Origin of the sequence: Brumimicrobium sp. (genome assembly GCF_048268645.1) — a bacterium.
Lineage (GTDB): Bacteria > Bacteroidota > Bacteroidia > Flavobacteriales_D > Crocinitomicaceae > Brumimicrobium > Brumimicrobium ulvae.
Genome location: NZ_JBLWVE010000001.1, coordinates 173,015 through 288,357 on the forward strand (window position 1 = coordinate 173,015; position 115,343 = coordinate 288,357).

Annotated in this window: 95 protein-coding genes, 1 tRNA gene and 2 pseudogenes (2 of these 98 running past the window's edge); 42 read left to right on the forward strand and 56 right to left on the reverse strand. The window is 36.4% G+C overall.

Annotation, left to right across the window (positions count from 1 at the left end):
• On the forward strand, positions 1-276 hold the 3' portion of the coding sequence (locus ACN0U3_RS00755; protein ID WP_299203003.1) for a nucleoside deaminase. 165 nt of this gene lie to the left of the window's left edge; the window shows 276 of its 441 coding nt (coding positions 166-441); the start codon falls outside the window, past its left edge; it ends in the stop codon at positions 274-276.
• A 95-nt stretch (positions 277-371) separates the two neighbouring features.
• Here the strand turns inward: ACN0U3_RS00755 and ACN0U3_RS00760 are convergent, their stop codons facing one another.
• The 3 genes from ACN0U3_RS00760 to ACN0U3_RS00770 are packed head-to-tail and all read right to left on the reverse strand — an operon-like array spanning position 372 to position 2,880.
• Positions 372-1,277 carry a hypothetical protein gene (locus tag ACN0U3_RS00760; protein ID WP_417264766.1) on the reverse strand — a complete coding sequence of 302 codons (906 nt, stop codon included), beginning with the start codon at positions 1,275-1,277 and terminating at the stop codon, positions 372-374.
• Positions 1,274-2,617 carry an FAD-dependent oxidoreductase gene (locus tag ACN0U3_RS00765; RefSeq protein ID WP_417264767.1) on the reverse strand — a complete coding sequence of 448 codons (1,344 nt, stop codon included), beginning with the start codon at positions 2,615-2,617 and terminating at the stop codon, positions 1,274-1,276. Before ACN0U3_RS00765 ends, ACN0U3_RS00760 begins: the two co-directional genes overlap by 4 nt.
• Positions 2,618-2,670: 53 nt before the next feature.
• On the reverse strand, positions 2,671-2,880 hold the full coding sequence (locus tag ACN0U3_RS00770) for a hypothetical protein (RefSeq protein ID WP_299202994.1): 210 nt from the start codon (positions 2,878-2,880) through the stop codon (positions 2,671-2,673).
• Positions 2,881-3,006: 126 nt separating this feature from the next.
• Between ACN0U3_RS00770 and ACN0U3_RS00775 the strand changes: the two genes are divergently transcribed.
• Entirely contained in the window at positions 3,007-3,864 is an 858-nt protein-coding gene (locus ACN0U3_RS00775) for an ion transporter (RefSeq protein WP_417264768.1), read from the forward strand.
• 20 nt (positions 3,865-3,884) lie between these two features.
• Here the strand turns inward: ACN0U3_RS00775 and ACN0U3_RS00780 are convergent, their stop codons facing one another.
• Positions 3,885-4,838, reverse strand: coding sequence for a hypothetical protein (locus ACN0U3_RS00780; RefSeq protein WP_417264769.1), 954 nt, complete (start codon positions 4,836-4,838; stop codon positions 3,885-3,887).
• A 113-nt stretch (positions 4,839-4,951) separates the two neighbouring features.
• Here ACN0U3_RS00780 and ACN0U3_RS00785 point away from each other — a divergent pair, with 113 nt between their 5' ends.
• Positions 4,952-5,143, forward strand: coding sequence for a hypothetical protein (locus tag ACN0U3_RS00785; protein ID WP_299202986.1), 192 nt, complete (start codon positions 4,952-4,954; stop codon positions 5,141-5,143).
• Positions 5,144-5,197: 54 nt separating this feature from the next.
• Here ACN0U3_RS00785 and ACN0U3_RS00790 read toward each other — a convergent pair whose 3' ends face one another.
• From ACN0U3_RS00790 to trpS, 4 genes are all read right to left on the reverse strand, one after another.
• Complete coding sequence (locus ACN0U3_RS00790) at positions 5,198-6,196, reverse strand: glycosyltransferase family 9 protein (RefSeq protein WP_417264770.1); 999 nt, start codon at positions 6,194-6,196, stop codon at positions 5,198-5,200.
• Entirely contained in the window at positions 6,183-6,944 is a 762-nt protein-coding gene (locus ACN0U3_RS00795; RefSeq protein WP_417264771.1) for a glycosyltransferase family 2 protein, read from the reverse strand. Before ACN0U3_RS00795 ends, ACN0U3_RS00790 begins: the two co-directional genes overlap by 14 nt.
• Before the next feature lie 131 nt (positions 6,945-7,075).
• Positions 7,076-8,779 carry an ABC transporter substrate-binding protein gene (locus ACN0U3_RS00800; protein WP_299202976.1) on the reverse strand — a complete coding sequence of 568 codons (1,704 nt, stop codon included), beginning with the start codon at positions 8,777-8,779 and terminating at the stop codon, positions 7,076-7,078.
• 356 nt (positions 8,780-9,135) lie between these two features.
• Complete coding sequence (trpS, locus tag ACN0U3_RS00805; protein ID WP_417264772.1) at positions 9,136-10,107, reverse strand: tryptophan--tRNA ligase; 972 nt, start codon at positions 10,105-10,107, stop codon at positions 9,136-9,138.
• Positions 10,108-10,209: 102 nt separating this feature from the next.
• Between trpS and ACN0U3_RS00810 the strand changes: the two genes are divergently transcribed.
• Genes ACN0U3_RS00810 through ACN0U3_RS00825 form a run of 4 tightly spaced genes read left to right on the forward strand, consistent with a single transcriptional unit; the run spans position 10,210 to position 13,464 of the window.
• Positions 10,210-10,956, forward strand: a complete 747-nt coding sequence (locus ACN0U3_RS00810) for a lysophospholipid acyltransferase family protein (protein ID WP_417264773.1) — start codon at positions 10,210-10,212, stop codon at positions 10,954-10,956.
• A 26-nt stretch (positions 10,957-10,982) separates the two neighbouring features.
• Positions 10,983-11,282 (forward strand): Asp-tRNA(Asn)/Glu-tRNA(Gln) amidotransferase subunit GatC, encoded by a 300-nt coding sequence (gene gatC / locus ACN0U3_RS00815; RefSeq protein ID WP_417264774.1) that lies wholly within the window; start codon positions 10,983-10,985, stop codon positions 11,280-11,282.
• Positions 11,282-11,554, forward strand: a complete 273-nt coding sequence (locus ACN0U3_RS00820; protein ID WP_299202965.1) for a hypothetical protein — start codon at positions 11,282-11,284, stop codon at positions 11,552-11,554. Before gatC ends, ACN0U3_RS00820 begins: the two co-directional genes overlap by 1 nt.
• 29 nt (positions 11,555-11,583) lie before the next feature.
• Positions 11,584-13,464, forward strand: coding sequence for an LTA synthase family protein (locus tag ACN0U3_RS00825; RefSeq protein WP_299202961.1), 1,881 nt, complete (start codon positions 11,584-11,586; stop codon positions 13,462-13,464).
• A gap of 25 nt (positions 13,465-13,489) precedes the next feature.
• On the opposite strand, the gene ACN0U3_RS00830 is transcribed toward ACN0U3_RS00825, so the two are convergent.
• From ACN0U3_RS00830 to atpB, 7 genes are all read right to left on the reverse strand, one after another.
• Positions 13,490-15,217: a SulP family inorganic anion transporter gene (locus tag ACN0U3_RS00830; RefSeq protein WP_299202958.1), complete on the reverse strand. Its 1,728-nt coding sequence runs from the start codon at positions 15,215-15,217 to the stop codon at positions 13,490-13,492.
• 225 nt (positions 15,218-15,442) lie between these two features.
• Positions 15,443-16,318, reverse strand: coding sequence for an ATP synthase F1 subunit gamma (gene atpG / locus ACN0U3_RS00835; protein ID WP_299202955.1), 876 nt, complete (start codon positions 16,316-16,318; stop codon positions 15,443-15,445).
• Between the two features lie 34 nt (positions 16,319-16,352).
• The gene (gene atpA / locus ACN0U3_RS00840) at positions 16,353-17,927 is read right to left on the reverse strand and encodes a F0F1 ATP synthase subunit alpha (protein WP_417264775.1); all 1,575 of its coding nucleotides are present in this window, start codon (positions 17,925-17,927) and stop codon (positions 16,353-16,355) included.
• A 35-nt stretch (positions 17,928-17,962) separates the two neighbouring features.
• Positions 17,963-18,496, reverse strand: coding sequence for an ATP synthase F1 subunit delta (gene atpH / locus ACN0U3_RS00845; protein WP_299202949.1), 534 nt, complete (start codon positions 18,494-18,496; stop codon positions 17,963-17,965).
• Positions 18,497-18,502: 6 nt separating this feature from the next.
• Positions 18,503-18,997, reverse strand: coding sequence for a F0F1 ATP synthase subunit B (locus ACN0U3_RS00850; protein ID WP_299202946.1), 495 nt, complete (start codon positions 18,995-18,997; stop codon positions 18,503-18,505).
• A gap of 83 nt (positions 18,998-19,080) precedes the next feature.
• Positions 19,081-19,284 carry an ATP synthase F0 subunit C gene (gene atpE / locus ACN0U3_RS00855; RefSeq protein ID WP_299202943.1) on the reverse strand — a complete coding sequence of 68 codons (204 nt, stop codon included), beginning with the start codon at positions 19,282-19,284 and terminating at the stop codon, positions 19,081-19,083.
• A 32-nt stretch (positions 19,285-19,316) separates the two neighbouring features.
• Entirely contained in the window at positions 19,317-20,426 is a 1,110-nt protein-coding gene (atpB, locus tag ACN0U3_RS00860) for a F0F1 ATP synthase subunit A (protein WP_299202940.1), read from the reverse strand.
• 575 nt (positions 20,427-21,001) lie between these two features.
• Here atpB and aspS point away from each other — a divergent pair.
• Complete coding sequence (gene aspS / locus ACN0U3_RS00865) at positions 21,002-22,756, forward strand: aspartate--tRNA ligase (protein WP_299202937.1); 1,755 nt, start codon at positions 21,002-21,004, stop codon at positions 22,754-22,756.
• Positions 22,757-22,826: 70 nt separating this feature from the next.
• On the opposite strand, the gene ACN0U3_RS00870 is transcribed toward aspS, so the two are convergent.
• Positions 22,827-23,480: a carbonic anhydrase family protein gene (locus tag ACN0U3_RS00870; RefSeq protein ID WP_417264776.1), complete on the reverse strand. Its 654-nt coding sequence runs from the start codon at positions 23,478-23,480 to the stop codon at positions 22,827-22,829.
• A gap of 233 nt (positions 23,481-23,713) precedes the next feature.
• Between ACN0U3_RS00870 and ACN0U3_RS00875 the strand changes: the two genes are divergently transcribed.
• On the forward strand, positions 23,714-24,271 hold the full coding sequence (locus ACN0U3_RS00875; RefSeq protein ID WP_299202931.1) for an SPOR domain-containing protein: 558 nt from the start codon (positions 23,714-23,716) through the stop codon (positions 24,269-24,271).
• A 39-nt stretch (positions 24,272-24,310) separates the two neighbouring features.
• Positions 24,311-24,535 (forward strand): annotated as a pseudogene (locus tag ACN0U3_RS00880) (VF530 family DNA-binding protein); the annotation flags it as partial.
• A gap of 110 nt (positions 24,536-24,645) precedes the next feature.
• On the opposite strand, the gene ACN0U3_RS00885 reads toward ACN0U3_RS00880, so the two are convergent.
• From ACN0U3_RS00885 to ACN0U3_RS00895, 3 genes are read right to left on the reverse strand one after another with little or no spacing between them, the layout of a single operon-like run.
• The gene (locus ACN0U3_RS00885) at positions 24,646-25,674 is read right to left on the reverse strand and encodes a hypothetical protein (RefSeq protein WP_299202929.1); all 1,029 of its coding nucleotides are present in this window, start codon (positions 25,672-25,674) and stop codon (positions 24,646-24,648) included.
• An 11-nt stretch (positions 25,675-25,685) separates the two neighbouring features.
• On the reverse strand, positions 25,686-26,846 hold the full coding sequence (locus tag ACN0U3_RS00890) for an iron-containing alcohol dehydrogenase (RefSeq protein ID WP_299202927.1): 1,161 nt from the start codon (positions 26,844-26,846) through the stop codon (positions 25,686-25,688).
• A 10-nt stretch (positions 26,847-26,856) separates the two neighbouring features.
• A complete protein-coding gene (locus ACN0U3_RS00895; RefSeq protein ID WP_417264777.1) occupies positions 26,857-27,489 on the reverse strand; it encodes a nitroreductase family protein in 633 nt (210 codons plus the stop codon).
• A gap of 122 nt (positions 27,490-27,611) precedes the next feature.
• On the opposite strand from ACN0U3_RS00895, the gene ACN0U3_RS00900 reads away from it, so the two are divergent.
• The 3 genes from ACN0U3_RS00900 (at position 27,612) to ACN0U3_RS00910 (ending at position 30,114) form a co-directional block, all read left to right on the forward strand.
• A complete protein-coding gene (locus ACN0U3_RS00900; protein WP_299202922.1) occupies positions 27,612-27,995 on the forward strand; it encodes a TraR/DksA family transcriptional regulator in 384 nt (127 codons plus the stop codon).
• A 12-nt stretch (positions 27,996-28,007) separates the two neighbouring features.
• The gene (locus ACN0U3_RS00905; protein WP_417264778.1) at positions 28,008-28,664 is read left to right on the forward strand and encodes a signal peptidase II; all 657 of its coding nucleotides are present in this window, start codon (positions 28,008-28,010) and stop codon (positions 28,662-28,664) included.
• 157 nt (positions 28,665-28,821) lie between these two features.
• Positions 28,822-30,114: a M43 family zinc metalloprotease gene (locus tag ACN0U3_RS00910; RefSeq protein WP_417264779.1), complete on the forward strand. Its 1,293-nt coding sequence runs from the start codon at positions 28,822-28,824 to the stop codon at positions 30,112-30,114.
• Positions 30,115-30,216: 102 nt separating this feature from the next.
• Here the strand turns inward: ACN0U3_RS00910 and ACN0U3_RS00915 are convergent, their stop codons facing one another.
• Together ACN0U3_RS00915 and ACN0U3_RS00920 are read right to left on the reverse strand one after the other, a co-directional pair.
• Positions 30,217-30,825, reverse strand: coding sequence for a hypothetical protein (locus tag ACN0U3_RS00915; protein WP_299202913.1), 609 nt, complete (start codon positions 30,823-30,825; stop codon positions 30,217-30,219).
• 38 nt (positions 30,826-30,863) lie between these two features.
• Complete coding sequence (locus ACN0U3_RS00920) at positions 30,864-31,901, reverse strand: AI-2E family transporter (RefSeq protein ID WP_299202910.1); 1,038 nt, start codon at positions 31,899-31,901, stop codon at positions 30,864-30,866.
• A gap of 149 nt (positions 31,902-32,050) precedes the next feature.
• On the opposite strand from ACN0U3_RS00920, the gene ACN0U3_RS00925 reads away from it, so the two are divergent.
• Positions 32,051-33,304, forward strand: a complete 1,254-nt coding sequence (locus ACN0U3_RS00925; protein WP_417264780.1) for a glycosyltransferase — start codon at positions 32,051-32,053, stop codon at positions 33,302-33,304.
• Between the two features lie 236 nt (positions 33,305-33,540).
• Here ACN0U3_RS00925 and polA read toward each other — a convergent pair whose 3' ends face one another.
• Positions 33,541-36,348, reverse strand: coding sequence for a DNA polymerase I (gene polA, locus ACN0U3_RS00930; RefSeq protein ID WP_417264781.1), 2,808 nt, complete (start codon positions 36,346-36,348; stop codon positions 33,541-33,543).
• Positions 36,349-36,713: 365 nt separating this feature from the next.
• Here polA and ACN0U3_RS00935 point away from each other — a divergent pair, with 365 nt between their 5' ends.
• From ACN0U3_RS00935 to ACN0U3_RS00945, 3 genes are all read left to right on the forward strand, one after another.
• On the forward strand, positions 36,714-37,994 hold the full coding sequence (locus ACN0U3_RS00935) for a hypothetical protein (protein WP_417264782.1): 1,281 nt from the start codon (positions 36,714-36,716) through the stop codon (positions 37,992-37,994).
• A 302-nt stretch (positions 37,995-38,296) separates the two neighbouring features.
• Entirely contained in the window at positions 38,297-40,204 is a 1,908-nt protein-coding gene (gene ftsH, locus ACN0U3_RS00940; RefSeq protein WP_417264783.1) for an ATP-dependent zinc metalloprotease FtsH, read from the forward strand.
• 340 nt (positions 40,205-40,544) lie between these two features.
• Positions 40,545-40,694, forward strand: a complete 150-nt coding sequence (locus tag ACN0U3_RS00945; protein WP_417265101.1) for a four helix bundle protein — start codon at positions 40,545-40,547, stop codon at positions 40,692-40,694.
• Positions 40,695-40,893: 199 nt separating this feature from the next.
• Here the strand turns inward: ACN0U3_RS00945 and ACN0U3_RS00950 are convergent, their stop codons facing one another.
• Entirely contained in the window at positions 40,894-41,961 is a 1,068-nt protein-coding gene (locus ACN0U3_RS00950) for a saccharopine dehydrogenase family protein (protein WP_417264784.1), read from the reverse strand.
• Between the two features lie 343 nt (positions 41,962-42,304).
• Positions 42,305-43,582, reverse strand: a complete 1,278-nt coding sequence (gene kynU / locus ACN0U3_RS00955; RefSeq protein ID WP_417264785.1) for a kynureninase — start codon at positions 43,580-43,582, stop codon at positions 42,305-42,307.
• Between the two features lie 288 nt (positions 43,583-43,870).
• On the opposite strand from kynU, the gene hemL reads away from it, so the two are divergent.
• Positions 43,871-45,160, forward strand: a complete 1,290-nt coding sequence (gene hemL / locus ACN0U3_RS00960; protein WP_299202893.1) for a glutamate-1-semialdehyde 2,1-aminomutase — start codon at positions 43,871-43,873, stop codon at positions 45,158-45,160.
• Positions 45,161-45,285: 125 nt separating this feature from the next.
• Here the strand turns inward: hemL and hxpB are convergent, their stop codons facing one another.
• Positions 45,286-45,948, reverse strand: coding sequence for a hexitol phosphatase HxpB (hxpB, locus tag ACN0U3_RS00965; protein WP_417264786.1), 663 nt, complete (start codon positions 45,946-45,948; stop codon positions 45,286-45,288).
• Entirely contained in the window at positions 45,945-46,775 is an 831-nt protein-coding gene (locus ACN0U3_RS00970) for a hypothetical protein (protein ID WP_417264787.1), read from the reverse strand. Before ACN0U3_RS00970 ends, hxpB begins: the two co-directional genes overlap by 4 nt.
• Positions 46,776-46,909: 134 nt before the next feature.
• Here ACN0U3_RS00970 and ACN0U3_RS00975 point away from each other — a divergent pair, with 134 nt between their 5' ends.
• Positions 46,910-48,157, forward strand: coding sequence for an LETM1-related biofilm-associated protein (locus tag ACN0U3_RS00975; RefSeq protein WP_417264788.1), 1,248 nt, complete (start codon positions 46,910-46,912; stop codon positions 48,155-48,157).
• 1 nt (position 48,158) lies between these two features.
• On the opposite strand, the gene ACN0U3_RS00980 is transcribed toward ACN0U3_RS00975, so the two are convergent.
• Positions 48,159-48,755, reverse strand: a complete 597-nt coding sequence (locus ACN0U3_RS00980; RefSeq protein WP_299202883.1) for a hypothetical protein — start codon at positions 48,753-48,755, stop codon at positions 48,159-48,161.
• Between the two features lie 312 nt (positions 48,756-49,067).
• Here ACN0U3_RS00980 and ACN0U3_RS00985 point away from each other — a divergent pair, with 312 nt between their 5' ends.
• The 3 genes from ACN0U3_RS00985 (at position 49,068) to ACN0U3_RS00995 (ending at position 53,700) form a co-directional block, all read left to right on the forward strand.
• Complete coding sequence (locus ACN0U3_RS00985) at positions 49,068-50,243, forward strand: metallophosphoesterase (protein ID WP_417264789.1); 1,176 nt, start codon at positions 49,068-49,070, stop codon at positions 50,241-50,243.
• A 151-nt stretch (positions 50,244-50,394) separates the two neighbouring features.
• A complete protein-coding gene (gene pta / locus ACN0U3_RS00990) occupies positions 50,395-52,503 on the forward strand; it encodes a phosphate acetyltransferase (RefSeq protein ID WP_417264790.1) in 2,109 nt (702 codons plus the stop codon).
• Positions 52,504-52,512: 9 nt separating this feature from the next.
• A complete protein-coding gene (locus ACN0U3_RS00995; protein ID WP_417264791.1) occupies positions 52,513-53,700 on the forward strand; it encodes an acetate/propionate family kinase in 1,188 nt (395 codons plus the stop codon).
• A gap of 238 nt (positions 53,701-53,938) precedes the next feature.
• Here the strand turns inward: ACN0U3_RS00995 and ACN0U3_RS01000 are convergent.
• From ACN0U3_RS01000 to ACN0U3_RS01015, 4 genes are all read right to left on the reverse strand, one after another.
• Positions 53,939-54,011 (reverse strand) — tRNA-Met (locus ACN0U3_RS01000).
• Between the two features lie 179 nt (positions 54,012-54,190).
• On the reverse strand, positions 54,191-55,669 hold the full coding sequence (gene cysS / locus ACN0U3_RS01005) for a cysteine--tRNA ligase (protein WP_417264792.1): 1,479 nt from the start codon (positions 55,667-55,669) through the stop codon (positions 54,191-54,193).
• A gap of 100 nt (positions 55,670-55,769) precedes the next feature.
• Positions 55,770-56,648, reverse strand: coding sequence for a toxin-antitoxin system YwqK family antitoxin (locus ACN0U3_RS01010; protein ID WP_299202822.1), 879 nt, complete (start codon positions 56,646-56,648; stop codon positions 55,770-55,772).
• A 131-nt stretch (positions 56,649-56,779) separates the two neighbouring features.
• The gene (locus tag ACN0U3_RS01015) at positions 56,780-57,736 is read right to left on the reverse strand and encodes an NAD-dependent epimerase/dehydratase family protein (RefSeq protein ID WP_299202819.1); all 957 of its coding nucleotides are present in this window, start codon (positions 57,734-57,736) and stop codon (positions 56,780-56,782) included.
• Positions 57,737-58,023: 287 nt separating this feature from the next.
• Here ACN0U3_RS01015 and ACN0U3_RS01020 point away from each other — a divergent pair, with 287 nt between their 5' ends.
• The 4 genes from ACN0U3_RS01020 (at position 58,024) to ACN0U3_RS01035 (ending at position 62,566) form a co-directional block, all read left to right on the forward strand.
• Positions 58,024-59,184, forward strand: a complete 1,161-nt coding sequence (locus tag ACN0U3_RS01020; protein WP_417264793.1) for a homogentisate 1,2-dioxygenase — start codon at positions 58,024-58,026, stop codon at positions 59,182-59,184.
• A 30-nt stretch (positions 59,185-59,214) separates the two neighbouring features.
• A complete protein-coding gene (gene hppD, locus ACN0U3_RS01025; protein ID WP_417264794.1) occupies positions 59,215-60,375 on the forward strand; it encodes a 4-hydroxyphenylpyruvate dioxygenase in 1,161 nt (386 codons plus the stop codon).
• A gap of 111 nt (positions 60,376-60,486) precedes the next feature.
• Positions 60,487-61,302 (forward strand): hypothetical protein, encoded by an 816-nt coding sequence (locus ACN0U3_RS01030; RefSeq protein WP_417264795.1) that lies wholly within the window; start codon positions 60,487-60,489, stop codon positions 61,300-61,302.
• Positions 61,292-62,566: a M28 family metallopeptidase gene (locus ACN0U3_RS01035; RefSeq protein WP_417264796.1), complete on the forward strand. Its 1,275-nt coding sequence runs from the start codon at positions 61,292-61,294 to the stop codon at positions 62,564-62,566. Before ACN0U3_RS01030 ends, ACN0U3_RS01035 begins: the two co-directional genes overlap by 11 nt.
• A gap of 189 nt (positions 62,567-62,755) precedes the next feature.
• Here ACN0U3_RS01035 and ACN0U3_RS01040 read toward each other — a convergent pair whose 3' ends face one another.
• Positions 62,756-65,047, reverse strand: a complete 2,292-nt coding sequence (locus ACN0U3_RS01040; RefSeq protein ID WP_417264797.1) for a helix-turn-helix domain-containing protein — start codon at positions 65,045-65,047, stop codon at positions 62,756-62,758.
• 351 nt (positions 65,048-65,398) lie between these two features.
• On the opposite strand from ACN0U3_RS01040, the gene ACN0U3_RS01045 reads away from it, so the two are divergent.
• Together ACN0U3_RS01045 and paaZ are read left to right on the forward strand one after the other, a co-directional pair.
• Entirely contained in the window at positions 65,399-66,391 is a 993-nt protein-coding gene (locus ACN0U3_RS01045) for a glycosyltransferase family 9 protein (RefSeq protein ID WP_417264798.1), read from the forward strand.
• 222 nt (positions 66,392-66,613) lie between these two features.
• On the forward strand, positions 66,614-68,686 hold the full coding sequence (gene paaZ, locus ACN0U3_RS01050) for a phenylacetic acid degradation bifunctional protein PaaZ (RefSeq protein ID WP_417264799.1): 2,073 nt from the start codon (positions 66,614-66,616) through the stop codon (positions 68,684-68,686).
• Between the two features lie 514 nt (positions 68,687-69,200).
• Here paaZ and ACN0U3_RS01055 read toward each other — a convergent pair.
• Positions 69,201-69,599: a GxxExxY protein gene (locus ACN0U3_RS01055; protein WP_417264800.1), complete on the reverse strand. Its 399-nt coding sequence runs from the start codon at positions 69,597-69,599 to the stop codon at positions 69,201-69,203.
• A 789-nt stretch (positions 69,600-70,388) separates the two neighbouring features.
• Here ACN0U3_RS01055 and ACN0U3_RS01060 point away from each other — a divergent pair.
• Positions 70,389-71,336 (forward strand): NAD-dependent epimerase/dehydratase family protein, encoded by a 948-nt coding sequence (locus tag ACN0U3_RS01060; RefSeq protein ID WP_417264801.1) that lies wholly within the window; start codon positions 70,389-70,391, stop codon positions 71,334-71,336.
• A 211-nt stretch (positions 71,337-71,547) separates the two neighbouring features.
• Here the strand turns inward: ACN0U3_RS01060 and ACN0U3_RS01065 are convergent, their stop codons facing one another.
• The 10 genes from ACN0U3_RS01065 to ACN0U3_RS01110 form a co-directional block, all read right to left on the reverse strand.
• A complete protein-coding gene (locus ACN0U3_RS01065) occupies positions 71,548-72,381 on the reverse strand; it encodes an ABC transporter permease (RefSeq protein WP_417264802.1) in 834 nt (277 codons plus the stop codon).
• 365 nt (positions 72,382-72,746) lie between these two features.
• Positions 72,747-74,072, reverse strand: coding sequence for a glycosyltransferase (locus ACN0U3_RS01070; protein ID WP_417264803.1), 1,326 nt, complete (start codon positions 74,070-74,072; stop codon positions 72,747-72,749).
• A 2-nt stretch (positions 74,073-74,074) separates the two neighbouring features.
• The gene (locus tag ACN0U3_RS01075; RefSeq protein WP_417264804.1) at positions 74,075-74,950 is read right to left on the reverse strand and encodes a glycosyltransferase family 2 protein; all 876 of its coding nucleotides are present in this window, start codon (positions 74,948-74,950) and stop codon (positions 74,075-74,077) included.
• Complete coding sequence (locus ACN0U3_RS01080) at positions 74,950-75,687, reverse strand: hypothetical protein (protein WP_417264805.1); 738 nt, start codon at positions 75,685-75,687, stop codon at positions 74,950-74,952. Before ACN0U3_RS01080 ends, ACN0U3_RS01075 begins: the two co-directional genes overlap by 1 nt.
• A 7-nt stretch (positions 75,688-75,694) precedes the next feature.
• Positions 75,695-76,636 (reverse strand): glycosyltransferase family 2 protein, encoded by a 942-nt coding sequence (locus ACN0U3_RS01085; RefSeq protein ID WP_417264806.1) that lies wholly within the window; start codon positions 76,634-76,636, stop codon positions 75,695-75,697.
• Positions 76,629-77,114, reverse strand: a complete 486-nt coding sequence (locus ACN0U3_RS01090; protein WP_417264807.1) for a hypothetical protein — start codon at positions 77,112-77,114, stop codon at positions 76,629-76,631. Before ACN0U3_RS01090 ends, ACN0U3_RS01085 begins: the two co-directional genes overlap by 8 nt.
• Before the next feature lie 160 nt (positions 77,115-77,274).
• Positions 77,275-78,420 carry a glycosyltransferase family 4 protein gene (locus ACN0U3_RS01095; protein ID WP_417264808.1) on the reverse strand — a complete coding sequence of 382 codons (1,146 nt, stop codon included), beginning with the start codon at positions 78,418-78,420 and terminating at the stop codon, positions 77,275-77,277.
• Positions 78,421-78,437: 17 nt separating this feature from the next.
• Entirely contained in the window at positions 78,438-79,229 is a 792-nt protein-coding gene (locus ACN0U3_RS01100) for an FkbM family methyltransferase (protein ID WP_417264809.1), read from the reverse strand.
• Positions 79,226-80,407 carry a polysaccharide ABC transporter ATP-binding protein gene (locus ACN0U3_RS01105; RefSeq protein ID WP_417264810.1) on the reverse strand — a complete coding sequence of 394 codons (1,182 nt, stop codon included), beginning with the start codon at positions 80,405-80,407 and terminating at the stop codon, positions 79,226-79,228. Before ACN0U3_RS01105 ends, ACN0U3_RS01100 begins: the two co-directional genes overlap by 4 nt.
• 114 nt (positions 80,408-80,521) lie before the next feature.
• On the reverse strand, positions 80,522-81,346 hold the full coding sequence (locus ACN0U3_RS01110; protein ID WP_417264811.1) for a hypothetical protein: 825 nt from the start codon (positions 81,344-81,346) through the stop codon (positions 80,522-80,524).
• Positions 81,347-81,505: 159 nt separating this feature from the next.
• Here ACN0U3_RS01110 and ACN0U3_RS01115 point away from each other — a divergent pair, with 159 nt between their 5' ends.
• Positions 81,506-84,982, forward strand: coding sequence for a PKD domain-containing protein (locus ACN0U3_RS01115; protein WP_417264812.1), 3,477 nt, complete (start codon positions 81,506-81,508; stop codon positions 84,980-84,982).
• Between the two features lie 554 nt (positions 84,983-85,536).
• Here the strand turns inward: ACN0U3_RS01115 and ACN0U3_RS01120 are convergent.
• The 3 genes from ACN0U3_RS01120 to ACN0U3_RS01130 all read right to left on the reverse strand — a co-directional run bounded on the left by ACN0U3_RS01120 (position 85,537) and on the right by ACN0U3_RS01130 (position 88,077).
• Positions 85,537-85,908 carry an endonuclease domain-containing protein gene (locus tag ACN0U3_RS01120; protein WP_417264813.1) on the reverse strand — a complete coding sequence of 124 codons (372 nt, stop codon included), beginning with the start codon at positions 85,906-85,908 and terminating at the stop codon, positions 85,537-85,539.
• Between the two features lie 370 nt (positions 85,909-86,278).
• Positions 86,279-87,274 carry a lipoate--protein ligase gene (locus tag ACN0U3_RS01125; RefSeq protein WP_417264814.1) on the reverse strand — a complete coding sequence of 332 codons (996 nt, stop codon included), beginning with the start codon at positions 87,272-87,274 and terminating at the stop codon, positions 86,279-86,281.
• A gap of 338 nt (positions 87,275-87,612) precedes the next feature.
• Positions 87,613-88,077: a peroxiredoxin gene (locus ACN0U3_RS01130; protein ID WP_299202758.1), complete on the reverse strand. Its 465-nt coding sequence runs from the start codon at positions 88,075-88,077 to the stop codon at positions 87,613-87,615.
• A gap of 315 nt (positions 88,078-88,392) precedes the next feature.
• Between ACN0U3_RS01130 and ACN0U3_RS01135 the strand changes: the two are divergent.
• A pseudogene (locus ACN0U3_RS01135) lies at positions 88,393-88,815 on the forward strand (transposase); the annotation flags it as partial.
• Here the strand turns inward: ACN0U3_RS01135 and ACN0U3_RS01140 are convergent.
• Both ACN0U3_RS01140 and ACN0U3_RS01145 read right to left on the reverse strand, forming a co-directional pair.
• Positions 88,701-89,957 carry a DEAD/DEAH box helicase gene (locus ACN0U3_RS01140; protein WP_417264815.1) on the reverse strand — a complete coding sequence of 419 codons (1,257 nt, stop codon included), beginning with the start codon at positions 89,955-89,957 and terminating at the stop codon, positions 88,701-88,703. The pseudogene ACN0U3_RS01135 and the gene ACN0U3_RS01140 sit on opposite strands and share 115 nt — an antisense overlap.
• Before the next feature lie 106 nt (positions 89,958-90,063).
• Positions 90,064-90,699: a carboxymuconolactone decarboxylase family protein gene (locus ACN0U3_RS01145; RefSeq protein WP_417264816.1), complete on the reverse strand. Its 636-nt coding sequence runs from the start codon at positions 90,697-90,699 to the stop codon at positions 90,064-90,066.
• A 202-nt stretch (positions 90,700-90,901) separates the two neighbouring features.
• On the opposite strand from ACN0U3_RS01145, the gene ACN0U3_RS01150 reads away from it, so the two are divergent.
• The 6 genes from ACN0U3_RS01150 to ACN0U3_RS01175 all read left to right on the forward strand — a co-directional run bounded on the left by ACN0U3_RS01150 (position 90,902) and on the right by ACN0U3_RS01175 (position 95,489).
• On the forward strand, positions 90,902-91,756 hold the full coding sequence (locus ACN0U3_RS01150) for a MerR family transcriptional regulator (RefSeq protein WP_417264817.1): 855 nt from the start codon (positions 90,902-90,904) through the stop codon (positions 91,754-91,756).
• 198 nt (positions 91,757-91,954) lie between these two features.
• Positions 91,955-92,467, forward strand: a complete 513-nt coding sequence (locus ACN0U3_RS01155) for an RNA polymerase sigma factor (RefSeq protein ID WP_417264818.1) — start codon at positions 91,955-91,957, stop codon at positions 92,465-92,467.
• Positions 92,468-92,558: 91 nt separating this feature from the next.
• Positions 92,559-93,083, forward strand: a complete 525-nt coding sequence (gene idi / locus ACN0U3_RS01160; RefSeq protein WP_417264819.1) for an isopentenyl-diphosphate Delta-isomerase — start codon at positions 92,559-92,561, stop codon at positions 93,081-93,083.
• A 2-nt stretch (positions 93,084-93,085) separates the two neighbouring features.
• Entirely contained in the window at positions 93,086-93,490 is a 405-nt protein-coding gene (locus tag ACN0U3_RS01165) for a 6-pyruvoyl trahydropterin synthase family protein (RefSeq protein ID WP_417264820.1), read from the forward strand.
• A 56-nt stretch (positions 93,491-93,546) separates the two neighbouring features.
• Positions 93,547-94,185, forward strand: a complete 639-nt coding sequence (locus ACN0U3_RS01170) for a flavin reductase family protein (RefSeq protein WP_417264821.1) — start codon at positions 93,547-93,549, stop codon at positions 94,183-94,185.
• A gap of 14 nt (positions 94,186-94,199) precedes the next feature.
• On the forward strand, positions 94,200-95,489 hold the full coding sequence (locus ACN0U3_RS01175) for a cryptochrome/photolyase family protein (RefSeq protein WP_417264822.1): 1,290 nt from the start codon (positions 94,200-94,202) through the stop codon (positions 95,487-95,489).
• A 12-nt stretch (positions 95,490-95,501) separates the two neighbouring features.
• On the opposite strand, the gene cls is transcribed toward ACN0U3_RS01175, so the two are convergent.
• Positions 95,502-96,959, reverse strand: a complete 1,458-nt coding sequence (gene cls, locus ACN0U3_RS01180) for a cardiolipin synthase (protein ID WP_417264823.1) — start codon at positions 96,957-96,959, stop codon at positions 95,502-95,504.
• 198 nt (positions 96,960-97,157) lie between these two features.
• Here cls and ACN0U3_RS01185 point away from each other — a divergent pair, with 198 nt between their 5' ends.
• The 5 genes from ACN0U3_RS01185 (at position 97,158) to ACN0U3_RS01205 (ending at position 102,023) form a co-directional block, all read left to right on the forward strand.
• Positions 97,158-97,940 carry a DUF3108 domain-containing protein gene (locus ACN0U3_RS01185; protein ID WP_299202729.1) on the forward strand — a complete coding sequence of 261 codons (783 nt, stop codon included), beginning with the start codon at positions 97,158-97,160 and terminating at the stop codon, positions 97,938-97,940.
• A gap of 109 nt (positions 97,941-98,049) precedes the next feature.
• Positions 98,050-98,361, forward strand: a complete 312-nt coding sequence (locus ACN0U3_RS01190; RefSeq protein ID WP_299202726.1) for a DUF4286 family protein — start codon at positions 98,050-98,052, stop codon at positions 98,359-98,361.
• Positions 98,362-99,153 carry a 16S rRNA (adenine(1518)-N(6)/adenine(1519)-N(6))-dimethyltransferase RsmA gene (gene rsmA, locus ACN0U3_RS01195; RefSeq protein ID WP_299202723.1) on the forward strand — a complete coding sequence of 264 codons (792 nt, stop codon included), beginning with the start codon at positions 98,362-98,364 and terminating at the stop codon, positions 99,151-99,153.
• A 453-nt stretch (positions 99,154-99,606) separates the two neighbouring features.
• Positions 99,607-100,953 carry a magnesium transporter gene (mgtE, locus tag ACN0U3_RS01200; RefSeq protein ID WP_417264824.1) on the forward strand — a complete coding sequence of 449 codons (1,347 nt, stop codon included), beginning with the start codon at positions 99,607-99,609 and terminating at the stop codon, positions 100,951-100,953.
• 53 nt (positions 100,954-101,006) lie between these two features.
• Positions 101,007-102,023 (forward strand): hypothetical protein, encoded by a 1,017-nt coding sequence (locus tag ACN0U3_RS01205; RefSeq protein WP_417264825.1) that lies wholly within the window; start codon positions 101,007-101,009, stop codon positions 102,021-102,023.
• Positions 102,024-102,085: 62 nt separating this feature from the next.
• Here ACN0U3_RS01205 and ACN0U3_RS01210 read toward each other — a convergent pair whose 3' ends face one another.
• From ACN0U3_RS01210 to ACN0U3_RS01240, 7 genes are all read right to left on the reverse strand, one after another.
• Positions 102,086-103,804 carry a toxin-antitoxin system YwqK family antitoxin gene (locus tag ACN0U3_RS01210; protein ID WP_417264826.1) on the reverse strand — a complete coding sequence of 573 codons (1,719 nt, stop codon included), beginning with the start codon at positions 103,802-103,804 and terminating at the stop codon, positions 102,086-102,088.
• Positions 103,805-103,856: 52 nt separating this feature from the next.
• The gene (locus ACN0U3_RS01215) at positions 103,857-104,507 is read right to left on the reverse strand and encodes a LysE family translocator (RefSeq protein WP_417264827.1); all 651 of its coding nucleotides are present in this window, start codon (positions 104,505-104,507) and stop codon (positions 103,857-103,859) included.
• Positions 104,508-104,529: 22 nt separating this feature from the next.
• Complete coding sequence (lepA, locus tag ACN0U3_RS01220; protein ID WP_299202709.1) at positions 104,530-106,326, reverse strand: translation elongation factor 4; 1,797 nt, start codon at positions 106,324-106,326, stop codon at positions 104,530-104,532.
• A 341-nt stretch (positions 106,327-106,667) separates the two neighbouring features.
• Complete coding sequence (locus ACN0U3_RS01225; protein ID WP_299202706.1) at positions 106,668-107,120, reverse strand: GNAT family N-acetyltransferase; 453 nt, start codon at positions 107,118-107,120, stop codon at positions 106,668-106,670.
• 10 nt (positions 107,121-107,130) lie between these two features.
• Positions 107,131-114,609 (reverse strand): cell surface protein SprA, encoded by a 7,479-nt coding sequence (gene sprA / locus ACN0U3_RS01230; protein ID WP_417264828.1) that lies wholly within the window; start codon positions 114,607-114,609, stop codon positions 107,131-107,133.
• A gap of 15 nt (positions 114,610-114,624) precedes the next feature.
• Positions 114,625-115,200 carry a Holliday junction branch migration protein RuvA gene (gene ruvA, locus ACN0U3_RS01235; protein WP_299202701.1) on the reverse strand — a complete coding sequence of 192 codons (576 nt, stop codon included), beginning with the start codon at positions 115,198-115,200 and terminating at the stop codon, positions 114,625-114,627.
• 2 nt (positions 115,201-115,202) lie between these two features.
• A protein-coding gene (locus tag ACN0U3_RS01240) for an NADP-dependent malic enzyme (RefSeq protein ID WP_417264829.1) crosses the window boundary here: on the reverse strand, positions 115,203-115,343 show its 3' portion. 2,127 nt of this gene lie beyond the right edge of the window; 141 of the gene's 2,268 nt are visible here — the last part of the coding sequence; its start codon lies off the right edge, out of view; it ends in the stop codon at positions 115,203-115,205.

Sequence of the window (115,343 nt, forward strand, 5' to 3'; positions counted from 1 at the left end):
CATGCAGAAATGCAAAGCATAACAGCTGCTGCAGAAAATCTAGGAGGAAAATATTTAAAGAAATGTACCCTTTATGTAACAATGGAACCTTGTGTAATGTGTGCAGGTGCACTCAATTGGTCACAAATCAGCAAGGTAGTATTTGGAGCCAAGGATGAAAGAAGAGGTGCTTTGCGCTATGAAGGCGTTTTTCATCCTACCACTGAAGTTGTAGGGGGAATTTTAGCTGAGGAATGTGGGGCATTGGTGAAGGATTTTTTTAAGAGTAAACGGTAGTTTTTTCATCGTGTGAAAAATAATAAAAACTGATTTACCAACCCATTTCAATTAAAAACCAAGATTATAATTAAAACAATGAATAGGGCAGTATTCTACCTATTATTATACTCCCTCGCTCTTTCTCTATCTTTTTCGTTTGTCTCTACAGGTGGACAACGATTCGGGTCTTTTTTGAATAACCAAACAAATTTCAGTCTTAACATTACAGGATAATATTGGCTTGAAAACCAGTGAATAGCTGGAGTACCACCATTCCACTCATAAATTCCTAGTACAGGAAGTTCTACACTGGGTACAAAGAAAAACCCTTTATCGGTTTTTGGTTTAATTCCTAATCCTAGTGAATAATGAAGCTGTCCCATTATATCGCCTTGAAACTTTTGTTCTACTGGAGGGTGAAAACCATCATGGACCATGTTTCCGGGCATTATTGCGTAATCTAAATTTAATCCTAAGCCATTGTCTAAAAACAAGTGTGGATTGATTTGAAAAACGTTGTGTGCACTGAACCTTCCATAAAGATAACCATTATAGAATTTCCCTTCGCTTGTATAAGAACCTATCAAAGTATCTCGACTGTCATATACTCCAGATTCAAAGATTTCTCTACCACCGAACAACTTAAATCCTACTCCCCAGTCGTAATAATGAACTAGTTTTCGGGGTTTTTTCGTAATATGGACCATTCCAATTTCTCCGAAAATTCCTATTCTACCTTTAGCTTCTCGTGAATAACGAATAAGTGTATCGGCAAAAGGATTCGAAGAACCAATTCTGTGTTGCTGTTCTTCAGGACCTATTTTCGTAAAAGTATAGGTTGGGCCAAAAGACAATTGAATACCGTGCCTAAGGTAATCACCTGTAACCCAGCGATAGATAGGCTTGTGCAATCTTTGATTTCCATAAAATTGTTTTTTCTTCTTCTTTGGACTGTATTGTCCATACACAGAAGTTGTAATTAAAACAGTAAAAAGAAGAAGTAATTTTAAGGCTTTCATGCTAACAAAGTTAATATTTTATCAATCACTTTAGGGTCGTCCCAGTTTTGGTGAATCTGCTCCATTTTCATCACCTCATCCATAATCTTTCGTTGTTTATTCCCAGCCGCCAAAGCTTCAGAATAAGGAATATGGCTGAAGGTAACTTGTGAGTATAACGGCATCCACTTATTTGGGTACATATCGCTAAACTTTCGCTCAATTTTCTTTCTTAGAAGGAAATCTTCATCTCCTGCTAAATCACGCATTTCAATATAATTATACAAAGCTAAATCTGCAATTGCATTTCCATCATCAACACGTTTTTCACTAAATAAATCAAACAGTGATCCGTCTTCCAAATTATATTTATCTAAGAGGTCAAAGAAAATTGTACAGTCTTCCATCCCTGCGTTCAATCCTTGTCCGTAAAAAGGAACAACAGCATGAGAAGCATCTCCAAGCAATAATACTTTATTGTCAAAGTTCCATGGATTACAACGGATGGTCACCAATGTAGAGGTTGGATTTTCAAAAAAGTCTTTTGTCAATGTAGGCATATTGGCCAGGGCATCCGGGAATGTCTTTTCAAAAAATGCAACGACCTTTTCTTCAGTATCCAAACTTTCGAAAGAAGTTTCTCCTTTCATTGGGAAGAAAAGTGTTACCGTAAAGCTACCGTCTAAATTCGGCAAAGCAATCAACATAAATTCGCCACGTGGCCATATATGTAAACAGTTTTTATCAAAACAATGTGTTCCATCCGGATTGGCAGGAAAGCTTAACTCTTTGTATCCATGCGGTAGGTATTCTTGTGCATAATTAAACAAAGGTGTTTTTTGTAATGCACCACGTACCGCAGAGAATGCTCCGTCTGTTCCAAAAATGTGATCGTAAGTATATTTTTCTAACTTTCCAGTTGTAGTATCTGTAAAATGGATTTCGTTATTGGTCAAATCAACATCTTCACAAGCGTGGTTGAATCGGTAATGAATATTTTCATAATCATCTGCTAAATTCATGAGCTTTTGATTGAGTTGTCCACGAGAAACGGAATAGATGGCCTCATCCTCTTTCCCATAAGGTTGGTAAGTTAAGTTGCCCTCAACATCGTGCATTTTTCGTCCATACATAGGAATAGCAATAGCTTTGATTTCATCAGCAAAACCCGCCAATTCCAATGCTTTGAATCCGCGATTTGAAAGCGCTAAATTAATGGAACGTCCGCCAATTGCTTTTGCCTTTCTAAGGTCTGGTCGACGTTCAAAAACATCAACATTCACCCCTTTTTTTGCCAGTAAAACAGCCAGTAAACTTCCTACTAAACCTGCTCCAACAACTGCTACTTTTTTTTCTTCCATCTTATCGTGTCTAACAATTTAACCCTAACTAAATGCCTAAACCCTTTGGGTTGCTATTTCTTCCAGTTTCTAGAGAATGTATTTTCAAAATAAGTACTTGGTTTTCGTTTAGCCTTTTTCTTTTTGTGAAAAACAACCATCATTCTCCACAACACCAAACCAAGAATCAAAACAGCAAACACCTGAACAATGAGTTCCATATATTCGGCTTCATTATTGAGTTGACCTGAAAACCTACGCTGTATAAAATCTTGAACATTCATCCTTCAAAAATACAAATTATTGAAGAATTTTTGATGTTTTATCCAATTGCTTGAATTTGATTTGTTAATTTCCATTAATGAGTATCACTTAAAAAACTGTACTTTTATATTTTCAGTGAAGAAACTATGAAGAAACGCATCGATAAATCGTTGGCCTTTAGAGAAAAGGAATTTAAATTAAGGCCTTGGCAACTGAAAGTTCAGGAGATAATTTATGGTACCTACACCAAAGCGGGTAAAAGGTTTGACATTTTACTCTTAATCCTCATTCTCCTATCCATTGTTGTAGTAATGTTGGAAAGTGTTTCATACTTAAACCTTAAGTACCGACTTACTTTTATCGGAATTGAATGGGTTATTACTGTACTTTTTACCATAGAATATATCCTGCGTATCATCAGTCTCAGGAAACCCCTCTCTTATGTTTTCTCATTTATGGGAATTGTGGATTTGTTGTCAATCCTACCCTCTTATTTGAGTTTGCTTGTCGACGGAACCGAATCATTAATGCTTTTACGTTCCATCCGATTCCTCAGAATATTTAGGATTTTAAGATTAAGTCGCTACATGTTAGGAGCAGACATTTTAGGCGACGCACTTAAGAACAGTCGTCATAAGATCATTGTTTTTTTAATCTCCATGTTGACAATAGTGATTATTCTAGGAGGAATGATGTATGTAATTGAACCTGCAGAAGCTGGATTTACTAGTATCCCGAGAAGTGTGTATTGGGCCATTATTACCATCACTACAGTTGGATATGGTGACATAACCCCAGTTACGCCACTTGGACAAGCATTAGCCTCATTCATCATGCTTTTTGGTTATGCAATTATTGCAGTTCCTACAGGAATAGTTTCTTCGGAGTTTACTGCTCTTCGATATGAAGGAATAAAATCTTTCGAATGTGATAACTGTGGTGCTACCGACCATGAAAAGTCTTCCAATTTCTGTAAAAACTGTGGCTACGAATTTAAGGATTAAGTAAAATTCGCTAACTCCACTTAATAAAAGAACTTAACAATATTCAAGAGGATTAAAGCGTAAAATAATGAGTAGGGCAACCATTTATGCTTTACATTCAGATAAGCATAAGGCAATATGAATGGAAGTATCGCAGCACCAATTGTAAAATAAAAGTAGGACTTCGTAAAAATCAGAATCAAGATACTGAGACTCGCCGAAAACACCAATGCAAATAGGGTCACTGAAATTATTCTTTTATAACGGATTGAACTCTTTAGTCGCCGTTCCAAAATCTTTTTATTGGCCAATAATGCCAAGATGATAATTACTATATGCGGAATGACAATAAATAAGCCTCCAAACCTTGAGAAATTCAAAGTTGAATCAAAAAGGAAGAAATGATAATAGAATTCCTGATCCACTAAAAACACCCATAAAAAAGGAAAAGCCAGGGCGACCAAAGGGAGGAGGTACTCTCTAAAAACAAAAGGCCGCATAATAAATACACCTAGCCAAATTAGCAATATAAATGTGACATAAATAGGCAAAAACGTTGCTGCTGCTCCTAAAAATAACCCGCTTAAAAAAGTATTGTTTCTCGCGTCATCATTTTGACGGATACTGAGGAGTTGATAAAAAGACAGAATAAAAAAGAAGTGTGCTATAAGGTCTTCTCCAAAACGCAAGCTGATAGGGAACAGAAACACCATCAATACGTACATAATGCTAGGCAGATATACAAATCGATCATAGAATTCAAGTGTATTGAACACAAAGTTCAGCAAAATTGCATTCACACAAATAAAAACGAAAGCCAATGACTTCGAAAGAAAGGGGTTAATTTGTTTAAAATCTAAATTCCACAAGTTTTCTTGTCCAACCGCCAACATGTTAAATTCAGGAAAGTAAAAGTCCATCAGCATATGCAACAACACAAACACGGGTATGAGCACAAGTATAATAGACTGATTATTGGCGAAGTACTTAATCATGCATGAAAATGATTTTATTTGTTTTACAAATGTAGGATTTCAATGAGATAAATATAGAGTTTTTAGCTATTCAATTGGAAAAATATTATATTTGTGCACTAATAATTATTGTTATGACTTATACAGAATTAGTTGAAGCGACAGGTGATGGTCTATTATGGACTACAGAAATATTGTTTGAAAACGTTGGAAATATTTTCAACTACGCAGTTATCGTTCTAGGATTCGTAGGATTATTTATTTGGATGCGTTTACAAGCAAAATACAATCAAGAAGCAGCTAACGATCCGAACCAGATCAAGTAATAAAAGCTTTTTTTATATTCTTATTTATCACCCTTCTTTCATTAGAGGGGTTTTCTATTTTATCCACTTTATCACCTCATCAACAGTAATGTTGTAAATATCTTCGAGTTGAGGATTTACCGTATTGTTCATTGTTAAAGCACGACTATTCTCTCCTAAAGGAGCCCATCTTCCTGGATGCATTGGTCGTAAATCTGTATATAAACCAATCGCTTTTATACCTAAAACTGCTGCAATATGTAAAGGTCCTGTACTGCATGCTACTAAAGCATCACATTTAGAAATAAAAGTAATGAGTTCCCCCAAACTGCTTTTACCAGAAATATCGATAATGTTTGAATCTGATGGGAGCGCACCTCGAAACTGTTGTCCTTCTTTTTCTGTACCTGAAAAATACACTGTATAATCCATTTTTACCAAAAGATTCGCTAATTCAACATAGTTTTCTAAAGGCCATTCTACAGCAGAACCTTGAGATTTTGTATGCAATATCACTTTCTTTCGTTTGCTGCTTAAAACATCCTTTAAGTAAGGACTCAGTTCAGACTGCGGTTGAAAACCTTTCAGTAAAGCAATCAAATCCTTCAATTCAGGTAAGGTTTTAAGATTGAAGCTTCTCAACAATTCAAAATTTAACTGTGCCTCATGCAAATCAGATTTCTTGCGTGTAAAGTTTGGCCGAATATTACAGGTGAGTAAATGAAATAAACGATGTGATGTTCCAACACGGAAAGGAATCTTAGCTGCTTTGGCCAATTTTGCTAAATGTTTATTCGGAAAAACATGAATGAATGCAAATACCTGTAACTTTTCGAGTAATGATTTCTGTTCTTCAAAACTATGGTCTTTCCAAGTATCGATGCATACAACTTCATCAATAAAAGGATAGCAACGTAAAATTTCAAGAGTGTAAGATTGACTAAAAAATACGATACGAACAGCAGGAAACTCTTTTTTCAACCATGCACACATGGGCAAGGTTAAGATCACATCGCCAATACTGTCTGTTCTGCTAATTACAACAGTCTTATTCGACAAATCAATTGTTTTCATTCTGCAGTCTAATTAATTCTTTGTACTTATAAATATTGGAAAGTGCTGATATCCTCGCGATATGGAATCCTGCTGAACCATCTAGAAAGCCTGCTTTGATCAAATACATGGCAACAAATCTACCCAAAGCACTAATGTATGGCTTTAAAGGACCTACTCTTTTACCCTTTTTATACATTTTTACAGCAGTAAGTTCAGAATACTTATCTGCACGTGCTCTATGTTCTTTTTGTGAATAGTAGGAATAATGCAAAAGGTGTCCTTTCAATTGTTTGGGCGTCGGGTTGTTCTTAATGACCAACTCTTCGTGTACATATTCACCTTCCCAAAGGCTCTCTGATTTTGGAAAAATACGTGTTTTAACATCTGGATACCAGCCTGAGTGTTTGATCCATTTCCCGCAATAATTGGTCAACCTATTTACTGCGTACACTCCTTTAAAGCCTACTTGTTTTTGAAGCATGATTTCCTTTTGTAAAACTGCATCAGGAGCTTCATCTGCATCTACCGAGAAAATATACTCATGCGTTGCGAGTTGATTCAAGTAGTTTTTTGCATTGGAATAGCCTTTCCACTCCCTCTGTTCTATCCGAACTCCTTTGGCTTTACAAATTTCAACTGTTTTATCTGTTGAGAATGAATCCAGAACGATGATTTCATCAGATATCGGCAACAATGCATCTATACAACGCGCTATATTTCGCTCCTCATTGTAAGTAATAATTGTTGATGTTAAGGGATGCTTCATTTGTATTATTATAGCTTCAAAGATAATACTATTGAATAGATATTCGCCTGATAAAAAGAAAAGCCGCACCTTTAAAGATGCGGCTTAAATTTTTTCTCAAATTGCAAGCTGAGAGGTTTGTTTATTGGTTATTAATTAATTTCTTTTATAAATATACGAGAAAAATCTAATTGTTCAACCTCATTGGTCACAAATTTTCTCACTTTCAGGTTGACCATTGTCACAAAGTCATCTGTAACCAACGGCATAACCGCTGCATCATTTATGATTATCTGATCACATTGAGCAAATAAATCCATTCGTTTTTCATCATCTGTTTCCGCCAAAGCTTTTTCAAACATGGCATCAAACTCTGGATTTTTATATTTGAATGGGTTAATTGTTGAACTATTTTCCCCAATGTTTCCACTGTAAAATAGGTTTAAGAAGTTTTCTGGATCTGGGTAATCTGCAACCCAACCTGCACGCCAGAAAATAGCAGTACCGTCTAGTATTAATTTTTCTCTATCCTCATAAGTAACCAATTCAATTTTAACATTTACTCCAAGATTTTCTTTAAGTGAACTTGCAACCGCTTTGGCTAATTTGTGTCCACCAGACTCTTCTAGAGCATTCACATATAAACTTAAAGTTGGAAAGCCTTTTCCATTTGGGTAACCTGCTGAAGCCATTAGTGCTTGCGCTTTTTCAACATCATAAGTATGACCCTTAACGTCTAACGATGGGTACCCTTTCATGCGTGGCACAAAACCATTGGTTGCTGGCCAACCTTCACCTTCTAACCAATTATCAATAATTGATTTACGATCAACAGCCATATTAAAAGCTTGACGGACTTCCTTCTTAGAAAACTCTTCACTTCCATGAGCAAAACCATAATAAGTAATACTCATGCTGGATTTAGAATCCACAATATGCTTAACGTTTTCACCAGCTTGAGCTTCGTGAAGTGTTCCTAATACATTCTCCACTTCCTCAACAGGAATATCCAATACTAAATCGATTTTTTCAGCTCTAAAGGACAACAACTCATCTGCTTTGTCCTTGCTGTAGGTCATTATCACTTTATCAAGGAAAGGCAATGGGTTTCCAAAGTCATCTTTGTCCCAGAAAGTGTTATTTCTTTTCAATACAATTTTTTCTTCTTCGAAAGCCTCTAATACAAAAGCTCCTGTTCCTACTGGATGAGTCCTTATGTCTTTACCGTATTTTTCAAAAGCCTCTTTTGGAAAAACACTAAGTCCAACATGGGTCAAGACTTTCTTAAATCCTGAGAATGGCGATTTTAATTCAATCTCTAAAGTATGTTCATCTACAACCCTAATTCCTTCTACATGGTCAACCTCACCTTTGTAGTAAAGGTCTGCACCTTTTACTTTGTCTTTCAATAAATAAGAGATTTGATTTAACTCATGACTAGAACAAGCAAATTCTAATACATATTTAAAATCTAAGGCCGTTACTTTCCTTCCCTTTCCATCCTCAAAACACGCATCATCCTGAAAGTAAACATCATCTCTTAACTTAAAAGTAAAAAGAGTTGAATTTTCATTCACTTTGGTTTCTGTGGCAATTGATGGAACCAAGTCTGTGCTTCCCGGATCAATTTTCAATAAACCTTGAAAGATTTGGGAAACCACTCGATTGGAGTAGATATCATTTACTTCTAAAGGGAAGAGACTTTTTACTTTTTCACTTGACATAAAGCGAAATTCTCCTCCATATCTCACCCCTCCTTTGGCGCTAATTACGCCCTCAGCATCGGTTGCCGGATTGGTTTCACAGCTAAATAAAAACGGGATTAGTAGTAGGAGTATGATGAATTTATTAAACATTGTGTTTCGTTTTTAAAGTAATAGTTGCCCAAATATAAAAAATAAGGTAGACAATCACTTTGAAATTGAATAATATTTTAGTCACAAATTGACTTTATATATATGCGGTCGAAAAACATTATAGAGTCCATGAATAACGATTCGTAACGAATCCGTTTTGGTTTCAACTAAAACTTGGCCTTACCTCGGGTGCTAGATTGCTCATACCGAAGGAATAGGCAGAAAGCCTTAACAATGAAAAATCATTTTCTTGCTTGTGCTTATAAAAAATTCAAGCTCAAAATACACTAGGAACTGAAATCAATTCCTTCGCAATTCTGAGCTTGACTCATTTAAACATTTCTTTGGAGATTTGATTAATAACCCAACTCCCTCCTCACACGATACAATGTTTTGTGTGCAATTTTTCTCGCTTTTTCAGCCCCTTCACTAAGAATTGTGTCTATCTCATCTTTATTGTTGATGAAGTAATTGAATTTTTCACGTTCTGTTTTGAACTTCTCTAGGATTAATTCATATAATGCTTGTTTGGCGTGACCATACCCAAAGTTTCCAGCGCGGTATTTTTCTGCCAACGCTTGAATTTCAGCATCTGTCCCTAATAACTTATACAATGTGAAGACATTACACGTTTCAGGATCTTTTGGGTCTTCCATTGGCGTGCTGTCTGTCTCGATTTTCATCACTTGTTTTCTTAATGCCTTATCCGAGAGAAAAATATTGATATAGTTATTTCTAGACTTACTCATTTTCCCTCCATCAGTTCCAGGAATAAGGGTGGTATCTTCCTGAATTATAGCTTCAGGAATGACCAACAACTCTTTACCCGTACTGGTATTGAGTTTTTGTGCAACATCACGAGTCATCTCGATATGTTGTAACTGATCCTTTCCTACAGGAACTTCATTCGCATCATACAATAAAATATCTGCAGCCATCAACATTGGGTAATTGAACAAACCCGCATTGATATCACTTGTTCTTCCTGCTTTATCTTTAAAAGAATGGGCAAGCGTTAATCTTTGATATTGAAAATGACACATCAAATACCAAGCTAGTTCTGTTGTTTCAGGAACATCACTTTGACGATAAAACACAGTTTTAGAAGGGTCTAATCCAAACGCCAGCCATGCAGCAGCAACACCATAAGTATTGTTACTTAAAGTCTCACCATCTTTAATTGAAGTGAGTGAATGCAAATCTGCAATGAAAAGAAAAGATTCATTTTCTCCATTGTTGGCCATGTTTATTGCTGGGATAATTGCACCCAACAAGTTTCCTAAATGTGGCACTCCTGTACTTTGTACTCCTGTTAAAACACGTGTCATAATTTAACTGTTCCTTAATTGATTGTAAATATTTCTTTACAAAAATAAACTTTTGTTGAAGAACAAAGCAAAATATCTATATTTGGTAGCACAATAAAAAAAATGAAGTACATTTTAGGATCATTATTTTATTTATGGAAGCTATATATAGGATTAGCCTTTGCTATTACTTTACTTATATTCTATCCTGTTCTTTTGTTTTTCATTTACAACGAATCGCTAAAACCCCATACTTTTAAAGTCAATATTTTATGGTCGAGGTGCATGCGTATTCTCTGTTTTTATGCGGTCGAAAAAAGTGGAGAAGAAAGCATTGCTGAAGGACCTTTTGTGCTGGTTGCCAACCACTCTTCTTATTTAGACATCTTTTTACTCTACAGTATTTTGCCCCACCATAAGTTTTTATTTATGGGGAAAAGTGAAATTTTAAAATATCCTTTGGTCAAGACCTTTTTTAAAAAGCTCAATATTCCAGTTGATCGGTCCAGTTCTATTAAATCTGCAAAAGCCTTTATTCAAGCAAGAAAAGAAATCCAAAAAGATTGGAGTATTGTTATTTTTCCAGAAGGTGGAATTCCTGATAGTGCCCCTGAATTAGCTCCTTTTAAAAATGGAGCTTTCCAATTGGCAAAATCAGCTAAATGCCCCATTCTACCGATTACATTTATCAATAATTATTACTTATTTTCTGATCCCGATTTATTCTTTAACCCTGCTATGCCAGGCCTTGTCAAAGTTCATGTTCATCCAATAATAAAGCAAGAAGAGGTGATGAGTAATGACATTGAAGAGACGAAAGAAAAAACTTATCAGCTCATTGGTTCTTATTTACCGCAAAAGAATCACTAAATTTGCTGCAACAACGTTGAATAGCTATGGAAATAAAAGATGAATTAATAGACCACATTGCACATTTGGCAAGGCTTTCCTTTGAAGGAAATGAAAAACGTGCAATAAAAAAGGACCTCAATAACATTACCGACTTCATGGATAAACTCAACGAAGTTAACACCGATGATGTTGAACCTCTAGTCTTTATGTCTGATGAAATAAATGTACTTAGAGAAGATGTTCCAGAACAAACGATATCACATGAGGAAGCGCTTAGAAATGCTCCGAAAAAAGATTCTGACTATTTCAGAATTCCAAAGGTGTTAGATAAAACCATCGACTAATGAAAATATTAAGCTTTATTTTAATTGCAGGAATATTAGTTGCTTGTAACAATAACAATCAACTGTGCGATTGTGTAGAAGCAGGTCAAGAAGTCAACCGTATTTCAGCTTCTTTTTTTGATCGTCCAGCTACGCAAGAAGGCAAAGACAGTTTAGACTTGGCGACACAAAAAAGAGATGAAATTTGCGCACCTTTTCAGAACATGATGCCTGGCGAACTTCATGAAAAAGCCGCAGAATGTGAAGCCCTGAAATTCTCTGCTGAAGATTAAACCATTCGCTTTCCAACATACTTTTAATTATGAGTGTTTTAAGAAAATCTGGACTTGCTTTTGTCCTATTGCTATTGTTTTGGATACTTGTTTTTGATTTTCAAAGGATTTTGTTTTCCATTCATAATTTAGAAAAGATAAGCGAACACTCCTTTTGGGAATGGATTCAGGTGTTTTTTCATTCCATTAGACTCGATTTAGCTACAGGAAGCATTTTAAGCGTAATTCCTATTTTATTTCTTACCTCCTTTATGGTTCTAAAAAAACGCTTTTTATTTGTCCTGTTTAAAGTCATTTTACTCATAGAAGTCTTATTGGTTTCTATGATTCATGCAGGGGAAATAAACGCCTACGGAGAATGGAATCATAAATTAACTTCACGTGTTTTTATGCATTTAAGTAATCCCGATGAAGTGTTTAGAACGGCCGATCACAGCATGACTTTTTGGTTTATCTTTTACCTCATTCTTGAAGTCACTTTCGGTTGGAAGATTTCTAGGTGGTTGTTTAAAAAAGAAAGGTTTAAAGCAAATGAAGAAAAACTTGCCTGGAGGTTCGCTGTATTCATGCCTATTCTTCCATTGATGTTAGGGGTTTATTTTGTTTTTGCCCGTGGTGGATTTCAGCAAATTCCAATCAACATTGATGCGGCCTATTTTTCCAAAAACTATGTCATCAACGATGTATCCGTCAACTCACCTTACTTTTTTGGTAAGAGCTTCCTCTTATTCAACCGGTCAAATATAGGAGATTACCTGTCTAATTATGAGGAGAAAGAACTCTACTCAACACTCGATGATTTTTTTAATTACGAAAAAGAACACGACAATTATATTCTAGAAAACACTTCTCCCAACTTGGTTTTTGTTATTTTGGAAAGTTGGACATCAACCGTGAGTAGTCGATTGTCTGGACAACCTGGGGCAACACCAGAATTTGATGCATTGACAGAAGAAGGCGTTTTATTTACCAATTTATATGCTACAGGAAGTACCTCAGAAATAGGTAATGCGAGTATCTTTTCTGGATATCCAGCTTTACCCGAGATTTCTATTTCAATGCAGCCCTTTAAACACAGAAAGTTAAAATCTTTAAATCAAAGTTTAGCTCCAAGAGGCTACACCGCTGGATATTTGTTTAGTGGTGACCTCAAGTATGGAAACATCAACAGTTACTTTAATGACCACGGGTTTGAGCGTATTCAAGATGAATCTGATTTCCCTGCGGGACTTGGGCGCGGTAAATTGAACTATTATGACGAGGACTTATACAGCATGTTCTTGGATAAAATCAACCAACAGGATGAACCTTTTATAGAATGTGCCTTTACTGGAAGTACACATTCACCCTATGATTATCCAGGACATAACAAACCAAAATGGACAGGTGCTGAAAAGAATTTTATGAATTCCGTCATTTATGCTGACCAGTGTTTAAGTGACTTCATCGATTCTGCAAAGCAACAACCTTGGTATGAGAACACTTTGTTTGTAATTGTGGCCGATCATGGTCATGCTTCTCCTTATGTTACTGACCCAAGTGATGCCGAACTTTACCGTATTCCTTTGTTACTTTATGGGCCAGCTTTAAAAGATTCGGCTAGAGGAATGGTCATAGATAAAGTGGGTTCACAAGCCGACATCGCTCAAACCTTATTGAAACAAATGCATGTAGATACCCAAGATGATTATCCTTGGAGTAAAGACTTACTCAGTCCACACGTACCTGAGTTTGCCTTGCTAGCAACAACGCGTGGATTTGGCTGGGTTACCCCCCAAGGTAAGTTTACATTTCATTTAGATTACCAAAGGTACATCGTAAACTCTTTCGAGGAAGAAGCATTGATCAGAGAGCGCAAGAGATGTGATGCCTTTATGCAATTGTTATACGAACATTATGAGGACCTCTAGATAAAAAACAATGTTTGTCAACTCCTTAGAGTAACTTATGTTTCTTCGGGTTGGTTTGAAAGAGCACATCGGTATCCACCAATCGGTCTTCACCTTTAAAGGATTTAATTGCATCTAAATCGGTAGGGAAAAAATTGTCTTTCCCAATCTCTTCAAACATATTTGTCTTTTCGAACTTGTCTCGCACTGGGCCTTTCAAACATGAAATAGCAAAGCGAATATTTCTACGTTTATACTCATCTGACAATTCGCTTAAGGTATCAATTGCTGTAGTGTCAATAGAATCAATAGCACTGGCATCAATAACAACAAACCTCAATCCTTTTTTATGTTGTTCGTAACTTCTCAAACGTTTCAAAAAATGTGGAACGTTGGCAAAAGTTAAAGGTGCATCAAAGCGATATATGAGTATATCATCGGCAATTTCAACATTATTGTGTCGGTCTGCGCTTCTAAAGGTATCTAAAGTTCCTTGAACCAATCCTATTTCAACAGCATGTGGATAAGAAATAGCATACACTAAAGCCATGATAGACAGGATTACACCGGTAATAATTCCTTCTTGTACACCGACCAAAAAAGTAACTAAACCAGTTACTGCAAACATTAAAAAGTCACGTTTATCAATAGACCATAACCTTTTAAGATACTTGAAATCCATAAGGCCTATAATTGCTACAATGATTATGGCAGCTAAGGCAGCTTTAGGAAGATAATAAAAGTAAGGGGTTAAAAACAACAAAGTCAACACAACTAAAGTGATCGTAAAAACAGTAGACACATTTGTTTTTGTACCCGATTCTTTGTTGACAGCAGATCTAGAAAAGCTAGACGAAGTTGGATAAGCATGAAAGAAGGCCCCTATAAATTTGGATGCTCCAAGTGCGATTAGTTCTTGATTAGGTTTTAAAGAACCTGCGTCTTCTTTGTCTTCAAGGGAGACACCAATTGCATAGACTTCAACAAAACTTATAAAGGCAATGGTGATACTCACGGGTAAGAGTGTTTTAACCAATTCCCAATCCAAATAAGGGACAAAAAAGGAAGGTAGTCCTTCGGGAATTACACCTAAAATCGCAACCTCTTTTTGCTCCATCCCAAATAAATAAACAACTCCAAGGGTCACAAACATTACGATCAACTGATTTGGAATTCTTTTGCTGAACCGTTTCATATAGAATAGATAAGCAATGGAAAACAAGGAGAATAAAAGGGTATATATGTTGAGTGTTGAAATGTTATTCCCTAATTCCAACAAGGTATTGAAAGATCCATTGGCCTCAAGCTGAATACCTGTTGCACTTTTCACTTGACTTAGGAAGATGGTTAAAGCGGCACCAAATATAAACCCTTTCAGTACAGGTTTAGAAATAAAGTTGACAATCTTTCCAAGTTGAAACACACCCATCAGGACTTGTATAAGTCCAGACAGAATGGAGATTACGAATACGGCGTTTAAAAACTCAGCTTCTTCAGTAATTCCAGCATGCGTTAAACCTGTAATTACCAGAAGTGAGGTTAGTGCTGCTGGTCCAATTGCAGCATATTTTGATGTTCCTAGCAGCATATACACCAACAAGGGTACAATTGAAGCATACAATCCATATACGGGTGGAATATCGGCAATATATGCGTAGGCCATACCTTGTGGTATCAACATTACACCTACGGTAAATCCCCCTACCAAATCTTGAGTAAAGATTTTTCTATTGTAATTCCTTAGTTGATGAATAAAGGGGAGTCTAAATTGCATAAATCGTTTCGATTTTTAATATAAAGATAATAATTTGCGAAGATACAAAGTATTCTAAAAAACAGAAGTAATAAAAGTTACACTAAGGAGCTACAAAGTTGAACAAAGAGACAACAATATTTCAGTCACAAAAAAGAGGCTTCTCTACTGAAAAGCCTCTTTTTTAAATTCTATTTAATTCAATTACAAAATGTGCGATTGAAATACCTTTATTATGAAATTAGATTATGCATTTAAAGCTTCTGCACCTCCAACGATTTCAAGAATTTCGTTTGTAATAGCTGCCTGACGTGCTTTATTGTATGCTAAGGTAAGTTCACGTTGTAATTCAGAAGCATTATCAGTTGCCTTATGCATTGCTGTCATACGTGCTCCATGCTCAGAAGCATTAGAATCCAGTACAGCTTTAAACAATTGTAACTTTAGAGATTTTGGAATGATTTCACTAATGATTTCTTCTTTAGAAGGTTCAAAAATGTAATCACCTATTTCACTTTCATCTTCTGAAACTGTAGGAACAATAGGTAATAATTGTTGTTCACGAACAATTTGGACAGCAGCATTTTTGAATTCATTGTAAACCACAACCACTTTGTCGTATTTCCCTTCAATAAAGCTGTCCATTGCGTATTGTGCATATTCTGCTGTGTGCTCGAAAGTCAAGTCATCAAAAAGCGATGTCGCTTCACCTAAGTGTTCTGGACGATTAACCAATCCTCCATTCTTAAATGCATCATTTACCTTCTTACCGATGGTCAACAATTCAACTTTTTTACCTTTCAAATCATTAGCCAAAAGCTCGTTAATTTTCTTTGTAATGTTATTGTTGAATCCACCACACAATCCCCTATTTGATGACACCCCAATAATCAATACACTTTCAACCTCACGTTGTTCTGCGTATCTATTTTCAGAAAGATCAAGCGTAGCACTTACATTCCCAAGGATTTCTTGGATTTTGTTAGCGTAAGGGCGCAATTGTGTAATTGCATCCAAAGCCCTCTTCAATTTTGCAGCAGAAACCAATTTCATGGCTTGTGTAATCTGCATCGTTGATGAGATAGAAGTAATACGGTTTTTAATTTCCTTTAAGTTCGCCATACCCTACAATTCAATTCACTTTCAAAAAGAAAGATTAATATTTAGAAGCAATTTCTTTTGCTACTTTAGTCAATGTATCAGTAATCTCTTCAGTTAATTTACCTGCTTTTAGATCGTTCATTAAATCTTTGTGCTTAGCATCAAGGAAGTCTAAGAACTCGATTTCAAACGCTTTTACTTTTTCTACAGGTACGTTTTGGATTAACCCTTTCGTTCCAACAAAGATGATTGCTACTTGTCTTTCAACAGTAAACGGATCTCCTTCATTTTGTTTCAAGATTTCAACGTTACGTATACCTTTATCTAAAACACTTTTTGTTGCTGCATCAAGATCAGAACCAAATTTAGCAAACGCCTCAAGTTCTCTATACTGTGCTTGGTCTAATTTTAATGTCCCAGAAACTTTTTTCATTGATTTAATCTGAGCAGAACCTCCAACACGTGATACAGAAATACCTACGTTAATTGCCGGACGAATTCCTGCGTTAAATAAATCTGATTCTAAGAAAATCTGTCCATCTGTAATCGAAATTACGTTTGTTGGAATATATGCAGAAACGTCACCAGCTTGGGTTTCAATAATAGGTAGTGCTGTTAAAGAACCTCCACCTTTTACTTTTCCTTTCAATGATTCTGGTAAATCATTCATTTGAGAAGCAATACTATCATCATTAATGACTTTAGCAGCACGTTCTAATAATCTTGAGTGAAGATAGAAAACATCACCAGGATACGCCTCACGTCCTGGAGGACGACGTAACAACAATGAAACCTCACGATAAGCAACTGCTTGTTTTGATAAGTCATCAAATACAATTAAACCTGGACGTCCAGTATCACGGAAGTACTCCCCAATAGCTGCACCTGTCATTGGCGCGAAATACTGCATTGGAGCAGGGTCAGATGCATTCGAAGCAACAACGGTTGTATAAGCCATTGCTCCTGCTTCTTCTAATTTCTTAACAATTCCAGCTACCGTTGATCCTTTTTGACCTACAGCTACATATATACAATATACAGGATTTCCTGCATCGTAAAATTCTTTTTGGTTGATGATAGCATCAATAGCCACAGTTGTTTTACCTGTTTGACGGTCACCAATAATCAACTCACGTTGTCCACGACCAATTGGAATCATAGAGTCAATAGACTTAATTCCAGTTTGCATTGGCTCGGTTACAGGCTCACGGTAAATTACACCCGGTGCTTTACGTTCAATTGGCATTTCGAACAATTCACCTTCAATTTTCCCTTTACCATCAATTGGCTCTCCTAATGTGTTAACAACACGTCCAACGATACCTTCACCCACATTAATAGAAGCAATTCTTCCTAAACGTTTTACAGTATCTCCTTCTTTTACTGCTGTAGACTTACCTAAAAGTACAGCACCTACGTTGTCTTCCTCTAAGTTAAGCGCAATTCCTTGAAGTCCTCCGTCGAACTCAATAAGTTCACCGTATTGTACGCCACCTAGTCCGTAAATACGTGCAATACCATCTCCTACTGTAAGAACGGTACCTACTTCTTGAAGTTCTGCTTCCGATTTAAATCCTGAAAGCTCTTCTCTTAAAATTGCAGAAACTTCTGCTGGTTTTATATTTGCCATTTTTTCAAACTTTATATTAACGACGGGCGTTAAAATTATCGTATTAAACGTTGTTTCATTTCATTTAGTTGGTGAGCGATACTTGCATCGATACGTGTATCTCCCATCCTTACTACGAAACCACCAATTAGTGCTTCGTCAACCTTTTCTGTTAATTGAATAGAGCCTTTAATGCCTTGATTCAATTTCTCAAGAATTGTAGTTTTTACACCTTCATCTAATTTCGTAGCTGAAGTTAAAGTCATCGGTACAATTCCGCGAACAGTATTCAATTTAGTAATGAATTCCTCTGCAATAACAGGAAGAATCATTTCTCTTTTGTTTTTTGTCAATAAATGAATGAACTTTTTAGTAACATCCTGAAAGTCACCAAACAGTTTTCCAAATATATCGTTTTTTTTATCCGATTTAATTAGAGGACTATTTAAAAACACATGGAAGTCCTTATTCTCGTTTGTCGTTGCTAATAACTGCTCCATGTCGTTTAAGACTGCGTCAGTTACTTTCAACTCATCCGACAATTCAATAAGAGATTGCGCATAACGTCCTGCTACTTTAAGTCCTGCCATTATTCCTTAATTTAAATTGATGTCTTTTGCGAAGCTTTCTGCCAATTGCTTTTGCTTCTCGTCAGTAGATAACTCTTGACGTAGAATTTTTTCAGCAATTTCTAGAGCAACGCCTGCAACTTCATTTTTCAATTGGGCTACTGCTGCATTTTTCTCTGCTTCGATTGCAACACGTGCGTTCTCAACAATTTTATCTGCCTCAACAACTGCTTTAGATTTAGCTGAATCAATCATTCTATCGCTAGTCAATTTTGCTTCCTTGATCATTTCATCACGTTCAACACGTGCTTCTTTTAACAAGTTTGCATTTTGAGTTTGCAGTTTCTCCATTTCTGCTTTGGTCTTTTTCGCCATGTCCAAAGCATCCTGAATATTTTCCTCACGCTTATTTACGGCTGCCATGATAGGCTTCCAAATAAACTTGGTTAAAATGAACATGAGGATGATGAAGGTCAAACCTGTCCAAAATATCAACCCTAAATCTGGTGTAATTAAATCCATTTTTTAATCTTTTTCTCTTGTGATAATCTTTTTAAAAATCTCCGCACAACCAACCGTTGCACGGAGACTTAACTTGTTTTTTACTATCCTTGAAGCAAAGCGACAACAATACCAAACAAAGCAGCACCCTCAATAAGTGCAGCTGAGATGATCATTCCCGTTTGAATCTTAGAAGCAGCTTCCGGTTGGCGAGCCATTGCGTCCATTGCTGAACCTCCGATTTTACCAATTCCTAACGCAGCACCTAGTACAGCGATTCCAGCTCCTATAGCAGCTAATCCAGTCATAACTATTTGTTTTTATAAAGATTACTAATTAATTAATGCTCTTCTGCAACTGCTCCTCCGATGAAAAGCGCAGATAACATTGTAAAAATGAAGGCTTGTAAAAAAGCGACTAACAATTTCAACACCAAAATAAACAATGACATTGGTATTGATAGTCCACTCCACGCCGCACTTCCGAACGTAAAGATAATTCCTGTTAATGATAATATAATAATGTGCCCTGCTGTGATGTTCGCAAACAAACGAATCATTAAGGCAAATGGTTTAGTAAAAATCCCGATAACTTCTACTGGAATCATAATCGGCAACAACCAAAACGGAACGCCTGGCGTTGCAAAAATATGTCTCCAATAGTGTTTGTTCCCTGAAAATACAGTCACCAGCATCGTTAGCACTGCCAAAGTCAATGTAAAACTAATGTCTCCTGTTAAGTTAGAACCTCCTGGAAAAACAGGAACCAAACCTAACATATTGTTGATCCATATAAAAAAGAAGGCCGTCAATAAGTAAGGCATAAACTTTCTATACTTTGCCTCTCCGATATTTTCTTTAGCGATATCATCACGCACAAAAAGAACGATAGGCTCAATAAATCTAGCCAATCCTCGTGGCGGGTGTAGTCCATCACTCTTATATGTTCTTACAGCTGCTTTTAATAAAAGAAACAATAAAAGCCCTGAGAAAAACAATGTAAACACGTGCTTTGTAATAGAGAAATCATAAGGTTTTGGATTAATCACATGTCCCTCAGCGTCGAAATCTAACCGACCTTGCTCATTTAACTTATAAATGTTTTCGTGGAAAATACCGTAACCCAACTCTTCGTTTGCAAAGTAGTAATCCTCACCTCCATCTGGGGTTGTGATTTCAACAGGATCATTTTCGTGATATAGTCTTTTTGAAGAAAAAACCTTTACACCGTTATCAATTAAGATAACTGGTAAGTTTATGGAAACATGTTGTTTTTCACCATTCGCATCAGGGTAAGAAAGAATGTGCCACTCGTGCGCATCTTTAATGTGATGCATAATCATTCCTTTTACGTCTACAGGCTCCCCTTCTTGAGATGAACCAGAGAAAACTGGTGCTGATAGCAAGATTGCTACCATCCAAACTAATGCTTTAAGCGTCGTATTCAACATTGTTATCACTTTAAAAATGAATCGTTCTGTTCAAATTTGGGTGCAAAGGTATATATTCTTTTCCAAAGGTCAATGAAATTTATTTGGTTTTGGTTATTTTTTCGACAAACACCTGTGTTTACTGGCTATACAGGCAGAGATGGGAAATCGATATTGTTAATAACCTGTTGAGAACCTTCTTTACTTCGCCATTTAAAGCAGGGCAAAAATCAATAATTCAATTCATAACTATTTAATACATTCCGTAGAGGCATAGAAATAATCTCCTCAATACATTTCAAAGAAAAACTGAACCACCATTGACTAAAAGCACCACAGGTTCACATGAGAATAAAATTCTATGGCCATTTTAAGAGTAGACCATTAGGTGTTAGCCATTAGACTTTTTGTCTAACACCTAATATCCGATAAGATTTTTAGAAGCTAAAGCGAGAGGCACTAATCCCGAGGCCTATCAGGAGCATAGTTTTAACTCAAACTAGGACCAATAAAACCTATTGAATCTTTAAGTTCTTTCCGAAGGAGGCCTTAATGTTCAATCTTCTTCCTATTTTTGCGCTTATAAATTTAATATTATGTATAGAACGCACACCTGTGGCGAGTTACGCCTGTCAAATGTTGGAAATGAAGTAAGCCTTAGTGGTTGGGTACAACGTACACGTGAAATGGGGGGAATGACCTTTGTTGATCTTCGCGATCGTTATGGAATTACACAATTGGCTTTTAGTACACATGATAATGATGAATTGAACCAAAAAGCACGAAAATTAGGACGTGAATTTGTGGTTCAAGTTAAAGGTGAAGTAATTGAGCGTTCTAGTAAAAATAAAAACATTCCAACTGGAGAAGTAGAAATTAAAGTAACTGAACTGAATATTCTAAATGCAGCAAAAACGCCTCCTTTTACTATTGAAGATGAAACGGATGGTGGTGATGAGCAGCGAATGAAATACCGTTATTTGGATATCCGCAGAAATACAATTCTCGACAAGTTACGCTTGCGAAACAAAGTGGCATTGGAAACAAGAAAATTCTTAGACTCTGTAGATTTTATGGATATTGAAACTCCATATTTAATTAAATCGACACCAGAAGGAGCCAGAGACTTTGTTGTTCCTAGTAGAATGAACCAAGGCGAATTCTATGCCTTGCCACAGTCTCCCCAAACGTTCAAGCAATTATTAATGGTGTCTGGAATTGATAGGTATTACCAAATTGTGCGTTGTTTTAGAGATGAAGATTTACGTGCTGATCGTCAGCCTGAGTTTACTCAAATTGACTGTGAAATGTCTTTTGTTGAACAAGAAGATATCTTAAACACTTTTGAAGGATTGGTAAAACACTTATTCAAAACATGTAGAGGTGTTGAATTTACAGAAGATTTTCCACGTATGACTTATGCTGAAGCAATGGAGCGTTATGGTTCCGACAAACCAGATATTCGTTTTGGAATGGAATTTAAAGACATGAATTCTGTTGCCCAAAATAAAGGGTTTAAAATTTTTGATGATGCGGAATTAGTTTTAGGGATTGTTGCACAAGAATGTGCAGTTTATACACGTAAACAATTGGATGCCTTAACTAAATGGGTGCAGCGTCCACAAGTAGGCGCAAAAGGATTAGTGTATTGTAAATATAACAATGACGGGACTTTCAAAAGTTCTGTAGACAAATTTTATAGTCAAGAAGATCTGCAAGCATGGGCAGATTTAACAGGTGCTAAACCTGGAGATTTGATGCTCGTTTTAAGCGGTGAAACTAATGCTACACGTAGTCAAATGAATGACTTGCGTTTACACATGGGAGATGAATTAGGGTTAAGAAATCCAAATGAATTTAAACCTTTATGGGTGATTGACTTCCCCCTATTGGAATGGGATGAAGATTCAAACCGTTACCATGCAATGCACCACCCTTTTACTTCTCCTAAAACAGAAGATATTGCTCTATTAGCAACTGATCCTGGAAAGGTTCGTGCCAATGCATATGATTTAGCAATGAATGGTGTTGAACTAGGTGGAGGCTCTATTCGTATCCATGACAAAACACTTCAAGCAAAAATGTTTGAACACCTTGGATTTACAGATGAAGAAGCAAAAAAACAATTTGGTTTCTTAATGGATGCATTTGAATTTGGTGCACCTCCACATGGTGGAATTGCCTTTGGATTAGATCGTTTGGTGGCAACGATGGGTGGTTCTGACTCTATTCGTGATTATATTGCATTCCCTAAAAACAATGCTGGACGTGATGTTATGATTGATGCGCCAGCAACTATTGATGATGCACAATTAGAAGAATTGGCTTTAAAGGTTGAAATTAAAGACTAGTTGAATAATGATTAATGTAAAATGATAGATGTGAACAACACATCCCTATCATTTTACATTTTTCAATCAATTAAGCTCCAATATAGAACTCCACCAAACCAGTTTGAACATCATACATCCCCCCGATAATTTTTATTTTCCCCTTACGCTCTAGCGCATACAAAATAGGGCTTCTTTCACGAATTTCTTTCATTGAATTTAAAACATTTTCCTTTCCAACTTCATTTACGGCTTCGGGGGTTGTAATATCTTTAAAATTCAACTTTGCTTTTTCTATTGCTGGATTAATTTTAGCCAGCAAGTTTGAAATATGGCCAAGCTTTACACCATGACAAGCAGAAGTTACTGCACCACATTTCGTATGACCTAGTACCATAACAAGTTTAGACCCTGCAACTTTACAAGCATATTCTAAAGAACCCAAAACATCTTCATTAACTATGTTTCCAGCAACTCGTGCATTAAAAACATCTCCAATTCCTTGATCAAAAATTTGCTCTGTAGTTGCTCTTGAATCAATGCACCCCAATACAATAGTATGAGGATATTGCCCTACAGAGGTGACCTTTACTTGCTCTAATAAGTCACGCTCCATCATTTTTCCACTAGCAAACCTTTGGTTACCTTCAATAAGGAGTTGTTTGATTTCTTGCGGCGTTAACTTACTCTGATTTTCTTTTGTTTGCGTTTCCATCTTTTCATCTCTAAATTTTATCCAAATCAAAATTAAATCTTTAGCAATTAAGATAGTGTCACAAAAGGTACACGACTTTACTCGACTTTTTATAAAAGCCAATTCATTCAACCCGTTTTTTTAATTAGATGGAGGATTTTTGGAAATTTTCACAAACTGTGGCATTCCAATTGCTTAACTTGCGACAAATTCTTTGTTCTATAGTAGCTTGAAAAACTTACCTTATGAAGAATATTATTTACTTTTGTATAAAATTTTAAACAATGAAATTAATTATTGTATTCTTTTTAATGGTTATTACACCAGTTGCTTTTTCGCAAAATGAATGGTGGAAAAGTGGGTCTGACAAGAAAAAAGAACAAAACAAAAAAGAAGACACACAGGAGAGCAAAGATGTTCAACCAATAATGAAGGACAGTGTATTTTACCACTCAGAAAAACCAAAAGTCATTGAACCTGGGAAAATTCAGGTAGTGAAAAGTACTTCTGTGGATAAAATCATCAAATTTAAATCTGCAACCATTCCACCAAACATGGGTCCGATAATGAACGGATATCGCATTCAATTGTTTTTTGACCAATCAAGAAGTCAAGTCGACAATGCACGTTCTACCGCACTGCAAATGGACAGCGAAACATCTACATATATTGAATACAAAGCTCCAAACTACCTCCTGTTATTAGGCGATTTTAGAACGCAATTAGAAGCAGAAAAAATGCGTGCTAAATTAACTTCAGAGTTTCCAGAAGCAATTGTTGTTGAGGATAAAATCAATTTACCCAAGATTAAAGAGATTGAAAAGAATGAGGAGACTGATTAGCAGTTTGATTTTTCTATTCATACGATAATGTTTATAAACATGGAGAAAGGAAAACCTCAAGAACAGCCCAACAATCCTTTGCATGGTGTTAAGCTAGCAACCATATTAGATGTACTGACGACTGAATACAGCTGGGAAGAGTTGTATGAAATGGTAAACATCAATTGCTTTAAAAGTAACCCTTCGATTAAATCCAGCTTGAAGTTTTTAAGAAGAACCCCATGGGCAAGAGAAAGGGTTGAAGGAATTTACCTTAAATCTTTAAGAATTAAAAAGAAAGGTCCTTTACAAAAGAAAAAGCCTTTAAATTCTGAAAAGAAGCCACCTTTACAAAGCTATGGTTCTAAACCTTCTTATTTAGATTAACTTACCTCTTAGATAAAATCAAAGCCTGTTACGTATGTAGGCTGATTAAATTCAATTTTGGGTTGATTTTCTTGTGTTCTAATGACTAAATCCACTTCGTGAACACCATTGACTTTGTTTAAAAGTCCCCAGTTTATTTTGTTCTTTACATCAATATACAAAGGTTCTTTCTGATCCACCCACCAAATCATTGTGTTCTTCTTTTCATGGAATAGAATTCCTTCAAACAACTGCTCTAACCATTCGTGGTTATGGTCTTTACACCAAATCGAATCCACAACACTAAACACATGCGAATTAGGTCGAATAACCTTACGTAAACCAGGCACATAAGGAATGATGTTTTTTAGCAAAACTCCATTTTTACCCGGCAACCGAGATATTTTCCATTCCGCACTATGTGTTTTGGCCAAAGCAACTATCTCTCCTCCTACTTTCAGTGTATAAAATGGATCTTCATTAAAGGTGTGGTGTGTAAAGTAGAAAGGCGCTTTTCCATAAGTTTCTTTCACCTTCTCGCGAATAAAATCATTCACTTTTACTGCAGAGACTCCCTCTTGCTTTTTAGGTTTAACCCTACTGAATGTTTGTGTAGCAATTTTGGCTGCCGTATAGAAGTCAAAGTTTTGACTCATCCATAATGACCTTTCATTTCTTGGGTCGATATAAGCATAAAACGTAGAAGGTCGATCTTGTTCCAATTCAAAAGCGTGATCAAAGAACTCACCTATTCTTTTTTTCAATCCTGAATTTGAAGCTTTCGAACGAGGTTGCTGACTATTTGCTTGCATCCCTATATCAAACGCGAAATATCTTACATACCAATTGATAGGTCTTCGGCAGAAGGTAATATTTCCAAGAACTTTCTCATTTCTTTCCAAATTCAGAAACAAAGGTTTATAAACTTGCTGAATGCGTTGCTCAAGTCGTTGATGTTGATAACGGGCTCCATTTGAGCCTAAAGTAACAGACTTCAATAGATTTAAAACTTCGTCATTATAACTCTCTCGCAATACAAATGGCGCCCTTACCTTCATTTTATTTAAAATTAAAAACTCATTTCAACAATCTGCTCTGCTTCAGCTGGAGTAAGGTCTTTACGTTCTCCTAATCCTTCCCATCCACGCTCCTCAAAACGTTTTCTAATCGTTTGCGGAGTCGACTGATAATCGTCTGAATAGTCTGATAACTTGGTTTTTACTCCTAATGATTCGAAGAATATTTTGGTGCGGTTGATGGCCTCTTCACCACAAGATCCTTCTAGACCAAAAATACGCTGACCGTATTGAATGAGCTTTTCCTTTTTATTATCAAATTTAACCTTGTACAAGTTTGGAGCGATAATCGCCAATGTTCTGGCATGATCAATTCCGTGTAGGGCGGTCAGTTCGTGACCAATCATGTGTGTTGCCCAATCATAAGCTACACCAGCACGTAAAGTTCCATTTAAGGCCATCGTTGCACACCACATTAAGTTACTTGCGGCTTGATAATCAGATGCGTCTTCCAAAACTTTAGGGCCGATTTCAATTAAAGTTGCAAGAATCCCTTCTGCAATTCTTTCTTGCAGCAAGTTACCCGAAGGATAAGTCATGTATTGCTCTAAGGTATGCATATAAGCATCCACGATTCCGTTAGCAATTTGTTTTTTCGGCAGTGTTTTAACAACAGTTGGGTCTAAAAAGGAGAATTTCGGAAATCCTTGTGGTCCACCCATTGTTCTTTTTTCTTTTAGCCTACTGTTTGAAATCACCGCACCTGAGTTCATTTCTGAACCAGTCGCAGGCAAAGTCAACACCGTACCAAAAGGCAAAGCATCGGTAAATTTACATCCTTTTTTCTGGGATAAAACATCCCAAGGATCACCATCATATTTTGCAGCTGAAACAATAAATTTGGTTCCGTCAATCACTGAACCTCCTCCGATGGCCAAAACGAAGTCAACCGGATTTTCTTTGATTTGTTCAACGGCTTTCATTAAAGTATCATACTCTGGATTGGCTTCAATCCCTGAAAACTCAATCACATCGTAATCATTAAGTGCTGACATTACGGCATCATAAACTCCGTTTTTCTTAATGCTCCCTCCACCATAAGTAATCATTACTCTGTTACCAGATGTTGCATCTTTTATCCTTGCTGGAATTTGATCGTACGTATCTTTTCCAAAGATGACTTTTGTTGGATTATAGTATTCGAAATTATTCATGTTTAATATTTTAAATTGTTTGAAATAAATCTTCTAATGGTCGGCGTACTTTTTTAAATTTTAATCTGTAATCTTCCGCTGAGCGATGGCCAAGAGCAAACATAACCACTGCATCTAAATGTTGTTCATTAAACCCTAATTCTTCATTGAGTCGTTTACGGTCAAAGCCTTCCATCGGACAAGCATCAATGCCTTCCACGGCGCACACGGTCATTAAGTTACCCAAAGCAATATACACCTGATTGTCCATCCATATTTTTTGTTGTTCTTCAGGTATTGCAAGACTAACACGTAAGGATTTGTCATAATCTTGCATTGACTTATGTGAAACTTCGAGCTCATTTACTGCAGCTGCTTCTTCTATAAAGGAGTCGATATCTTCAGGTTTAACATCCGTTTTTCTGCACATAATTAACAAATGAGAAGCTTCTTCAATTTGCGGTTGATGGTAGGCAATGGGAGTAATTTTCTTTTTAATTTCTTTAGATTCTACCATCACAAACTTCATTAATTGTAACCCCATAGAAGTTGGCGTTAATTGCAAAGCTTTTTTTATTCTATCAATTTGTTCAACTGATAGTTTTTTTGTCGGGTCGAATTTTTTTACCGCATACCGCCAATTTAAGGCTTCTAATACATCCATTTCATTAAAATTAGTCAATTAATTACAAAAATACTTTTTCACAATCGATAAAAGCACTTGATTCAAAACGAAATTCGGTTATATTTGTTCATTATCATTTTAAAATCAAACTTATTCATAAAATGGCAAAAGAAAAAACAAGGTTCTCAGATGAAGAACTACAAGAATTCAAAGAAATAATTGAGAGCAAATTGGTTGAAGCTGATGAGGATTTACAAATCCTAAAAGACTCTCTTTCATATAAAGATGATCATGGTACCGACGATACAGGACGTTCTTTCAATATGATGGAAGACGGATCGGATACTTTATCTCGTGAAGAAATGGCACAATTGGCTTTGCGTCAAGAAAAATTCATTCAAGCATTGAAAAACGCTTTGATCAGAATTGAAAATAAAACTTACGGTGTTTGTCGTGTAACGGGTAAATTAATTCAAAAAGAAAGGTTAAAACTTGTTCCTCATGCTACACTAAGCATTGAAGCCAAAAATCAGCAAGACTCGTAAACAAATTAAGGTTTGAGAAAACGTTATTTAATTACATTCAGTGTAGTTCTTTTGATTTTAATTTTAGACCAAGTGGTCAAAATTTGGGTCAAAACAAACTTCACCCATGACGACCCTAGCGTTCCCTTAATCGGGGAATGGTTTCGTTTAAATTATGTCGAAAATCAAGGAATGGCTTTCGGGACACAACTTGGCGGAGGAATGTGGGGTAAATTGTTACTCTCCCTGTTTAGGGTTGGGGCAATAATTGCTATTGTAATTTATATACTCAAACAAATAAAACTCAAAGAAGTTAAATTAGAGTTTCTAATTGTTGCAGGACTAGTACTTGCTGGTGCTGCTGGAAACCTTTTTGACTCCATGTTTTACGACTTTATGTTTAAGGACTATTTTGACCCTTGTCTTTCATACAATCAGGTCGAGGGATCGGGTATTTGGGCAGAATGCTCTTACTATGGTTACACTGAAAATGTAGAAGTTCGTCATCGTGGATTTCTATTTGGAAACGTAGTTGATATGTTTCAATTCTATGCCGTTTGGCCTTCATGGGTTCCTTGGCTAGGAGGATCTCAAGTCTTTCCTGCGATATGGAACATTGCTGATGCCGCTATCTCTGTTGGAGTAATCATGGTGCTCTTCCGTCAAAAGGTATACTTCCCTAAAAAGTAAACCTAATCATCATCATTCTCTTGAATTTCTCATTGCAGAAAAGTCCAACCGCTCACCCACAATTATTACTGCTGGTCAAATATTGAATTATAATGTAGCTTTATTCTCTATTTTCACTTTCGTTATCGGAAATAATTGATCTTTTAAAGTATACATTATGAAAAAAGCACTATTCGTTGGCTTATTGCTTTCTACAGGAATAAGTTTCGCTCAAGAAGCTCCAACATTTCAACGTTGTTTCTCTCCTGAATATATAGATTATCAAGAAGGGAAAACACCAGGTTTTAAAGCCCATGTAGATGAACAGTTTACAATTGCAAAAAGTGGTGTTGTGTCAAAAACGAATGAAACTTATACCATTCCAGTTGTAGTACATATTGTGCACAAGACTCCAGAACAGAATATTCATGATAGTGTTGTCTACAATCAAATCATGACATTAAACGAAGACTTTCAGCGCAAGAATGCCGACACGGTCAACTTAAGAAGTGATTTTGACTTTGTTGTTGGTGGCTCAAATATAGAATTTAGACTCGCAACAATTGACCCTGATGGAAATCCAACAACGGGAATCACCAGAACATCAACCACAACAGAGTCATTCATGGATCTGATGGGTTTTTTTCAAGGTGACATGAGTGCAATGGAGGCTGTGAAAAGCAATAACGAAGGAGGTATTGATCCATGGGATCAATCCCGCTACCTTAACATTTGGGTTTGTAATATGGCCGTTAACGGTTCTCCAGCGATATTAGGATATGCAACCCCACCTACAGGAATGTCAAACTGGCCTCCTGGCTCTACAGCCGGAATGAGTGACGGAGTTGTAGTCCAATATCAAGCATTTGGCTCAAATAATCCCAATGACCTTGGTTTTGGCTTTGAAGTATTGGGAAGAACAACAACCCATGAAGTTGGACACTACCTTGGATTACGTCACATTTGGGCTGATGGAGACTGTACGAAGGAGGATGGTATTGATGATACGCCAAATGCAACGGATAAATCAACAGGTTGTCCAACAACTGCTAACACATGTGTCGACAATATTGGTGGAATAGATTTACCAGACATGGCAGAAAACTACATGGATTATTCAGATGAATCATGTCAAAACTCATTTACCAAAGGGCAAGTTGCTTTAATGCATGGTGTTTTAGAAAATCAACGTTACGATTTGGTATACAACAACCCAGCATCTGTCAATGAAGAGCGTTTTACTGCTGCTCTATACCCTAACCCAACTGATCATTTATTGAATATTGAAATCAATAATGGTCAAGTTGAAAACGTAGTCATCTTTAACTCATTTGGACAAGAAATTCAGTCTGTAAAGTATTCTAAATCTTCTTTACAGTTAGATGTAAGTCACCTAGAAAAAGGCGTTTACTTAATGAAAATCACTGATCATTCAGGAGCAAATGTCGTAAAGCGTTTTGTAAAACAGTAACATAATAACCCCCTCATAAAATGGAAAAGTCATCACAAGGTGACTTTTCTTTTTTGGGATTAATTTGAAGAAATATAGCAATTGCTTTTAGCTTGAGAGTTTCTATTCATCTTTTTTGAGCTTTAAAAAGTGAATCACCAAACCCAATTCAAAAAACAATCCGCTATTCATATTGCGATTGACTTTTGACCAACCAGCATTCATACCAGCAACATGATTTATAGCGTATTTACCTACATTGTGACAATAGCCTATGCCTAACTGAATGGCTTCAACTCTTTTTTTATTCAAATAAAATCTTTGGTGAAAAGAATAAGTCAATCGATGGACTTCACTTGCCATATAGTATTCAGTAAAGCCTTCATGCTTATACCTAAGTTCTCCCTTAAAATTAAAACTATAGTTAAAAGAAAGCATTGATTCCATCAATCCAGATTCGCTTCTCAACAATCTGAATTTCAAACCACTTCCTATTATATAAGAATGATTTATTCCTGCGCCAATATTCAATTCGATGTTGTTCTGTAATACACTTGGTTGATAAGAGAAGAAAACGCCCCACAAGCCATAAGGAGCGCGATAGCCTATTGCAGTTCCAACATTCATCCTTTCATCAGACTTGTTTTCTTGAGCAATTGCAGGGCGTGATAGAAAATAAAATATAAAAATAACGCTGAGTGTTGTTTTTATATACACAATTGTTTTCCTCAAGGATTTGTCTCTCATTGAAAGGCTGAGGGCAGGTTTCATCAAGACATTATCCTAGCATAAACAGCAGTTCCAGGGAATTTTTCCATTATTTTCTTGATCAATGCAGTAATTGGAATAGACAAAATCAATCCTGGAATACCCCAAATAAAGCCCCAAAGCGTTAACATCACCAATACTGTGACGGTATTAATGGAGAAAGATTTCCCCATAAGAATAGGCTCCAAAATTCCCCCAAACAAGACTTGCACACCAGAGATTACGATAACAAAGAAAGCCATTGAACCACTAACGTTTAGTTCCACAAGTGCAAAGGCAGAAAGCACCACTACAGAAATCACAGACCCGATCATTTGAATAAAGTTAATCAGGAAGGCAAATACCCCCCAGAAGATAGGGAAACTAACATCAAAGGCATAACATGCCAGGCTGAATCCTAATCCTGTAAAGAAGCTCAGCAAAAACTTCACAATCATAAACTTGAAAATATCCTTCTCTATTTGTCTAAAAGTTTTTACAGAAGCGTATTTCTGCTTAAAAATAAGCAATTCCATCACCTTTTGGATATTCATTGAACCAGCCAGTAAAAGCACCATGAAGAAGAGCGTCATCAATGCCATGCTTACAAATTTTCGGGCAAAATTCAGTCCGCTTCCAACATTTCCAAACAAGTTTGCGCTCACTTTTTCGTCATTCATCAATGCTTGAAATTTCGTCTCTCCTTCAGCAGGTTCAATCCCCATCATATCAACGATTGGTGAAACTACATCGTTCATTCGATCATTGAATTTTTCGGTAAAATTATCATCGGCATTAGACAGTTCTTGACCGGTGAGTTGTACCATCTCAAAAGCACCTATAAAACCAAGGGTAACTATAATTAAAGCAACAATTACTCCGAAAATATTAGGGATTTTTTTTCTTCTAAACCAGCGCATAAGAGGTGAAAATACAAGGGCGGCAAATAGTCCAAAAACTAATGGAATAAAAATAATCGATAACACACTTAACAGATACATTATCAAGGGCACTACTATGATAAGTAGCAACTTACGGATGGCTAATAGTTCGCTTCGCATTTGTGTTGTTTATAAAGTCCAATATTAACAAATAAAAACAAAACATTCCTTATTAAGGAAGATTCAAATTCATAAAAGTTGATAAAAGCGTCATTCAAAAAGAAAAATTCAAAATTATAGGTCAAAAAAATTATCTTTAGCTGAATCGTATGAAAACAATCAAAAAAAAAGTATTATATCTCTCCTATGATGGGATGACTGATGCACTTGGTCAATCTCAGGTTTTACCCTATCTATTTGGTTTGGCCAAAAAAGACATCTGTATACATTTGGTGAGTTTTGAGAAAAAGAACTATACGGATGATCTACCGAGAATTAAGGCTTTGTTTGAAGAAAACGACATCATTTGGCATCCTCAATTTTATACTAAAACCCCACCTTTAATATCTACTCTCAAAGATATTCTAAAAATGAAAAAAGTGGCCTTGAAACTACATGAGACCATTCATTTTGATATTGTTCATTGCCGCAGTTATATTCCTGCAATTATCGGTAGGTACTTTCAGCGGGAAAAAGGATTGAAATTTGTTTTTGATATGCGTGGGTTTTGGGCAGACGAACGTGTTGAAGGGGGAATTTGGAACCTTAAAAATCCTGTTTTCAAAAAGGCTTATCGCTATTTTAAGGGCAAAGAAATTGATTTTTTTAGCAATGCTGACGTCATTATTTCACTCACCCATAATGGCAAAGAAGAAATTGAGTCATGGAACAACCTACCTCATCCGTTAACAATAGAAGTTATTCCTTGTTGTGTTGACCTTGTTCATTTTGATCCTTCAAAAATTGAAACTGCTCAAACAAATGCGGTTAAACAAAAGCTAGAAATTCAAGAAAATGATTTTGTTCTGGGTTATGTTGGGTCTATCGGAACTTGGTATATGTTAGATGAAATGCTCGATTTCTATTCACATCTTCGCAAGCACAAAAAGGACTCTAAATTTTTATTTTTATCAAGAGAACCTAAAGAAAATATCGTTTCCATTGCTAGAGAAAAAGACATTCCTGAGGATGAAGTCATTGTTGTTGGCACAAAACATAATGAAGTACCGTTGTATGTTTCTGTTTTTGATTATTCCATCTTTTTTATTCGTCCAACTTTTTCTAAAAAGGCCTCCTCTCCTACTAAACAAGGTGAATTAATGGCTATGGGAGTTCCCATTATTTGTAATGCAGGAGTGGGCGACACCGATAAAATCATCATGGATTCTAGCGCAGGAAAAGTGCTTCATCAACTGAATGAGGAGTCTTATGCGCAATGTCATTTACATCCTGAAAAATACAACAAACAGAAAATCAGAGCTGGAGCAGAAAAATGGTATAGTTTAGAAAATGGAGTGGAGAAATACTATGAAATATACCTGAGTTTATTGGGTTTGGAAAATGCAGATAAAAATTTAGGATAACTTCGGCTAAACATATTTCAACAAAACTCAAAACACCACAAATATCACATGGTAAGAATTCGTGCGGAACGGAATTTTGATTTAATTTGTTCTAATTCTAATCTCCACCATGAATTTGGATATTGAAAAGTTACTGATTTAGTTCGAAGTCTTTCTAAGAGAAGAAAAACCAATTCATCAAAAACATAATCTATTTTGATCTCGCCTGTATGCTCTTGCTCAAAACTCTTGCTGTTCTAATGTGCATCTAACCAGTTTTCAGCAAATTCCATTTCAACATCCAATGGGACAACGAGTTCTACAGCACCTTCCATTTCTTCTTTTACAATTTTGGAAATGATGTCTTTTTCTGATTTTAGTACATCAAAAACCAATTCATCATGTACTTGGAGCAACATTCTAGAACTGAGTTTTTGCGCTTTCATTTTTCTATAAATATTGATCATTGCCACTTTGATAATATCAGCAGCACTACCTTGAATTGGTGCATTTATAGCATTTCGTTCTGCAAATCCACGAACAATAGCATTCGAAGAATGAATGTCTGGTAAATAACGACGACGTTTCATAATGGTTTCCACATAACCCTTCTCTTTGGCTTCTTCCTTCGCTTTTTCCATGTAGGTTTTAATCGTGGGGTATTGTTCAAAGTAACTGTCGATAATCGACTTTGCTTCTCTACGAGAAATACCAAGGTTTTGTGCTAAACCGAATGCAGATTGACCGTAAATAATTCCAAAGTTAACCGCTTTGGCGTTACTTCTTTGTTCTCTGGTCACTTCTTCCAACTCTACACCATATACTTTGGCAGCAGTTGCAGCGTGGATGTCGAGTTTATTTTGGAATGCCTCAATCATTGTTTTATCTCCACTTAAAGCAGCGATAATACGCAATTCAATTTGAGAATAATCGGCAGCCATTAAATAGTAATCATCATTTTTTGCCACAAATGCTTTACGAATTTCCCTTCCTTTCGGTGTACGAATTGGAATGTTTTGAAGGTTGGGATTGGTTGAACTTAATCTTCCTGTTGCCGCTACCGTTTGCATATAATGCGTGTGCAATCTACCATCGTTTTCGTCTACCAATGTTGGCAGTGGATCCACATAAGTGCTCTTCAATTTTCTTAAGGAGCGATAATCTAAAATCAAAGGAATAATTTCGTGATCATTGATGTGTTTTTGCAAGGTATCCTCTGAAGTTGAATACTGACCTGTTTTGGTCTTCTTTGGCTTCTTCGCAATCTCTAGCGTTTCGAATAAAACTTCCCCTAATTGTTTTGGTGAATCCAAATTAAATTCAACCCCAGCCAATGCCAGAACCTTCTCCTCGATTTCTTTTAAAGTGACCTCTAATTCGTTTGAAAACGCTTTTAAACGCTCAATATCGAGTTGAATACCTTCTTGTTCCATCGCTTTTAGGACTTCAGAGAGTGGCATTTCAATTTCATAAAACAAATCTTTCAGATGATCCTTTTGAATTTCTGGTTCAAAAAGCTCTTTTAGTTGCCAAGTAATGTCGGCATCTTCACAAGCGTAATCCACAATTTCCTTTTGTGGAATATCACGCATTGTTTTTTGATTTTTTCCTTTCTTTCCAATCAAATCTTCAATTGGAAAAGTGGTGTATTTTAAATAATATTCGGCAAGTGCATCCATATTGTGTCTGCCATCAGGTGAAAGCAAATAATGAGCAATCATCGTGTCAAAACGTGGCCCGCGCAACTTTATTCCATAACGGTTAATGACCTGCTCATCGTACTTTATATTATGAGCAACTTTTTCCACCTTTTCAGATTCAAAATAAGGAGCAAATAGTTGAACGAGTGCTTTTGCTTCATCAAAGTCTTCTGGAAAAGGAACGTAAAAAGCTTCTTTGGCTTTAAAGGAGAATGCTATTCCTACCAAATCGGCATTTCTTGCTTCAAGGCTATTCGTTTCGGTGTCAAAACACACCGATTTTTGCTTGAGCAATAGTTCAACTAATTCTTGTTGTTCTTTCTCTGTTTCTACAAAATGATAATTCGCTTTTTCAGTGGCTAAACTTTTTAATTCACTAGTTTCTACTGTTTCCTGTTGTTCGGGAGTCTGAGTTGCCCCAAATAAATCCAATTGTCCGTCCGTAGAGGGCACACTTGAATTCGTAATTACTATTTCTTCTCCCAGTACGCGCTTAGCAATATTCCTAAATTCTAATTCTGTAAATATTTCACGGATTTTCTCTTCGTCTGGAGGACAAATTTTCAAATCTTCAGCATCAAAAAGAACATCTACATCGGTAATAATTGTCGCTAACTTTTTAGACATTAACCCTTGCTCCATGAAGTTAATTACGTTTTCTTTTTGCTTTCCTTTGAGTTCATCAACGTGTTCAAAAAGTCCCTCCATCGAACCATATTTCTTCACCAATTTTTTAGCTGTTTTTTCACCAATTCCAGGAATTCCAGGAATATTATCTGAAGCGTCACCCCATAATCCTAAAATATCAATTACTTGCGAAGGATGTTCAACTTCAAATTGGGCTTGAATTTCTGGCACTCCTAGAACTTCAGCAGGTTTTTTACCCCGTCCGGGTTTATACATGAAAGACTTTTCAGTAACCAACTGACCAAAATCTTTATCAGGAGTCATCATGTAAGTTGTAAACCCTTCTTTTTCTGCCATTCTAGCCAAGGTCCCAATAACATCATCTGCTTCGTATCCTTCCTTCATCAAAATCGGAATTTTAAAGGCTTCGATAATGCGTTTGATGGGTTCAATCATATTGCGAATATCTTCTGGCATTTCTTCACGTTGCGCCTTGTATTCAGAAAACTCCTCAATGCGATTTGTTGCTCCACCCGGAGGGTCAAAAACGACTGCAATATGTGTTGGCTCCTCCTTTTTTATTACATCCAGCAATGCATTAGTAAAGCCAAATGCTGCTGAAGTATTCTCACCTTTTGAATTCATCCTTGGATTCTTGAAAAAAGCAAAGTAAGATCTATAGATCAATGCAAATGCATCAAGAAGGAATAGTTTTTTATCAGTTTTTGGAGTCAACATAATGTGAAAATTTGAATTGAAATCAAAGATAGCTTTTTAAATGGAAAATTTTTTAATTACGAATGTAAGAATTGATGATTAAAACAGAGTGGGTAGTTTGTGGAATTGAACGCGGTTTTAAATAACTCGTAAGTAGGGTGTCTTTGCCCACAGATTAAGCACATTAAATCAATTAAAAAGTAGTATTCACCTAGATTTTCTGAAAATCTAACCCTGTACTAATGTACAAGACAATTGTATTAATAGTCAAAATAGTATCATTTATCGATAAATAACCCGTCTTTAACTTGGTGAACTCTATTAAGTTTGTTATTATTGTCATTGATTGAATAACTATAGTTTTATAGTATTTAAACACAGAAAGCATGAAAAACCTACTTTTACTAGTATTCCTTTTAGGAGTACAAATCAGCACGTTTTCACAAAACGAATATCTATTAAAACTTCATTCCTTTAACGGTGAGTCTCCGAAAACTGCCTTTAGCGAAATAACAAGGGAGCTAGAAGTATCTCATCGGTATATCAATGATAGTATCCTGACTTTTCAGTCACCTTTGTTGATTACAATAAATGAAATGGCTCAATTTGTTGAATTGCATGGATACGAAATTGAAGATTTTCAAATCCTTACAGACAATACAGACAATACAGACAATACAGACAAACCAATAAATAATTCTGGAAACGTCCTAAAAAATGGTAATCAGGATTGTGAAAACGCAACAATGGTTTGTGATGCAGCAAGTTTTAGTGGAAACGCCAGTGGAAGCGGTAGTAATCAAGAGTTAAACGGTAGTAACAGCGGGTGCTTATCTTGGGAACATCAATCTTCTTGGTATTATATAAATGTCGGAAGTTCCGGAACTTTAGAGATGACAATTTCACCAACTGCCTCAGATGATTATGACTGGGCAATCTGGGGGCCATTTACAGAAGCGACAGCGAATGCCAATTGCCCGCCCACTTCTGGGCCTGTTCGGTGTTCATGGGCTGAAGGATATGGTGATACTGGAATGAGGAGTGGTACAACTAACCCTTGTAGCTGGAAATGGGGGTGCTTCTGTTTTGCTGATTGTGACCCAAACTCCGAAAATGCATATGGTAACGGCTGGGTTGCACCATTAAACGTCCAAGAAGATGAGGTTTACATTCTGCTGATAGATAACTACTCAACATCTAACAATCCATTCGACCTGACTTGGGGAGGTACAGCAGGTTTAGAATGTACTGAAGTTCCTTTGCCTGTCGAACTCACAGCATTCAATGGACAAAACAAACAAGGTATGAACTTACTGACTTGGGAAACTGCCACAGAAACCAATAATGATTATTTTTCCATTGCGCATTCTTCAGACGGATTCTCATGGCAAGAAATTGACAAAGTATCAGGGGCAGGGAATTCAACAGAGGTGAAGAACTATAGTTTAGAGCACCGAAACTTTCCAAGTGCCATTAACTACTATCGATTAACCCAAGTGGATTTTGATGGAAAAAGAGAGGTTTTTCCTATCATTTCTATCGATAACCTTAAAAACAGAAAGCTAATCAAAAGAGTAAACACCTTAGGTCAAGAAGTCGATCAAAATTTCAAAGGTATTGTAATTGAATATTACGATGATCATACTGTAGAAAAAAGAGTGTACTGATGGTTGTCTAAACTGATTATTCAGAAAATATAAAACACCCGCGTCACTGTTTTAGTAGGCCTATCGAAAAATGCGTTTTAACACAGTGCAACCATTCGCAACTAAACCAATCTACAAAAACTTTATGATATTCATCATGTTCTTCAATCACTCGAAGCAAACCCTTGTTTTTCCTTACTTTAAATTGGTATCTTGTAAGCCTATGCGTTATCACATTAAAAACTTCAAACCTTTTTGAAATGAAGATGTTTTAATTGAAGATTAAGTTTATTTGTAGTTGATTATTGTAAAAAATAGAACAAGTGGGAGACAAGAAAAGTAACAATCAAAACAAGTTGCCAAAAAGAGGTAATCTATATTGGATTTATGGAATAGCATTGCTTTTAATCTTTACCGTTTTTTTTAATCCGTTTAGCGAAAACACTAAAATTAGCTGGTTGGAATTTGAGCAAGAAATGCTTAGTCAGGTTGAGGTAGAAAAAATTGTGGTAATCAACAAACAGACCGCAGAAGTTTACATCAAGAAAGAACTCCTTTCAGAAGAAAAGCATGGACACATAAGAAACAAAGTTGGACCTCATTATTTCATTGAAATAGGTTCTGTAGAAAGTTTCGAGACCAAGTTAAGCGCAGCACAAGAAGATTTCCCTCCAAATGAAAAAGTTGAAGTTTTATATCAAGATCGATTTGAAATAAGCAGTATATTGGGTTGGATTCTCCCTTTTGTACTTATTCTCCTTTTTTGGTTATTCATTATGCGAAGAATGAGAACTGCCGGTGGAGGAATGGGAAGTTCGATGATGAATTTCGGGAAATCAACTGCAAAACCAGCAAATGTGGACAGTAAAAGCAAAGTAACTTTTGAAGATGTTGCAGGACTGAAAGAGGCAAAGATTGAAATTATGGAATTGGTAGATTTCCTGAAAAACCCTGAAGATTACACCAAACTAGGAGCTAAAATTCCTAAAGGGGTTTTACTTACAGGACCTCCAGGAACTGGAAAAACCTTATTGGCAAAAGCAGTTGCTGGTGAAGCACAAGTTCCGTTCTTTTCAATGTCAGGTTCCGAATTTGTTGAAATGTTTGTGGGAGTTGGAGCCTCTCGCGTAAGAGACTTGTTCAAACAAGCTAAAGAGAAAGCACCCAGCATTATCTTTATTGATGAAATAGATGCTGTAGGACGGAGTCGTGACAAAGCCAAATCGATGCAGTCCAATGATGAAAGAGAAAACACATTGAACCAATTGCTTTCTGAATTAGATGGATTCGATGCAAATAGCGGAGTTATTGTTCTTGCTGCAACAAACAGGGTTGATATTCTTGATAAAGCATTATTGCGTGCAGGTCGATTCGATCGTCATATTTATATGGAACTCCCCACCAAAATGGAACGAGAGGAAATCTTTAATGTTCACCTAAAGCGCATTAAAAAGGACGATACAATTGACGTTGAGTTATTGGCTTCTTTAACTCCTGGATTTTCAGGAGCAGACATTGCAAATATTTGTAATGAAGCAGCTTTATTAGCCGCACGAAAGAAAAAGGACATTGTGAGTCAGGTAGACTTTACCGAAGCGCGCGACCGTGTAATCGGTGGTTTGGAAAGGAGCAGTAAAGTTATTTCACCAGATGAAAAAATGATTGTTTCACATCATGAAGCGGGTCACGCCGTTACGAGTTGGTATTTAGAGAATATGGACTCCTTGGTAAAGGTTTCCATTATTCCACGAGGACAATCGTTAGGAGCAGCATGGTATTTGCCCGAAGAGCGAAACATTGTTACCAAATCACAATTTAAAGATCAGATGTGTTCAATGTTGGGTGGTCGTGCAGCAGAAGAAATTATGTTTGGAGAAATCTCTTCAGGAGCGCTAGACGATCTCGAAAAAGTAACCAAACAAGCGTATAATATGGTTGCTTTTTATGGTTTAGACAAGAATCTGGGACCGATCAGCTATTACGATTCATCAGGACAATATCAAGGTATGATGGGAAAACCTTATAGCGAAGAAATGGGAAAACTTATCGATAAGGAAGTCCATGATTTAATTATCAGACAATACAATAGGGCTAAAGATATTTTGGTAGAACATAAAGACGAGTTGAAAAAATTAGCAGAACTCTTAATGGATAAAGAAGTGGCAGATATCAAAGATTTAGAAGGAATTTTGGGGGTTAGAAAAGCGAGAAGGTTATTGGAAACGGTTTAAATAATTACGAATGGAAACATTTACGAATTACGAATTACGAATGGGGGAATTAGGAATTGTGGAATTATGAATGAGGTAATTATGAATGGGAGAATTATGAATTGTGGAATTACGAACGGCTTTAGTTATCAGCGCAGCTAATTGACAATAAGAGGATTAAAGGTTGGGAGTGTGGTGTTTTCTATTTTTTTAAAAATCCGAATTCTTTTTTCGTTAGAGTTTTCTTTATCGCATCTTTTAAAGTAACATAATAAAACAAACACGAAAAGCGGCTATAGCCAATTCGTAATTAAAAATTTCGTATTTTTTTAAAAACCTAAATCACATGTAGGAAAACGTAATTCAAGTAAAGAGTTATGCTTTTTCATTAAAAATCATTGAAGCTTACAAATATTTTCAATACGACAAAAAAGAGTATGTCTTAAGCCTACAAATTTTACGCTCCAGAACATCGATAGGAGCAAATATAGAAGAAGCTATAGGTGGATAATCTAGAAAGGACTTTTTCACTAAATTGACTATTTTTGCCGTAATTACTTTGACCCTTTCTTATTGTTCTTATTCGAAACTTCAAAAAGAGCTTGCCCTTGTTTAATCAGAGATAGTTAAATTAATTTCGAATGGAAACAATTACGAATTTGGAGGACGCCCAACAATTCGTAATTCGTAATTAAAAAATCCGTAATTATCTAGTCTTTATACTTTTCGTACATCGAACCATAATGCGATTCTAAAAATAATTCAAGTGGAATTTCTTCTTGCTTGATAAAACCTTTATTCTGCAGCTTACCTTCTGAAACCAGATCAACAACGGCTGAAATACTGCACGCGGTGGTCCAGCTTATGGCGCGCCAATCCTTTCCGTCTAAAACAATATTTCGATAGGATTCACTGAACTCTTTTCTTCTTAACTGCCCATCAATTTTACCTTCAACAGCAGCATAAACAAGAATTATATCATCATCTACTAAAGGCAAGGCATTGGTTAATATTTCTTTGGCAAGGTCTCGGTTGTTTTTCAATTGTAGATCATAAAGCAATAGCTTCATTCCATCGCGGTGCCCAGGATAACGCATCGTTTTATAATTCAAAGTGTCAACTTTTCCATCTAATGTTTCACACATGGTACCCAATCCACCAGAGGTAGAAAAAGCTTCATATTGGCGTCCGTTAATATTGATTGACTCTACATCATCAAGAGAACTAACCATTTTGCGTTCTCCGTTGTGAATCACTTCAGCATCATTTAAGTATTCGTTGATTACACCATCAGCACTCCATGTAAAACTGTATCCTAATTGTCCCATCGGATGAAGAGGTAAAGCTCCAACACGTAGTTTTACAGATCGAATTTCAGAAAATTGATTGTACAATCCAGCTCCTAGAATACCTATAAATCCAGGTGCTAGTCCGCATTGTGGCGCCATAACAGAAGAGCTTGTTTTGGCCATTTCACGAATCGCGTTAAGGGTCGGTACATCTTCCGTTAAGTCGAAATAGTGCACACCCATTTCAGCAGCAGTTTGAGCTATTTTAATATTGAGAAAATACGGTAAACAAGAAACAATTGTTTCCTTATTTTTCAAAAATTCACGTATGGTCTCGTCTTTTGAAACATCGCCTATCTTCACTTCAAAAGAAAATTTTTCATCAGGTTTTGTCTGGTCCATTCCTACAACTTCATACTTTGAGCTCAATAAAGTAGCGACTAAACTACCTACTTTACCCAAACCTAAAACTCCTATACTTTTTATCATAGTCTTTCTAATGATTAATTAGTCCTTGCAAGAAACATCTAATACTGCGTTATGCTCGCTTTTAATTTTAGTTATCCCGACGTTTACAGTCTGGACACCTAGCAATTAAAGACTTCACAAGCCTTATCTTTAACGATCTCTTATCAAAGAGTGTAAAGACGGAGAGTTCTCTTTTAGACACAAATTATAAATTACTATGAAATTTAAGAGTAAAAAACGAGAATTCGTAATTTTCTAGTTCGTAATTGCTTTCCCTTTCCTAACTAAAAATTCAAATAAATCCAAAACGTTGGCTATCCGATAATTCGTAATTGAACCATTCGTAATTGAAAAAATTCAATTCCTAACGAATTGAATTTTTCAAGATCTCCCCAAATCGATACACATCTTCATAAGAATTATACAATGGCACTGGAGCAATACGAATCACATTCGGTTCACGCCAATCGGCAACAACACCCTCCTTGGTCATCGCATCAAACAAGTCTCGTCCCTGACCGTGTGCTAAAATACTCAGTTGAGATCCTCTTTCTTTTGGATGACTTGGTGTTATAATTTCGAAGTTTGCATTTTCTGATTCTTTTGATACTTCATGAATTATAAATTCTAAGTACGCTGTTAAGTCCTCACGTTTTTTGCTAATTGCAGCCATTCCTACCTCATCAAAAATATCTAATGATGCCATGTGTGCAGCCATTCCTAAAACAGGAGCATTACTTAACTGCCAAGATTCTGCACTTTGAATCGGTTGAAATTCGGGTTGCATTTTAAAACGTGTTGCTTTATCGTGTCCCCACCAACCTGCAAAACGTGGCAAATCATTGTTGGTAACGTGATTTTCATGAACAAATAGTCCTGCAACACCACCTGGACTAGAGTTGAGGTATTTATACGAACACCATGCTGCGAAATCTACATTCCAGTCGTGTAAAGAGAGTTCAACGTTTCCAGCAGCATGAGCCAAATCAAATCCAACTTTAGCACCCACTTTGTGTCCTGCTTCGGTAATTGATTTCATGTCAAAAAGCTGACCCGTATAATAATTCATTCCACCAATCATGACCATTGCGAGTTCACCCCCTAACTCCTCAATTTTTGCGATTATATCTTCATGGCGTAACAAATGCTCTCCTTCTCTTGGAAAGATTTCAACGATAGCTTCGTCGATAGAATAACCATGGAATTTAACCTGAGATTGCAAAGCATATTGGTCTGATGGAAAAGCTTTTCCTTCGCATAAAATTTTGAAGCGCTTTCCTGCTGGTTGGTAAAAGGAAACCATCAATAAATGCAAATTGGTTGTTAAAGAATGTGTTATGACAACCTCTTTACTTGTTGCACCCACAATCTTTGCTGCTTTTTCTGTCAATAATTCATGGTAAGAAAACCACGGGTTTTTGGCGTCAAAATGACCTTCAACACCCCATTTTGCCCAATCATTTAATTCTTGTTGAATGTATTCTTGTGTTCGCTTAGGTTGCAAACCCAAAGAGTTTCCTGTAAAGTATACCACAGGCTTCTCATGGAAATTTGGAATAAAAAATTCATCACGCCATTTTTTCAATGGATCGTTTAGGTCTTTATCTTGAGCAAATGCGAGGGAGTTTTGATATTTTGACATTATTGAAGTGTTTTTATTCTAGATTCCGAAAATATAAAATTAAACAGTAGTCTTCTATAAAAAATGAAGAAAATGTAGATCGATTGGGGTGCTATTAAAAGTAAAATAGATAAAAACCTATAGCTGTATTTAGCCGTTTTTTTTGGGATATAAATACAAATATCGAATCCCATGTGTGTACTTTGTCTTAATCCTAAGCAGATGTATACCATCCAACATTATTCACGAGGAAAACTCAGGAATCTGCCAATGATTCATTAAGTTTGCAATAAATCAAAATTGTTCTGAATGAAACGTTCAAATTCTGAAAAGTTATACGAAAAAGCACTAAATTACTTCCCTGGTGGAGTAAATTCTCCAGTGCGTGCTTTTAAGGCGGTAGAGGGTGCGCCTTTATTTATAAAAAAAGGAAAGGGTCCCTACATTTGGGATGAGGATGAAAATCAATTCATCGACTTCTGTTGTAGTTTTGGTCCGCATATTTTAGGACATAACTATCCAGATGTTCACCAAAACATTGTAGACAACCTAGAAAACGGAACCAGTTTTGGAGCGCCAACGAAATTAGAAAGCGATTTAGCAGAAATCATCATTTCTCGTAATCCATATATTGATAAAATACGATTTGTAAGTTCAGGTACAGAAGCGGTTATGTCAGGAATTCGTTTGGCACGTGGATATACAGGAAAAAACAAAATCATTAAGTTCGAAGGATGTTACCACGGACATGCAGATTCACTTTTAGTAAATGCAGGATCGGGATTAGCAACATTCGGTGAAAGTTCAAGCGCAGGTGTTCCAGAAAGTGTTGTAAAAGACACTATTGTTATTCCACTGAATGATGTTCATGCTTTAGAAACAGCATTTGAAAAGTATAAAGATGAAATCGCTTGTGTAATTATTGAACCCATTCCTGCAAACAACGGACTTTTGTTACAAGAAAAGTCTTTCTTGCTAAAACTGCGTGAAATCTGTACTGCGAACAATGTATTGTTGTTCTTTGATGAAGTAATTTCTGGATTCCGTGTTGCATTCTCAGGTGCTGCAGAATATTATGACATTGCTCCAGACATCGTTTCTTACGGTAAAATTATCGGAGGTGGATTACCTGTTGGAGCATACGGAGCAAAAAAACACATTATGCAAAGTGTTTCGCCTGATGGGCCAGTATACCAAGCGGGAACATTGAGTGGTAACCCAGTTGCAATGGCTGCAGGAATCGCACAATTGACTGTGTGTAGTCAACCTGGTTTTTACGAAGACCAAGAAGAAAGAACACAAACTTTTGTAAATAGTGTAAACGCACATGCCAAAGAAAAAGGATATGATTTTTCTTTAGTGACCATAGGATCAATTTTTTGGATTGCATTTTCTGATAAAACAACAATTAGAAGTGCCTCCCAAATTGATGCAGATATGACACCGTTTAAAAAACTACATAAAGCTTTATTAGAACGCAATGTATATGTTGGACCTAGCGGTTATGAAGTTGGTTTTGTATCTTATGTTCATACAAAAGAAGTCTTAGAAAATGCAGCTCAGCAATTTAAAAATGCCTTGGATGAGGTATTTGGGTAGTTTTTCTCGATTCATCGAGAAAAACAGGGAGAGGTTTCGGTGCGAGGGAGAGGTGGAATACTTTGCCCTCGCACTCTTTATACTCTAAACTTCACTCTCCTTACCGATTTATCGGAACCCTCTCGTTAATTTAAAAGAACTTTTACAAGTTCTTTTAAATTATCTACTCTTAAATCAGCTACTTTCAATTGTTCTGTAACTGTATGTGTTCCATCTGGAACAGCTACAACATTCATTTTAGCGGCTTTTCCTGCGATCACTCCATTTAAAGAATCTTCAATTACCAAGCAGTTTTGTGGTTCGCTTTTCAATAATTTGGCAGTTTCGATGTACACTTCAGGATGAGGTTTCCCATAAGTACAATTTTGGGCAGAAAGCGTGACATCGAAATAATGTGCAATCCCAAGTTTTTCTAAACTGGTATCAATTAAAACTTGATATGAAGAACTTGCTAGGCCGATTTTCATTCCTTTAGATTTAAAAAATTCTAGGATTTCAATAACGCCTTTCATTGGCTCACCATTGGCTTGAATTCCATTGATCATTTCAAGCATGATTTCATCAACGACTTGTGCTTTCGTTTTCTTCTCCCATGGATATTTTTCATACCAATAGTCAATCACTTCATCAATTCTTAATCCTACCGTTTTTTCACCTCCTACTTTAATGAAGTCGATTCCAATGGTTTCAAAAACTTTAATTTCAGCCGCTTTCCATAAGGGTTCAGAATCAATTAAAACGCCGTCCATATCAAAGATAACCGTGTCTATATTCTTAAAATCTATCATTTTCTCAATTTATAAAGGTAGTTGTTGGAGAATATTTGTGTTGCATTTTCATCAGTAATATAAATGTGGCGACGATCAACCGCAATACCTTCTTTTTGGGTCCATGAATCATGTAAATATTCTTTTTGTTGTATCCATTTTTCGCCATCCCAAGAGTACATGTAGACCTTTGCGTAAGTCAATAGATACAATTCATCTTTGTACAGGACAGCGTCGGTAATGCACTCCTCTCTCCAAGTCGTGGGCAATAAGTTTAAATCGTAAAGTAATTCTGCTTGATATTCTCCAGGCACAGTGGGCAAAGCATAAACCTTTGAAATACCATCAAAAGGAACGGTTCTATTTTTAGTAAAAATCAATAATTGACCTTCTTTCACGATCAATGCCTCGGCATCATAATATAACTCTGATTGATAAGGAGGAAAAAGGTATTGCTCTGGATAACTAAACAAAATGGTTTCCACGTTTACGGTATCTTTGACTAAAACATCTTCCAACTTAACTTTATGAATGGCCAAGTCTTGTCTTTTGTTTTCATTATTTCCAATATCACCGATATAAAGATATTCTTGGCCATCATAAGCCAAGGCTTCCCAATCAATGTTCTTTACGTTTTTGATAAAGCAGATATGAGTAATTTCTCCTTTTTTATTGAACACATAAAGTTCTGGTTCATTCCCTGAATCATTTAAGGTAATAAAGTTACATTTGTATTTCACCAAAGCTGAACTTTCGAGTAACTCTTTGGGCAGAGGAGCAACTCTTTTTTGAGTCAATCCAAGAATTGGGAATAAAATAACGAAAAGTATTATCCAGCGTTGTTTCATGGCGTATTAATCAAGGTCTATAACAAAGCTATTCAAAATATAGAACAAGAGTTGTACAAGACTTTTTATTTCATAAATATCGTAAATAAAGTAGAGTTTATTTATCTTTAAATTTAATTCAGCGTAAAATAATTATGATACAACCGGGTTCAAAAAATTGGATAGACAAATACTTTTCTTTGGTAGATGAAGGAATAATTGATTTAGAGTCCCTGAATCAACCGCATTACTTGTCTCAATCTTCTTTTTTACACAATGTTTTCTTTAATTCAGGGATTGTATTTGGATTCCCTAGTGAATTCTTGTTTTTCAAAGATGAAAGCATTTTGGCCAAGTGGACTACAGATGAAAAAACTTCCTTCTTGCTGTTTGAATGCTTGTTGTTGATGTACAAATCTGAGAAAAAAGAATTTGTCAAAGCCGAATTCATCTCTTCTTTACTCAGTTTTTACGAGCAATACAAAGATGGTCACTCCATCAATGTATTTAAAATGTTATTCAAAGAAAGTGATCAAGTAAAGGTAGAAAGTATTTTAAAAAGACGTGTTCACATCAAAAGAACCTTAAGTAATCAATTGTGGGTGAGTTACCTAAACAATAGTTTAGTTTACTTGGATGTATTGGCCTTCCATTCCTTTCTGATCAACGAAAAACACCTAAAAGAAAGTTATAACACATTCGTTTTAGGAGCATTGAATACCGTTGGAGCAATGTCTTTGGTTGACCATGTTATTGAAGATTCAGAAGAGCAAATTCTTTCTATTTACTTGGCCTCTTCCAACATGGATGATCATTCCAAGAAGGAGTTCAAGCAGAAACTAGCAGACGATAACATCAGCATTGATGATATCACATTGCCTACGGACGCTGATGAACTCTACAAGTTTTATCTTATCGACATGGCCGTCTTAACTGTTCATTCTGACCTTTCAGCAATGAACGACGAAATCACTACACTGTATAAGCTGTGTAAACATTTGGGCGTAAGTCATGAGCAACTAAAACGTTCCATAATTCTCATCGAACGCTTTGTAATGGAGAACAACCATAAGATTACTTTTCTTCAGGAAAGATCATCTTATGAGCAACTATATGGGAACTTTTCAAAGCGATGGATCAAAATTCTTGGTCGAAACAAAGATAAATTCGTTGAAGAATTAAGAGAAAGCAAAGAGTTAATTAGCCTGGTGAATAAATCTTTACAGCAAGAGTTGACTCAAGAAGAAAAGGAGAAGGTCAAATCTCAATTTAAGGACTTGGCCAAAAGCCTTCCAGCATTAGCCATTTTTATGTTACCAGGAGGAATGATTCTATTGCCTTTGATTTTAAAAATCGTACCAGATTTAATTCCGTCGGCGTTCAAAAACAACGAAACCAACTAGTTTAAGAAGCTTCAGTAATTGGTTTTACGCTTTTCACAGATTTCGCCATGTAGTCTGTAATTGGTTTTGGGTGTCCATCTTTGTTTGTTTTAAACAAATAATTCACTCCTTCAATAGTGTGTTGTGCAACGACATGATAGGTAGTATGCTCTACTCCAACATTTTCGTTATCTCCTTTACCTTTTACATTTAATTTTGCTTTATAGTAAGCAAAGTTATCTTCTTTCTCTAGAAATTCTATCGTATATACTTTTTGATCTTCAAGCTGCATTAAATAGTCCTTGAATGCATCATCGGTACCCCAATCTTCAATAGTGAGATGAAAGTTTTGACCAACACGCAAGTCCCATTGATAACCATTTAATTCGTGAATCATTTCAGGAGCGGTAGAAGCTCCAATGTTGGCAGTAGCATCTGGAATATAAATTAAAGCTTCAATATTATAAGGCTTTAAACTAAACGCTTCGAACTCATCGAGATCATCCAACTCTTCTGGATACTCCACTCTAATACCGTTTACTTCTTCAACCTCCTCTTCACACGATGAAAACATCATTCCTAAAGAAAGTAATCCAAACGTTAAGTATATTTTTTTCATTTCTGAATCTTTTAAGTATAGTGCAGGCTCGAAAATAGTAAAATATAATTAATTATGCGCCTAAATTAAAAAGTTTATTGTTGTCTCTATTGGCTTTTAAAGACTTGATTTCTCAAATTTTTGACTTAACTTAAGGAGCTAAAAAAAGCCATTAAAAACCAAATTTCTTGTTGATTTAAGCTGTCAACAATAAGGTTAGGAAAGTCTTTTTAATAGCTTTGGATAACTTCTCATTTTTTATTCAAAATATGTTTATATTGTAGAATAAAGTCCATGAAATCTGTTTCTCTCTTTAAAATAATTTTATTGTGTGTGGCGATATTATTGATTGATGCATTCACCTTTTACTGGTTGCAATCCATCACTCAGTTATTGGATTTTGAGATTTTAAAAACAATCATTTTTATTCTTTTTTGGTTGTTTACCATTGGTTTAGTGACCTCTATTTTAGTTTTGAAGCTCACTTTAGATAAGATTAACCCCATAAGAAAACAGGTTTTGATTTCAAGATTCTACGGACTAGGAATCTTATCATTTGCCCCAAAGTTGATTTTCGTAATTGTATTTTCGGTTCTGTATTTCACTCATTTCCTATTCTCTGAAAATCAATCTTTATTGGTCATTTCAATTGCTGGGTTGTTGTCTGGTTTACTTCCTTTTATGGTTATCTTGTATGGAATTTTTAAAGCCGTTTATAAATTCAAAGTTTATAGTACCACCATTCAACATCCTTTACTTCCCTCTTCATTTAATGGGTTAAGAATAGTTCAAATCTCAGATCTACACCTTGGTAGTTTCAATTACGCTTACCATAAACTAAATCCTGCAATTCAAATTATTAATGATTTGAAGCCCGATTATATTTTCATCACAGGAGATTTAGTCAATAATTATGCTGTAGAATTACGTGGATGGGATAAGGTTTTCAAACCCTTGAAGGCAAAAAGAGGAAAGTTCGCCATTCTGGGGAATCATGATTACGGTGATTATAGCAAATGGAAGAGTCCTAAAGCGAAAAAACAAAACCATGATTTGATTCAGCACTTTTACAAAACGATTGGATTTAAACTTTTGTTGAATGAGGCGTACATTGATACAATAGAGAAGCAAAATATTGCAATTCTAGGGGTTGAGAATTGGGGGAAGCCTCCTTTTAAACAATATGGAAATTTAATTAAAACCCTTGAAAAAGCCAAAACTGTTCCGTTTAAGATCCTTCTTTCTCACGACCCAACACATTGGACAGAAGAGGTGCTTCATAAAACTGATATTGCCTTAACTTTATCTGGTCACACCCATGGAATGCAAGCAGGTTTTCAATATAAAAACCTAAAGTGGAGTCCCATTAAATATAAGTTCAAACATTGGGCAGGTTTATATGAAGAAAATGGACAATACTTGTACGTCAATAGGGGATTGGGATGGTTAGGACTTCCTGCAAGAATAGGCATGCGACCTGAGCTTACCTTAATTGAATTAAAAAATTAAAAAAGTTCAAAACTTTTTGGATTAACCCTTGCTTTTCTCCCTTAATTTTAGGCCGCTTTTAATGTGTTTTTGCCTTTGCTTTATAGGGTCAAATTGTTAGCTTTGTTAGCTGTAACAGGTTGAGTATAAAAAACCAGAAGGTAAGCTAAAGATGAAGAGAGCAACCAATAAAGCAGTATATATTGCAACTACCGAACCCAATAGTGGTAAATCGATAATTTCATTAGGATTAATGCAATTATTGCTAGGGAAAGTATCAAAAGTAGGCTATTTCAGGCCTATTATAGACGATTTTGAAGAAGGAGGAGTCGACAACCACATCAACACAGTACTCAATTACTTTAATTTAGACTTAAAGTTTGAAGATGCTTATGCTTTTACAAGAAGTGAGGTCATTCAAAAAAAACATGACAATAAAGACGATGAAATAATCAGTAAGATCATTGAAAAATTCAAAGCAGTTGAGGATCGTTTTGACTTTGTTTTGGTTGAAGGGACAAGTTTTTCAGGCAAAGGGTCTATCGGTGAATTTGACATCAACGTTTTAATTGCTAAAAACCTTGGAGTTCCAGCCATTATTCTTGAAAGTGGCATAGGAAAAACTTTGAATGAGCTTGTTGACAGTCTACATTTGGCTTATGACTCTTTTGAAGATAAAGGAGTTCAAGTTTTGTCGGTTATTGGAAACAAGGTAGAACAGCAAAATATTCAACTGGTCGTTTCTGAATTAGAAAAATACTTTCCTTCAGAAGTCATTGTAAATGCCATCCCGTTGAATCCCATCTTAGCGAATCCATCCATAAAAGAAATTGTAGAAGTGCTCAATGCAAAAATTCTTTTTGGTGAAGCTTATATCAATAATCAAGCAGGATACTTTAGCGTAGGAGCAATGCAATTACCCAATTATTTGAATCATTTATTAAAAGAAGACAGTTTGGTGATCACACCGGGAGACAGAGCTGACTTGATTTTGGGAGCTTTACAGGCCAATGTTTCCGAAAACTATCCTTCGATTTCAGGTATTGTTTTGACAGGTGGATTAATTCCCGAGGAGTCGATCAATAAATTAATAGAAGGACTTTCAGATGTTGTACCTATTATTGCTGTTGATGGCGGAACATTTGCAGTGGTTAATGCAATTGGAGCAATTAAATCGCAAATTTATGCAGAGAATAAACAGAAGATTTCTACCTCTATCAAAGACTTTGAAAAGTATGTAAAAGTTGATGACTTGATCGAACGCTTAATTACTTTTGAAACGGAAGGAATTACACCGCGTATGTTTCAATACAACTTATTGAAAAAAGCAAAATCAGAACGTAAGCACATTGTTTTGCCTGAAGGTTTAGACGAGCGTATTTTAAGGGCAACAAAGCAATTAATCGATGTTGATGCAGCAGAAATAACTTTGTTGGGTGAGAGAAAAGAAATTGAAGAAAAGATAATGGCCTTAGACCTGGCTTTAGACTTGGACAAAATCAATATCATAAACCCAGTAGAATCAATTCACTTTGATGATTATGCAGAAACGCTTTTCGAACTTAGAAAGCATAAAAATGTAAATCTAGTAATGGCCAAAGACCTCATGGAAGATGTTTCCTATTATGGAACAATGATGGTATATAAAGGTCATGCCGACGGAATGGTTTCGGGAGCTATTCACACCACACAACACACCATTTTACCAGCCCTTCAGTTTATTAAAACAAAGCCTGAAGCATCTATCGTATCATCTGTGTTTTTCATGTGTTTAGAAGATCGGGTTTCAGTATATGGAGACTGTGCCATTAACCCTAATCCAACGGCAGAACAATTAGCAGAAATAGCTATTTCTTCTGCTGCGACTAGTGTTGCTTTTGACATTGATCCAAAAATTGCAATGCTTTCTTATTCATCCGGCACATCAGGAGTTGGAGAAGACGTGGTGAGGGTCCGAGAAGCTACAGAAATCATCAAAAGAAAAAGACCAGATTTGAAAGTAGAAGGCCCCATTCAATATGATGCAGCTGTAGACATTAAGGTAGGTAAACTAAAACTCCCCGATTCTGAAGTAGCTGGACAAGCCAATGTGTTTATTTTTCCAGATTTGAATACAGGAAACAATACTTACAAAGCAGTTCAAAGAGAAACTAAGGCCTTGGCTATTGGACCAATAATTCAAGGGTTAAATAAACCAGTGAACGATTTAAGCAGAGGTTGTACAATTGATGATATTTTTAATACCGTTGTTGTAACAGCAATTCAAGCACAAGAAAGTTAATCAACAATAATGAATATTTTAATACTTAATTCAGGAAGCTCTTCAATAAAATTTCAATTGATAGAAATGCCTTCTGAAAAACTGGTTTGTAGTGGTTTACTCGAACGAATAGGCCATCAAGATGCCGTAATTAACTATAAAACAGAAAAGGTTAACCTAAAAAAAGTACAGCCTATTGAATCGTTCAAACTAGGACTTCAAAAAATGGTCGACCTTTTATTGGATCCTGAACAAGGAGTGATTAAAAACACCGCTGAAATCGAAGTTATTGGACATCGTGTGGTGCATGGTGGAAATTCATTTTCAAATACTATTTTAATTACTTCAAAAGTGAAAGCAGAAATTAAGAAAAGCTTTCCACTGGCGCCTCTGCACAACCCCGCCAATTTGGAAGGGATTATTGTTGCAGAAAAACTCTTCCCTTCGGCAAAACAAGTTGCAGTTTTCGACACTGCATTTCATCAAACAATTCCTGATAAAGCAAAAAGATACGCTATATCAAACACTTTTTTCGAAGCAGGCATACAAGTGTATGGATTTCATGGGATAAGTCATAAGTATGTTTCTCAAAAAGCGATTGAATATTTGGACCTGAAAAAATCAAAAATCATTACCGTTCATTTAGGAAATGGTTGTAGCATGACAGCGGTAAAAGATGGACAAAGCATTGATCACAGCCTCGGATTTACACCTTCAAACGGTTTAATTATGGGTACACGAAGTGGAGACATAGATCATGGTGCTGTTTTCTATATGGTGAATACCCTAGGCTACACGGTTGAAGAAGTGAACAATCTACTCACGAAAAAAAGCGGCATGTTAGGCTTAACTGGTTACAGTGATTTGAGAGATATTATTGCTGAAGCAGAAAATGGGAATAAGGATTGTCAACTTGCCTTGGCCATGAACACCTACCGCATCAAGAAATACATTGGTTCTTACACAGCCGCAATGAATGGCCTTGATGCTATAATTTTTACAGCAGGAATTGGTGAAAATGCAAACTTGATTCGAAAGATGGTGTGTGAGGATATGGAATATCTAGGAGTTGGGTTTGACGAAGTTAAGAACAAGGTGAAATCAAATGAATTGCGAGAAATCAGCACAGATGATTCGAAAGTGAAAGTGTTGGTCATTCCTACAAATGAAGAGATTGAAATTGCAAAGCAATCCTATAATTTATTGGTTAAGGCCTAGCAAGTAGTGGTTTTAACCACTTTTATGCTTAAAACTTTAATGAAACATCTTTTTTAAATCAATGCAAAAGCCGTTGAAACGGCTAGTGGTTTAGAGGCTTAAATCATTGAATGCGGGATGAATCCCGCATCAATAGATTTTGATCCAATAGCATAGAGTGAAAAATAGAGAAGAGTGCAGAAGAAAAAAACCAGAGGATAATGTTTGCTTTCGCTCTCATTTTCACTCTGGTTTTTAGTAGCGGGGACAGGACTCGAACCTATGACCTTCGGGTTATGAGCCCGACGAGCTACCAACTGCTCCACCCCGCAATATATCTTTATGTAATTTTATCTAATTTTGGCGCTATTGCGTTGCGCTTTCCGTATCCAAACGGGTTGCAAATATACGGACTATTTATCGAATTCAAAACTTTTAAAAAGATTAATTTGCAAATAATCCTTAAAAATCAACAGTTCAAAGGTTTAACTCTAGGTAAATCTTTATGATTCTATTGGATCTTCCATGTTGCACCATCTTTTTCGTCTTTTACAACAATATTGGCCTCATTTAATTTATCACGAATCGCATCGGCTGTTGTCCAATCTTTATTTTCTCTGGCTTGTTGACGCATTTGAAGTACCAACTCCATGACTGTATCTAAACTACCATTGTCTGAATTGTCTTCTGAAATCTCGGTTAATCCAAGTATATCAAATACAAAAGCATTTAATGCCTCCGAAAGTTTTTCTCGGTCTGCTGCTGAAATCGTTTCTTTACCTGATTGTACAGCTTGAATAAATTTTGCGGCATCAAATAAATGAGCAACTAAAATTGGTGTGTTAAAGTCATCATTCATTGCATCGTAAAACTTCTGAATCAATCCGTCTACATCAAAAGATGTTGATTCGTTGGTTTTTACTTCTTTGATCATTTTTACCGCTTCCATTAAACGGGTAAATCCTTTTTCAGATGCGTTCAGTGCTTCTGCGCTAAAGTCTAATACACTTGCATAGTGTGCTTGCATCATAAAGAACCTTACAACGATGGGATGGTAGGCACGACCCAACACTTCGTTTTCTCCAGAAAACAACTCTTCTGGTAACAAGGTGTTTCCTGTCGATTTACTCATTTTCTTCCCGTTCAAGGTCAGCATGTTGGCGTGCATCCAATAATTCACCGGTTTTTGCCCGTTGGCTGCAGTACCTTGTGCGATCTCACATTCGTGGTGAGGAAACTTTAGATCCATTCCCCCACCATGTATATCAAATTGTTCTCCCAAGTATTTTGTACTCATGGCAGAACACTCCAAGTGCCATCCTGGGAAACCAAGCCCCCAAGGAGAAGGCCATTTCATAATATGTTCAGGTTTTGCATCTTTCCACAAAGCAAAATCAAGAGGAGATTTTTTTTCTTCCTGCCCTTCTAAAGAACGTGTTCCAGAAACAAGATCTTCAATTTTTCGTTTCGAAAGTTCCCCATAGTTATTGCTTTCGTTGTATTTCTCAACATCAAAATAGACAGAGCCATTAGATTCATATGCAAATCCATTATCTATAATCTCTAAAATCATTTCAATCTGCTCAATGATGTGTCCTGTTGCAGTAGGTTCAATATTTGGTGGAAGATTATTAAATTGATTCAAAACTTTATGAAAATCTAAAGTGTAACGCTGAACAATTTCCATAGGTTCAAGCTGTGCTAATCTTGCTTTTTTTGCAATTTTATCTTCACCTTCTTCTGCATCATTTTCGAGGTGACCAGCATCGGTGATATTTCTCACATACCTCACTTTATATCCTAAATGTAATAAATAGCGATAAATCACATCAAAAGAAATAAAAGTACGGCAGTTTCCTAAGTGCACATGACTATATACAGTCGGTCCACAAACATAAAGACCAACAAATCCATCTAAGATGGATTCAAACACTTCTTTTTCGCCTGTTAGGCTGTTGCTTATTTTAAGTTTGTTCTCTTTATATTTCATGGATATTTGGTTTGAAAAATACACTTGCGAAATTACAAAAATTAATGCAAAAAAAAGGGAACCCGTAGATTCCCTTAAATAATATCTTTTCTATTGCTTTTTATAGTTGTCCGTCAGAGTGGTACTTTCCGTCTTTGTATACTTCGACTTTGAATAACAAACCGTCTTCGTCATATACATACAAGCGTCCATCTTTCAATAGTCCGTCGTGGAACTCTCCTTCCATCCACAATTCTTTGTCGTCGTTATAGACTTTATTGTAACCGTTTGGTTTGAACTTTCTATCTGTTTTTGGTTTGGGTGGAAGTTTTACGTTTTCGCTTCCTGGTTTTTTTACAGTTACCTCTGCGTTTACACGTGCGATTTCTCCAGTGGTTTCCTCGACCATTCCGTTTGCTCCATAAATGATTTCCTCCTTGATGTCACCATTCGGCCAATATCTTGTTGCTTTTCCAGTTGGAACACCATTCACGGCTTCATAAACAAATTCGGGGTTACCATTGTCATGGAAATGTTTTACTGTTCCAGACTCTTTTCCTGTCTCATCATGATTACTTACATAAATTAAAACACCTTCTTCATTATATCTTTTTAAGGAATCAGCATAAACGCGTTTATTAAAAGTTCCTTCTTCTTTGATTTTTCCGTTAGGATGATATTTAATAAAGGCGCCATTGGGTCTATTGTTAACGTATTCTCCTTCTGTCTTCGGCGTTTCTCCATCGTTGTAGTACATGATCCAACGACCATGTTTACGATCATTTTCAAATGGACCTTCAGCAATTTTTCCTTCCATTGGATATCCTTTTTCTGGTTGATCTTTACCTAAAAATATCCAAAGTCCTTGCTTTCTTCCTTGCTCGTCTTTCTGATTGATTTTTGGTTCTTCTTGCTCTGCATCAAGCTTAACATCTGGCGTTGAACTAGCATAGCTATTCAAAGCGCAAAAGCAAAATAGTGTCCAAAATAAAGTCTTCATGTTTATCGCAAATTAGTTTTTATAAGTATAGCGCAGTAGCAATGTAAGTAAAGTTTTCAAAAAACGAAAAAATTGAAACAACTTTTTAGACCAAGACACTATTTTTTTAGACGAATAGGATGTTTGTACTGCTAACCTTTAAAATACGCTTTTGGGTCTACCTTGTCTAACATTAAAGCCACCATCTTCTTCAAGTCATACTCTTGTTTCCATCCCCAGTCTTTAACCGCATTATCGTCGTTTATTGACTGCGGCCAAGAGCTTGCAATTTCTTGTCTAAAGTCAGGTGCATAATTGATTTCAAAACTCGGTAAATGTTTCCTAATTTCGTTGGACAATTCTTCGGGGGTAAAGCTAATCCCTCCTAAATTATAAGAATTTCTCACTTTAATCTTTTCTGCGGGCGCTTCCATTAATTCGACAGTTGCTCTTACCGCATCATCCATATACATCATAGGAAGTGCGGTGTCTGCATTTAAAAATGAAGTGTACTCTCCATTTTGCTTTGCATGATAAAAAATATCTACTGCGTAATCTGTTGTTCCACCTCCAGGCAAACTGGTGTATGAAATTAATCCTGGGTAGCGTATACTGCGAACATCAACTCCATATTTTTCATGGTAGTAGGCACACCACTGTTCACCTGCTTGTTTAGAAATTCCATAAACAGTGCTGGGCTCCATTATCGTATGTTGTGGTGTGTTTATTTTTGGAGTTGTCGGTCCAAAAACAGCAATAGAACTAGGCCAAAATATTTTCTTTAAATGTCCATCTTTGGCTAAGTCTAAAACATTAAAAAGTCCTTCCATGTTCAATTCCCAAGCAAACTTAGGGTTCTTTTCTGCTGTTGCGGAAAGTAAAGCAGCCAAAAGGTATACATCAGTAATCCCTTCTTCTTTTACAATAGCGCTTAATTTCTCTTTGTCTAAAACGTTTAAAGAAATATAATTAGAATGGGCTAGTGCTTGAGGACACTCCTCTTTGATGTCAGAGGCCAAAACAGCTTCTTTACCAAATTTGTCTTCCAATAAAAGAACAAGCTCTGTCCCTATTTGTCCACCGGCACCAATTACTAAAACTTTTTTCATTACACTACATTATTTGATGTTGCGAATATAAGGACTTGAGAGGATTTATAAATTATAATAGAGGAAATTTGTTGATGAAAAAAATTGTTTTACTTCTCTGTTGACATTAATTTTTTTAGCCATTTGATTTTTATATATTTGTGGGAACTAAGCATTTTTTTATGAATGAATTTGGATCTATAAATTTCAAAAAGAAATCGTTACTTAAGCGCGATCCTGAATGATTTTACGCTTGTTTTTTCAACTTCCTACTTTCTAATTAACTATTTACTTTAAAATTCGATTTTATGCCGTTTTATACAAAACTTGGTAAAATTCCTCATAAAAGACATACCACATTTAAAAAAGAAGAAGGTGGTTACTATTATGAACAACTTTTCGGAACTGAAGGTTTCAGTGGCACTGCCTCTTTAATTTATCATGTTCATCGCCCAACAATGGTTAAAGATTTTGGGAAGACTATCGATTTAACACCCGTTGCAGCGCTTGATAAAAGTGTTCGTGCTCAAATGTTAAATGGATTTCAAGTTAAACCTGAAGAAGATTTTCTTGCCAGTAGAAAAATTGTGATGTTTAACAATGATTTAAACATTGCGCTTGCTTCACCCCAAAATTCAATGACAGATTACTTCTACAAAAACGCAGATTCAGATGAAATGCTTTTTGTTCATGAAGGCACAGGAACGCTTAAAACCATGCTTGGAAATATTCCATTTGGTCCTGGCGATTACCTTATTGTTCCTAGGGGGATTATTTATCAAATTCATTTTGATGGTCCTGACAATAGATTGTTTATTGTTGAATCATTTTCGCCTATATACACTCCGAAAAGATATAGAAATGGCTTTGGACAGCTAATGGAACATTCTCCTTTTTGTGAGCGTGACTTCCGTGCTCCGAGTGAACTAGAAACACATGATGAAAAAGGAGATTTCCTAATTAAAATTAAAAAGGAAAACGCACTGCATCATTTAACGTATGCTTCGCATCCTTTTGATGTGATTGGTTGGGATGGATACAACTTCCCTTATGCTTTTAACATTAAGGATTTTGAACCAATCACTGGTCGTGTACATTTACCTCCTCCAATTCACCAAAATTTCGAAGCGCATAACTTTGTGATTTGTTCTTTCGTACCTCGACTCTATGACTATCATCCGGAAGCAGTTCCTGCTCCATACAACCATAGTAACATTGACTCTGATGAGTTATTATACTATGTAGACGGAGATTTTATGTCGAGAAACCATGTGGAAAAAGGTTTTATTTCCTTACACCCAATGGGCGTTCCTCATGGACCACACCCAGGGGCTATGGAAAGGAGTATCGGAAAGAAAGAAACAGGTGAAACGGCAGTAATGGTGGATACCTTTAAACCGCTTAAACTAACTCAAACAGCTTTAGACATTAGTGACAAAGACTATGCTTATAGCTGGCTAGAAGATTAAAAAAGATTTATAATTATAAACAATAGTGCAATGGCAAAAGAGATTAAAAATGTAGAATACGGATTAGAGAAAATATTTGAAGGAGCGCAAGACTTTCTTCCTTTATTAGGAACTGATTACGTTGAATTTTATGTAGGTAACGCAAAACAAGCAGCTCACTTTTACAAAACTGCTTTCGGTTTTCAATCTCACGCATATGCGGGATTAGAAACTGGAGTTAAGGACAGGGCTTCTTATGTTTTAAAACAAGATAAAATACGTATTGTATTAACCACAGCTTTAAAAAGTGACTCACCCATTGGAGAGCATGTAAAAAAACATGGTGATGGGGTGAAAATCGTTGCTTTATGGGTTGATGACGCACGTAAATCTTATGAAGAAACCATCAAAAGAGGTGCAAAATCGTACATGGAACCTACAGTTGAAAAAGATGAGCACGGTGAAGTTGTTCGTGCAGGAATCTATACTTACGGTGAAACTGTTCATATGTTTGTTGAACGTAAAAACTATAAAGGAGAGTTCCTACCGGGTTATGTTAAATGGGAGTCTGATTATAACCCTGAGCCAGTAGGATTGAAATTCATTGACCACATGGTAGGGAACGTTGGTTGGAACGAAATGAACACATGGGTGAAGTGGTACGAAGATGTAATGGGCTTTGTGAACTTCCTTTCATTCGATGACAAACAAATTACCACGGAATATTCTGCTTTGATGTCTAAAGTAATGTCTAACGGAAATGGACGTATTAAATTCCCGATTAACGAGCCTGCAGAAGGAAAGAAAAAATCACAAATTGAAGAATACCTTGATTTTTACGAAGGGCCTGGAGTTCAACACATCGCTGTAGCAACAGATGATATTCTAAAAACAGTAGCTGAAATGCGCTCACGTGGAGTTGAATTCTTAAGTACACCTCCTAAAACTTATTATGAAGATGTACCTGTTCGTTTAGACAAGCACAATCATAAACTACAAGAAGACATCAATAAATTGATGGAATTAGGAATTATGATTGACGCTGATGAAGAAGGATATTTATTGCAAATATTTACCAAACCAGTAGAAGACCGTCCAACTTTATTCTTCGAAGTAATTCAAAGAATGGGTGCTAAAGGATTTGGTGCTGGAAACTTTAAAGCCTTATTCGAATCTATCGAACGTGAGCAAGAATTAAGAGGTACTTTATAATCCTTATTGCTTTTTAAGTTTGTTAACACCTTCTTCCGTATTTTGGAGGAAGGTGTTATCATTTCTGATTCATTTTGACTAATTTTGATACTCTAAATATTTTTTGATTTTATGACTTCATTTGACACACTTCAGTCCATTAGCTCTCGTTTAAAGGAATTGAGCAATCAACTTTCAACTTCTAAGTTATCGAAAGATGAATTGGAAGAGTTTGAAACACTTTCAAGAAAACTGTATGAAAGAGCGATTATATTAAACTACAAAGCTAAAGAAGCCCGTGTTTATGGTGAGGGAAATCAGAAAGACCCACATTCTTCAGCATCTGTTCCAACACCCACTCCCGATGTTAAACCAGAAGTTGTTGAAGATGCTAAATCGCAAGTGGAACAACCCACATCAACTACAAACAAAGAGGCTTCTCCTGGGGAAATTCAATTTGATTTCTCTGGAGAATTTGATGATTCAAAAGTAAGCCCTCTTGCTGATGCGAAAGAGGAACAAAAGCCTCTGGTTGAAGAAAAACCCGCGCCTGTGGATAAGGAAGAAACAGTGGTTGAAAAACACGAAGATGATACGCCACCAATTCCACCTGAAACAAGTTCAAACAGCAATGGTCAGCAATCAACTATTTTTTATGAACGATTCTCGAAAGCATACAAGCAAGCGGCTGGAGATAAACTAGGAACTTCAAAAATTGATTCACTTAAAGGTGCAATTGGCTTAAATGACCGCTTATTGTTCATAGGTGAACTTTTCGGTGGAGATTCTAATGTATACAACGCAGTCCTTGATGAATTGGACCAATTCGATAATAATGAAGTTGCGCTAAAAAAATTAAGTGAAATTGCAGCACAAGAAAACTGGGACAAAGACCAACCGGCAGTGGATGAATTTGCCCATCTAATTATTAGACGATATGTTCATTAAATCAACCTTAACTTTCCTCATGCTACTTCTTTCTTTTCTGTCTTTTGGGCAGGTAGAGAAAGCACGACGTGTTACTGAAGTTTTATGCAGTGACTCACTTTATGGTCGTGGTTATGTTAACAATGGCGTCAATAAAGCTGCTGATTTCCTTAGAGATGAATTTGAGAAAGCAGGACTAAAACCATATTTCGGAGATAGTTCTTATTTTCAACCTTTTTCATTTAATGTTAATACATTCCCAGGAATTATTGAAGTCAATATTGATGGGAAACCCCTTGTTCCTGGAGTAGACTTTTTGGTGGGTGAATCTTCAGGTTCCTTTAATGGTGAATTAAACTTAATTGAAGTGGATACGAGTGTTTTATCCAATCATCGTTTGCTGGATCCTATGGTGGAAAAAGTACGCGTTGGAGAATACAACGGTTTTTACATTAACCTTTCTGACATGAGTGTCCAAGAGGCTTATAGTGCTGTTTACCAATTCAATGCCCTGGCAATAATCGGTGCTGTGGTCTATGAAACAGACCAAAAATTTACATGGTCGGTGGGTAGAAAGCAGTTGCAATTTCCGATTTTACATATCAAAGAAGGGAAGATTAACCCAAAATCAAAGATTAAGGTTGAAATTGAAGCAGAATTTATTAAAAACTTCGAAAGCAAAAATGTTGTAGGTGTTATTCCTGCGAAAAAGAAAAAAGCAAAAACAATTGTGTTTACAGCTCATTATGATCATTTGGGTGGAATGGGAACCTCTCCACAAACTTATTTTCCAGGAGCAAATGATAATGCAAGTGGAACAGCAATGTTGATATCGATGGCTGATCATTTTATCAACAATCCAAGTGAATATAATATGGTGTTCATCGCTTTTGCAGGAGAAGAAGCTGGTCTTCTTGGCTCAGAGTATTTTGTAAAAAGTAAATCTTTAGATTTCTCAAAGATCAAGTTCCTGCTCAATTTAGACATTATGGGAAGCGGTGAAGAAGGAATCACTGCTGTGAATGGCCGTCTTTTAGAAAAAGAATTCGAACTCTTGAAGTGCATCAATGATAAACAAGAGTATTTAAGCACTGTGAAGTCAAGGGGGGAAACAGCCAACAGCGACCATTACCATTTTCATGTCAAAGGGGTTCCTTCATTTTTTATCTATACGATGGGCCCAAACAAAAACTATCATGATGTTCATGATACCTACGAAGAACTATCCTTTGCTGCATACGACAACATTGTTAAGTTGCTTGTTGAGTTTATTGAAAAGCTATAAATTCTCTATTTTCAAATTGGGTTGCTACAATGAACCGCTTACAGTTTGAAAATAAGTTCCATTCCCTAAGGGATTAAAAAACTCATCAAATCAGGCTTCTACAGATAGGTTAGCACCACAGCATTTGAAACAATTGATGGCGTGGAACCAAAAACGACCTCGTTCATCATTATTCCTACAAACCCTCGTTTATCTCAGGCAGCTTGCATGGTAAATTCTTAGCTCATCCCATGTGATGCTATCTCCTACACGTTCTTTTGCTTCTGTTAAAGTTCCTTCGACTTCTTTACCCAGTTTATCGCGTAAAATTTCAATTTTCTCTTGATCCAAAACCTCCTCAATCTCTAGCTTCTCATCCTTAACTAATCGGCCTAGGTGATTATAGACCGTACGCTCCGTCAACACCCTTTCGTCGGCAATCTCTTTCACTGTTCTGCCTTTTTCGAAGAGGGCTAAAGTTTTATCAAAAGTAGATGTTTTCGGTTTTTTATCCTTGTCTTTCTTCTCTGATCTCGTTTTAATAATGGTCATTTCATCGAGTCCTTCCAAGGTTGGATTTTCGCGACGGATCTCTTCTTTTACAACTTGAATTTTCGCAATCTTGAAGTTCCTGATTTGATCATCCCAAATATTTTCTTTCGATAATTCTTTTCCGTTGTAAAGGTTTTGAACCAGTTTTCTAGATTTTTTTAAATCTATTATAACTTCAGTCAGCAATTCATCTAGTTCTGCTAAATCTTCAGAATATTGCTTAACACTTGTCTTTTTCCCTAGCAAAAGAAGCTTTTTAATGGTGCCTCGAAAGACAGGCTCAAGTGTTTTCATGAAGTAATTATAAGCCGCTTCATATCGTTCGTAGAGCACATCGATATCCATTTGATCGGGTTGACATATTCTAATCAGCTGTGATCTGAATTTTCGCGAAGGCTCTAAGGTGCTCATCAAAGCATTCACTTGTTCTTCAAACCAAGGTTTGTTTTTGGCCATTTCACTTCTTGGTCCAGCTGTTTTATGTGCTGCTTCTAGCGACAACCAACGACTCACCATGGCGTCCCAATTAAAGGTTTTCTGCAAACGCTTTTGCAAATAAACAACCGTCCCAATTTCTAAACTGCGTTTCAACAACTTTTCATCAGCTTTGTTTTTCGCATAATTGACCACATGTTGATCATTTCTTAATCCATTCAAACGAATTGGACTGGTCAACACCAAGCCTTTCAAAGAAACCAAACGCGACAAACCAACATAAGCTTGTCCTGGAGCAAAAACATTTGATAAATCCAACACCGCCTTTTCAAAAGTCAAACCCTGACTCTTATGGACTGTAATGGCCCAAGCAAGTTTTAAAGGGAAATGAACAAAGGTTCCAATGACTTCTTCTTTAATCTCACCTGATTGTTCATCTAAGCTGAATTTCACATTTTCCCATTCATAAGGTTCTACAGAAATGGTGAGCTTTTCTTCCGGAAAAGTTACTCGTATTTCATCAGAAGACAGTTCTGTTACACGCCCAATTTTTCCATTGTAATAGCGTTTTTCATGTGCTAAATCATTCTTTATAAACATGACCTGAGCACCTACTTTTAATTCCATAGTTTTAGGAATTGGGAACATGTGCTCAGGAAACTTTTTGGTGATTTGGGCATCATAATTTCGTGATCTTCCGCTCAAAGCTGCTAAAGCTTTATCATTGATTTCATCTGCTTTTGCATTGTGTGTGGTTAAAGTAATAAAACCTTCGTGCTCGGTGGCATCAAAATTTGGCTTCACATAGTTGTTCAATAATTCAACATTCTCATCTGAGATGTGATTATTTCTCAAATTATTCAACAATTCGATGAATTCCGGGTCGTTTTGGCGATAAATCTTCTCTAATTCGATATACAAAGGCGGTTGCTCTTGAATCACTTTTGCGTGGAAAAAGAAACTCCCCCCATAATATTGATCCAATACACCTTTCTCCTCTCTCTTTACAATTGGTGGAAGCTGCATTAAATCACCGATAAACAAAACCTGTACACCACCAAAAGGAGTGTCGTTCCTACGCACTTTTCGCAACATGAAATCCATGGCGTCTAACAAATCCGAACGAAGCATACTTACTTCATCCACAATAAGTAATTCCAACTTCAAGAAAATCGTTTTTCTTTTTTTATTGAGGTTAAAATGCTGTTGTAAGGTGTTTTTTGTATTGAACTGTGTACGCTGACCCACGAAAGGAGGTTGTCCAAAATCAGGAATAAACGAGGCAAAAGGCAATTGAAAAAAAGAATGAATGGTTACACCTCCAGCATTTAAGGCTGCAATTCCTGTAGGTGCAACAACTACCGTGTTCTTGTGTGTAGAATCAATGATTTTTTTGAGTAAGGTCGTTTTCCCTGTCCCAGCTTTTCCGGTAAGAAAAACGGAATGATTCGTCTGATTGATGAACTTCTCTGTGAAATCTGCTGGCGATTGAATGTCGGCTGTAATCTGCTTCATTATCGTTTGTTTTATCCAAAATTTGGTGGTTGCTAAAGTAATGCTTGGAAGGAGATACAGCAAGATTAAACCTGCCTATTTCCATCCATCGCTAAATTAAGATAGTGAAAAAGTTAATTAGAAAGCAAATGTTTTTTAAAATAAAAGACTTCTTGGGGCGAGTAGGGGAATTAAGTTTCGCAAAGAAAAAAGGGATTTGTAGGGGCGGTTTACAAACTTTCCTAATCCATACATTTTGTTTGATAAATTCGTTTTGATTGAATAGAATGTTCATTCCTTCCTTATAAAACGAGGTCAAACAATTCGTAATTAAACAATATGTAATTAGTAATTGATTATTACATTTGTCCCATGACCAAAATTCTTGTCATACGGTTCAGTTCTATAGGAGACATTGTACTTACAAGTCCTGTTCTGCGTTGTATCAAAGAGCAATTGCCCAACGTGGAACTTCATGTTTTGACAAAAATTCAATATTCAGATTTGTATTCAACCAATCCGCATGTCGATTTTGTACATGAATGGGGCGAGGAAAACCATTTGGTGTTGGCTGACTTAAAAACAGCTGATTTTGATTTTGTCATTGATTTACACAAGAATTTAAGGACTTCAAAAATAAAAAGTCATCTCCGTAAAGACAGTTTTTCATTCCCGAAATTGAATGTACAAAAATGGCTTTATGTTAATTTCAAATGGAATTTAATGCCAGACATTCATATTGTAGACCGGTATTTTGAAGCAGTAAAACCTTTGGGAGTAAAAAACGATCACAAAGGAATAGATTTTCGAATTAAAATTGATTTTATATCGTTTTCTAAACGTTTTCCAACTACAGATAAATATCTTGCAGTGGCCATAGGCGCTCAGTTTGCAACCAAAAGAATGCCTGCCGAACAAATGAGTGAAATACTCAAAGGTCTTCCGTATCCAATTGTTATTGTTGGTGGACCAGGTGACCGAGAAGAAGGGGAAAAACTAAGGCAATTATTGCCCGGTCAAAACATTAACAATACTTGCGGTGGACTCACTATTCACGAATCAGCTCAAGTGGTAAAAGACGCGCAATTATTAATCACCAATGACACCGGAATGATGCACATCGCCGCAGCATTCGAATTGCCTATTGTAAGTATATGGGGAAACACAGTGCCTGAATTGGGTATGTATCCTTACCGACCTCAAGCTCCTCAGTCCTACTCTATTCATCAAGTAGACGGGTTGTCGTGCCGACCTTGTTCAAAAATCGGTTTTGCTCAATGTCCGAAAAAGCATTTTAAGTGTATGGTCGATCAAAACATCCTTGGAATTAGAAAGCAGATTGATGCATTTTTAGTCAAAAAATAATTCTATTTCGGCTATTCCTTTTGAGTTTTTGAAAAACACTATGGTTAAAGTTACCCTTACAGACAACCAATTTTAAAACGCGCCACACAAAAGCCATTGCCATCATATTTTTCTGACGTAATAAACGAACACTTCTTTCTCAAGGCTTAAAAAATCACCCGATTCTCCTTCAAAATCACCAAAAGAAACTTATATTTAGTGCTCAAAAGAAGAAATAGAATTATGCAAAAAATAAAAAGCTATATCTGTGGTGAGTGGAAGAATGGTGAAGGAGTAGAAACCGAAGTATTCAATGCCATTACAGGAGAACAAATTGGAGGAGTATCGAGTAAAGGATTTGATTTTGCTGAAATATTAAATTACGGACGCACAGTAGGTGGTAAGAAATTGAGAAAAATGACCTTCCATGAACGCGGAAATATGCTCAAAGCATTAGCACTTTATCTTTTACAAAACAAAAAAAGATATTACGAAGTAAGTGCCTGGACAGGTGCAACAAAAGGCGATTCGTGGGTAGATATTGAAGGAGGAATTGGTAACTTATTTGCTAACGCTTCTTTAAGAAGACAATTTCCAAATCTTCCTTACTACATCGATGGTGAACCAGCAATGTTGTCTAAAAACGGAACTTTTATTGGTCACCACATCATGGTGCCTAAAGAAGGGGTCGCTGTACACATCAATGCTTTTAACTTCCCTGTTTGGGGAATGTTGGAAAAGATTGCAGTTAACCTAATGGCTGGTGTCCCTGCAGTAGTAAAACCATCTAGTGTAACCAGTTACTTGACACAAGTTGTTGTAGAAGATATTATTGCCTCGAAACTTTTACCTGAAGGTGCGTTACAACTGGTTTTGGGATCGGCAAGAGATTTAATTAATCATGTAACTCCTTCTGATGTTGTTTCATTCACAGGAAGTGCTAGCACAGGATTGAAACTTAAATCTAACCCTGTTATTACCAACAACAATGTTCCTTTTAACCTTGAAGCAGATTCGTTAAATGCAATCATTCTAGGAAAAAAAGCAACGCCAGACACACCGGAATTTGCAATTTTCGTAAAAGAAGTTGTTCGTGAAATGACCACCAAGGCAGGTCAGAAATGTACGGCTATTCGTCGTATTTTCGTTCCTCAAGAATTGATGGATGACGCCCAGAAAGCAATATCTGCTCGTTTGTCAAAAACAGTGATTGGAGACCCTTCTGTTGAAGGCGTTCGCATGGGTTCTTTAGCTTCATTAGACCAACAGAAAGAAGTCCGTGAAAAAGTTGAATTGCTTTCGAAATCACAAAACATTGTGTTTGGTGACATGGAGAATTTCGAAGTACTGGGTGCCGACAAAGAAAAAGGTGCTTTCTTCCCGCCGATTCTATTTAGAAATGACAAACCATTTGATAACGTTGATGTTCACTCCGTGGAAGCGTTTGGTCCTGTTTCAACACTGATGCCTTACAACAGCATTGATGAAGCAATTGAATTGGCCAAAATGGGGAAAGGTTCATTGGTTTCGACCATTGTTACACCAGACAACAAAGAAGCAAGAGAATACGTGATTGGTGCAGCTAGTATGCACGGACGTATCCTAGTATTGAACGAAGAATGTGCTAAAGAAAGTACAGGACATGGTTCACCATTGCCGTTGTTAACTCATGGTGGTCCAGGTCGTGCTGGAGGTGGTGAAGAAATGGGTGGAATGCGTGGAGTATTACATTACTTACAACGTACCGCCATCCAAGGTCACCCTTCTGCAATAACTGAAATTACGCAAGTTTACCAACAAGGAGCAAAAGGAAATATTATTGAAGAACATCCTTTTACAAAGTATTTTGAAGAATTGAATGTGGGTGATCAACTCATTACAGAAAGTCGTGAAATCACTGCAGATGACATTGATCAATTTGCAGCACTTTCTGGAGATAATTTCTATGCTCACAAAAGAGAAACTGACTTTAACGGAACAATGTTCGACGAACAAGTAGCTCACGGATATTTCCTTATGAGTGCAGCTGCAGGTTTATTCGTACACAACTATGAAATGAACCCTGTTTTGTTGAACTATGGAATTGATAATATGCGTTTTACGAAGCCTGTATATGCTGGTTCGAAAATGCACATCCGATTTACATGTAAAGAGTTAGTTCCAACTGATGTTACGCCAAAAGAGGATGATCCAAAAACAAAAATCAAACGTGGTATCGTAAAATGGTTAGTTGAAATGCTGGACCAAGATACCGAAGAACCATTGGTAGGTTTCGCAACGATTTTGACCATGGTGAAATTGAAAGATCAGAGTTAAAAGCTTTAGGCGGTAGGCTTTTAGCTATAAGCATCAGCTCCGCCAATTAAGCTTTCATTTACGTCTATAAGTATTCATTTGATAAGCGACTTTCGAAAGAGGGTCGCTTTTTTTGTTGGGTTGTATTAGACAAGGTTAAGTTAAACTACTGCATAAACCCGACACGTGTAATTGGCACGCCGATAACGCTGATTTCCAAACGCTGATTAAAGCTGATTCTTTAATCCGTACAAATCCGCTACCCTTCCAACCACCCAAAAAATCCGCCACCATCCGCGCTACCTTGGTATCTGCGTCATCTGCGTGCCATTCTGAACAACACCAAAAAAATAACTCTATAAATCTCTATTGGTGTAATTAGCACGCCGATAACGCCGATTTTCAAACGCTGATTAAAGCTGATTCTTTAATCCGTACAAATCCGCTACTCTTCCAGCAACACCAAAAAAATCCGCTAGAATCCGCGCTACCTTGGTATCTGCGTCATCTGCGTGCCATTCTGAACAACACTACCCTAACCCCTTGGCAAGCTACTCTTCTTATCATTTGAAAAAACCCTTCTTTTAAACTCAGGCTTTGATCCAAAATTCAGCAAAAAACCGACTTCAATATCAGTTGCTTTAAGATAATTAATCAACTGAAATTCAAACTCCTTTACAATTACTTCAGTAGCTTTTAATTCTAATATTACAGCCTCATTAACTATCAAATCGGCATAGTACTCCCCAACCTGGGTCTCTTTATAATATACTTTAATTTGCTTCTGTGCTTCCACAAAGAAGCCTCGATTCTTTAATTCAAGAAATAGTGCGTTTTGATATACTTTTTCAAGAAAACCAAAGCCTAATTCATTATAAACATCAAAATAAGTCTTTAATATTTGATCGGTTAGATCCTTGTGTAACAATTCCATAATTACGTTTTTGATTTAGGTGAACTATTCTAAGATACAAAAAATAATTGTTATTGGTATCTAGAAAATGAGCACGCCGATAACGTTGATTAAAACTGATTTTTTAATCTCTAAACGATATGAATAACTTCATAACTCTCCATTGGTGTAATTAGCACGCCGATAACGCTGATTTCCAAACGCTGATTAAAGCTGATTCTTTAATCCGTACAAATCCCCTACTCTTCCAACCACCCAAAAAATCCGCTACCATCCGCGCTACCTTGGTATCAGTGTCATCTGCGTGCCATACTGAACAACACCAATAACCAAACACACAAAAAATAGCACGCCGATAACGCCGATTTTCAAACGCTGATTAAAGCTGATTCTTTAATCCGTACAAATCCGCTACTCTTCCAACCACCCAAAAAATCCGCCACCATCCGCGCTACCTTGGTATCTGTGTCATCTGCGTGCCATTCTGAACAACACCAATAACCAAACACACAAAAAATAGCACGCCGATAACGCCGACTTTCAAACGCTGATTAAAGCTGATTCTTTAATCCGTACAAATCCGCTACTCTTCCAGCAACACCAAAAAAATCCGCTACCATCCGCGCTACCTTGGTATCTGCGTCATCTGCGTGCCATTCTGAACAACACCAAAAAAAAAACCGCCACCATCCACGTGCAATCTTCTAATCCACCCTCCAACAATTTTTCTTCAAAAATCAAAATTACCACATCAAATTACTTATTTTAGCACTTACCATACGATTAATATAGAGCTAAAACTTACCATAAATGATAAACATACTAGTAACAGGAGGGGCAGGATTTATTCCCAGCTGTTTGACAGATGAATTAATTAAGCACCCTGAATATAATATCGTAGCAGTAGACAACTTTCTAACTGGAAACAAACAAAAGATTTCAAAAAGCGAATTCAACAACTTTAAATTCATTGAAGCCGATTGTAACAACTTCGACCAAATGAAATCCCTTTTTGATGCCCACCAATTCGATTATGTTTTTCATTATGCTGCCGTAGTCGGTGTGAAAAGAACAACTGCGAATCCCTTGATGGTACTAGAAGACATCGAAGGATTAAAAAACATTTTTAAACTCAGTGCTGAGGCCAAAGTAAAACGCATCTTTTTCTCTTCCTCATCTGAAGTTTATGGAGAACCTGTTGAATTACCACAAAACGAAAAAACAACGCCATTAAATTCAAAATTACCCTATGCAATTGTGAAAAATATGGGAGAAGCATTCTGCCGTTCTTATTCACAAACTTATGATTTAGACTATACGATTTTCAGATTTTTCAACACCTTCGGACCTAAACAAAGTCCAGATTTTGTGATGAGCAAGTTCATCAAACAAGCACTCAACAACGAAGATATTACCATTTATGGAGATGGTTCTCAAACCAGAACTTTCTGTTATGTTGACGACAATATCGCGGCTACCGTAAAAGCATTCAAAGAAGACCGCTTCATCAACGACGTCATCAATATTGGAAACGATAAAGAAACCAGTATCCTCGATTTGGCCAAAACCATCATTGACATCACCGGTTCTCAATCAAAAATCGCATTCCTACCACCACTCAAAGAAGGAGACATGACAAGAAGACAACCCAACGCAGAAAATATGCGTGGACTTTTAGGACGAGAGTTTCTACCCTTGAAAGATGGAATTGAGAAAGTGATTGATTCGAATATTTATAAAGAGTTGAATGGATTATAGTTGGTGTTACTGGTGTGATTTCGTGATTTTAGCACGCCGATAACGCCGATTTCCAAACGCTGATTAAAACAGATTTTTTAAATCCGCACCCATCTTTAAAAACACCATTTACCCAACAAAAAAATCCGCCACCATCCGCGTTACCTTAGTATCCGCGTCATCCGCTTGCCAACACACCACCACACAACATACCATCCTACATACGAACCAACTAAACATAATCCGCCATGTCTCCTTCAACTTTACGGAAATAGAAGAGACCAGAAATGAAAATCAGCAAGATCATAGCAATAGAAACAAACATCAACGGTCCTGGAGCTTCTCCGCCAAACATCGACCAACGAAATCCTTGCACGACTCCCGCCATCGGATTTAAATAGTACAAAGTACTGGCCCATTCAGGCAATTGCTTCACTGCAAACTCTGCAGGATAAGCCACAGGAGTAATGTACAAACCAATCTGCACCATAAAAGGAACAACGTGTTGAAAATCTCGGTAACGCACCGTTAAAGCACTCAACCAAATTCCGACTGCCAACGCTGCTATAACACCAATTAAAATAAAAACAGGCGCCAACCAAACATTTGCCGATGGAGGAACCTGAAAATAAATCATCAATACCATCATGATCAACAAAGCCACACCGAAATCAATAAATCCAACAACTGCCTTTGATAAAGGAATGATTAACCGTGGAAAATAGATTTTCTTCACCATGTTCTGACTCGCAATAATGGAACTCCCAGAGTTGGTCATCACATAAGAAAAATAACTCCACACACTCATCCCAGCAACGGTAAATAAAATATGCGGCACTTCAGTTTCCACACCCACAAAGCGTCCAAAAACCAATGAAAGTATAAGCAATGTCACGACAGGTTGCAAAATCGCCCACAGCAATCCAATGGTGGTTTGCGCATAACGCACCCGAAAATCTCTCCAAGCCAAGGTGAGAAACAAATCCTTGTATTGATAAAGCTCCCTGAAATCTGGAATAATCGATTTCTTGTTGGCGTCTATTATGGTTTTGTGTGTTTTGCTCATTGTAAATGCTTGTGGAGGTAAAAGTAAGGAATTTTGGGGTTATTGGCACGCTGATAACGCTGATTAAAACAGATTTTCAAATCCGCTACCATCCTAACCTACCAACAAAAGGATCCGTACCCATCCGCGATGTTATTATGGAGACTGAGCAAAGCTGAAGTCCCGTTTTATCGTTCTCTCGTCAGTTCGAGTGAATTACGGAACGAAGTGGAAAAATTTGTAACGAGTACAGACGGAAATCACAAAATATAAACTGTTTCAAACACCGCACGTTCTCGATACACCTCCGCTGACTTCGATTCCCTGTCCTAAGTTAGCTATCGTTCACTAATGGCCCTCCGAAGGAGGAGACGAAAAACATTATCTTAAATTGACTTAATTATCTCAGCCAATTTTTCAACTTGAATTTTTCTAGAATAATTCTCCGACCCAACAGAGTTACAATCTATTCTACCTTTCTCTTTAAATTCTGCAACTAATTCCTTGAACACCTCTTGTAAATGCGATTCATCTTCAACAATTACCCCAGCATTGGTTTTTTGAAGTAAGTCTGCTTGAAGCTGTTGGCTGACACCTTCCATTTCTTCTATGGAATAGTATTTATCTTTTAGCGCAAAAGCTTTTGGGTCGTTGGCGTAACACAAGATGATTTTACGCTTTAAACCTATGTAATCATAGATTTTGGTGCCAACTATCGAATAATCATTGAATAACAACATAGTATTATAATTAGACAATTTTTTAATTAATTCTTGATTCTGTGTTTTCGGAAAAATCTTTATAGATTTTTGTGTCAATTTTGATAAGGTTTCGACTTTCTTTTTTACCTCATTTGGAATATTAGTTCCATGGAAGTTAAGTTGCATTTTTACACCTGGATTACTCTGCAAAAACAAATTGAATTGTTCCAAAAAGCTTTTCCAAGGATGCCATTGATAAATAGTTCCGATAAAAGAAATGGTGAGTTCTGTAGCTTTTTGGGGTAAATCAGCAACTTTTTCAATTACTTCTGGATCATAACCATTCGGCAGAACATAAATAGTTTTATTGTTGATTAGTTTTTCTATTTGTTGCTTGAAAAAACCAGAAGCAGTCGTTATGCAAATAGCTTTTTTTACAACTTTTTGTTCCAAATACCTATTCCAAAGGGTATATAACTTATTCCTTTGTCTCCCTTTATTTTGACTCCAAGGGTCTCGATAGTCTGCAATCCAAGGAATTGAAAACTCTTGACTTAAACGTTGGGCAAAAGAAAAAAGTACAAAGGGCTCTCCAGTGGCAATAATTGCATCAACTTTATTTTCTTTCAGGTATTTTCGTGCAGCTATATAAAGTTGCTTTTTAGGTCCTGAAATCCATAAAAACTGTCTTATTTCATCAAATGCGGTTAAGGATTTTCTAAAAAAACGATGTCTATTTTCACCGTGTTCAAGTAATAAGCGATTACTCTTAGAGGGGAAGTAAGGCGCGCGTATCACTGTCCCATATTCCTCTTCTCCGATTAGGGATTCTTTACTGACACTCGGTGCAACATAATCCAATTCATTACCATACGCATTACTCCACTGACGAGTGATGACTATTGGCTCAACCCCAAACTCTTTTAGGAATTTAAACCAATTGTACGGCCTCAAACCACCTACTGAAACATAGGGTGGAAAATCATAAGCTAGAATGAGGACTTTTTTCATGTTTATTTTCTTTTAAACTTACTTACCAAACTGTTCAAAGTCATTTTAACACTTGAATAAACAAACCACTTCCCGAAAAGAAACGGATAGGCAAGGAAGGCGTTGTACCATGAATTAGATTTTAATAATTGAATAAATCCAAAGTTAATTAAATAGAATCTCCTTAAATAATAAGATAAAAGCTCTTTTATTCCATTTCCTTGCCCCCCTATCACATGATTAATTTTATTGCCTTGCTTTACTCTTTTAGAAAAAAGTAGTTTATCATGGTGAAGGTATAAACCACGATTCAGATAATACAATAAGCTGGGAAATATATTGTTATAAGGAGTTTTTTTGTTTGGCCACCACCAAACTGGAAACTGTACAGTACGTATTCTCTCAGTTTTAAAAACACCATATCCAAAACCGTCATTCTCTTTAGAAATCAATTTTAAAAGTTGAAACAACCTAATTTTACTTGAATAATTAACATCAACTTCTTCATAGCTGAAGCTATTCTCATCAATAAGTTCATATTTGTTGAATGATACGATGGCCTTGTCACAGGACTCTAATGCAGTAATATGGGTTTGAACAAACTCCTTATGGTATAAATCATCATCGCCAGCCCACATGAAAAAAGGTGTGTCTGCTTGTGCCAATAAAAACTCCATATTTTTTGAAATTCCTAAGTTTTTTACTTGGCGAATATAGGTGATGCGCTTGTCTTGTTCGGCATATTTCTTACAAATTTCCGCTGACCCATCACTTGACCCATCATCAGAAATAATTAGTTTAAAATCTTTGAACGTTTGATTTAATATAGATAATAAAGATGCTTCGATAAAGTCAACATCGTTAAAAACAGGCATTCCTATGGTGAGAGAAGCTTGCATTATAAATTTAGTTTTCTTTTAACTCTATTCATAAAATATCTTTTAACGAACTTATAGGTATGGTTTTTACTGTGTTGATATCCGACAGGCTGACCTTCTCCATAATAAACTGTAGCAGACTTATTCAAAGCCTCTGCTAAGGTGGCAGTGCCTGAAGTTAGACAATGAAGCTCTTTACAAGAAAATATTAAGTCACAAAAGTCCTCCAAAGTAGGAGTTTCTATAAACTGTTCGCTCCCAGTGGGTATATAAAAGTGTTTTCCACCTCTTAACTTCATAATTGCATCAAAATTAACATTGTTCTTTTTAAAAAATGTCATTGCATCTTCTTTGGTGCACAAACCTATCCAAGATAAAAAATTTGGATCATAAACTACTTTGTTGTATTCCTGAACATACTTTGGCTTATAATAGACTTCTGGTTTATTCCATCGCTTGTTGTTGTCTAATCCAAATGCCAACATTACCTCATCTAATAGATTAGTTTTTGAATTCTTGTGAATCTTTACAACCAATTCGCCAATGTCAACTTTTGTCCCTGGTTTATCTACAAACCCATCAACATAGGGGTTACACTCCCAAACAAGATTTCTATAATCTGGATGAACCACCGGCGAAAATTTAGATATATAAACTTTTTCATAACCACTTTCTTTCGCTATCTTAGGAAGGTGACTGTGAAAAAGATGATCTCCTAAACCTGTGTGAATTATTTCTATGATTAGTGATTTTCCCATAATACTTTTAACGATAAAGCCTTAACAATCTATTTCCGCTACCAATCTTCCTATTATAAAGTAGTGGTATTTTTAAATACATCCAAGCTCCATAAAAGTAATTTTTCTGGTATTTGAAATAATCCGATCTATAATTTGAATCAAGTCTCCACATCAAGATAAAATTGGTGATTGTATTAAACAATATAAGGAAATGGTAAAATAAGTATCCAAAATTACCCTTTACTTTATAAAAGAGAAGGGCTGAGGAAAGAAAACTCTGTTTAGCTGCCCAATCTCTATCCGATGAACTCCCGCCATTTAAATGATACACTTGCACTGAATCCAATATAGTTATTCCGTAATTATTTAATTTAAATCTATGGCATAATTCAATTTCTTCAGAGTACATAAAAAAATCAGGATCAAAACCACCTATTTCATTAAAAACCTCTTTTTTAAACATCATAAAAGACCCCATAACAGCTTCTTCCTTATACTTAAAACCGTCTTTATTCAAAAAGTCTACAAATAAATTTCTCGATAGAATTTTCTTATAACTTGCAATGGTTGAAGTGAAGTTTTGTTTTTCTCCATTGGGATATAATATTTCACAACTTACAATTCCAGTTTCGACACTAGAAACAATATAATTGTAGCAAGTTGAAATAGAGTTCTTTTCTACAGTTAAATCGGAGTTTAGAAGTAAAATATACGACCCATTTGACTTTTCTACGCCTAAGTTGTTTGCTCGACCAAAACCAGCGTTGTATGAATTTGAGATAAAATTAACGTCAGGATGGGTGTTTAAAATGAGCTCTTTTGAATTATCATTTGAATGATTATCGATAACTATTACTTCATATTTAAAAGTGATTTCGGATGACTTTATACTTGAAATACAATCATTTGTAAGTAAAGGCGTCTTAAAATTGACAATAATAATTGAAAGATCTATAAAACTATTCATTATACTTAGATTTATTAAAACTTTGCTCCAATCCCATTTCCCTAATGTTGTCTAACCATCTATATATCATTGACGGTTTATATTTAGCTTGTCCATTTTCATCTTTCATTTGTTCTAATGCTGATGCAATTAAAGCATAATCATTTTCTAAAGAAGTTGAAAACACTCCTTGATCATCTGTGTTGATGGAAACAAATAACTGAGGACATTCTTTTATTTTCTCCGTATCCGTTTCGAGATCTAAGTTGTAGAAATTAACTAATGGATGTTTACTATAGTCTTTAAAAGTACCTATTAAATAATTGGAAGACGGGTTTGTTTCAATAGCGATATTTTTTTCTCTCATTACATGTTGCATTCCTTTTTGAACAGCTTTTACTAATTTGATGTATTCTTTGGTGATTGGGAATTGGGTTATTTTCCCCCCATATCTTTTTACTTGTGGATTGAAATGATACTGTTGGTAAAGAAAACGCACAAATTTATCCTTGCGAATATTACTGTTTTTTTATTAAAGAAGATTAATGGTGCTAAGATATAATTTAAAGTCGTTTTTCTGAAAGAAAGTAGAGGAGTAAGTACTTTTAAAAAATCTACATCGTTGTAAACCGGCATTCCTATGATAAGTTGGGGGGACTTCATAGATCTTCTGAAACTTCTTTTATTGCACTCCAAATTTTTTTACTTTGATTATCTACAGTAAACATAGAGAACCGTTCCTTTAAAATCTTTACCGTTTTAAGATAAAGTTCTTGATTATTTATTAATTCATTAGTTTTATGAGCTAAATCTTTTGGATTTAAGTCTGAAGCTATTAAATAATCTAAATCATTAATAATTTCTTGTGTCCCTGTGGTTTTATTAAACATTAAAATAGGAACTCCGTTGTTAGCTGCCTCAATACAAACTAAAGGAAAAGGGTCTTCTCTCGATGTCATCCAAAAAACATCAAGATTTTTCAAGAACTCATTCGGATTATTTAATTGTCCAAGAAATTCAAATTCTTTAGCAATACCCAATTCTTCAATCAATTTATTATATCTTTTTTTATTCTCTTCTGAAATACTTCCTAACCATTGAAAACTAAAATGTATTGAAGGATTAATTTCTTTAATTGCAGAACAAGCTTTAATAAACAAATCAACTCCTTTTCTTTTTTGGACCAAGCCAATTCCTCCTATAGTAATTTTACGTAAATCCAGCTTTAACCGGGTATCAATATTTGTATGAAATTTTGAAAATTCATGTATCGTTATTGTTTTATCTAAATCAAATTGATAATAATCAATTAAATCCTTTTTAACAGTCTCAGATGCAGCAATTGTTAAATCAACTTTTTGTTTTAGATTACTAATTTGAGGCACATAGCTTTGTATTGTTTCTCTTAATTCATGAACGTGTAGAATCAATTTTGAATTTTGAGAAAACTTTTTAATTAGTGTAGCAATCTCAATAAATACTACTGTGTTATTATAAATTATATCATAATCTTCTTTTGCAACATTTTTAATTTCGTAATCATAAATGACTGAATTAAAAAGCCTTATCAGCTTTAGCTTTCTAAGAATAAATCGACCAATTCTGCTTAATAATTTCTTTTTCTTATATATTTTGAAGTGATTTGTACATAATGAGTCAATTTCACTAGATAGTTGTCCGCCTCCCATGCTCAACACATCGAAATTAACTTCTGGATGATTTTTTTTTAACCACTCCATAAAATAGAGTAGAATTAAAGGTGCTCCTGTTCTGGAGGATGAGTGGTTAATAAATAGTATCTTCATATTCTGTTGACTAAATTTTAAGCTAGACTTTTATTTATTGCTAATGTAGTTTCATTATCTTCAAGTAATACAAAATTATTTTTTATTAATAATTCATAAATCTTCTCACGACATTCATACTCGTCATGAATTTCAATTGCAATACATTTGGTTATGCTCAAAAAGGAGACGTTTGAATCATTTTTAATTAGAAATACTTCAGCTCCTTCTATATCAATTTTTAATAAATCTATACTTTGTAGGTTATGTTCTTTAATCAGGTCTATTATAGTGATACTTTTGAGTCTATTTTCTTTTTGTTCTACAACAACTTGTCTTGCACAACTACTTTTATCTCTAAAATTTGTATTAATTGATAAATTTAAACCACTTTTCCCCATAAGACCAGCTTGATAGAGCTTAACACTTCCATTATTCACATATTTCGAAAGATTGTTCTTAAGCAAATCAAAATTTTCTTCATCAGGTTCAATACAAAATATTTGTGTTTCAGGAAAAAGGTGTTTTAAATAAATAGCTGTAGAACCTATATTACTTCCAGCATCAATTAAAACTTTAGGCTCAAAACTTTGTGCTTTAAAATAGCTAACAGCGAGAGCGTATTCACCCTTCACAATCACCTGGTTAACCATATCATAATCAGATGAGTTTTTTAAACGTGCATGAAAAATATGCCCATAATAATTAAAGGTAGTTATTTCTTTTGTGCTATCAACAACCGTCATGTAGTATGTCTCAATGCTTTCTCTTTTAGCGAGAAAGTAATGCCATCTCTTTTTAATCTTTAATTTAAATTCTTTCCAAGTCATTTCCATTCGTATTTTCCAAACGTAGCACCGTAATCGTATGATTTATAAACAGTTAGTTCTGACGAATCATCTACAACACTAAACATCCCTACATCGAAATAACTTACTAATGTGTATTGATAAGGTATTTGTATGGCTAGATGAAATGTATAGGAACCTCTTGTTAAACAGTTTTTATCAATAATAAATGTGTGTGTATTTTTATTTATTTTCTTATTAATTGAAAAAACTCTTAAACCGTCTTGTCTTTTTACACATAGATAAAAATCATACAACTTAGGGTTTTTATTAATATGAAAATTAATTTCAACATAAATTTTATCTGATATGTCAAAATTATGGTTTGCTTTACCAAACTCGTTCTTTATTAGAATTGATTTAATATCATAATCAATATCTTTATTCCAATTTGGATTTATAAAATCTTTATTCTCAGCCTTTTTTTCATTATACTTCTTTATCGCTTCATCAATTATTCCATTAAAAGTAATTTCTCCTTCTTGTAAAACTATTCCTCTTGTACATAATTTCTTTACTGCAACTAAATCATGACTCACAAAAATCACTGTTCTACCTTCCCCCGCTACATCTTCCATCTTTCCTAAACATTTCTTTTGAAACTCAGCATCTCCAACTGCCAACACCTCATCGATGATTAGGATCTCAGGTTCCAAATGTGCTGCTACAGAAAACGCCAATCGCACATACATACCAGAAGAATAGTGCTTTACAGGTGTGTCAATAAATTTTCGGACTCCAGAAAACTCAACGATTTCTTCTAGTTTTTCTGCGACCTCTTTCCGAGTCATGCCCAGTAAGGTACCATTCAAGTAAATGTTTTCTCGCCCAGTCAATTCTGGGTGGAACCCTGTTCCTACTTCCAACAAAGAAGCAACACGTCCATTGATTTCAATGCGCCCTTCTGTAGGTTGAGTAATTTTAGACAGCACTTTTAACAAGGTAGATTTTCCTGCGCCGTTTCTCCCAATAACTCCAATAATTTCTCCTTTATCCACATGAAATGATACGTTTTTTAGTGCCCAAAAAGATTCTTGTTTACCTTTATTACTTTTAAAAAGACCTGTGAGAGCATGTCTTAAGGATGAATCTTTCTGCTTCCCGATTGTGTACTCTTTAGAAACACCTTCTATTATTATTGATCTTTGTTTGAGTGTCAAAATACTATTTATAATTATTAATAAGTCAAGGATGATTCAAAGATAAAAAATTCAATCAACAATTATCTTTACGGTAAAACACATAGCTATTAATTGATTAAAGTCATCTTGTTTTTAATCAAAAAATGGTTGCCAAACAGTTCCGTGTTTTGGTGCACTTAATTTTGATATGGGCGCTTCATATTTTTCAATTACTGTAACATAAGGATAGTAACATATCGACTTAATGCTTGATTGAAAATTAGTCACTCCAGATGTTAGATTGTTTTTATTAGAATTTACCTTTATTTTATTCAATTCATCAACAAAACTCTTAGTGTATTCTGCAAACCTATTGTTTTCTCTGTGCACATCTTCACATAAGTAAATCCCTCCTGGGTTTATTTCACTTAATGTTTCTTCTAAAGTAATACGTTGCTGTTCTGTAGTATGTCCTCCGTCATCAATTATAATATCTATAGGTCCAATTTCTTTAAATAAATTTTTCCAAAAATTTCTATCCTCTTGGTCACCAATAAGAACCTTTGTTTGGTCATTCTCATAGATTTTGCAAGCCTCTTTAATGTCAACACCATATATTTTACATTTGTCTCCAAAATATGACTTCCACATTCCTAAGCTTCCACCGCTATAAATACCGATTTCTAATACCTTAACTTCTTTATTAATAAACTTGTTGAAGTGTTTATGATAAATGTCAAAATAATGTTCCCATTTCCATATACCGTTTCCTTCTTTATTATTTTGAAAATAATCCCATAGTGGGTTTTTTACATCTCTATTATCCTGTTCGGTTTTAATTTTTTCAAGGTTATATCTTTCTAAGTATTCGCTTGCTTTTGTTCTTTCAGAGGATAATTCTAAATAAAGCCTAAGCTCCTTACGTTTGAAAATTATTTGTTTTATGAGGGAAGCTAAATTTCTTATTTTTCTATACATTATTACACTTTTAAGTAGTTAGCTATCTTATTTGATTGAAGTAATCAACTGTTTATAATTCTAATAAAGCAATTAAGTAGTCAACAAAGATGATAAAATTAATGCTTATCATTAAGTTTACTTTTTAAAAAAACAGATATTTTTATTAAATTGTAGTCTATGAGAAAATATATCTCACTTTTTATTCTTTGTTTCATTATAGCTGTACCAACTTTTGGGCAAACTAATTTAGTTTATCCTGATAATAATTTTGTTTTTGAGGTTAACTCTGTTGATTTTGAATGGGATGAGTATTCAAACGCTGTAAACTATACAATTCAAGTGGCAACAGATATTGGATTCACCATATTGCTAACTAATACTTCTACTGTAGCAACAAGCCATGAGGTTTTAAATTTACCTGTAAATCAAGAGTTTTTTTGGAGGATTAAAGCTAATAACAGTACCTGGTCAGAAACTAGAACTTTTAGAATTGTAGATTTTAAAAGTTGGCCAGAACTAGAGATGTGGCTTAATGCGGATAGTATCACTCCAGTTTCAGGAGACAAAATTAACGAGTGGATTGATTTATCAAGTAACTATAATCATTTCTCTCAACTAAACAGTTTAAATCAACCTAGCTTATTGTATTCCAATGATGAGATAAACAATCATAACAAGGTAGAGTTTAAAGCATCCCAAAATAATTTTTTAGATGGTGTTGATTTAAGTCACCTAAATAATGGTGAAGTGTTTTCACTTCTGAACATTACATCGACTAGTGGAGCTTCAAATGAAAGAGGGATTTGGAGTTTTGGAACCGCATCTGCTGCTAACGTTTATCCTTGGACTGATAACTCTATTTATATGGGTTTTGGTAGAAACATAAGGTTCAATATTGGAGATATTATAGGTATGCCTACCTTAACTAAACCTCATATTTTAAATATTAGTTCTGGACCTTCATTTGTCTTTAAAATTAACAACACCCTGATATTTAACTCCACATCTGGAACTCCTTCTTTTAGGAATAATGTTCTTCTTGGTCATTCTGGTGGATCTTATTACCTAGATGGCTCTATAAGTGAAATCATACTTTTTAACTCCGTTCTTCCTGATTCTTTAAGAGACCTAACGCATGCTTACCTCCGCCACAAATACGCCCCACCTGTCAACCTCGGCCCTAACATCACCCAATACGGCTTTTGCGACACTACCCTTTACGCAGGAAAACGCTTCGATTCTTACCTTTGGTCTGATGGCTCAACAGCTGATAGCTTGATTGTTTCGGAACCTGGGACCTATTGGGTTGAAACAGTAGATATTTTCGGTTTTACTTCTTCAGATACAATAGAAGTTATTTTTCCAGAATTCCAACACCCCACCTCCCAACTCTACTGCCCTAGCGAATTCATCGATTGGCAAACAGGGCTTGGGGAGCACTACAATTACCTATGGTCGGATGGTTCGACTGCAGATAGTTTAGTCATCAATTCTCCAGGGAGTTACCATGTTACGGTGACGGATACCAACGGTTGTGTTTTTCAATCGGATACCTTGGTTTTTGATGAAGATCCATTTACTGCAACGGCAAGTTTGGGACCTGATGTTAATTTGTGTACTGGAAACAACCTCGGATTGAGTGTTGGCGCAAATGAAGCGGTGAGTTATTTGTGGAATACCGGAGCAACAACACCAGAGATTGGCATTTCAAGTTCGGGGACCTACAATGTTCAAGTGCAAAATGCGAATGGATGTGTTGCTATGGATACCATTGATGTGACGATTATTGGTGATGCACCGAATATTGCGTTTGATGTTCCTGCACAATCTTGTGTTGCTGCCTCCTTCGATTTTGAAGACCTTTCCACTACAACCGATGGATCGAGTATTATTGCTTGGGATTGGAACTTTGGAGAAGGGTCGACAGAAAATGTTGAACAAGGAAATTTCGCTTATTCTGCAGATGGAAATTACGACATTACCTTGACCATAGAAACTTCTTCCGGATGTTTTAATACGCTAAGCGCTCCGATTGAAATCAAAACCAACCCGATTTTGACTTTCTCAACGAATTATATTTGTCAAAACCAAAGCATTGAATTTAACGGAGGTCAATTGAGTCCGCAAACCATCACCGATTGGAATTGGAATTTTAATGATCCTGCAAGTGGAACAAACAATGTCGCTACAGGACAAAATACCCAACATGTTTTTGCATCACCGGGAGATTATGACGTAATGCTCATCGGAACTGATATTTTTGGTTGTATCGACACATTGGTGCAAACCAAAACCATCGCGCCAACTCCAACAGCGGATTTTAATTTTAATGAGGTGTGTGAAGGAAGTGTGGTGAATTACCAAAACGCTTCAACAGTAGCTAGTCCAGCGACCATCACAAGCTACCAATGGACTTTTGGAGACGGCACCAATTCCGGTCAAACAAATCCGCAAAAGCCTTATGCTTCGCAAGGTGTTTATACCGTAGGATTAACAGCAACAGCGAATAACGGTTGTAGTGATGACACAACACAAACGATAAAAATTCACGCCATTCCACAAGTGAATTATACTTTAGAACAAGCATGTGCTGGAATTGATGCGCAATTCATTGACAATTCTTTTATTCCCAATGGCAGCGTTGCTCAAGTAGATTGGTCTATTGACGGTCAAACGTCAATCACTGGATTTACAGTAGGTCACCAGTTTCCAAATGCAGGAACGTATTCATTAGAACAAACCGTAAGGTCTGCCTTTGGATGTGAAAATTCAGCTGTTTCAAGCGTGACCATTAAAGACTATATCGATGCAGACTTTGACTTCTCTCCGAATGCTTTTGTAAGCGATTACCCTATTGTTTTCCAAAGCACAAGTACTGGTGCAAGTCAATACGAATGGACTTTTGGGGATTTTGCAAATGCCCAGCAAGCAGACACGAGCATTACTTTTGATGAATCGCAAATTGGGAATACCTACACGGTTGAACTTTTAGTGCGCAACATTCATGGATGTTCAGACAGTATGACTATCCAAGGAACAGTGTTGGAACGTCAGACAGATTTATTGATTTCGCAATTGTTTAGTCAAGAAGAGAACGGTTACCTCACCATAGGTGTTCAGTTGAAAAACATTGGAACAACGCCCATCAATAGGGTAGATTTGTACCTACGTAAACCCTCATTAAGCGGAGGAATTAAAGAAACATGGTCTGGAAACTTACAAGCTGGACAGTCAGAAATTTATGTTTTTTCTGCCGCACCCAGCGCAACGGTAATGGACAAAGATGCCGACCAAAACTATCTGTGTATAGAAGGTCGAATCGTATCTCCAGCACAATTTACCGAGCTTGATTTAGAAAACAATGAGGTTTGTCGTGTTATTGCGCCTTCAGAAGTGGTACTTATTCACCCTTATCCGAATCCAGTTAGCGATCAATTGACCATCAAAGTAGTGATGCCAGCCAAAGAAGTGATTGCCCTTCATGTCTACAATGACCAAGGACGATTGGTTCATACAGTTACAGAGGAGGAAGAATTGCAAAAAGGCCTCAACACTTTTTATGTCAACACCTCAGGTTGGGCTGCAGGGAACTATAAAATTCGAACCATCACAAGCACAAAGCAAGTCCCCACCGTTGGATTTGTGAAGTTGTAAAATTCTCCCCAGCTAGAGGAGAAGACGTAGAAACTCATTTTTTGTGTAGGGGAATAGTATTTATTAAATGCAATTGTTGGTCAGAAAAGGACAAAAGAGATTCCTCAGTCATCCCGAGTTCTCGGGATTCCTTCGGAATGACAAGTTTATTGGGTGTGAGTGTGGGTAAAAACAAGCCGAAGCAACTGCTCTTGCTCAATACTACTTTCATAATACCAGTTTTAAAAGAATCGTTTAATATGAAACGGAATCATGGTTGTTCAACTCCCCCTTTGGAGGGGGATAAAGGGGGAGGATATTAATCGAAATTGTTTTCGTTAAAAAGAAAACCTTGTCCCAAAGCAACTGCTCTTGCTCAATACTCAATCCTCTTGCTAAATCCTCCCCCCAACCCCCTCCTGAGGGGGAGACGTAGAAACCCACCTCTAAGTGTGTAAGTAGAACTTTGCGATTAAAAGATGTTTCAGCATGGAAATCGTTCTCCTTAAAAGTAATTGTGAGCTCGAAGCAATTCCCCCTTTGGAGGGGGGCAGGGGGGAGGACACTTAAAACAATTACTCCATCCTACTCTTCAGCACCTCAATTACCCTTAAAATCTTATTTTCAACCTCTGGATATCTATGAATCACCTCTCCTTCTTGGAAGCGAATAACAGTATAACCAAATGCTTCCAGTCGATCTTGTCGATATCTATCATAACTACCTTTCGTATCGTGTGAACTGCCATCAACTTCTATAATCAAATTGATTTCTGCAGAAAAAAAGTCGACTATAAATCTATCAATTGGTCTTTGACGTTTAAAAGCTACACCTAGTTTTTTGGCCCGAAGTCCCGCTTTCCATAGATACTTTTCAGCACGTGAAACAGATTCATTTCTTAAATCGTTTGCATACTTTTTTAAATTTGGATTGTAGTGGTTGTTCATAATTAAGGTTTTACATTAAAATAATGAAAAATTTGGTTCGGAACAACTACTCTTGCTCAATACTCAATCCTCTTGCTGAATTCCTCCCCCCTGCCCCCCTCCAAAGGGGGAGACGAAAAGACCTCTTTTTTAGGTAGAGAAATAGATTTTTGAATAGATAGTATTCTCTTCAAAAGAGCAACTTGGTTCGAAGCAACTACTCTTGCTCAATACTCAATACTCTTGCTGAATTCCTCCCCTGCCCCCCTCCAAAGGGGGAAACGTAAGAACCCACGTTTTATGTGTTTAGAGGATGATTTTTGAATCGAAATTGTTTGCATTTAAAAAGAGCAACTTGGTTCGAAGCAATTCCCTCTTTAATTATTAACAATCATGCATTAACCAATAAATTTACAAAATCTTCTTTTTCTAAAGCGCCGAAATACTGGGTAACGTCAACATTTTCCAATGCTTTTTCAACTGATTTTCTATCATAAGGAACATCCACCAACACTTCTTCTATTTGTGCAACAGGATCTTTTCCAAAGAAGTCTCCGGAGATTTTAATTTCTTGTATTCGGCCTTTTTCAACAAATATTCTAACATCAATTTCTCCAACAGGAAATCGTTTATTGTACTGCATATTGAATTTAGGTGCGCGTCCATAATTCCAATCCCAAGTGTCATATTTCTCTTCTTTCAATTGGTGGACTGCGGCCCATTCTTCTTCCGTTAAACGATAAGTTTCAAAAGCTTCGTTTTCTGCGTAAAGCCCTTTCAACAACAAGCTTTTAAACGCTTCGATTGTCAACTTGTCTTCGAGAAATTCACTAATGTTAGCCACTCGGCTTCTCACAGATTTATGTCCTTTAGATTCAATCTTACTCGGTTTAACGTTGAGTGCATTCACCACTTCATTAAGGTCGGTATTGTACAACAAAGTTCCATGGCTAATCATTCGTTTTCCTGTAGAAAACTGTGCCGTACCCGAGATTTTTTTCTCTCCTACTAAAATATCATTTCGACCTTTTAATTCTGCAGAAGCACCTAAATCGTTCAATACTTTGATCACCGGCTCGGTAAACTTTTTGAAATTATGCAGTTTATTGATGTCGTGATTCGTAATAAAGCTGAAATTTAGGTTTCCAAAGTCATGATATACTGCTCCACCACCGCTAACACGCCTTACCACATGAATATCGTTTCGGTCAATGTAATCTTGATTTACCTCTTCTATGGTGATTTGGTTTTTCCCAATAATAATTGAAGGTTCATTGATATAAAACAGCAGATAATCATTTTCTGCACTAAAATGACGCACGATATATTCTTCTAAGGCTAAATTTAACCTTGGATTGGTAACATTTTCATTTTCTACGAAGATCATATTTACAATTTTGAGTAATGATAAAGGTAAGAATTTTAGAGAGCTTACGCACAGAATTTTGTGTAATTAGAAGGTGAATTAGAATGGGAATCGTTTTTATTAAATACAACTGTTGGTCATGAAGACAAAAGAGATTCCTCGATCATCCCGAGTTCTTGGGATTCCTTAGGAATGACAAGTTTATTGGATGTAAGTGTGGGTAAAAACAAGCCGAACAGCAGTCAAAACCTTTGATTTTTGCTGATGGAAGAATCTTGAAGTCTTACACACTCAAAACTCTTGCTCAATACTGACTTGCTCTTGCTCAATACTGTTTCTGCTCAATACTGAAGCTTTGCTTATTTTAGTTCATCTAAAATAAGCAAAGCTTCTGGTACGTGTTGTTCAAACTTCATTTGTGAGTTAAAAACCCCACGAACGATTCCATTTTTATCGATAACATAAGTCACTCGTCCTGGAATTAATCCCAACAAATTAGTTGGAACACCGAATGCTTTGCGCACTTTTTTATCGGTATCTGCCAAGAGAATAAAAGGCAAGTTATGGTTTTCTGCAAAAGCCTTATGACTTTCTTCATCATCGCTAGAAATTCCAACCACCAAAGCGCCTGCCGCTGTGAAGTCCGTATATGCATCCCTAAAAGAACAAGCTTGTTTGGTACAACCTGCTGTTTCATCTTTCGGGTAAAAGTAAACCACCATGTTTTTATCTCCGATAATTTCGTCGCTATTAAACACCTCTCCATGTTGGTCTTTTAAAGAAAAACTTGGACACTTGTCACCTATTTGAATTGATTTACTCATCTGTTTTTGATTTTAGAATTAACAAAAACAAAAGGGAATTGTTTTCATGGAATCAACAGTTTTTGAAATGGTAAGTTGAGAGAGAGGTGAATCCCTTCTACCATGTGTCTGCGTGGTAAGCCCCCATGCTACTGCACGAAAGGTAACTGAGACCCTCGATGTTCCTTACGAGTGGCACGTGGTTAGTTTAAAAAGCTAAAAACTTAAATTATAACCTAAATCAATAGGTCAAGAAATTATAAGTTTCACAAACCTGATACACCCTATTTTGTCACTTTTGCAGCTGTCGAATGACTCGATGTCTTTACGAGAAATGAATACAAGAACATCCTTATTGAAAATCTCAAATACTGTCAAGAACACAAAGAAATGGAAATCTATTCTTGGTGTATCATGACAAATTATGTTCATCTTGTATTCCGCAGTATTGGCGAAGAAAGACCAGAGATATTATTAGGTAAATTTAAAAGGTTTACCAGCAATGCTATTGTCAAAGCCATTAAAGAAAATGAACGAGAAAGCAGAAAAAACCTACAGAGTGTTTTTAGAAAAATTGGCCCTAAGACATCCAACGTCACGCATAATCAATTTCGGAGACGCGTGGTTAGCATTTTAAAAAACCATTATCTTCTTCTGTTGTTATCACTTCTTTTTTTCTGCGACTTTCCTTGCGGTTTTCTTCCTCCACCTCCACGGCCACTTTGTTGCGGTTTTTTCTTCGCAGCCACAGGGTCATAAGCTTCTTCCTCTACTTCAGGATGAGGAGGCATAACGGGTACTTTTTGTTGGATCAATTTCTCGATGTCTTTCAAATAAGCACGTTCTTCGTTATTACAAAATGACAAAGCAATTCCACTTGCTTTTGCCCGACCAGTTCTTCCAATACGGTGAACATAGGTTTCAGCAACATTAGGTAAGTCATAATTAATCACCAAAGCTAAATCATCGACATCAATTCCACGCGCTGCAATATCAGTAGCGATCAACACCTGTATTTTTCCATCTTTAAATCCTCCCAGTGCCGCTTCACGTTGTGGTTGAGATTTGTTTCCATGAATAGCAGCCGCTTTAATATCTGCTTGTGCTAATTTCTTAACAATCTTATTGGCTCCGTGCTTTGTTCTTGAGAAAACCAATATAGATTCTCCAGGGCGTTCTTTGATGAGCTCTCTCAATAAATGCACTTTGTTCCCTTTACTTACGAAGTAAATTCCTTGCTCCACTTTTTCTGCAGTCGCTTGTTGAGGCTTAATACTCACTTGTTCAAACTCACCCAATATTTTTTTAGACAACTCTACAATTGTTTTCGGCATGGTTGCAGAAAAGAAGAGTGATTGCCTTTTTGGTGGAAGCTTTGCAATAATTTTCTTGATGTCATGAATAAAGCCCATGTCCAACATTTGATCTGCTTCATCTAAAACTACAAAATTTAAATCGCGAAAAGTTAGCACGCCTTGACTCTCTAAATCAAGTAATCTACCGGGTGTAGCCACCAAAATATCAACGCCTTGTTTTAATCGGGCAACTTGTTTGGTTTGCTTTACTCCACCATAAATCACAGTAGTTCTTAACCCTGTGTGCCTTCCATAGTTTTTTAAGCTTTCGTCAATTTGTATGGCTAACTCTCTTGTTGGTGTAACAATCAGGGCGCGAATTTTACGCTTCCCTTTTTGGTCTTTATTCGAATGGTATAAATGATGCAGAATTGGAATTCCAAATGCTGCTGTTTTTCCTGTTCCAGTTTGAGCAACTCCTAATAGGTCTTTTCCTTTTAAAAGAATAGGTATCGATTGTTCTTGAATTGGGGTTGGGTTTTCGTAGCCTTCTTCTTCGAGGGCTTTTAATATTGGTTCGGCTAAACCGAGTTGTTTAAATGTCATATAATGTATATCAGCTACAAAGATACAATTTTTTTAATGGGAATTGTTGTTGCTCTAAAATTCAAAGCACTTTAAAAACGCCGTGCAATTTCCGTTAGTCGAAAAACTACCCTTTAGAAAACCGCTTGTTAGCTACGCCAAAAATCTTTCGTATTAAACCATGAAGAACAGCAACAGGCAAAGCCAGTATTCCAAAAATCATCATTCCCAACTCATAGAATAGTGAGCTGTCTTTGTATTTTTTACCCTTCAAACGCGACTGAAAAGCACTGAAAGGAATTCCATACATATTTCCTGCAAGCATTACCTGACAAGCTGCTAAGATGACTTCCGCTTTTTCTTCACCATATTCATCAACAACAGAGTCATAGGCCTTTTTATTAGGACGTCCAGTTTCGTCTGCGAAATGTTGCGCAAACACGATTGCTTTTGCTTCCTTTGGATCAATAAAATCTTCGCCACCACTTAAAAAACTATTGATTTCTTCACTACTCATTCCCATATTCAAAGCCATTTTCGTGTGTTGATAAGAACATGCAGCGCAACCATTAACCTCTGTCACTGCCAATTGTAAACGTTCTAAAAAGTCAGGATGAATCAATTCACTCTTCTTGTTTTTACCCAAAATTGAAAAGGCCTCAATTGCGTATACAAAAGAAAGGTACATTTGCCCGAACGTAAACTTACGTTTAAATTCAGTTCTTGCACTTATGGTTTCAGGTAGTGTAATTTCTTTTTTCATTTTATTTTCCTTGAGCTGTTTTATTAAAACAAATTGAATCCAAAGAGCAAAATACGGCGTAAGCATATCTTATCACGTAACAAAGGTTACGCATAACTTGAAAAGTTTTATTCTACGCAAATGAAATTAAAATTAACTTTAAAATTGTTTAACTTATCTTTGTAAAGCTTGAACTAAAACACCAATCAACTGTTGAATAAGCATGGCGGAGTACAAAATAAAAGATTTAGAGACCTTAACAGGGATTAAAGCGCATACCATTCGTGTGTGGGAAAAGCGTTATGCTCTTTTATCTCCAGATCGTACCGAAACCAAAATCAGGACCTATTCAGATGCTGATCTTGTAAAGCTTTTAAACATTGCAATTCTTTATGATAATGGATGGAAAATTTCCAAAATTGCAGAATGCTCTGAACGTGAAATCAAGAAAAAAGTTGAAGGTTTATTCCAAGGAGAACAATCCTTCAGTGCTGTTGTAAGTCTATTGATTCAGTCCATGGTTGAATTGGATTGTGATACATTCGAAAGGGTATTAACCAACGCCATTCAAAAGGAAGGATTAGAAACTGTTTACAGAAATTATTTGGTGACATTTCTTGATCGAATTGGTGTGCTATGGATGGTCGGAACAATCACTCCTGTTCAAGAACATTTTGTATCTAACGTAATTCGTCAAAAATTAATTGTTGAAACAGATAAGTTACCCATTGTGGCTAAACGACGTGTAGATGCCGTTTTGTTTACACCTGAAGACGAATTTCACGAAATCAGTTTGTTGTTTTATAATTATATCCTCAAGAAAAGAAATTACCGAACTTTATACCTCGGAACAAACCTACCCATTTCAGATTTAAAGAAAACTTTGCCCACGATTAACCCAAAGAGCATAATTCTTTCTATGATTGCAAATACGCCTAAAGAAGATTACAATAATTATATCATGCATCTCCTGGAGGAAGTCCAACTGCCTATTTTCATCGGAGGAGCTATGGCTGATACTTACGGACTACCAAAATCTGACATGGTCTTCCCTGTTCAAGACTGGATTGAGGTATAAAATACACAAATAAGAGTATAAAAGTACACACTTAGCGGGGTTGGTTTAAAACACGGAGTGTCAACTTAAAAAAAATACTACACCTTAACCCTTGACCACCTTGAGGTTAGGATCTTTTTTGGCAGATTCATTAAAAACGCGTAGCTTTGGCACAGTTCTGTTTAACATTATAAGCACAACTCTAAACAAAACAAGAAAATGTCAACAGTAGAATTTAATAATACGCTTACTTCGATGGAGTCATATTTATTGGCTTTTGCGATGAACTATACTAAAAACCTTGAGGATGCCAAGGATTTAACACAAGATACGATGCTTAAAGCGATTCGTTACAAGGATTATTACAAACCTAAAACGAATTTCAAAGCGTGGATTTTTACCATCATGAAGAACACTTTTATCAATAATTACAGAAGAAAAGTAAGGTCAAATACAATTTTTGATAACTCAACGGACATGTTCTTATTGAACAATTCAACAGAAAACAGAGATTCTCCATACAACTACATTGCAGATGGGGAAATAAATGCACAATTAGAGACTTTGACTCCAGAGTACAAGGAGCCATTCGAAATGCACTATTTAGGATACAAGTACAAAGAAATCGCTGAAAAGCTAGATATTCCGCTAGGTACCGTTAAAAGTAGAATCTTTATCGCACGAAAAAAACTAATGGATCAACTTCCTGAATATGCCAACTATAATAATTAGTAGCTTTGAACAAAAGTTAATGTGCAATGCATTAGTTTAACTGAAGCTAAAAGTTGTTTCTTTGTCTCAATCATTTTTAACTTAATGTGAAATGGAAGTAACCGGTACAAGTGATGTAGTTCTCGTCGATGAAAACGACCAGGTTTTGGGTACAATGGAGAAGTTAAAAGCCCACCAAGAAGGCCGACTTCACAGGGCGTTTTCTGTTCTTATTTTTAATGATAACGACGAAATGCTAATTCACAAAAGGGCCAGTGATAAATACCATTGTGGCGGAATGTGGACCAATGCATGTTGCTCACATCCTCGTTTAGGTGAGTCTCCGAAAAATGCAGCCATAAGAAGAATGCAAGAAGAAATGGGCTTCACCACAGCGATTGATTTCATCGGAAAGTTCATTTACAAAACATCATTTGAAAATGGATTGATCGAAAATGAATTAGACCATGTTTTTGTGGGGAGATTTAATGGCGAACCTGTTCCAAATCCTAAAGAAGTCGAAGATTATCGATATATTCGAATCGAAGATCTTAAGGAGGAAATCAAAAAAGAACCACAAAACTATACGGTTTGGTTCAAAAAGATCGTAGAAGAATATTTAAACGAAATGATTTAGAAATGATTAAAATAGGACGTAGAACAACCTTTAATGCAGCCCATCGTTTACATAATCCCAACTGGACAGATAAAAAAAACAAAGCTGTCTTTGGAAAATGTAACTCTGTGAATTATCACGGACACAACTATGTTTTAGAAACATGGGTAAAAGGAAATATAGATCCTGAAACAGGATTTGTGATTAACTTGTCAGACCTAAAAGCAATCATTAAGGAGGAAATTGAAGAAGAGTTTGACCATAGAAATCTAAATTTAGATGTGCCGGCGTTCAAAAACTTAAATCCTACTGCAGAAAATATCGCCAAAGTGATTTATGAAAAACTAAAACCAAGATTGGCACATTACGAGTTAACCATCAAACTTTATGAAACGCAGAACAACATGGTAGAATACTCCGGAAAATAAATCAACAGGAAGTAAGATTAGAGCGCATATAGGTTCTTCTCGCTTAAAAGAAATACATGAAGACCATTACTTTAGAACAAATAGAACAACTGGAAAAACGCTACCGAACCAATTTGATTAATTGTTTAAGCGGAGTTAAAGGGTTAAACCTCATCGGAACAAAAAATGCTGAAGGCCAAACCAACCTGGCTCTATTTAATTCGGTAGTTCACCTCGGTGCAAACCCTCCACTCATGGGGTTTATTCAACGTCCTGCTTCTGTAGAAAGACATACTTTCGAAAACATTCAAAACACCTCCTTCTTCACCATCAATTCAGTAAGCGAAGACATTCATAAACAAGCACATCAAACTGCTGCTCGCTACGACCGTTCTGAAAGCGAATTTGAAGAGGTTTCATTAAAAAGCATTTATATCGATGAATTCTATGCGCCTTTTGTGCAGGAATCTCCATTAAAAATAGGTTTGGAATGTGTTGACATTATTCCTATTCCATACAACAATACCCATTTGATTGTTGGGAAAATTCAACTTATTCAATTGGATGAAAACTTTCTGCAAGCAGATGGGTTTTTATCTCTTCACGACCAAAAAATTGTTGGTGGTACAGGTTTAGATAGCTACCTATCAACTCAAGAAATCGGTAGATACAGTTATGCAAAGCCGGATCTTCCGTTAACAGATATTCAACCTTAACCCTTCCTTGATATATGGTATTATTTTGGCACAGAAGAGACTTACGAACGCAGGATAACGCAGGGCTGTTCGCTGCTTTGCGGAAGCACAAAAATGTTCAACCTATATTTATTTTTGACCAAAACATACTCGAAGATTTAAAACCAAACGATCAGCGTGTATTGTTTATTCACCAACACATTCAAAAACTAAAACAAACCTACATTCAACATGGCAGTGACCTTTTAGTGTTTTACGGTCGACCAGAGGAGGTGTTTAAAACCCTAACCGATGAACATACAATTGAAGCTGTATACACCAATAGAGATTATGAACCTTATGCCAAATCAAGAGATCAGGCTGTTGAAACATATCTAGAGAAGAAAGATATTTCTTTTCGCAGCTTAAAAGACCATGTCATTTTTGAAAGAAATGAAGTAGTTAAAGGCGATGGTACACCTTATCGTGTCTATACGCCATACATGCGCCAATGGAAAAATGAACTTACACCATTTCATTTAAAAGCTTATCCCGTTGAAAAATACTTAGGTCATTTAAAGCCTTCCTATAAAAGTTCTTCCTTGTTGAGTTTAAAAGAAATAGGTTTCGAGGACAAACAAATTCAGGCTTTTCCAAGTACAGAGGTCGACCAAAAAATCATCGAAAATTATCACCAAACCAGAGATATTCCATCGGTGAATGGTACTACTCGAATGAGTGTTCACTTACGGTTTGGAACAATCTCTATTCGTGCTTTATTTCAACAAGCTAAAAGCAATGAAAAGTACTACAACGAATTAATCTGGAGGGATTTTTACCAAATGATTTTAGATCACTTTCCTGCTTCAGCAGACCGTTCTTTCAAACCGCAATACGACAATATTCCATGGGAAAATAATGAGCATCATTTTAAAGCTTGGTGCGAAGGCAAAACAGGTTATCCTATTGTAGACGCAGGAATGAGAGAACTTAATGCAACTGGATTCATGCACAATCGTGTGCGAATGATTGTCGCAAGCTTTTTAACCAAACACCTAATGACCGATTGGAGATTTGGCGAAGCATATTTTGCTGAAAAACTACTCGACTATGAAATGGCCAGTAATGTTGGAGGTTGGCAATGGGCGGCTTCCTCTGGAGTAGATGCACAACCTTACTTTAGGGTATTTAACCCAACAAGTCAACAAGAAAAGTTTGATCCAGATTTCAAATACATCAAAAAATGGGTTCCTGAATACGGTACAAAGGCATATCCAAATCCAATCGTAGAACACAAATCTGCCCGAAAACGTGCAATTGAAACCTACAAATCAGCCTTGAGTTGATGGCATAAACTCTTACAACAACGGGGACATTAAACGTGCTGCTTTTTCCATTAATTGTATGCCCATGTTTCTGTCTAACCATTCCTTCGGCTCAATATAATCTGCAAACTGAATGTCTTCATAAAAAGCATCGCCCAAAGTTGAAGCAATTCCCTTGTCATATACAATCGCATTGACTTCAAAATTCAAATCAAAACTACGGTAATCCATATTTGCAGTCCCAACAACCGCAATTTTTCTATCCACCACTAAAGTTTTAGCATGAACAAATCCTTTTTGATAAACATAAATCTCAACCCCCACTTCAAGTAAATCGTTGTAATAAGAACGGGCAGCTGCATTCACCAATTTCGAATCTGAGATTCCAGGCACTAACAATTTCACCTTTACACCTCCAAGTGCCGCAACACTGATGGCATCCATCATGCTTTCCCCTGGAATAAAATAAGGAGTAGTAATCAACACTTCCTCTTTGGCTTGATTGATCACCTGAATCAAAGAGTAAAGCACCGTTGGTACTCTTGAGTCTGGTCCGCTCGCTGCGATTTGCACTACCTTATTGTTATTGCTATTCATTTCAGGAAGTGGAGGGAAGTAATCCACCGTGGGGCCCATTCGATCATTCGCACAAAAGTTCCAGTCACACATAAAAGTATGTTGTAAAATATATGCTGACTGCCCTTTCAAATACAAATGGGTGTCTCTCCAATACATCTGTTCTCGGTCGGGATAGTTAATGTACTTATCACTTACATTAATTCCACCAACAAAAGCTTCGCTTCCATCTACAATAATAATTTTTCTATGGTTTCTATAATTCAAACGATTGGCTAAATAAATAAAGATTACCCGATGAAAAGGAAAGGCTTGAATTCCTGCTTTTCGCATTCTTTTTACCATTTTCCCCCTTACCGATCGACTCCCAAAATCATCGTATATAAAACGCACTTCGACACCTTCTTTTGCTTTTTCGATTAGCACATCAACAATCTGGTTTCCAATAGTATCATTTTCAAAAATATAATACTCAATATGAATATGGTGCTTCGCTTTTTTTAAAGTTTCTATCACTTTTGGGAATTTGTTTTCTCCGTTCAATAGCAATTCAACCTCATTGATGTCAGAAATACTATTGATGGTTTCCGTTGTCATCATATTGATGATTTTTTTGTACTCTTTTAACGTAGTTCTCGCATTGTTGAGTGCCGTTTCAGATTGCCCAAGAATGTCTTTTTTTAATCTTTTTGATAATTCATCATCAATGATTAATTTTTTGCTGTACAATTTTCTTTTACGGTAGTTAATTCCAAAAGACAAATAAAATACCATTCCGAATATTGGTAATAACACCACCAACAATAGATAAGCTAAAGACTTTGAGAAACTATCGGTATCGTAAATAATACGCAAACAAACCACAATTACAACAAGAATGTAAATGATTTGAAGCAAAGCCCACAATGTGATCATAAAAAATGCGTTTATAGTTTAGAACAAGTTGTCGTTCTTCTCGATGAAGATAATAAAAAAGAAATATTTATTCGGAATAATTCTAACGACACAGCCCAATAGCGCTTTTTATACAATTGAAAATCTACACTTTAGAAATTCAATTGGTGTTATGGCAAGTTTTTTGTAACTTTTATCAACGAACATAATAATAAGACTATGAAAACAATCATTTCAATATTAACAATAGGTGCTTTGCTGGTTGGAATGACTAGCTCAACAACAATATTTTATCCGCAAATAAAAAGTAAAAGTTTCACCAGTGGAGAAACTTTACGTTATCGTATTAGCTATGGATTAATGGACGCTGGAGAAGCTGTTTTAACCGTAAAAGAAACTTCAAAAAAAGGAGCCAATGGTAGACCGCTTTACCATGTAAAAGGGGAAGGAAAAACCTTAGGTGCTTTTAACTGGTTTTATAAAGTTGAAGACGTTTATGAATCATACATTGATAAGCAAGGAGCTTTTCCTTGGCACTTTGTAAGAGACGTAAATGAAGGTGGATACACCATAAATCAAGAATATACTTTTAAACAAGACAAGCAAAAAGTTGTAGCGGAAGGGAAAGAATATAAAGTTCCTTTAGCGGTTCAAGATATGATTTCATCTTTCTATTACGCACGAACATTGGATTTCAAAAGCATGAAAGTCGGTGATGTTACTGAATTCAAATGTTTTATGGATGAAGAAGTTTGGCCATTAAAAATTCGTTATGTTGGAAAAGAAACCATCAAAATCCGAAAAGGAACCTTTGAATGTTTAAAATTCCAACCTGTCGTTCAGGAAGGGCGTTATTTTGAAAAAGAAGATGATGTTGAATTCTGGGTAACCAATGATGCCAATAGAATTCCTGTTTTAGTTAAAGCTAAAATTCCAGTAGGTAGCATTAAAATGCACCTTGTAGAATGGGATGGTTTGGTGGGTGACTTAGCCAAAAAATAAATCCAAAAAGTAATATTAGTTCAATCGAGGCGGTCCGAAAGGATGGCCTCTTTTTATTTTATCTTTCTAATACGCTGAACTATTGAATACACTTTCGTAAATTTGCACCATGGTAGTTTATAATGTAACAATTAGTATTGATGAGGCTGTAGCCAACAGTTGGTTGGAGTGGATGAAAGAAACCCATATTCCTGAAATTATGGCCACAGGTCATTTTAGAGACAGTAAAATTTGTCGTGTTCACGGAGAAGAAGAAGGTGGTATTACTTTCGCTGTTATGTATACTGCTTTGTCTGAAAAAGACTTAGATATATATCAAGAAAAACACGCACCAAAATTACAATCGGAACATACTGAAAAGTTCAAAGGGAAATTTGCTTCTTTTAGAACCTTGCTCTCTGTTGTTCAAGAGTTTAAATAAATGAGTGTACAACCTAAAAAGCACCTCGGTCAACACTTTTTGACAGATCAAAATACCTGCAGGAAGATCGTTGAACAATACACCAACTTTGGCGGTACAAACAATGTATTGGAGATTGGTCCTGGAATGGGTGCCATCACACAGTATTTTTTGGATATCGAAAACATTGACCTACAGGTCATGGAAATCGATAGAGATTCTGTTGCCTATCTTCAAGACGCTTACCCTGTTCTCAACGGAAAGATTCATTCTGAAGACTTTTTAAAGACAGATTTAACTCAGTTCTTCAAGGGTGAACCTTTCGCTGTTGTGGGAAACTTCCCTTACAACATTTCTTCTCAAATTTTATTTCATTGTATAGAATACAGAAATCAAATCCCTGAAATCATGGGGATGTTTCAAAAGGAAGTTGCTGAACGTGTTGCCGAAGCACCAGGATCAAAAAAATACGGTATTCTAAGTGTATTAATGCAAACGTATTACGATATTGAATACTGTTTTACTGTTAGCGAAAATGTTTTCAACCCTCCGCCGAAAGTAAAATCTGGTGTAATTCGTTGTTTAAGGAACGAAAGAAAACAACTTCCATGTAACGAAGAATTATTCAAGCGAATTGTAAAGTCTACATTTAATCAACGCAGGAAAACAATCAGAAATGGATTAAAGGTTATTCTTGATGTTCAGTTATTACCAGAACACCCGTTTTTAAAGCAAAGGGCAGAAACGTTAAGTGTAGATGATTTTATTGAATTGACTCAGCTCGTTGAAAAAGCCGACCCTAGTATTGTATAATTCACACCTGTTTTTTTTGAATTTGAGAAATCATAAGTTCATTACACCGTAAGAATTCAACTCTAAATTGGTCAATGAAGATTTCTCGTCATCCCATTCCGAGAGCTCGGAATAGAATGCCATCGAAATGACATATGTCAGCGAGGACGTGGTGAAAAAGGAAGAAAAGCGAAGATTTTCTTCCTTTTTCAATAACTCAACACCAACCGACTGTCATTTCTCCATTTCTAAAATCTTAGGTTTTAGAAATGGAGAAATCTTATTAAAATAATACTGGTATAATGGTGGAAATATGTTGAATTTGAAAAATCATAGACACATTATGTGGGTAAGTCAAAGTCCACCCCAACAGAATGTCATTCTTCAAGAATTTTCTTCATCAAACTAAAGCCATTTTATGAGGGATACGACTTTTCCCTATTTCTTTTGTAAATTTGCACAAATTCATTGACCATGCAATACGAATTAACCAGGGAGTATTTAGACGAAATCAGAGACTTAATTGCAGAAAACAACACTGCTTTTATTGAGGACGTCATACAATTACACCCTGCCGATATTGCAGAAATTCTTGATGAATTAGACAACGATGAAGCTAAATTTATCTACGCCCATTTAAACCACGATCTTCAGGGTGATGTTTTAATGGAGCTAGAAGACGATGTTCGTCAACGTTTTGTTGAATCCTTCAATCTTGATCAACTGGCCTCTCAACTGGAAAACTTAGATTCCGATGACGCCGTAGATATCCTTGGAGAAATGCCCATTGATAAACAATTGGAGGTGATTTCTAAAATGGACAGCAGCAATGCTTCAGAGCTAGTTGATTTGTTGAACTACGATGAAGACACCGCCGGGGGATTGATGCAAACGGAGTTTATCCGCGCAAAACTTGAATGGCCCATTAACCGTTGTGTGATTGAATTGCGTAGACAAGCTGAAGAGGTTGATAAAGTACATACGATTTACGTTGTAGACAATGATGACAACCTTGTAGGAACACTCTCGCTAAGAGCGTTGCTTGTGGCCAGTCCAAAAAGTTTGGTAAAAGACGTTTACAAAGATAAAAACATGGTTTATGTCTACACCAACGAAGAAGCTGAGGAGGTCGCTAGAATCATGGATAAATATGACTTAGTTTCTATTCCTGTCTTGAATCTTCAAAAAAAATTGGTGGGTCGCATTACCATTGATGACATTGTAGATGTAATTCGAGAAGAAGCAGACAAAGACTTCCAAATGGCATCGGGTATTTCTGAAAATGTAGAATACAACGCCAGTATTTGGCGAATGTCTCGTGCACGTTTACCTTGGTTAATGATTGGACTTATGGGAGGAGTGCTCGGCTCTCAAGTAATCGGAAACTTTGAAACACAAATCGGAAAAATTCCATCTTTGGCTTTCTTTATTCCTTTGGTTGCCGCTATGGGGGGAAATGTTGGAGTACAGTCGAGTGCTATTGTTGTACAGTCCATTGCAAATGGAACCAATCAATTCAGCAGTATTTTCGCAAGAGTAAAAAGAGAAGCAGGTTTGGGATTATTGAACGGATTAATCTGCGGAACTTTTATCTTTTTGATTACATGGCTGCTTCAAGACATTAGGCTAGGCATTTCTGTGAGTATTGCCTTATTTATTGTAATTGTATTTGCGGCAATCTTTGGCACTTTAATTCCACTTGCATTGCACAGGTATAAAGTTGATCCAGCTGTGGCAACCGGACCGTTTATCACCACTCTAAACGATGTTGTTGGCCTGTTTATCTACTTTGCTGTAGGAATGTTGGTTTTTGGACTTTAACTTCCATATCTTTGGTTTGGAATTTGCTGTTAAGGCAAAAAACAACATTTACTATGAAACTAAAATTTACTTACCTATTTTTAGGGTTAATCACCGTTTCTTGCGGAACCAACAAAATTCAACTAGAAAACATTCAAAACATTGCAGTTGAGTACGACAAAACCAAAGCCATAAACTATGGAGATTCTGTGCGTGTAGATTTTTATGCTGAACAACTATCTGGTGAACGTACCAACATTTCAAACAGTTTCCAACTTGAAATTATAGGGGATGGACTTCGTTATGAACGGAAAAACAACTATCTCTATATCGAAAAAAAACCCTTTAAAAAAGATATCGATCGGTTACCTTTTAGTACAATTTTAAGCAAAAAAGATGATGTGGTTACCTTTCAACATGAGTTAAATCTTAATTTCTCAGGGCCGTTACACATCAATATTTCAGGTGAAGATGGTGACAAAGGACGAGACCGTATGTCTCGACTTAGGCCTGCACTGTTAAGTGATGGAAAGGATGGTAGAGATGGGGACAATGGTTTACATGGGAAAGACGGACCTTCGTTAAAAGTTCACATTTGGAAAAATGAGGACATGTATTATGTGCGATTAAAGCAAACTACCTCAGATACTGTTTATTATTACCAAACAACCAACAAAGACAATATGGTTATTCAGGCAACTGGTGGAAATGGAGGTCGTGGTGGCGACGGAGGAAACGGAAGTCGTGGAAAAAAAGGAAAGGAAACTGAAGATAGTTCACTTCAGCCAGGAGTTGGTGGAGATGGAGGAGATGGAGGAAACGGTGGAAATGGAGGAAAAGGCGGAAGTCTAGAGGTCATTGTTCACCCTAGTGCTGTTGATGTCCTACCGACTTTAAAGATTTTAAATCATGGTGGTGCTGCAGGAATAGCTGGGAAAGCTGGAGAACCTGGGAAAGCTGGTAAACCAGCATCTGGCCAAAAAGCCGTAGCCGATGGAAAGAAAGGTAAGGATGGGAAAGCCGGTCTTTTTGGTGAAAATGGACCTCAGCCTGTTATAAAAACAGAAGATTTTAACTTTAACGATTTCTAAATTGATCGAGCACTCATTATCTCAATTTATGGCGATAATGGGTGCTTTTATGCTTTATATGGTTATTTTCCTGGCGTAAATGAAGATCCAGATTTGGTTCCTTCAATGATTTGAATTCCATCTTTGTAATTCATCTCTTTGACAACTTTTCCAGTCTTATCAAACACTTTAGCTTTTCCATGTTTTAACCCATTCTTGTAGCTTACTTCAGAAATAATCTGATTCCCTCTGAACTCAAAGGTTTGCATTTTCCCATGTAATTCACCGTTCTTATAATTGGCAATAACCGCAGGTAAAAGTCCGCCTTTATGATAAGTCGTCCATGTTCCATGCTTCTTCCCATTCTTGTATTTTCCTTCTTGGGTTTTAGAAAAATCTTTCTGCGAATAAGTCACCGATTTCCCGTGCTTTACTGATGTGCGATTTATACGGCCTTTCATAGGGCCATATTTTGTTTTAGACTTTTGTTCTACCACTTTATAACTGGTTAAATCGCTAGGACGACCATTTTTAAAGTACTCTGTCCACTCTCCAGACTTTTGTCCCATATCATAACTTCCCTTAGATAGAGGAACACCTGAAGAGTAAAAAGAAAGCCATTCTCCGTTCAGTTTTCCTTTATTGAAATCCGATTGATTTTTCAGCTGACCATTTTCCCAATAGTTTTTCCATGTTCCTTCTTCAAGGTCATTTTTATAATCGCCCTCCATCAGTACGTTCCCGTTTTCATACCAAGTGGTCCAGTTTCCGTTTTTTAAATCATTTTCAAAGTGGCCTACTTTAAATTTTTTCCCGTTTTTATAGTAATAAGTCCATTTTCCATCCTTCTTTCCCTCTTTGTATTTTGCTCGATAAGAAAGTTTTCCTGATGGATAATTATAAATCCAAGCACCATGTTGCATGTCGTTTTTGAAATTTCCTTTCATGTCAACAACTCCTGAATTGGTAAACCATGTCCATTCTCCAGATTTTTGACCAGCTTCAAACCGACCTTTTACATTTACTTCTCCGTTATCGAAATAGTAAATGTATTCACCATCAAGTTTGCCGTCTTTATAATGCGTAATTTTTTCTAGGTCTCCCGTGTAATAGTAATATTCCCATTTTCCATCTGGTTGATCCATAACAAAAGACCCCTTCATTAAATAATAACCATGAACAGAAGCTTCTTCGAAGTTACCATGACGCAATCCTTCCTTGTAATTGTACCAAGATTTTAAACGTCCGTTGGTATAATAATCTGCCATCTCACCATTTCCATCTTTCACCGTTTGTGTATGCAATGTATCTGCGGCATAGAATTCCCAAATATAAGACACACTATCAATTACTTCCTCCACCATTTTTAGGGCCCCATCACGGTAAAAATAACGCCATTTTCCGGTTGGGTCACCTAAATGATAATACCCCACTTCGCTGGTATCGCCAGTCACAAAAAACTCAACATACAAACTGTCTTGTAAGCCATCGCTAAAGTATCCAATGGTTTTTACTCGGTCTTTCCCATAATAGGCTTTGACCTCTCCATCCAATTTATTTCTATTGTAATGCCTTTCTTCTACTATTTCTCCTCTTTCGTTAAAAAAAGTCCATTTTCCATGACGCTCGGTCGTTTCTCCAAGTTCATCAACATAGTAATATCCCTGACTTTCAATTTTGGTTTTATTGATGGGATCGTAATAGAAGATTTGTCTCTTCGATAAATTTTTGTCTTTTTTGCCTTGCCCAAAACCATAAAAGGTGAGCGTCAAAAAGAAAAAGAAAAGAATGTATTTATACATATTGCAGAACATATTCATATTATTATAACATCAAATCGTGATTGGTTACATTTTATCTTAACCACATTACGATACTATTGATTACTAAAAACACACCAAAACCCATAAGAATAGAGCCTGTAATTCTGTTGAGAGAACGCAATAGTTTAGCAGTAATGAAAGGACGGAGTTGTTTTGCTCCAACAATTTTCAAAACGTCAATGGTGAAAAAAGTAAATAAAATAACCAAAAGATACACAAACATTTCGAATCCAGACAAAGGATTGGCCGTTCCAGAATGCCCTAATGCCATAACAGAAAACCAATAAAAAATAACTAATGGGTTCGCTAAATTCAAAAGTAAACCTTTAATGAAAAGTATCCAATAATCTTTTGAGCCAGAACTGAATTTCCTGGTTTTCTTGATTTCTATTGTGCCTACTTTTTTAAAGAAGGTGACATAACCATAGACCAAGAATAGCGCTCCTCCTATTGCACGGATTAATGCATTGTCTCCTCCTCTAGAAAGTTCCTCAACCTGTTGAATGAAAACATAAGCAATAACGATATAAATAATGTCACTGATTAAAACTCCAGCATCAAAAGCCAAAGCAGCACGAATTCCTTTTTTTATACTTGTTTCTAGAAGCACAAAAAATGCTGGACCAAGCATTACGCTTAGTATAAGACCGGTGACAATTGCTTTAAGAAGTAGTTCAGACACGTATATTCTTATTCCCTATTAATTAATCGTTGAGTTTTAAAACAGCTAAAAAGGCTTCTTGTGGTACTTCTACTCTACCCACTTGACGCATACGTTTCTTTCCTTCCTTTTGTTTTTCTAAAAGTTTTCTTTTTCTAGAAATATCTCCTCCATAACATTTGGCGGTAACATCCTTACGCAAAGCTTTAATGGTTTCACGAGCAATAACTTTAGCCCCAATACTTGCTTGAACTGGAATCTCAAATTGTTGACGCGGAATCAATTCTTTTAATTTAATACAAATCTTTTTCCCTAAACTAAAAGCGTTGCTTCTGTGAACTAATGCAGATAATGCATCAACCTGTTCGTGGTTCAACAACACATCTAACTTAACCAAGTCTGATTTTTGATAACCAATGGGGTGATAATCAAAAGATGCGTATCCTTTTGAGACTGACTTTAAACGGTCATAGAAATCAAATACGATCTCTGCCATTGGCATATTGAATGTAATTTCTACCCTGTCTTGTGTTAAGTAAACTTGGTTTTGTAATTCTCCACGTTTTTCAACACAAAGGTTCATGATTTGCCCCACATAATCTGATTTTGTAATTACCTGTGCTTTAATAAACGGTTCTTCAATCGTTTCAATGATTGAAGGATCTGGCAATTCAGATGGGTTGTTTACAGTCAACCTAACTTCTGGTTCTTTTTTCGTATAACAATAGTAAGACACGTTAGGAACTGTGGTAATCACAGTCATGTTGAACTCACGCTCTAAACGTTCTTGAATGATCTCCATGTGCAACATTCCTAAGAATCCACAACGGAAACCAAAACCTAATGCTGCTGAAGATTCAGGTTCAAAAACCAAAGAGCTGTCATTCAACTGAAGTTTCTCCATTGAGTGACGCAATTCTTCGTAGTCATCAGTATCCACAGGATAGATTCCAGCAAATACCATTGGTTTAACATCTTCGAAACCTTTTACTGCTTCAGAACATGGATTTTCAAAGGAGGTAATGGTTTCCCCTACTTTTACTTCTTTAGCCGCCTTAATTCCTGAAATAATATATCCAACATCTCCTGTTTTTACTTCATTTCTAGGTTGTGGAGTCATTTTTAAAATCCCAATCTCATCGGCATGATAGGTTGCACCCGTATTTACAAATTGAATTTTTTCTCCTTTTTTAATCGACCCATTCATAACTCGGAAGTAGGCAATAATTCCTCTAAATGAGTTAAACACCGAATCGAAAACCATTGCTTGTAAAGGTCCGTCTGGATCTCCTTTTGGCGCTGGTACACGTGTTAAAATCGCTTCTAATATTTTGTCAATTCCCATTCCTGTTTTCCCAGAGGCTGGAATCACATCAGCAGGATCACAACCAATCAAATCAACGATTTGGTCAGTTACTTCTTCGGGTTCTGCTCCAGGTAAATCCATCTTATTTAGAATTGGAATGATCTCCAGGTCGTGCTCTAATGCTAAATATAAATTTGAAATGGTCTGGGCTTCTATTCCTTGTGCTGCGTCTACAATCAGTAAAGCTCCTTCACAAGCGGCAATAGAACGAGAAACTTCATATGAAAAGTCAACGTGACCCGGTGTGTCGATTAAGTTCAGGATGTATTTTTCACCATCTATTTCATAATCCATTTGAACCGCGTGGCTCTTAATGGTTATTCCACGTTCTCGCTCTAGATCCATATCATCTAAGGCCTGGTTTTGCATATCTCTGTCTGAGATAGTTCCAGTTGCTTGTAATAATCGATCTGCCAAGGTACTTTTACCGTGGTCAATGTGTGCGATGATGCAGAAATTACGAATATTCTTCATTGATGTCTTTTTGTGACTCTTGTTTAATCTTATTGAGTAATGTGCGAATTTAATGGATTTTCGTCAGCTTTCAATTTATTTCATTGTAAGAATGACAAATGAATAGCGATAAAAATCAAATTACACGGAAAATATACAAATTTGAAAAGGATTGAAAGGTACAAATGGGGCTAAAAAATAATTGGAGATAAAAGCGGGCGCCTCTATCTCCAATCAAACACTACTACTTATGAAACCTAACACTGCAAAGATAAGTAATTTTTATGTTTTACAAAGCTTACCTAGGTATTTATTATTAAAAAAATGTTAATTTTTTTAATCTCACACAAAAATATAGCCTTTTAAAAGAATAATCGACCGTTAATCCATTCCGGGTCAAGGGTTGCTCCTATTGACTCATAGAACTTTATAGCGGGTTCATTCCAATCCAAAACCTGCCAATCCATTCTTTTAACTTTTAATGTTTTTGCTTCATCAATCAATTTTTGAAATAAAATTCGACCAATTCCACCTCTTCTATATGCGGGTTGAATGTATAAGTCTTCTAAATAAAGACATCTTCCCCTCCACGTTGAATAAGAAATATAGTATAAGGCAATTCCTCGAATGGCACCGTCCAATTCATAAACAAAACAATCGCATATTTTATCATCAAATAAATCGATGGCCAATTGTTCGGGAGTATTAATAACTTCTTCTGGTGCTTTTTCATATAGTGCAAGTTCATGCACTAAGCCCATAATTTGAGTTTCATCCCCACGCTTTGCTCTACGGATGTTCTTTGCTAATTCCATTCTAGCTTTTTTATAATCCTCCTAGGTTAAATCTCAACCTGATTCCTGAAGAAATATTTCCAGTGACATATGAAGTAGCAACTACAGGGGTATTCAATTGCTGATCGTAGTAAAGTGAGATCGTTAAATTTTTACCAATGAGGTAATCTGCACTTGAACGGATAGAGAATACACGTTGACCTGCCGTAGCTTGTGTGGTGTTCTCTATAACTTTACGAATCACCGTCATGTTATCACGTATAGAAAAATCAATTCTAATGTTTAAATCTGATGGTTTCAATTTGGTACCTTGGAATGAAAGTGGTAGTCTAAACTTCGTAAACTTATATCCTGTTCCAATAACGATTTCTGTTCCTGTCATCTCTGTCAATTGGTTGTTGGCCAATGAAAGTGATGCTGAACGTTCTTTGCTAAATTCAAACTTCGTCAACAATCCATTACCTCCTACTTTCCAGGTTGCATCAAATCCAATCAATGGAGAAAAACGTTCTGAAATGGTAATGTTTTGTACTTGTTGATTCGCAATGAAATTGTTGTTGATGTCTCGTGCAGTCAAATTACCGTCTGCATCTTGTTGTGAATTCAAGTTCGTTTGCATTCCGCCTACAGTAACAGATGAGGTATAACCATGACGCAAAGTAAAGTTCTGTACGAATTTCTTAAAGAAATCAAACTTGGTTAATCCATTATAAGAAATCTGCCAGTTGGGCAAAGGAATACTGCGTATTGGAGAAATCGATTTATTATTGACGCTTTTTCCTGAATAAGTGGTTAAAAACGCACCAATAATTACATCTTGATGACTTGGACCATATCCATCGTAATACCCTGCACTATCAGAAGTACTGTAAGGATTTCCTTGACCTAAGAAGGTAGAAATCTCACTTCGTTTATCCCTCAGTGTGTTGAAGGATGGTGATCGATAATCTTTATCCATGCTTTCAAATGCTGAACGAATAGATATCGTGGAATACGTCACTGTTGTACTTTTAAACCTGCTTTGACTTTCGAAGGCCTGTAAACTGTCTGAAAAACGATAGAACTCAGATGAACTTTCTGTAAAGTTTCTATTCATTGTTAAGTCAATTTTCAAATCTTTGATGGGTTCTAAACTCGCCCTCAGGTTATAGTTTTGGGCATGCATGATCGTGTGCTGAGTGTTTAACCCACTCGTATCTACTACAAAACCTCTATCCCCTAAATATGGTGCGTATTCAAATCCATTGTCGCGTCCAAACACATCTCTTTGTTGCTGACCCACTGCAAAACCTCGGACTTTGCTGTTTCCAAATGAAGTTCCATTCATTCCAAACAAGTGCGCTTCTTCTGTGAATCCTGGCAATAACATTCCATCGTTTTGACTGTATGTACCAGAAACGGTTCTTACACTCATTAAAGCCCTCGCAAAGAATCCGGTAACAGGATGGAAGGGTTTACCAAATTTTTCTTGGTTCTTTTCCTCGCGTTCCTCTTGCTTCGCAATTCTTTCGTTTTGATTTTCTAATCGTGGCTCCTTCTTCTCTAGCTTACGCTCTACCTTATTCAATTCTTTTTGGTGTTCTGCGAGTTCTTCTGGACTTAAGTTATTGATGTTTACCTTATCAAGTTGTTGTTTCTTTTGTTCTAACTCTTTGACTTTCTGTGCGAGTTTACTGTTGTTCTTGGAATTGGATCCACCTCGACTTCCTCCACCTCTATTTCCACCAATTGAACGGCGCATCGTTGCTCTTCCACCTCTTCCGTCTTCTATCACTTTCTTTAGGAAATCTGATTTCTTGTATAAGGTAGCCATATTCAATTGTCCAGTAGCGTTAATTGTTCTACTGTTTTGAATCGTGTTTCCAAATGCTTCTTGGCCCAGATTCGGACGTGTCCATTCATAAGAACCTGAATAACGAATATTCGAGTTAATAAAGTCCAAAGCAGGAATTTTATTGAATGGAAGATTATAAGAAATGTTGTACGTATGGTCATAACGCATTGTTTTACCTAAAGTACGCAATTGAGACCTTACAGAGTCTTGGAATTCTCGGTATAAATCTGGACTTTCATTTCTGTCTACCTGCCCTTCTGGTTCATCAATAATAGAACTGTTATTGGCACCGAAATCAAATTTTAGATTACGTGTTAAATCGTATTTAAAGTTGAATGTTCTGTTCCAAACAAAATTCTTCAAATAAATCGGTTGGAACTCAAAACTCGTATTCGGAATGTTGTTTTTGATTTGGCGTTCATTGTAATTTCTAATCACATTATTTCTTACACTAATGTTTTTAGGTCCTAAATAAAGGTTAGATGAACGCACCAAATCCCACCATTTAGATTTACGCATAAAGGCGACATTCTTAAAGGGTTCCCACAAGGTCGGCGAACCATTGTAAACATAATTCACACCACCTTTCCATATTTTTGTACGGTCATAATTGGTTCTAAAATCACGGTAGAGGTCTTCACTGTAAGCAAAGTTCAATGAAAAGTTACTGATGTCCCATATTTTAGCATCTGACCCTGGTTTTCTTTGGCGTCGAACGTTGGTAAAGTTAAACGATTTACGTTCGTTGAATTCCTGCCCTTCTTTCATCCTCTTTCTTCGCTCATCGGCATCGTAAGATGACAACTCAACGTCAGGATTATAAGGGTCAAATCGTGGATTAATGGTTCCTACAGAATAAGTATATAGGAATGGAATATCAATTTTTGCTTTTTCTCCAAGCAATTGTCCTGCTTGAACATTTGCAGAAACATCTAAGTTCAATCGGGTATCGCGTTGACGATCAGAAACTCGGCTATCAACACTTCCCCAGTTCAATCCACTGTATGCACCTGCCACCTGAATATTCGCAAAGTCAGCAATTTTCAATTGAGCCTGTGCCAATGCAGCTGAACCTCCTTCATTTTGGAATTCTGTCAGCCTCAACTCGTTCACCCATACTTGTACACATTTCGATAATCCATCATCTGGCTTCCATGGATTGTCTGCATTTTGAGCAGGATTTCTCACCCCAATCATAATGGTTTTAACATCCGTCAAGTTAGGATTCCCTTTCACCTTCATCATCCTCTTCGGGTGACTCACATTACTGACGTCTGAGCTTCCTGGTTGATGATTCGTTGGTCGGGCATATTCAACGTTATACGCCGCGCCAGAACCGGGTTGTTCAAGGGCATTATTCCTTTCTTTTTTCAGGGCAATTAACTCATCAAAAACAATTCTTAGGTTGTTTTCTTCCGGCCATATTTCAGTATCTGAAGTGGCTCCCCACGAGGTAACTTTCATAGGGACTTCATATTCATAATAGTTTTCCCTAAAGTCTGTTCCTAATCGAACAAAGACGGTGACATCATTATCTGCGAGGGGCTTTGTGGGCTCCATTTCCTCTGCGTGCAGGAAGAGTTCCAGATTCTTATACATGATCATGTCCATACCCACGTTTTTGGTCGCGGCCCTGGCATCACCATCTTTCAAATCACAAACCTCAATGGTCATTGATTGCTCATTCAATTGACGTTGGAATTGCTGAGAAGGGTCAACTTCACGCAAAATTCCCGGTGGAATAACATAAGGAATTGGATCTCTTTGATCGTGTTCTTCAACGTTTACAGCACCAATATCAAAGCTCGTTAAATCAGGGTCTGTTTGCACTCCATCGGAAGCTTGAACCAAACTTTCTCTGAACTTTCTCCATTCACTTCGTACAAGCTCTAACTTGGCAAAACGCAAAGTGGTTGTTTCTTCAAAAGAACGCAAGAACATTCTCATGAATCGAATAGAACGGAAATCTGAAATTCCATTTACTGCTTTTTCAGGACTCCTGATCGGCACTCGGAATTGGTACCATTTGTAATTTTTACTCCCTACAGAATATTCTCTGGTGTTGATGATATAGTTCTTACCTACTACTAAATCACTTTGACGAAGCGAAACTTTATATTGATAGTAACTCTCTGTTTCACTCAAGTTATTGTCACGGTTCACGTCTTCCATATCAGGAGAATTCGTTGCTTGCGTATTGTAACCTGCAGCATTAATACTTGCAGACATTTCAGGTGTTGGAGAGTTTCCTTCGTGTCCGTTCCAATATTTGTAACGACGTGCAATTCCTAACTGTTGCTGGTCATAACGGTCGTCACGGTAATAAGTATAATTATCTCTTGAAACATCTGAAAGCAAATCATCCTTTGCTGCTTGCGATAAAGTCGGGTGGTTTTGTACCCAGCTCACATAATTAGCATAGGCTTCACGTTCTTTATCATCGTTGTATCCATCTAAACCAACATCTTGTGCTGCGCGGGTTTCAGGGTCATTGTCAAATGCATTCACAACAACTTGCTCGGTTGAAACTCTAGCCCAGTTTGTAACATCTGTGTTTTGCGTATTTGAAAACTCTCTAGGCAGTCCGTTTTCAAAACTTTTTCTTGAATCAGGAAGAATATCCTCTGATAAATTCCCTAAGTTAAAATAAAGATCACCTCCTGTATGGTTTGTATTTGGGTCTTGTGCTTCTTGGTCCGCATTGAACGGGTCCATCATCCAGAATTGAATGTACTCAACATTGGTTTCTTCAAAATTCGTTGTCGTCAAAGAACGCATCACACCAGCCCATCGGTCTTGTGGATTTATGAATTCTCCTTCTGCGTTCACCGTATTGGTTGTATCATAATTATACATCCCGCGCTCCTTCGGATAATAAGTCATATCAAAGGTAGGAAGGTTTGTTATCTCCCCTAAAGCAGGGTCATTGTTGGGGAATAATTGTGATTTATTGACATACGCAACGTTCATGTTCTCCTGAATCGACGGGTCTTCAGCAATATGTTGAGGCGTTGTTCCAGAATTGGTGTGGAATGTTGAATAATCAATCACATACCAAGAAAGATGTGAACGATTGAAGCCCGCTGCCAAGTTGTTTTTTAATGAAGCTTCGGGGAAAAGATCTGTTTGCCCTTGTGGAATTGAGGCCAGCTTCCATGAAGTAAAGTTCTTTAAGTCTATGGTTGATTGACTTCCTTCAAAGTCATCCACATAAGAAATTCCTTCTTTTGAAATTGCACGTGGACTACCAGGAATCAAATGCGCTGCTTCTGCGTTTAAGGTAAGCGTTGACATTTGTTTGGTTGAGATGGTTGGAATGAAGTTGATCAACTTAGTTAAGAAAGGAATATCCGTTCGATAAGAAAGGTTTACTCCCACAATATTGTTTTTGAATGGCTCATCACCAATATCTACCTTTTGGGTAATTGGTTTTTCTGTCATTCTCATCCATGTTGCACCAACATTAAAGTCTGGGTTAATCATGTAGTTCAAATGCGTACCGATCAAAGATTTGTTTTGGAAACCAAATACGGAGTTACTTTCAATAGCAATTTTAATGTCTGCGTTAGATTCTAAAACAGCACTGTTTAAGATTTTAACACGTCCTAAGTTATAATCCACCGTAAAATCTGAACCTTCTTGTAATCTAATTCCTCCTGCGGTAACCACAACAGATCCTTCAGGAACGTTGAGTGCGTTCAATGGAATTTCATCACTTACTGAAGACTCATATTTACCCACAAAATAGAACCTGTTTTTCTGTGGGAGTTGCTGAGCAGCAATTTTTGTAGAATCATAAAGCTCTTTAAAAGCTACGTTACCTGCAATTTGATACAAACCTGCATCATTCATTTCATTTTCTACCGTTGCACCAAAAGGCTCAATGGTACTGAAATAAATTCGTCCATTTCGGGTGTTTATTGTTCCTCCGTTTGTGGCTCTGTTTCCTTCGAAGGTAATGGGCATAAAGTCAAACACTCCATCTTTTTGAGCACGGTTATTTTGGTTCATTCTGTCCATTCCAATAACATCAATTACTTGACGATCGTCTAATCCTGGATAAGGAAGGAAATTTACCAGCAAACTGTTATCTGGGTTATTGTAAAGGATGTCTAACCTAAATCCTTCTTGACTCACTTGGTATGCACCAATCGAATAAACGTTTTTCATCATCAAATCCCACAATTTATTCTTAGGATTCGTGATGGTAGGTTTCAATAACTTTAGGAATAAGGCATCTGTTCCAACGATTCCATCTGTAGAAAACTCTCCAACTTGATAGGTTCTACCAGCGTATGTATATTCATAAGCCACAGCAAGAACCTCATCATTATTTAATGGTAAATTAACTGAGATAAATCCGAGTTGCGCGTTGTATGAAAATTCTTGTTCGGTTAGTTTTCTTGCATTTTCAACCTTTTCGTAATCTCTTGCTTGTTGGAACGGACCAGGAGAGGTCAATTCAGATTCTAAAGCGACGACTGCATTATTAAATCCACGAATTGTCGGATTATTTTTAATGTAGTTGTATAGCCCGTTTGAGGTATTGTTTGGCAATTCGTTACTCGAAGCACTTCCAGGGTCTCCCGACCAGTTGCTTGGTTTTGCTTCTCCTAAATCTGTAAAAGCTAAAATATTTCTTGTGTCTTCAACTTTGTTGGTTTGATTGGTCACCCAAACTTCTATTCGTGTAATGTTCACCAATGAACTAACCACAGGTACAGTTTTCATTGCTTCATCGTAATGCTCACGGTGGTAGTAGTTCAAGAAATAGTGACGGTTGGCTTCGTATTCGTCGGCTTTTAGTTTAAAATCCTTCACTTGAGCACCGCCTTTAATATTGATCTCTTGTTTTTGTCCTTGTGAAGTAGAAGCAATAGCGTCGATGGTTAATCGTCCAAACTTCATTTTAGTTTTTACCCCAAATAAGGTTTGTGAACCTTCGATTAATGAAGTTTCCAATGGCATGGAAACGTTACCCGCTTCAATCTTCTGTAAAATTTGATCTTCGTTTCCTGTCCATTCTAGCTTTGTAACGTTGTCAAAACTAAAGGCCGCTTCGGTGTTGTATGAAGCTCCTAACTTTAGTTTGTCTCCAATCTGACCCACAAGATTCAATTGAATTTGTTGTTGAAAGTCAAATCGAGTAATGCGTCGGTCTTTCTCAGGAATACTTGGGTTGTCGTATCTTGCTGAATTAACACCCAAAGACAATTCTACACTACCTTCAGGACGAATCTGGATTTCATCTGACCCGAAAATATTTGCAAACAATGGACTGTCAATTTTAAGTGGTGGAATTAGGCCTTGCTCTTCTGCTGTTTGGGCATCTATTTTCTCTTTCCAATAGTTTTGCATGTTTTGTTGGCGCTCATATTCAATGTATTCATCCAAGGTCATCATCGAACCTCTTCTGTAATCCATATCGCCGATTACCTCTTTAAAAACATACTTTCCTGTTTTCGGATCATAAACAATCGTTTTTTGAACACTGGAAGGGTCTCCAAGGTCAAAACTTTGTTTGTTGTTCCCTGTCGGATCATAGGGGTTGTTAATTGGATAGTGCAGTTTCGTTGTATCCGTATTCTTCTGAGCGAAAGCAGGAAGCGCCATAGCCCAAAAAACAGAGGCTAAAAAAGCCCACTTCCATATTGTATTTAGTGTTAATGTATTCACTGTTGATTTTTCCAGTTATAAAACCTTTAATGCATCTTTGATTAAAAGTTCAACGGTACCTTGTTCTTTATGTACTTTATTTATGGCCTTTTCAGCTGATTTTTTATCAAAACCAAGTGAGACCAATGCAGTTAACGCATCAAATCGAAGAGTATTGTTTGGAGAGGTAATATTCTCTCCTGAAACTTCGAATTTTAACATTTTGTCCTTCAAATCGACGATCACTCGCTGTGCTGTTTTTACCCCTATTCCCTTGACGCTCTTTATGGTATCAACGTCTTCCGAGGTAATTGCTTGTGCAATTTCAGCAGGACTTAATCCAGAAAGCATCAAAATTCCTGTATTTGGACCAATTCCGGAAACAGAGACCAATAAATTAAACATTTCTCGTTCCTCCGTATCTTTAAATCCATATAGAATTTGAGCGTCTTCGCGTACTACAAATTGCGTAAAAATCTTAATTGACTCCTCATTCCCAATAGCGGAATAGGTATTCAAAGAAATACGCACATCATATCCAATCCCACCACACTCAACGATGAGAGAAGTGGGCGTTTTTTCAACAAGTCGACCATTGAGGTAAGTAATCATAATTATTTATTTTGAGCATCCACTACAGCAACCTTCACCATATTTACCACTTCTCTTACGGAAGCACCGAGTTGCAATACATGAATAGACTTATTTAATCCAACCAGCACAGGTCCAATTGCTTCAGCGTCTGTCATTTCCTG

Coding starts and splice junctions, on each gene's coding strand:
- ACN0U3_RS01070 (WP_417264803.1), bottom strand. CDS start 74,072: ATGAAAAAAGTCCTCATTCTAGCTTATGATTTTCCACCCTATGTTTCA.
- atpE (WP_299202943.1), bottom strand. CDS start 19,284: ATGACTGGATTAGCTGCTATAGGAGCTGGAATCGCTGTACTAGGTGCT.
- gatC (WP_417264774.1), top strand. CDS start 10,983: ATGGAAATAAAAGATGAATTAATAGACCACATTGCACATTTGGCAAGG.
- ACN0U3_RS00825 (WP_299202961.1), top strand. CDS start 11,584: ATGAGTGTTTTAAGAAAATCTGGACTTGCTTTTGTCCTATTGCTATTG.
- ACN0U3_RS00925 (WP_417264780.1), top strand. CDS start 32,051: ATGAAAACAATCAAAAAAAAAGTATTATATCTCTCCTATGATGGGATG.
- ACN0U3_RS01060 (WP_417264801.1), top strand. CDS start 70,389: ATGATAAACATACTAGTAACAGGAGGGGCAGGATTTATTCCCAGCTGT.
- ACN0U3_RS00800 (WP_299202976.1), bottom strand. CDS start 8,779: ATGTTTAATAAATTCATCATACTCCTACTACTAATCCCGTTTTTATTT.
- ACN0U3_RS00780 (WP_417264769.1), bottom strand. CDS start 4,838: ATGATTAAGTACTTCGCCAATAATCAGTCTATTATACTTGTGCTCATA.
- polA (WP_417264781.1), bottom strand. CDS start 36,348: ATGTTGACTCCAAAAACTGATAAAAAACTATTCCTTCTTGATGCATTT.
- paaZ (WP_417264799.1), top strand. CDS start 66,614: ATGCAAAAAATAAAAAGCTATATCTGTGGTGAGTGGAAGAATGGTGAA.
- atpG (WP_299202955.1), bottom strand. CDS start 16,318: ATGGCGAACTTAAAGGAAATTAAAAACCGTATTACTTCTATCTCATCA.
- atpA (WP_417264775.1), bottom strand. CDS start 17,927: ATGGCAAATATAAAACCAGCAGAAGTTTCTGCAATTTTAAGAGAAGAG.
- ACN0U3_RS00820 (WP_299202965.1), top strand. CDS start 11,282: ATGAAAATATTAAGCTTTATTTTAATTGCAGGAATATTAGTTGCTTGT.
- ACN0U3_RS01225 (WP_299202706.1), bottom strand. CDS start 107,120: ATGGAATTAGCAAAGAACATCCGTAGAGCAAAGCGTGGGGATGAAACT.
- ACN0U3_RS01165 (WP_417264820.1), top strand. CDS start 93,086: ATGATTAAAATAGGACGTAGAACAACCTTTAATGCAGCCCATCGTTTA.
- kynU (WP_417264785.1), bottom strand. CDS start 43,582: ATGTCAAAATATCAAAACTCCCTCGCATTTGCTCAAGATAAAGACCTA.
- ACN0U3_RS00950 (WP_417264784.1), bottom strand. CDS start 41,961: ATGATAAAAAGTATAGGAGTTTTAGGTTTGGGTAAAGTAGGTAGTTTA.
- ACN0U3_RS01150 (WP_417264817.1), top strand. CDS start 90,902: ATGGCGGAGTACAAAATAAAAGATTTAGAGACCTTAACAGGGATTAAA.
- ACN0U3_RS00920 (WP_299202910.1), bottom strand. CDS start 31,901: ATGCGAAGCGAACTATTAGCCATCCGTAAGTTGCTACTTATCATAGTA.
- ACN0U3_RS00995 (WP_417264791.1), top strand. CDS start 52,513: ATGAATATTTTAATACTTAATTCAGGAAGCTCTTCAATAAAATTTCAA.
- ACN0U3_RS01145 (WP_417264816.1), bottom strand. CDS start 90,699: ATGAAAAAAGAAATTACACTACCTGAAACCATAAGTGCAAGAACTGAA.
- ACN0U3_RS01125 (WP_417264814.1), bottom strand. CDS start 87,274: ATGATCTTCGTAGAAAATGAAAATGTTACCAATCCAAGGTTAAATTTA.
- ACN0U3_RS01080 (WP_417264805.1), bottom strand. CDS start 75,687: ATGGGAAAATCACTAATCATAGAAATAATTCACACAGGTTTAGGAGAT.
- ACN0U3_RS01020 (WP_417264793.1), top strand. CDS start 58,024: ATGCCGTTTTATACAAAACTTGGTAAAATTCCTCATAAAAGACATACC.
- ACN0U3_RS00875 (WP_299202931.1), top strand. CDS start 23,714: ATGAAATTAATTATTGTATTCTTTTTAATGGTTATTACACCAGTTGCT.
- ACN0U3_RS01110 (WP_417264811.1), bottom strand. CDS start 81,346: ATGTATAGAAAAATAAGAAATTTAGCTTCCCTCATAAAACAAATAATT.
- ACN0U3_RS00770 (WP_299202994.1), bottom strand. CDS start 2,880: ATGAATGTTCAAGATTTTATACAGCGTAGGTTTTCAGGTCAACTCAAT.
- ACN0U3_RS00785 (WP_299202986.1), top strand. CDS start 4,952: ATGACTTATACAGAATTAGTTGAAGCGACAGGTGATGGTCTATTATGG.
- ACN0U3_RS00775 (WP_417264768.1), top strand. CDS start 3,007: ATGAAGAAACGCATCGATAAATCGTTGGCCTTTAGAGAAAAGGAATTT.
- cysS (WP_417264792.1), bottom strand. CDS start 55,669: ATGAAATATAAAGAGAACAAACTTAAAATAAGCAACAGCCTAACAGGC.
- lepA (WP_299202709.1), bottom strand. CDS start 106,326: ATGAAGAATATTCGTAATTTCTGCATCATCGCACACATTGACCACGGT.
- hemL (WP_299202893.1), top strand. CDS start 43,871: ATGAAACGTTCAAATTCTGAAAAGTTATACGAAAAAGCACTAAATTAC.
- ACN0U3_RS00900 (WP_299202922.1), top strand. CDS start 27,612: ATGGCAAAAGAAAAAACAAGGTTCTCAGATGAAGAACTACAAGAATTC.
- ACN0U3_RS00980 (WP_299202883.1), bottom strand. CDS start 48,755: ATGAAAAAAATATACTTAACGTTTGGATTACTTTCTTTAGGAATGATG.
- mgtE (WP_417264824.1), top strand. CDS start 99,607: ATGCAATACGAATTAACCAGGGAGTATTTAGACGAAATCAGAGACTTA.
- ACN0U3_RS01210 (WP_417264826.1), bottom strand. CDS start 103,804: ATGTATAAATACATTCTTTTCTTTTTCTTTTTGACGCTCACCTTTTAT.
- rsmA (WP_299202723.1), top strand. CDS start 98,362: ATGAGTGTACAACCTAAAAAGCACCTCGGTCAACACTTTTTGACAGAT.
- pta (WP_417264790.1), top strand. CDS start 50,395: ATGAAGAGAGCAACCAATAAAGCAGTATATATTGCAACTACCGAACCC.
- ACN0U3_RS01055 (WP_417264800.1), bottom strand. CDS start 69,599: ATGGAATTGTTACACAAGGATCTAACCGATCAAATATTAAAGACTTAT.
- ACN0U3_RS01140 (WP_417264815.1), bottom strand. CDS start 89,957: ATGACATTTAAACAACTCGGTTTAGCCGAACCAATATTAAAAGCCCTC.
- ACN0U3_RS00970 (WP_417264787.1), bottom strand. CDS start 46,775: ATGAAACAACGCTGGATAATACTTTTCGTTATTTTATTCCCAATTCTT.
- ACN0U3_RS00890 (WP_299202927.1), bottom strand. CDS start 26,846: ATGAATAATTTCGAATACTATAATCCAACAAAAGTCATCTTTGGAAAA.
- aspS (WP_299202937.1), top strand. CDS start 21,002: ATGTATAGAACGCACACCTGTGGCGAGTTACGCCTGTCAAATGTTGGA.
- ACN0U3_RS01075 (WP_417264804.1), bottom strand. CDS start 74,950: ATGCAAGCTTCTCTCACCATAGGAATGCCTGTTTTTAACGATGTTGAC.
- ACN0U3_RS01065 (WP_417264802.1), bottom strand. CDS start 72,381: ATGAGCAAAACACACAAAACCATAATAGACGCCAACAAGAAATCGATT.
- ACN0U3_RS01155 (WP_417264818.1), top strand. CDS start 91,955: ATGTCAACAGTAGAATTTAATAATACGCTTACTTCGATGGAGTCATAT.
- ACN0U3_RS01045 (WP_417264798.1), top strand. CDS start 65,399: ATGACCAAAATTCTTGTCATACGGTTCAGTTCTATAGGAGACATTGTA.
- ACN0U3_RS00850 (WP_299202946.1), bottom strand. CDS start 18,997: ATGGATTTAATTACACCAGATTTAGGGTTGATATTTTGGACAGGTTTG.
- ACN0U3_RS00885 (WP_299202929.1), bottom strand. CDS start 25,674: ATGAAGGTAAGGGCGCCATTTGTATTGCGAGAGAGTTATAATGACGAA.
- ACN0U3_RS01175 (WP_417264822.1), top strand. CDS start 94,200: ATGGTATTATTTTGGCACAGAAGAGACTTACGAACGCAGGATAACGCA.
- ruvA (WP_299202701.1), bottom strand. CDS start 115,200: ATGATTACTTACCTCAATGGTCGACTTGTTGAAAAAACGCCCACTTCT.
- ACN0U3_RS01085 (WP_417264806.1), bottom strand. CDS start 76,636: ATGAATAGTTTTATAGATCTTTCAATTATTATTGTCAATTTTAAGACG.
- ACN0U3_RS01170 (WP_417264821.1), top strand. CDS start 93,547: ATGAAGACCATTACTTTAGAACAAATAGAACAACTGGAAAAACGCTAC.
- ACN0U3_RS00910 (WP_417264779.1), top strand. CDS start 28,822: ATGAAAAAAGCACTATTCGTTGGCTTATTGCTTTCTACAGGAATAAGT.
- ACN0U3_RS01130 (WP_299202758.1), bottom strand. CDS start 88,077: ATGAGTAAATCAATTCAAATAGGTGACAAGTGTCCAAGTTTTTCTTTA.
- ACN0U3_RS01010 (WP_299202822.1), bottom strand. CDS start 56,648: ATGAAGACTTTATTTTGGACACTATTTTGCTTTTGCGCTTTGAATAGC.
- ACN0U3_RS00795 (WP_417264771.1), bottom strand. CDS start 6,944: ATGAAGCATCCCTTAACATCAACAATTATTACTTACAATGAGGAGCGA.
- ACN0U3_RS00765 (WP_417264767.1), bottom strand. CDS start 2,617: ATGGAAGAAAAAAAAGTAGCAGTTGTTGGAGCAGGTTTAGTAGGAAGT.
- ACN0U3_RS00830 (WP_299202958.1), bottom strand. CDS start 15,217: ATGCAATTTAGACTCCCCTTTATTCATCAACTAAGGAATTACAATAGA.
- ACN0U3_RS01190 (WP_299202726.1), top strand. CDS start 98,050: ATGGTAGTTTATAATGTAACAATTAGTATTGATGAGGCTGTAGCCAAC.
- ACN0U3_RS00810 (WP_417264773.1), top strand. CDS start 10,210: ATGAAGTACATTTTAGGATCATTATTTTATTTATGGAAGCTATATATA.
- ACN0U3_RS01100 (WP_417264809.1), bottom strand. CDS start 79,229: ATGACTTGGAAAGAATTTAAATTAAAGATTAAAAAGAGATGGCATTAC.
- atpH (WP_299202949.1), bottom strand. CDS start 18,496: ATGGCAGGACTTAAAGTAGCAGGACGTTATGCGCAATCTCTTATTGAA.
- atpB (WP_299202940.1), bottom strand. CDS start 20,426: ATGTTGAATACGACGCTTAAAGCATTAGTTTGGATGGTAGCAATCTTG.
- ACN0U3_RS00935 (WP_417264782.1), top strand. CDS start 36,714: ATGAAAAACCTACTTTTACTAGTATTCCTTTTAGGAGTACAAATCAGC.
- ACN0U3_RS01030 (WP_417264795.1), top strand. CDS start 60,487: ATGACTTCATTTGACACACTTCAGTCCATTAGCTCTCGTTTAAAGGAA.
- ACN0U3_RS00790 (WP_417264770.1), bottom strand. CDS start 6,196: ATGAAAACAATTGATTTGTCGAATAAGACTGTTGTAATTAGCAGAACA.
- ACN0U3_RS00975 (WP_417264788.1), top strand. CDS start 46,910: ATGATACAACCGGGTTCAAAAAATTGGATAGACAAATACTTTTCTTTG.
- ACN0U3_RS01185 (WP_299202729.1), top strand. CDS start 97,158: ATGAAAACAATCATTTCAATATTAACAATAGGTGCTTTGCTGGTTGGA.
- trpS (WP_417264772.1), bottom strand. CDS start 10,107: ATGACACGTGTTTTAACAGGAGTACAAAGTACAGGAGTGCCACATTTA.
- ACN0U3_RS01095 (WP_417264808.1), bottom strand. CDS start 78,420: ATGAAGATACTATTTATTAACCACTCATCCTCCAGAACAGGAGCACCT.
- ACN0U3_RS01115 (WP_417264812.1), top strand. CDS start 81,506: ATGAGAAAATATATCTCACTTTTTATTCTTTGTTTCATTATAGCTGTA.
- cls (WP_417264823.1), bottom strand. CDS start 96,959: ATGATCACATTGTGGGCTTTGCTTCAAATCATTTACATTCTTGTTGTA.
- idi (WP_417264819.1), top strand. CDS start 92,559: ATGGAAGTAACCGGTACAAGTGATGTAGTTCTCGTCGATGAAAACGAC.
- hxpB (WP_417264786.1), bottom strand. CDS start 45,948: ATGATAGATTTTAAGAATATAGACACGGTTATCTTTGATATGGACGGC.
- ACN0U3_RS00895 (WP_417264777.1), bottom strand. CDS start 27,489: ATGGATGTATTAGAAGCCTTAAATTGGCGGTATGCGGTAAAAAAATTC.
- ACN0U3_RS01120 (WP_417264813.1), bottom strand. CDS start 85,908: ATGAACAACCACTACAATCCAAATTTAAAAAAGTATGCAAACGATTTA.
- ACN0U3_RS01205 (WP_417264825.1), top strand. CDS start 101,007: ATGAAACTAAAATTTACTTACCTATTTTTAGGGTTAATCACCGTTTCT.
- ACN0U3_RS01040 (WP_417264797.1), bottom strand. CDS start 65,047: ATGAAGCAGATTACAGCCGACATTCAATCGCCAGCAGATTTCACAGAG.
- ACN0U3_RS01035 (WP_417264796.1), top strand. CDS start 61,292: ATGTTCATTAAATCAACCTTAACTTTCCTCATGCTACTTCTTTCTTTT.
- ACN0U3_RS01015 (WP_299202819.1), bottom strand. CDS start 57,736: ATGAAAAAAGTTTTAGTAATTGGTGCCGGTGGACAAATAGGGACAGAG.
- ACN0U3_RS00760 (WP_417264766.1), bottom strand. CDS start 1,277: ATGAAAGCCTTAAAATTACTTCTTCTTTTTACTGTTTTAATTACAACT.
- hppD (WP_417264794.1), top strand. CDS start 59,215: ATGGCAAAAGAGATTAAAAATGTAGAATACGGATTAGAGAAAATATTT.